The sequence below is a fragment of the Paenibacillus agilis genome, assembly GCF_007786455.1.
Classification (GTDB): domain Bacteria; phylum Bacillota; class Bacilli; order Paenibacillales; family Paenibacillaceae; genus Paenibacillus_B; species Paenibacillus_B agilis.
In genome coordinates this window covers 3,218,371-3,333,713 of the sequence record NZ_VNJK01000001.1, presented here as the reverse complement: position 1 = coordinate 3,333,713, position 115,343 = coordinate 3,218,371, and the positions used below count along the sequence as shown (strand labels likewise).

Annotated in this window: 111 protein-coding genes and 1 pseudogene (1 of these 112 running past the window's edge); 83 read left to right on the top strand and 29 right to left on the bottom strand. The window is 43.4% G+C overall.

What is annotated here, in order from left to right; translation table 11 throughout:
• Positions 1-48 precede the first annotated feature (48 nt).
• From aroA to ptsP, 4 genes are all read left to right on the top strand, one after another.
• Positions 49-1,347, top strand: a complete 1,299-nt coding sequence (gene aroA, locus FPZ44_RS14725) for a 3-phosphoshikimate 1-carboxyvinyltransferase (RefSeq protein ID WP_144991307.1) — start codon at positions 49-51, stop codon at positions 1,345-1,347.
• Between the two features lie 45 nt (positions 1,348-1,392).
• On the top strand, positions 1,393-1,833 hold the full coding sequence (locus FPZ44_RS14720) for a CoA-binding protein (protein WP_144991306.1): 441 nt from the start codon (positions 1,393-1,395) through the stop codon (positions 1,831-1,833).
• A gap of 248 nt (positions 1,834-2,081) precedes the next feature.
• The gene (locus tag FPZ44_RS14715) at positions 2,082-3,965 is read left to right on the top strand and encodes a glucose PTS transporter subunit IIA (protein ID WP_186786060.1); all 1,884 of its coding nucleotides are present in this window, start codon (positions 2,082-2,084) and stop codon (positions 3,963-3,965) included.
• A gap of 2 nt (positions 3,966-3,967) precedes the next feature.
• Positions 3,968-5,761 (top strand): phosphoenolpyruvate--protein phosphotransferase, encoded by a 1,794-nt coding sequence (ptsP, locus tag FPZ44_RS14710; RefSeq protein ID WP_144991304.1) that lies wholly within the window; start codon positions 3,968-3,970, stop codon positions 5,759-5,761.
• 120 nt (positions 5,762-5,881) lie between these two features.
• Here the strand turns inward: ptsP and FPZ44_RS14705 are convergent, their stop codons facing one another.
• Entirely contained in the window at positions 5,882-6,406 is a 525-nt protein-coding gene (locus FPZ44_RS14705) for a type 1 glutamine amidotransferase domain-containing protein (protein WP_186786059.1), read from the bottom strand.
• Between the two features lie 401 nt (positions 6,407-6,807).
• Here FPZ44_RS14705 and FPZ44_RS14700 point away from each other — a divergent pair, with 401 nt between their 5' ends.
• The 4 genes from FPZ44_RS14700 (at position 6,808) to FPZ44_RS14685 (ending at position 9,588) form a co-directional block, all read left to right on the top strand.
• Positions 6,808-7,245, top strand: coding sequence for a hypothetical protein (locus FPZ44_RS14700; RefSeq protein ID WP_144991302.1), 438 nt, complete (start codon positions 6,808-6,810; stop codon positions 7,243-7,245).
• An 88-nt stretch (positions 7,246-7,333) separates the two neighbouring features.
• A complete protein-coding gene (gene ytxJ, locus FPZ44_RS14695; protein ID WP_144991301.1) occupies positions 7,334-7,675 on the top strand; it encodes a bacillithiol system redox-active protein YtxJ in 342 nt (113 codons plus the stop codon).
• A gap of 118 nt (positions 7,676-7,793) precedes the next feature.
• On the top strand, positions 7,794-8,804 hold the full coding sequence (gene ccpA / locus FPZ44_RS14690) for a catabolite control protein A (protein WP_144991300.1): 1,011 nt from the start codon (positions 7,794-7,796) through the stop codon (positions 8,802-8,804).
• Positions 8,805-8,889: 85 nt separating this feature from the next.
• Positions 8,890-9,588 carry a 5'-methylthioadenosine/adenosylhomocysteine nucleosidase gene (locus FPZ44_RS14685; protein ID WP_144991299.1) on the top strand — a complete coding sequence of 233 codons (699 nt, stop codon included), beginning with the start codon at positions 8,890-8,892 and terminating at the stop codon, positions 9,586-9,588.
• Between the two features lie 38 nt (positions 9,589-9,626).
• Here FPZ44_RS14685 and FPZ44_RS14680 read toward each other — a convergent pair whose 3' ends face one another.
• Both FPZ44_RS14680 and FPZ44_RS14675 read right to left on the bottom strand, forming a co-directional pair.
• Positions 9,627-10,811, bottom strand: coding sequence for an acetoin utilization protein AcuC (locus tag FPZ44_RS14680; RefSeq protein WP_144991298.1), 1,185 nt, complete (start codon positions 10,809-10,811; stop codon positions 9,627-9,629).
• A 20-nt stretch (positions 10,812-10,831) separates the two neighbouring features.
• Positions 10,832-11,464 carry a GNAT family N-acetyltransferase gene (locus FPZ44_RS14675; protein ID WP_144991297.1) on the bottom strand — a complete coding sequence of 211 codons (633 nt, stop codon included), beginning with the start codon at positions 11,462-11,464 and terminating at the stop codon, positions 10,832-10,834.
• Positions 11,465-11,712: 248 nt separating this feature from the next.
• Here FPZ44_RS14675 and acsA point away from each other — a divergent pair, with 248 nt between their 5' ends.
• Entirely contained in the window at positions 11,713-13,437 is a 1,725-nt protein-coding gene (gene acsA, locus FPZ44_RS14670) for an acetate--CoA ligase (RefSeq protein ID WP_144991296.1), read from the top strand.
• An 84-nt stretch (positions 13,438-13,521) separates the two neighbouring features.
• Here the strand turns inward: acsA and FPZ44_RS14665 are convergent, their stop codons facing one another.
• Together FPZ44_RS14665 and rpsD are read right to left on the bottom strand one after the other, a co-directional pair.
• The gene (locus tag FPZ44_RS14665) at positions 13,522-16,680 is read right to left on the bottom strand and encodes a penicillin-binding protein 1A (RefSeq protein ID WP_144991295.1); all 3,159 of its coding nucleotides are present in this window, start codon (positions 16,678-16,680) and stop codon (positions 13,522-13,524) included.
• Positions 16,681-17,051: 371 nt separating this feature from the next.
• Positions 17,052-17,651, bottom strand: coding sequence for a 30S ribosomal protein S4 (gene rpsD, locus FPZ44_RS14660; protein ID WP_144991294.1), 600 nt, complete (start codon positions 17,649-17,651; stop codon positions 17,052-17,054).
• Positions 17,652-18,168: 517 nt separating this feature from the next.
• On the opposite strand from rpsD, the gene FPZ44_RS14655 reads away from it, so the two are divergent.
• The 6 genes from FPZ44_RS14655 (at position 18,169) to FPZ44_RS14630 (ending at position 23,619) form a co-directional block, all read left to right on the top strand.
• On the top strand, positions 18,169-20,139 hold the full coding sequence (locus tag FPZ44_RS14655) for a sensor domain-containing diguanylate cyclase (RefSeq protein WP_144991293.1): 1,971 nt from the start codon (positions 18,169-18,171) through the stop codon (positions 20,137-20,139).
• Between the two features lie 87 nt (positions 20,140-20,226).
• On the top strand, positions 20,227-21,024 hold the full coding sequence (locus tag FPZ44_RS14650) for a hypothetical protein (protein ID WP_144991292.1): 798 nt from the start codon (positions 20,227-20,229) through the stop codon (positions 21,022-21,024).
• A gap of 115 nt (positions 21,025-21,139) precedes the next feature.
• The gene (locus FPZ44_RS14645; protein WP_144991291.1) at positions 21,140-22,255 is read left to right on the top strand and encodes an aminopeptidase; all 1,116 of its coding nucleotides are present in this window, start codon (positions 21,140-21,142) and stop codon (positions 22,253-22,255) included.
• Between the two features lie 138 nt (positions 22,256-22,393).
• Positions 22,394-22,636 carry an HPr family phosphocarrier protein gene (locus FPZ44_RS14640; protein ID WP_144991290.1) on the top strand — a complete coding sequence of 81 codons (243 nt, stop codon included), beginning with the start codon at positions 22,394-22,396 and terminating at the stop codon, positions 22,634-22,636.
• Between the two features lie 145 nt (positions 22,637-22,781).
• Complete coding sequence (locus FPZ44_RS14635; protein WP_028595754.1) at positions 22,782-23,081, top strand: Fpa/YlaN family protein; 300 nt, start codon at positions 22,782-22,784, stop codon at positions 23,079-23,081.
• Positions 23,082-23,229: 148 nt separating this feature from the next.
• Positions 23,230-23,619, top strand: a complete 390-nt coding sequence (locus tag FPZ44_RS14630) for an Asp23/Gls24 family envelope stress response protein (protein ID WP_144991289.1) — start codon at positions 23,230-23,232, stop codon at positions 23,617-23,619.
• A 12-nt stretch (positions 23,620-23,631) separates the two neighbouring features.
• Here the strand turns inward: FPZ44_RS14630 and ftsW are convergent, their stop codons facing one another.
• Positions 23,632-24,810 carry a putative lipid II flippase FtsW gene (gene ftsW, locus FPZ44_RS14625; protein ID WP_144991861.1) on the bottom strand — a complete coding sequence of 393 codons (1,179 nt, stop codon included), beginning with the start codon at positions 24,808-24,810 and terminating at the stop codon, positions 23,632-23,634.
• A 109-nt stretch (positions 24,811-24,919) separates the two neighbouring features.
• Positions 24,920-25,267 (bottom strand): YugN family protein, encoded by a 348-nt coding sequence (locus tag FPZ44_RS14620; RefSeq protein ID WP_144991288.1) that lies wholly within the window; start codon positions 25,265-25,267, stop codon positions 24,920-24,922.
• Between the two features lie 306 nt (positions 25,268-25,573).
• Here FPZ44_RS14620 and FPZ44_RS14615 point away from each other — a divergent pair, with 306 nt between their 5' ends.
• The 9 genes from FPZ44_RS14615 (at position 25,574) to FPZ44_RS14575 (ending at position 34,789) form a co-directional block, all read left to right on the top strand.
• Entirely contained in the window at positions 25,574-26,782 is a 1,209-nt protein-coding gene (locus FPZ44_RS14615; RefSeq protein WP_144991287.1) for a M20 metallopeptidase family protein, read from the top strand.
• Between the two features lie 91 nt (positions 26,783-26,873).
• A complete protein-coding gene (locus FPZ44_RS14610) occupies positions 26,874-27,299 on the top strand; it encodes a CBS domain-containing protein (RefSeq protein ID WP_144991286.1) in 426 nt (141 codons plus the stop codon).
• Between the two features lie 125 nt (positions 27,300-27,424).
• Entirely contained in the window at positions 27,425-29,134 is a 1,710-nt protein-coding gene (locus FPZ44_RS14605) for a DNA repair helicase XPB (RefSeq protein WP_186786058.1), read from the top strand.
• Complete coding sequence (locus FPZ44_RS14600) at positions 29,103-31,139, top strand: helicase-associated domain-containing protein (protein ID WP_144991285.1); 2,037 nt, start codon at positions 29,103-29,105, stop codon at positions 31,137-31,139. The genes FPZ44_RS14605 and FPZ44_RS14600 overlap by 32 nt, the downstream gene beginning before the upstream one ends.
• Positions 31,140-31,183: 44 nt before the next feature.
• Entirely contained in the window at positions 31,184-31,660 is a 477-nt protein-coding gene (locus tag FPZ44_RS14595; protein ID WP_144991284.1) for a YlbF/YmcA family competence regulator, read from the top strand.
• A gap of 95 nt (positions 31,661-31,755) precedes the next feature.
• On the top strand, positions 31,756-32,019 hold the full coding sequence (locus FPZ44_RS14590) for a YlbG family protein (RefSeq protein ID WP_144991283.1): 264 nt from the start codon (positions 31,756-31,758) through the stop codon (positions 32,017-32,019).
• 261 nt (positions 32,020-32,280) lie between these two features.
• Positions 32,281-32,718, top strand: coding sequence for a hypothetical protein (locus FPZ44_RS14585; protein ID WP_144991282.1), 438 nt, complete (start codon positions 32,281-32,283; stop codon positions 32,716-32,718).
• Between the two features lie 216 nt (positions 32,719-32,934).
• The gene (locus FPZ44_RS14580; RefSeq protein ID WP_144991281.1) at positions 32,935-33,861 is read left to right on the top strand and encodes a LysR family transcriptional regulator; all 927 of its coding nucleotides are present in this window, start codon (positions 32,935-32,937) and stop codon (positions 33,859-33,861) included.
• Positions 33,862-33,889: 28 nt separating this feature from the next.
• The gene (locus FPZ44_RS14575) at positions 33,890-34,789 is read left to right on the top strand and encodes a PHP domain-containing protein (protein ID WP_261378332.1); all 900 of its coding nucleotides are present in this window, start codon (positions 33,890-33,892) and stop codon (positions 34,787-34,789) included.
• A gap of 280 nt (positions 34,790-35,069) precedes the next feature.
• Here FPZ44_RS14575 and FPZ44_RS14570 read toward each other — a convergent pair whose 3' ends face one another.
• On the bottom strand, positions 35,070-36,845 hold the full coding sequence (locus FPZ44_RS14570; RefSeq protein ID WP_144991279.1) for an Rqc2 family fibronectin-binding protein: 1,776 nt from the start codon (positions 36,843-36,845) through the stop codon (positions 35,070-35,072).
• Between the two features lie 191 nt (positions 36,846-37,036).
• On the opposite strand from FPZ44_RS14570, the gene FPZ44_RS14565 reads away from it, so the two are divergent.
• The 19 genes from FPZ44_RS14565 (at position 37,037) to spoVM (ending at position 58,847) form a co-directional block, all read left to right on the top strand.
• The gene (locus tag FPZ44_RS14565) at positions 37,037-39,835 is read left to right on the top strand and encodes a calcium-translocating P-type ATPase, SERCA-type (RefSeq protein WP_144991278.1); all 2,799 of its coding nucleotides are present in this window, start codon (positions 37,037-37,039) and stop codon (positions 39,833-39,835) included.
• An 88-nt stretch (positions 39,836-39,923) separates the two neighbouring features.
• Positions 39,924-40,760 (top strand): diaminopimelate epimerase, encoded by an 837-nt coding sequence (dapF, locus tag FPZ44_RS14560; protein WP_144991277.1) that lies wholly within the window; start codon positions 39,924-39,926, stop codon positions 40,758-40,760.
• Positions 40,761-41,015: 255 nt separating this feature from the next.
• Positions 41,016-42,920: a bifunctional homocysteine S-methyltransferase/methylenetetrahydrofolate reductase gene (locus FPZ44_RS14555; protein ID WP_144991276.1), complete on the top strand. Its 1,905-nt coding sequence runs from the start codon at positions 41,016-41,018 to the stop codon at positions 42,918-42,920.
• A 38-nt stretch (positions 42,921-42,958) separates the two neighbouring features.
• Positions 42,959-43,843, top strand: coding sequence for a YicC/YloC family endoribonuclease (locus FPZ44_RS14550; RefSeq protein ID WP_144991275.1), 885 nt, complete (start codon positions 42,959-42,961; stop codon positions 43,841-43,843).
• Between the two features lie 35 nt (positions 43,844-43,878).
• Positions 43,879-44,139 carry an extracellular matrix/biofilm regulator RemA gene (gene remA / locus FPZ44_RS14545; RefSeq protein WP_005548256.1) on the top strand — a complete coding sequence of 87 codons (261 nt, stop codon included), beginning with the start codon at positions 43,879-43,881 and terminating at the stop codon, positions 44,137-44,139.
• A gap of 15 nt (positions 44,140-44,154) precedes the next feature.
• Complete coding sequence (gene gmk, locus FPZ44_RS14540; RefSeq protein ID WP_144991274.1) at positions 44,155-44,727, top strand: guanylate kinase; 573 nt, start codon at positions 44,155-44,157, stop codon at positions 44,725-44,727.
• A 78-nt stretch (positions 44,728-44,805) separates the two neighbouring features.
• On the top strand, positions 44,806-45,015 hold the full coding sequence (gene rpoZ / locus FPZ44_RS14535; RefSeq protein ID WP_144991273.1) for a DNA-directed RNA polymerase subunit omega: 210 nt from the start codon (positions 44,806-44,808) through the stop codon (positions 45,013-45,015).
• Positions 45,016-45,221: 206 nt separating this feature from the next.
• A complete protein-coding gene (coaBC, locus tag FPZ44_RS14530; protein WP_144991859.1) occupies positions 45,222-46,511 on the top strand; it encodes a bifunctional phosphopantothenoylcysteine decarboxylase/phosphopantothenate--cysteine ligase CoaBC in 1,290 nt (429 codons plus the stop codon).
• Positions 46,504-49,158, top strand: coding sequence for a primosomal protein N' (gene priA, locus FPZ44_RS14525; RefSeq protein ID WP_186786057.1), 2,655 nt, complete (start codon positions 46,504-46,506; stop codon positions 49,156-49,158). Before coaBC ends, priA begins: the two co-directional genes overlap by 8 nt.
• 103 nt (positions 49,159-49,261) lie before the next feature.
• The gene (gene def / locus FPZ44_RS14520) at positions 49,262-49,738 is read left to right on the top strand and encodes a peptide deformylase (RefSeq protein WP_144991271.1); all 477 of its coding nucleotides are present in this window, start codon (positions 49,262-49,264) and stop codon (positions 49,736-49,738) included.
• 3 nt (positions 49,739-49,741) lie between these two features.
• The gene (gene fmt, locus FPZ44_RS14515; RefSeq protein ID WP_144991270.1) at positions 49,742-50,683 is read left to right on the top strand and encodes a methionyl-tRNA formyltransferase; all 942 of its coding nucleotides are present in this window, start codon (positions 49,742-49,744) and stop codon (positions 50,681-50,683) included.
• Between the two features lie 248 nt (positions 50,684-50,931).
• Entirely contained in the window at positions 50,932-52,257 is a 1,326-nt protein-coding gene (gene rsmB / locus FPZ44_RS14510) for a 16S rRNA (cytosine(967)-C(5))-methyltransferase RsmB (RefSeq protein WP_418789179.1), read from the top strand.
• A 378-nt stretch (positions 52,258-52,635) separates the two neighbouring features.
• On the top strand, positions 52,636-53,688 hold the full coding sequence (gene rlmN / locus FPZ44_RS14505) for a dual-specificity RNA methyltransferase RlmN (protein ID WP_144991268.1): 1,053 nt from the start codon (positions 52,636-52,638) through the stop codon (positions 53,686-53,688).
• A gap of 5 nt (positions 53,689-53,693) precedes the next feature.
• Positions 53,694-54,461: a Stp1/IreP family PP2C-type Ser/Thr phosphatase gene (locus FPZ44_RS14500; RefSeq protein ID WP_144991267.1), complete on the top strand. Its 768-nt coding sequence runs from the start codon at positions 53,694-53,696 to the stop codon at positions 54,459-54,461.
• The gene (pknB, locus tag FPZ44_RS14495; RefSeq protein ID WP_144991858.1) at positions 54,458-56,725 is read left to right on the top strand and encodes a Stk1 family PASTA domain-containing Ser/Thr kinase; all 2,268 of its coding nucleotides are present in this window, start codon (positions 54,458-54,460) and stop codon (positions 56,723-56,725) included. Before FPZ44_RS14500 ends, pknB begins: the two co-directional genes overlap by 4 nt.
• 3 nt (positions 56,726-56,728) lie before the next feature.
• Positions 56,729-57,649 (top strand): ribosome small subunit-dependent GTPase A, encoded by a 921-nt coding sequence (gene rsgA, locus FPZ44_RS14490; RefSeq protein WP_144991266.1) that lies wholly within the window; start codon positions 56,729-56,731, stop codon positions 57,647-57,649.
• A gap of 5 nt (positions 57,650-57,654) precedes the next feature.
• Positions 57,655-58,317 carry a ribulose-phosphate 3-epimerase gene (gene rpe / locus FPZ44_RS14485; protein WP_144991265.1) on the top strand — a complete coding sequence of 221 codons (663 nt, stop codon included), beginning with the start codon at positions 57,655-57,657 and terminating at the stop codon, positions 58,315-58,317.
• Positions 58,318-58,341: 24 nt separating this feature from the next.
• On the top strand, positions 58,342-58,602 hold the full coding sequence (locus FPZ44_RS14480; RefSeq protein ID WP_036605372.1) for a hypothetical protein: 261 nt from the start codon (positions 58,342-58,344) through the stop codon (positions 58,600-58,602).
• 164 nt (positions 58,603-58,766) lie between these two features.
• The gene (gene spoVM / locus FPZ44_RS14475; protein ID WP_018751565.1) at positions 58,767-58,847 is read left to right on the top strand and encodes a stage V sporulation protein SpoVM; all 81 of its coding nucleotides are present in this window, start codon (positions 58,767-58,769) and stop codon (positions 58,845-58,847) included.
• A 214-nt stretch (positions 58,848-59,061) separates the two neighbouring features.
• Here spoVM and rpmB read toward each other — a convergent pair whose 3' ends face one another.
• On the bottom strand, positions 59,062-59,250 hold the full coding sequence (gene rpmB, locus FPZ44_RS14470; RefSeq protein WP_028595726.1) for a 50S ribosomal protein L28: 189 nt from the start codon (positions 59,248-59,250) through the stop codon (positions 59,062-59,064).
• Positions 59,251-59,451: 201 nt separating this feature from the next.
• On the opposite strand from rpmB, the gene FPZ44_RS14465 reads away from it, so the two are divergent.
• From FPZ44_RS14465 to FPZ44_RS14440, 6 genes are all read left to right on the top strand, one after another.
• Complete coding sequence (locus FPZ44_RS14465) at positions 59,452-59,811, top strand: Asp23/Gls24 family envelope stress response protein (RefSeq protein WP_028595725.1); 360 nt, start codon at positions 59,452-59,454, stop codon at positions 59,809-59,811.
• A gap of 54 nt (positions 59,812-59,865) precedes the next feature.
• Complete coding sequence (locus FPZ44_RS14460; protein ID WP_144991856.1) at positions 59,866-61,587, top strand: DAK2 domain-containing protein; 1,722 nt, start codon at positions 59,866-59,868, stop codon at positions 61,585-61,587.
• Positions 61,588-61,621: 34 nt separating this feature from the next.
• Positions 61,622-62,506, top strand: a complete 885-nt coding sequence (locus tag FPZ44_RS14455) for a DegV family protein (protein WP_144991264.1) — start codon at positions 61,622-61,624, stop codon at positions 62,504-62,506.
• Complete coding sequence (gene recG / locus FPZ44_RS14450; protein WP_144991263.1) at positions 62,503-64,551, top strand: ATP-dependent DNA helicase RecG; 2,049 nt, start codon at positions 62,503-62,505, stop codon at positions 64,549-64,551. The genes FPZ44_RS14455 and recG overlap by 4 nt, the downstream gene beginning before the upstream one ends.
• Before the next feature lie 328 nt (positions 64,552-64,879).
• Positions 64,880-65,167 carry a stage VI sporulation protein F gene (locus FPZ44_RS14445; RefSeq protein ID WP_144991262.1) on the top strand — a complete coding sequence of 96 codons (288 nt, stop codon included), beginning with the start codon at positions 64,880-64,882 and terminating at the stop codon, positions 65,165-65,167.
• Positions 65,168-65,378: 211 nt separating this feature from the next.
• Positions 65,379-66,011, top strand: a complete 633-nt coding sequence (locus FPZ44_RS14440; protein WP_186786056.1) for a DUF1796 family putative cysteine peptidase — start codon at positions 65,379-65,381, stop codon at positions 66,009-66,011.
• On the opposite strand, the gene FPZ44_RS14435 is transcribed toward FPZ44_RS14440, so the two are convergent.
• Both FPZ44_RS14435 and FPZ44_RS14430 read right to left on the bottom strand, forming a co-directional pair.
• A complete protein-coding gene (locus tag FPZ44_RS14435) occupies positions 65,980-67,005 on the bottom strand; it encodes a serine hydrolase domain-containing protein (RefSeq protein WP_144991260.1) in 1,026 nt (341 codons plus the stop codon). The genes FPZ44_RS14440 and FPZ44_RS14435 overlap by 32 nt on opposite strands.
• Positions 67,006-67,251: 246 nt before the next feature.
• Positions 67,252-67,950: an SOS response-associated peptidase gene (locus FPZ44_RS14430; protein ID WP_144991259.1), complete on the bottom strand. Its 699-nt coding sequence runs from the start codon at positions 67,948-67,950 to the stop codon at positions 67,252-67,254.
• 341 nt (positions 67,951-68,291) lie between these two features.
• Here FPZ44_RS14430 and FPZ44_RS14425 point away from each other — a divergent pair, with 341 nt between their 5' ends.
• Both FPZ44_RS14425 and FPZ44_RS14420 read left to right on the top strand, forming a co-directional pair.
• Entirely contained in the window at positions 68,292-69,494 is a 1,203-nt protein-coding gene (locus FPZ44_RS14425; protein WP_144991258.1) for a serine hydrolase domain-containing protein, read from the top strand.
• Positions 69,495-69,767: 273 nt separating this feature from the next.
• Positions 69,768-70,982 (top strand): serine hydrolase domain-containing protein, encoded by a 1,215-nt coding sequence (locus tag FPZ44_RS14420; protein ID WP_144991257.1) that lies wholly within the window; start codon positions 69,768-69,770, stop codon positions 70,980-70,982.
• 192 nt (positions 70,983-71,174) lie between these two features.
• Here FPZ44_RS14420 and FPZ44_RS14415 read toward each other — a convergent pair whose 3' ends face one another.
• Entirely contained in the window at positions 71,175-72,683 is a 1,509-nt protein-coding gene (locus FPZ44_RS14415) for a hypothetical protein (protein ID WP_144991256.1), read from the bottom strand.
• A 223-nt stretch (positions 72,684-72,906) separates the two neighbouring features.
• Here FPZ44_RS14415 and FPZ44_RS14410 point away from each other — a divergent pair, with 223 nt between their 5' ends.
• The 4 genes from FPZ44_RS14410 (at position 72,907) to FPZ44_RS14395 (ending at position 76,079) form a co-directional block, all read left to right on the top strand.
• Positions 72,907-73,287, top strand: coding sequence for a YhjD family protein (locus FPZ44_RS14410; protein ID WP_144991255.1), 381 nt, complete (start codon positions 72,907-72,909; stop codon positions 73,285-73,287).
• Positions 73,284-74,558 (top strand): DNA polymerase IV, encoded by a 1,275-nt coding sequence (locus tag FPZ44_RS14405; RefSeq protein ID WP_144991254.1) that lies wholly within the window; start codon positions 73,284-73,286, stop codon positions 74,556-74,558. Before FPZ44_RS14410 ends, FPZ44_RS14405 begins: the two co-directional genes overlap by 4 nt.
• Positions 74,555-75,043: a YhjD family protein gene (locus FPZ44_RS14400; protein ID WP_144991253.1), complete on the top strand. Its 489-nt coding sequence runs from the start codon at positions 74,555-74,557 to the stop codon at positions 75,041-75,043. The genes FPZ44_RS14405 and FPZ44_RS14400 overlap by 4 nt, the downstream gene beginning before the upstream one ends.
• Before the next feature lie 568 nt (positions 75,044-75,611).
• A complete protein-coding gene (locus FPZ44_RS14395; RefSeq protein ID WP_144991252.1) occupies positions 75,612-76,079 on the top strand; it encodes a VanZ family protein in 468 nt (155 codons plus the stop codon).
• A gap of 158 nt (positions 76,080-76,237) precedes the next feature.
• Here the strand turns inward: FPZ44_RS14395 and FPZ44_RS26895 are convergent.
• Positions 76,238-76,627, bottom strand: a pseudogene (locus FPZ44_RS26895) (NAD(P)-binding domain-containing protein); the annotation flags it as partial.
• Positions 76,628-76,639: 12 nt separating this feature from the next.
• Complete coding sequence (locus tag FPZ44_RS14385) at positions 76,640-77,584, bottom strand: alpha/beta fold hydrolase (protein WP_144991251.1); 945 nt, start codon at positions 77,582-77,584, stop codon at positions 76,640-76,642.
• Positions 77,585-77,682: 98 nt separating this feature from the next.
• Here FPZ44_RS14385 and FPZ44_RS14380 point away from each other — a divergent pair, with 98 nt between their 5' ends.
• Entirely contained in the window at positions 77,683-78,594 is a 912-nt protein-coding gene (locus FPZ44_RS14380; protein ID WP_144991250.1) for a helix-turn-helix transcriptional regulator, read from the top strand.
• Between the two features lie 971 nt (positions 78,595-79,565).
• Positions 79,566-80,054: a YfbM family protein gene (locus tag FPZ44_RS14375; RefSeq protein ID WP_144991249.1), complete on the top strand. Its 489-nt coding sequence runs from the start codon at positions 79,566-79,568 to the stop codon at positions 80,052-80,054.
• A 213-nt stretch (positions 80,055-80,267) separates the two neighbouring features.
• On the opposite strand, the gene FPZ44_RS14370 is transcribed toward FPZ44_RS14375, so the two are convergent.
• Both FPZ44_RS14370 and FPZ44_RS14365 read right to left on the bottom strand, forming a co-directional pair.
• Positions 80,268-80,657 carry a VOC family protein gene (locus FPZ44_RS14370; protein ID WP_144991248.1) on the bottom strand — a complete coding sequence of 130 codons (390 nt, stop codon included), beginning with the start codon at positions 80,655-80,657 and terminating at the stop codon, positions 80,268-80,270.
• Between the two features lie 15 nt (positions 80,658-80,672).
• Positions 80,673-81,032, bottom strand: coding sequence for a winged helix-turn-helix transcriptional regulator (locus FPZ44_RS14365; RefSeq protein WP_144991247.1), 360 nt, complete (start codon positions 81,030-81,032; stop codon positions 80,673-80,675).
• A gap of 234 nt (positions 81,033-81,266) precedes the next feature.
• On the opposite strand from FPZ44_RS14365, the gene FPZ44_RS14360 reads away from it, so the two are divergent.
• From FPZ44_RS14360 to FPZ44_RS14310, 11 genes are all read left to right on the top strand, one after another.
• Positions 81,267-81,914 (top strand): nitroreductase family protein, encoded by a 648-nt coding sequence (locus FPZ44_RS14360; protein WP_144991246.1) that lies wholly within the window; start codon positions 81,267-81,269, stop codon positions 81,912-81,914.
• A gap of 218 nt (positions 81,915-82,132) precedes the next feature.
• Positions 82,133-83,125, top strand: coding sequence for an LLM class flavin-dependent oxidoreductase (locus FPZ44_RS14355; RefSeq protein ID WP_144991245.1), 993 nt, complete (start codon positions 82,133-82,135; stop codon positions 83,123-83,125).
• 58 nt (positions 83,126-83,183) lie between these two features.
• Positions 83,184-83,426, top strand: a complete 243-nt coding sequence (locus FPZ44_RS14350) for a DUF896 domain-containing protein (RefSeq protein WP_186786054.1) — start codon at positions 83,184-83,186, stop codon at positions 83,424-83,426.
• On the top strand, positions 83,423-83,902 hold the full coding sequence (locus FPZ44_RS14345) for an Rrf2 family transcriptional regulator (RefSeq protein WP_144991243.1): 480 nt from the start codon (positions 83,423-83,425) through the stop codon (positions 83,900-83,902). The genes FPZ44_RS14350 and FPZ44_RS14345 overlap by 4 nt, the downstream gene beginning before the upstream one ends.
• Before the next feature lie 24 nt (positions 83,903-83,926).
• Positions 83,927-84,208: a putative quinol monooxygenase gene (locus FPZ44_RS14340; protein ID WP_144991242.1), complete on the top strand. Its 282-nt coding sequence runs from the start codon at positions 83,927-83,929 to the stop codon at positions 84,206-84,208.
• Positions 84,209-84,947: 739 nt separating this feature from the next.
• Positions 84,948-86,045 carry a DUF6236 family protein gene (locus tag FPZ44_RS14335; RefSeq protein WP_144991241.1) on the top strand — a complete coding sequence of 366 codons (1,098 nt, stop codon included), beginning with the start codon at positions 84,948-84,950 and terminating at the stop codon, positions 86,043-86,045.
• A 140-nt stretch (positions 86,046-86,185) separates the two neighbouring features.
• Positions 86,186-86,725, top strand: a complete 540-nt coding sequence (locus tag FPZ44_RS14330) for a hypothetical protein (RefSeq protein ID WP_144991240.1) — start codon at positions 86,186-86,188, stop codon at positions 86,723-86,725.
• Positions 86,726-86,936: 211 nt separating this feature from the next.
• Positions 86,937-87,953 (top strand): site-specific integrase, encoded by a 1,017-nt coding sequence (locus FPZ44_RS14325; protein WP_144991239.1) that lies wholly within the window; start codon positions 86,937-86,939, stop codon positions 87,951-87,953.
• A 190-nt stretch (positions 87,954-88,143) separates the two neighbouring features.
• Positions 88,144-88,869 (top strand): hypothetical protein, encoded by a 726-nt coding sequence (locus FPZ44_RS14320; RefSeq protein WP_144991238.1) that lies wholly within the window; start codon positions 88,144-88,146, stop codon positions 88,867-88,869.
• A 241-nt stretch (positions 88,870-89,110) separates the two neighbouring features.
• A complete protein-coding gene (locus FPZ44_RS14315; protein ID WP_144991237.1) occupies positions 89,111-89,344 on the top strand; it encodes a hypothetical protein in 234 nt (77 codons plus the stop codon).
• Positions 89,345-89,823: 479 nt separating this feature from the next.
• Positions 89,824-90,378 (top strand): HNH endonuclease, encoded by a 555-nt coding sequence (locus FPZ44_RS14310; RefSeq protein WP_144991236.1) that lies wholly within the window; start codon positions 89,824-89,826, stop codon positions 90,376-90,378.
• 175 nt (positions 90,379-90,553) lie between these two features.
• Here the strand turns inward: FPZ44_RS14310 and FPZ44_RS14305 are convergent, their stop codons facing one another.
• From FPZ44_RS14305 to FPZ44_RS14285, 5 genes are all read right to left on the bottom strand, one after another.
• Positions 90,554-91,369 (bottom strand): copper amine oxidase N-terminal domain-containing protein, encoded by an 816-nt coding sequence (locus tag FPZ44_RS14305; RefSeq protein WP_144991235.1) that lies wholly within the window; start codon positions 91,367-91,369, stop codon positions 90,554-90,556.
• A 253-nt stretch (positions 91,370-91,622) separates the two neighbouring features.
• A complete protein-coding gene (locus FPZ44_RS14300) occupies positions 91,623-92,321 on the bottom strand; it encodes a hypothetical protein (protein ID WP_144991234.1) in 699 nt (232 codons plus the stop codon).
• Between the two features lie 21 nt (positions 92,322-92,342).
• Positions 92,343-92,972 (bottom strand): matrixin family metalloprotease, encoded by a 630-nt coding sequence (locus FPZ44_RS14295; RefSeq protein ID WP_261378331.1) that lies wholly within the window; start codon positions 92,970-92,972, stop codon positions 92,343-92,345.
• A 78-nt stretch (positions 92,973-93,050) separates the two neighbouring features.
• Positions 93,051-93,269 (bottom strand): aspartyl-phosphate phosphatase Spo0E family protein, encoded by a 219-nt coding sequence (locus FPZ44_RS27160; RefSeq protein ID WP_418789178.1) that lies wholly within the window; start codon positions 93,267-93,269, stop codon positions 93,051-93,053.
• Positions 93,270-93,547: 278 nt separating this feature from the next.
• A complete protein-coding gene (locus tag FPZ44_RS14285; protein WP_144991232.1) occupies positions 93,548-94,702 on the bottom strand; it encodes a helix-turn-helix domain-containing protein in 1,155 nt (384 codons plus the stop codon).
• A gap of 401 nt (positions 94,703-95,103) precedes the next feature.
• Here FPZ44_RS14285 and FPZ44_RS27155 point away from each other — a divergent pair, with 401 nt between their 5' ends.
• The 3 genes from FPZ44_RS27155 (at position 95,104) to FPZ44_RS14265 (ending at position 97,494) form a co-directional block, all read left to right on the top strand.
• Positions 95,104-95,301 carry an aspartyl-phosphate phosphatase Spo0E family protein gene (locus tag FPZ44_RS27155; protein WP_144991231.1) on the top strand — a complete coding sequence of 66 codons (198 nt, stop codon included), beginning with the start codon at positions 95,104-95,106 and terminating at the stop codon, positions 95,299-95,301.
• Between the two features lie 481 nt (positions 95,302-95,782).
• Positions 95,783-96,391: a hypothetical protein gene (locus tag FPZ44_RS14275; protein ID WP_144991230.1), complete on the top strand. Its 609-nt coding sequence runs from the start codon at positions 95,783-95,785 to the stop codon at positions 96,389-96,391.
• Positions 96,392-97,017: 626 nt separating this feature from the next.
• Complete coding sequence (locus FPZ44_RS14265) at positions 97,018-97,494, top strand: hypothetical protein (RefSeq protein WP_144991229.1); 477 nt, start codon at positions 97,018-97,020, stop codon at positions 97,492-97,494.
• Here the strand turns inward: FPZ44_RS14265 and FPZ44_RS27150 are convergent.
• Together FPZ44_RS27150 and FPZ44_RS14260 are read right to left on the bottom strand one after the other, a co-directional pair.
• A complete protein-coding gene (locus FPZ44_RS27150) occupies positions 97,481-97,651 on the bottom strand; it encodes a hypothetical protein (protein ID WP_418789153.1) in 171 nt (56 codons plus the stop codon). The genes FPZ44_RS14265 and FPZ44_RS27150 overlap by 14 nt on opposite strands.
• A complete protein-coding gene (locus tag FPZ44_RS14260; RefSeq protein ID WP_144991228.1) occupies positions 97,569-98,360 on the bottom strand; it encodes a phosphodiester glycosidase family protein in 792 nt (263 codons plus the stop codon). The genes FPZ44_RS27150 and FPZ44_RS14260 overlap by 83 nt, the downstream gene beginning before the upstream one ends.
• A 243-nt stretch (positions 98,361-98,603) precedes the next feature.
• On the opposite strand from FPZ44_RS14260, the gene FPZ44_RS14255 reads away from it, so the two are divergent.
• Entirely contained in the window at positions 98,604-99,704 is a 1,101-nt protein-coding gene (locus FPZ44_RS14255; RefSeq protein ID WP_144991227.1) for a DUF3626 domain-containing protein, read from the top strand.
• A gap of 237 nt (positions 99,705-99,941) precedes the next feature.
• Here FPZ44_RS14255 and FPZ44_RS14245 read toward each other — a convergent pair whose 3' ends face one another.
• A complete protein-coding gene (locus FPZ44_RS14245; protein WP_144991226.1) occupies positions 99,942-100,382 on the bottom strand; it encodes a hypothetical protein in 441 nt (146 codons plus the stop codon).
• A gap of 359 nt (positions 100,383-100,741) precedes the next feature.
• On the opposite strand from FPZ44_RS14245, the gene FPZ44_RS14240 reads away from it, so the two are divergent.
• Positions 100,742-102,199, top strand: a complete 1,458-nt coding sequence (locus FPZ44_RS14240; RefSeq protein WP_144991225.1) for an aldehyde dehydrogenase family protein — start codon at positions 100,742-100,744, stop codon at positions 102,197-102,199.
• Between the two features lie 232 nt (positions 102,200-102,431).
• The gene (locus FPZ44_RS14235; RefSeq protein WP_144991224.1) at positions 102,432-104,324 is read left to right on the top strand and encodes an acyltransferase family protein; all 1,893 of its coding nucleotides are present in this window, start codon (positions 102,432-102,434) and stop codon (positions 104,322-104,324) included.
• A gap of 252 nt (positions 104,325-104,576) precedes the next feature.
• Here FPZ44_RS14235 and FPZ44_RS14230 read toward each other — a convergent pair whose 3' ends face one another.
• On the bottom strand, positions 104,577-105,041 hold the full coding sequence (locus tag FPZ44_RS14230; protein ID WP_144991223.1) for a hypothetical protein: 465 nt from the start codon (positions 105,039-105,041) through the stop codon (positions 104,577-104,579).
• Between the two features lie 128 nt (positions 105,042-105,169).
• Between FPZ44_RS14230 and FPZ44_RS14225 the strand changes: the two genes are divergently transcribed.
• Positions 105,170-105,712 carry a putative immunity protein gene (locus FPZ44_RS14225; protein ID WP_144991222.1) on the top strand — a complete coding sequence of 181 codons (543 nt, stop codon included), beginning with the start codon at positions 105,170-105,172 and terminating at the stop codon, positions 105,710-105,712.
• Between the two features lie 183 nt (positions 105,713-105,895).
• Here the strand turns inward: FPZ44_RS14225 and FPZ44_RS14220 are convergent, their stop codons facing one another.
• Positions 105,896-106,351 (bottom strand): VOC family protein, encoded by a 456-nt coding sequence (locus tag FPZ44_RS14220; protein ID WP_144991221.1) that lies wholly within the window; start codon positions 106,349-106,351, stop codon positions 105,896-105,898.
• Between the two features lie 265 nt (positions 106,352-106,616).
• Between FPZ44_RS14220 and FPZ44_RS14215 the strand changes: the two genes are divergently transcribed.
• From FPZ44_RS14215 to FPZ44_RS14205, 3 genes are read left to right on the top strand one after another with little or no spacing between them, the layout of a single operon-like run.
• Complete coding sequence (locus FPZ44_RS14215) at positions 106,617-107,375, top strand: ABC transporter ATP-binding protein (RefSeq protein WP_144991220.1); 759 nt, start codon at positions 106,617-106,619, stop codon at positions 107,373-107,375.
• Between the two features lie 19 nt (positions 107,376-107,394).
• Positions 107,395-109,200 (top strand): FtsX-like permease family protein, encoded by a 1,806-nt coding sequence (locus tag FPZ44_RS14210; RefSeq protein ID WP_144991219.1) that lies wholly within the window; start codon positions 107,395-107,397, stop codon positions 109,198-109,200.
• A gap of 32 nt (positions 109,201-109,232) precedes the next feature.
• Positions 109,233-109,595 carry a YxeA family protein gene (locus tag FPZ44_RS14205; RefSeq protein ID WP_261378330.1) on the top strand — a complete coding sequence of 121 codons (363 nt, stop codon included), beginning with the start codon at positions 109,233-109,235 and terminating at the stop codon, positions 109,593-109,595.
• A gap of 93 nt (positions 109,596-109,688) precedes the next feature.
• Here the strand turns inward: FPZ44_RS14205 and FPZ44_RS14200 are convergent, their stop codons facing one another.
• Entirely contained in the window at positions 109,689-110,093 is a 405-nt protein-coding gene (locus FPZ44_RS14200) for a YhjD family protein (protein ID WP_261378329.1), read from the bottom strand.
• A gap of 217 nt (positions 110,094-110,310) precedes the next feature.
• On the opposite strand from FPZ44_RS14200, the gene FPZ44_RS14195 reads away from it, so the two are divergent.
• Positions 110,311-110,595, top strand: coding sequence for a hypothetical protein (locus FPZ44_RS14195; protein WP_144991218.1), 285 nt, complete (start codon positions 110,311-110,313; stop codon positions 110,593-110,595).
• A 52-nt stretch (positions 110,596-110,647) separates the two neighbouring features.
• Positions 110,648-111,157, top strand: a complete 510-nt coding sequence (locus FPZ44_RS14190) for a Crp/Fnr family transcriptional regulator (protein ID WP_144991217.1) — start codon at positions 110,648-110,650, stop codon at positions 111,155-111,157.
• A 14-nt stretch (positions 111,158-111,171) separates the two neighbouring features.
• Here the strand turns inward: FPZ44_RS14190 and FPZ44_RS14185 are convergent, their stop codons facing one another.
• Positions 111,172-112,374 carry an MFS transporter gene (locus FPZ44_RS14185; protein WP_144991216.1) on the bottom strand — a complete coding sequence of 401 codons (1,203 nt, stop codon included), beginning with the start codon at positions 112,372-112,374 and terminating at the stop codon, positions 111,172-111,174.
• A gap of 228 nt (positions 112,375-112,602) precedes the next feature.
• Between FPZ44_RS14185 and FPZ44_RS14180 the strand changes: the two genes are divergently transcribed.
• From FPZ44_RS14180 to FPZ44_RS14170, 3 genes are read left to right on the top strand one after another with little or no spacing between them, the layout of a single operon-like run.
• On the top strand, positions 112,603-113,181 hold the full coding sequence (locus FPZ44_RS14180) for a DeoR family transcriptional regulator (protein WP_144991215.1): 579 nt from the start codon (positions 112,603-112,605) through the stop codon (positions 113,179-113,181).
• A gap of 18 nt (positions 113,182-113,199) precedes the next feature.
• Positions 113,200-114,603, top strand: coding sequence for a PepSY-associated TM helix domain-containing protein (locus FPZ44_RS14175; protein WP_418789152.1), 1,404 nt, complete (start codon positions 113,200-113,202; stop codon positions 114,601-114,603).
• A gap of 11 nt (positions 114,604-114,614) precedes the next feature.
• Complete coding sequence (locus tag FPZ44_RS14170; protein WP_144991213.1) at positions 114,615-115,112, top strand: FixH family protein; 498 nt, start codon at positions 114,615-114,617, stop codon at positions 115,110-115,112.
• Between the two features lie 214 nt (positions 115,113-115,326).
• On the opposite strand, the gene FPZ44_RS14165 is transcribed toward FPZ44_RS14170, so the two are convergent.
• Positions 115,327-115,343, bottom strand: partial view of a GNAT family N-acetyltransferase gene (locus FPZ44_RS14165; RefSeq protein WP_144991212.1) — the final stretch only. 394 nt of this gene lie beyond the right edge of the window; 17 of the gene's 411 nt are visible here — the last part of the coding sequence; the start codon falls outside the window, past its right edge; it ends in the stop codon at positions 115,327-115,329.

Below are 115,343 nucleotides of genomic sequence, written 5' to 3'. Positions count from 1 at the left end.
GATCAGCCATTTTGGATGGGGGTCTAGGTACGAAGAGGAGTGTTTTCGATGGATATCATTGTTAATCCAATTTCGCGTTTGCAGGGCGATATTCAAGCCCTATCATCTAAAAACTATACGACAAGATATTTGCTTGTTGCTGCATTGGCAGAAGGTACTAGCACAATCTATTATCCTGCTCACAGTGAAGATAGTGATGCGATGCGTCGCTGCCTTCGTGACCTTGGTGCAACGCTTGATGAAGATGATACAAAGATTGTTATCAAGGGATTTGGAGCACAGCCTGTGCTTCAACCTGCTTCTAAGCAGTTAGATGTGGGCAACGCAGGCGCTGTACTTCGTTTCTTAATGGGTATCGCATCGTTGCTTCCAGAGGTACACTTTATTAATGCATATCCTGATTCTCTTGGTAAAAGACCGCACCATGATCTAATCGATGCTTTAGAACAGCTTGGTGCTGAAATACAGCATCAGGATGGAAAATTGCCAATCACGATTAAGGGCGGTAAGCTCAAAGGTGGGGCTATTCGGGTATCAGGTAATATAAGCTCACAATATTTGAGTGCATTGTTGTTCCTCACACCACTGCTTTCTGAAGATAGCACAATCGAAGTAACGGATGATCTGAAGTCTAAAGTTGTTGTAGGACAGACGCTGGAAGTTATTCGAGAAGCGGGCATCATAATCGAAGCAAGTGAAGATCTTATGTCATACCGCGTACCAGGTAATCAGCGCTATGCAGCGCGCACGTACCGTGTACAGGGCGATTACCCTGGTTCTGCTGCAGTATTGGCAGCGGCTGCTGTACTGCCTTCTGATGTCACGCTGCGTGGGCTAACAGAGGACAGCAAGCAAGGTGAACGCGCAATTGTAGATGTACTTCGCATGATGAACGTTCCTTTAACACATGAAGACAATGTAGTGCGTGTGCAGGGGACGGGTCAATTGAGTGCAGTTACGTTTGATGGAGATGCTGCTACGGATGCAGTATTGGCTATGGTAGCGGCTGCTGTATTCGCTGACGGTACTTCTCGCTTCTATAACGTAGAAAATCTTCGTTATAAAGAATGCGATCGAATTACAGACTACTTGAATGAGCTGCGCAAAGCAGGGGCTAATGTAGAAGAACGCCAAGCGGAAATTATCGTCCATGGACGCCCAGAAGGTGTAGAGGGTGGCGTGGAAATAAATGCGCACTATGATCACCGTGTCATTATGGCGTTATCCATTGTAGCGCTGCGAGCTAAACAGCCAATCCGAATTAAGGATGCACATCATGTTGCGAAGTCCTATCCACAATACTTTGATCACTTGACTGCACTAGGTGCTCAGGTAGAATGGATTTAATGGCTTACAGCATGGACAAGTCTTACTAAATAGAGGTGTATACAAATGACTACTCATCAAAATCCGAGTCAGCAAGAGATTAAACAATTACTTAACAACGCCAATACAGTCGCCGTTGTTGGTCTTTCTGAAGACGAAACACGTACGTCACATATGGTCGCTAAAGCGATGCAAGCAAAAGGTTACCGAATTATACCGGTTAATCCAAAGGCAGAAAGTATTTTGGGCGAGAAGTGCTATGCTTCTTTGCAAGACATTCCTGAAGCGATTGATATCGTCAACGTATTCCGTCGCAGCGAATACTGCTTAGATGTTGCAAAGGAAGCGGTATCTGTTCGTGCTGGAGCAATCTGGATGCAACAAGGCGTTATCAATGAAGAGGCTGCTAGCTACGCTAAAGAGCACGGTGTTACGGTTGTCATGGATCTTTGTATTAAAGTCCTGGATGCTATTTTGCTTCCCCATGGTAAAACTGCATCGGTATAAGGAGTTCTGACGGACTGAATGTCAAGACTGCATTCGCACAATCTCATACATCATCCTCAACGGATCATGCTATAATGGATGCATAGCTAAAATACGTTGAGCGCGTGGAATGCCGAAGTCGGCTGCTGCATTCAGGGCGGTCTAGCTTCGGCATTTTACTGTGCGCTCATGATTGCGAATAAAGAACATAGACAACGGTTATAGGGTCGACCGTCATAGGATGATGAAACTGTGAAGGAGAGATGCTCTTGAACCAATTAGGATCGTTACAGCAGCTTTCGCGTGCCATAATGCAGCCATTAATGATATTGCCAGCTATAGCAGTTGTATTATTTGTCGGATACGTACTCAACTGCTTTGGTTTCGTTGAAGCTTCAACGTGGATGCAATCTGCGGCCAAAGGGCTCTTAGATACGATGCCTTACTTATTTGCGGCTGGTGTAGCCCTGGGGATGTCGAACAACTCAGGAGTTGCCGCCATGTCAGGATTACTCGGCATTTTTATTTTTTATGAGCTTGTTAGTGAAGTGCTCCCAACTGACGTTGTAATAGAACCGACTATTTTAATTGGAATTGTGTTTGGTATGATGGCGGGGGCCATACATGAGAGATTTCATGCCATAAAGCTACCTGAATATATGCAAATATTTGGTGGTGCTAGGTTAGTTGTTCTCATTATGATTGTATTGTCTGTAGCATTATCATTCTTGTTTATACAGATTGTTCCTGGTTTGAACAATGTTATTCAAATTATAGGGCATGAAATTATGGCATTAGGCAGCTTTGGTGTGTTCTTATATGGTGTTGTTCATCGTGTGCTGATCGTATTCGGCCTGCATCATTTATTGAACAACTTAGTATGGTTTCATGTGGGAAGCTACACGGATGCAAGCGGTAGTGTATATACCGGCGATATGGTTCGCTTTTTCGCTGGAGATCCAACTGCTGGCGGCTTTATGGCGGGATTGTTTCCGATTACAATGTTCGCGCTGCCAGCTGTTGCGATGGCGATTATCCATGAATCAAGGGAAGATTTGAGACCGAAAGTAAAGAAAACGTATTTAACAGCAGCAGGTTCCTCATTTCTGACGGGAATAACGGAACCGATCGAATTTGCCTTTTTGTTCGCCGCTCCATACTTATTTATTGTTCATGCCTTGTTGACAGGGGTGGCGATGTGGATTACGTTCGAACTTGGCATTCTCCATGGATTTTCCTTCTCTGCCGGAGCCATTGATTATATCGTTAATTTACATTTGGCGAATAAAGGGTTGTTGTTAATACCTATTGGAATTGCTTTTGGCTTGTTGTATTACGGTATATTCCGGTTTGCTATACAGAAATATCAAATTCCTACTCCGGGCAGGGTAGAAGCAACACTGCTTGATGATATGGCAGGCGATTTACTGCATCGTGTACCTTTAATTATTCAAGCACTTGGAGGAAAGGACAATCTCGTAGATGTGCAAGCTTGTATTACAAGACTTCGCCTTCGAGTACGGCAAGAGAAGAAGATTGATCGACATGCACTGCGAATGCTTGGAGCTGCCGGGGTACTTCGCTTAGGTGGAGGCCATGTGCAGGTTGTTTTTGGGACTTACTCTGAATTTATTCGTGATGAAATGGTGAAGCGATTGCAGCGAGATAGCAAGCAAGTATCCTTTGTCGCTCCTTTGCAAGGACGAATGATCCCTATCGAAGATGTTCCAGACACCATATTTGCTAAAAAGCTTGTAGGGGATGGAGTGGCCTTTATTCCAGATAAAGGAGAGCTTGTCTCGCCTGTAGCGGGCCTTGTTCGCCATATTTATCCGACGATGCATGCGATTGGAATTGAAACAAAAGAAGGAGTTGAGGTTCTGCTTCACATCGGAATCGAAACTTCTGGCTTGAATGGTTCTGGCTTCCAGTCCATTGTAAAAGAGGGGGATGAAGTCAAGCCTGGGCAATTATTGATTAAATTCGATATGGCTTATATCAAGAAACGAGGCTGTTCTTTAGTAACGCCTATGGTTATTACAAATTCGAATCGTATAGCTTCTTGGAGTAAGGCTCCTTTTACAATCGTTAAGAAAGGACAGACGTCAGTGCTGTCAATTGTATTGCATGAAGACGGACATGGGGGTGAGTAGAGATGATACAAACAGCGCGTGGAATTGGTGCATCCAGTGGAATTGCGATTGGCAAGGCTTTTGTACTGCCATCGTGGGAGTGGGACGTTCCTGAGAAGAAGATGGACCCTTCTGATTTGGCGAAGGAGTTTGAGCGTCTGTACGAAGGTGTTCGCTCTTCTAAGGATGAAATTCAGTATATTAAAAACGAAATTAGCGAGATGGTCGGTAAGGAAGAATCAACGATATTCGATGCTCACTTGGCTATTTTGGAAGATCCCGTATTTATGAATGAAATTCAAGGGATTATCCAACGTCAATACAAAGCGGCAGAAGTGGCTGTCAAAGAAGCGATCGATCATTTCGTAACCATGTTCGATTTGTTGGATGACGACTATATGAAAGAGCGAGCATTAGATATTAAAGATGTTGGCAATCGTCTCTTGAAGCATCTATTGGGAGCACCCGAAATTACGCTTCCGACGGATGCCAATCCGTATATTTTAGTTGCAAAAGAGTTGTCGCCATCTCAGCTCGTTCATTTGAATCCTAAAAATGTGCTAGGCATTGTCATGTTGATGGGCGGGAAGACTTCACACTCTGCGATTATGGCTAGAGCGTTGGGAATCCCGCTTGTGCTCGGGCTGGAAGGCAAATTGAAGGAACCAATCCAAACTGGGGAAAAAGTCGTTGTGGACGGCGAGCAAGGGCATGTATTGGTTGAACCATCTGTAGAAGTATTGGCGTGGTATAAAGAACGTCAACGCGTATTCCATCATGAAATGGCGGAACTTTGTAAAATTAAGAGCTTGCCTGCTGTTACTACAGACGGACATTCCATCCATTTGGCGGCTAATATCTCTTCGACGAGAGAGCTTGATATTGCCGTTCAAAACGGGGCGGAGAGCGTAGGATTATTCCGTACGGAATTTATGTATATGGATCGTATCTACCCGCCTAATGAAATGGAGCAGTTTACGGTGTATCGTGAGCTTGCACAGACCTTTAGAGAGAAGACGGTCATCATTCGAACGTTGGATATCGGTGGAGATAAACCAATGGATTATTTGCAAATACCAGAGGAAGACAATCCATTCCTAGGGTATCGTGCCATTCGTATTTGCCTGGATCGGACTGATGTATTTAAGACACAGCTGCGAGCTATATTGCGAGCAAGCGCTTTTGGCCCGATAAAGGTCATGTTCCCGATGATAAGCTCAATGGAAGAAATCGTTGCCGCAAAACGTATTCTTGAAGAATCAAAACAAGAGCTTAGAGAAGAAGGACAGGCGTTTAACGATGACATACCAATCGGAATTATGATAGAAGTACCAGCAGCTGCTGCGATGGCGGATTTCTTGGCTGAGGAGGTAGATTTCTTCAGTATTGGAACGAACGATCTTGTTCAGTACACACTTGCAGTGGATCGGATGAATGAGCAAATCGCTCATATGTATGATCCATACCATCCTGCTGTCTTGCGTTTAATTCGTCAAACGGTTGAAGCTGCGAAACAGAAAGGCATTCATGTTGGGGTATGTGGAGAAATGGCTGGTGACCCGCGTGCAGTACCATTATGGGTTGCGCTTGGTATTGATGAGTTAAGCATGTCATCGCGTACCATTCCGCGTGTTAAAGCTGCGATACGCAGAACTTCATGCGCAGATTCCAAAAGCCTTGCTTCACAACTGTATCTTTGTCGAACCAAAGCAGAAATAGAAGGTGTATTAGGTTTCGACTCACCGCCACCTACTTCTTCATTTGAGCAAGCAGAGGCAGCAATGAAATATGTGAATTCAGAATCGATCGAGCAGTAAGGTGTTAAAGACGGTTAACAGTTATAAGCTTGTTTGGGGAATATAACAAAAAGCTCTCGGTCCGAGGATCGAGAGCTTTTTAACGTAATAAATATATTCTTTCGTATCTTTGTGTGGTACTTACGATTGAGCAAGTACATCACAAAATGCTTTTCCGTAAGCAGGCAAATCTGGCGGACGACGTGAAGATACTAAGTTGCCGTCAATCACGACATCCTCATCGATCCATGTAGCTCCTGCATTCTCCATATCATCACGAATACCAGGTGTGGAAGTAACTTGGCGCCCGTTTAAAATTTTTGCAGAGATAAGCACCCAGCCAGCATGACAAATTTGTCCGATAGGCTTGTTCGCCTCGTTCATTTCACGAGTGATGCGAAGCACATCTTCGTATCGGCGCAATTTATCTGGAGCCCAGCCTCCTGGAACGAGCAGACCGTCATAGTCAGCTGTATCAATATCTTTGAAAGCATAATTCGAAGTAGCGGGTACACCGTACTTTCCGATATAGGTCTTTCCAGTCTCCGCACCTACAAGATGAACTTCAGCACCTTCTTCACGAGCACGGTATACGGGATACCACAATTCCAAGTCTTCAAATTCTTCATCGACGAGTGCAATTACTTTCTTGCCTTCTAGTCTCACGATTATTTCCTCCTTTCAATCCAAACAAGATGGGCAATTAAATGGCATCTGCCTTTATGAGCTTACTTTTTATTACCCATAAACGTACTTAAATTAACATATATAGGCGAGATTCACAAGGATAAGAGAGAGAATTGTCATTGGAAAAAGGGATAGCAAGTCGAATTGTAAATAAATTCATGTTTGAAAGCAGGAGGATAACGGTTCAAGAAGTCGAAATAGTATTGATTATTGCTCGTGCTGTACTCGTGTATATATGAAATCAAAGTTAGTATTTAGCTGCACGTCACTATATCTTGGTCAATTTCAGGGATAGCTTATTTGTAATGATGAAAGTAAGTCAGCAATACAGATAGAGAAGTTAGGTGAGAGAAACTACATACCGGCTAGGGGGATTACGGATGAAGAAGAACTGCTCTTGTGGTCAAGGAATGGACGTTACAATGCGTACTATTGTTCATGCACGTAAAATACATATACATCATGTGCCCGTATACACCTGTGGAAGTTGTCAATATTCCGAGCTGCTGCCCGATGTAAAAGATGAAGTTGTGTTTATTATGCGCCGTCTCGTTCAAAAAGGGATGGTTGAAGAACAGAGTGTTGCGTTTGATCATATGCATGAAGTGGCCAGTGTAATCAAAGAGTGCTTAGAGTACAAGGAAGACAATTATCTTGCTTTATTCGAGAGGCTGAGCACTGAGCGTGTTAATCAGCTATTGGACCTGTATCTTGTTGCTAAAGCATGCAAAGATACAGATTGGATGAATGATATAGAGCGGAGATTAAATCAATTGACAGGTTTTAGTGTAGAGGAACATCAGGCTAAAATAAGTTAATGAACAGTAACCAATAATAGCATGGATAAGCGGAGTAGAAAGACAAACTAAATCTTGCGGCATATTGCTGCAAATGAGAGGTGTCGTTATGAAAACAATCTCCACTCAGGAAGAACTCGAACAGGGGATTAAGCGTTCGCATGAAGGTACTGTCGTTATTTTCAAGCATAGTACGCGCTGCCCGATTAGCAGCAGTGCTAATGAAGAGATGAAGCGTGTTGTTGACGTATTTGAACCTAAAGGTATTTCATTTGGGCTTATTTACGTCGTTGAGAATCGTGATATTTCGCTCGCTTTGGCAGATCAGCTTGGTATCAAACATGAATCGCCGCAGGTGTTGGTTCTAAAAGGCGGTCAAGTGGTATGGCATGAATCTCATTATGCAATTCGATACGATACACTAGAGCAAGTTTTGACGACCTCTCCTTAATATCCGACATTTTGTGACGAAAATTGATTGCTTCATTGCGATTTTTCAGAAAATAAAGTAATATGAAATGTAATATGTATGTACGTATTAAATAACTCGGTAATTGGAGAGAAGGATCGTGACGGTAACTATTTATGATGTAGCTAGAGAAGCTGGCGTGTCAATGGCGACAGTTTCTAGGGTTGTAAACAACAATCCGAACGTGAAGCCGCAGACGCGTAAGAAAGTATACGAAGCGATTGAACGTCTAGGTTATCGCCCAAATGCGGTTGCTCGTGGTCTGGCGAGTAAAAAGACGACGACCGTAGGTGTTGTTATACCTGATATTTCTAATTCGATCTTTGCTGAGATTTCGCGTGGTATTGAAGATATTGCTAATATGTATCATTACAATATCATTCTATGTAACGCGGATAAGAAGAAGGAAAAAGAAATTCGGGTTATTAACACGTTATTGGAGAAGCAAGTTGACGGCTTGTTATTCATGGGCGGTGTCATTACAGAAGATCATATTCAAGCTTTCCGCACAGCGTCTGTTCCAATTGTTTTATGTGCGACGAGAGATGAGAACGGTACCATGCCGTCTGTAGATATTGATCATGAGGCAGCTGCATTTGATGCCGTAAATACACTAATTCGTCATGGGCATCGTGAGATTGCAATGATCAGCGGAACTTTGCAGGATCCTGCTAATGGATATGCACGATTCCAAGGCTACAAGCGTGCTCTTGAGCGTGCTGGTATTGAATACAAGGAAGATATGGTTCGCATCGGAAACTACCGTTATGAGTCCGGTGTAGAAGCAATGCAATACTTCTTGGGCTTGAAGAAGCGACCAACTGCTATTTTCTCTGCAACGGATGAAATGGCGATTGGAGCGATTCACTCCATACAAGACGGGGGACTTAAAGTTCCCGATGATTTCTCTATCATTAGTGTAGACAACATCCGTATGGCATCTATGGTTCGACCGCAGTTAACTACGGTTGCGCAGCCTATGTATGATATTGGTGCTGTAGCAATGCGTTTACTTACGAAATTGATGAAGAAAGAAAATGTGGAGCAATCCCAAGTCATTCTACAACATGAGATCATTCATCGTCTGTCCATTAGCCATGTGAATGAATAGTCTGCTTGGACAGCGGTACGAAGCCCCGTATCTCGGGGCTTTTTTTTGACCATATAACGGAATAAAGTAGCGGGGGGTTATTCAGATGACAATTGGTATTATCGGCGCAATGGACGAAGAGATTGCCTTGTTACTGCAAGCAATGGGCCAAGTTGAGGAGCATGAGCAGGCAGGTAATCGTTACTACCGTGGAACTTTGCATCATCATTCTGTTGTTGTATGCAAATCCGGTGTAGGGAAAGTCAATGCAGCGATTACGACGCAAGTACTTATCGATCGTTTCAGTGTTGAACGTATTCTCTTTACAGGTGTTGCAGGTGCGGTTAACCCGATGCTGAACATCGGAGATATTGTCATTTCTTCTGCTTGTATTCAACATGATATGGATGTAACGGCACTAGGTTTCAAACTAGGTGAGATTCCGTACCAATCCAACTCTATCTTCCGTGCAGATCAGCAGCTGATTGATTTAGCGAAACGCGTCTGTGAAGAAATGGTACCACAGCGTCATATGGTAGGTATCGTACTTTCAGGCGATCAATTTATCGCTAGCCGCGAAAAGGTGAAAGCGCTGTATGAGACTTTCAATGGTGCTTGTACCGAGATGGAAGGATCAGCTGTAGCTCAAGCCTGCGTCTTAAACAATGTCCCATTCGTTATTATTCGCTCCATGTCGGACAAGGCAGATGGCTCTGCACATGTGAACTTTGCAGAGTTCACAGTGGAAGCATCGGAACGCTCTTATCAAATGATTAATCATATGTTGCAGCAACTGTCTGCTTAAACGGTAAGCCGCTCTTTATAAAGAGCGGCTTTTATTATTTATCTAATATACTCTTGTGCTAAGGTTACGATGTGGGAGTTCTGTTTCTCAATAAGTTCACGCCTTGGCATTGGCGTCCAATCGCTCGTATCATCGAGCCACGTAGCAGGCAGTGGTGTGGGAGACTTGTGCTGCCATTTGTGCAGCCAAGCAGCGGGTAGTGGCATCAGTGGATCGTCTCTCAATTGAGCCACTAGAGGATGCTCAATCATTTCGAGCCATAAAAGGCTCCATGCACGCGGTACGACACGCCAAATATCATATCCTCCGCCTCCTAGTGCGACCCATTTGCCATTACAGTGGGTGTGAGCAAGTTGATGAATGATGGCAGGCATCTCTTGGTAGATTCGCATACTGCAATGCATATGGGAGAGCGGATCCAAGGCGTGCGCATCGCAGCCATGCTGGCTTACGATAATATCTGGCTTGAAGATGGCAGCAGCTTGTCCAATCGTGTCTCGAAAGCTGGATAACCACGAATCATCTTCCGTGTAAGGCTCTAACGGCACGTTGACACTTGTACCGAATCCTTCGCCTTCCCCTCGTTCCTGCACGAATCCTGTACCTGGGAATAAGTATTTACCTGTTTCATGAATCGAATAGGTCATTACTTCAGGGTCTGTGTAAAACGACCACTGCACACCATCACCATGGTGCACGTCCGTATCGATATAAAGCACACGTGCACCGTACTTTTTGCGTATAGATGCTATTGCAATGGAAGCGTCGTTATAGACACAGAAGCCTGCTGCTTTTCCAGGGAAGGCATGATGCAATCCGCCTGCTATATGAAGAGCATGGAGCGTATTTCCTTCCATCACAGCTTCACATGCAGCAATAGATCCGCCAACGATAGTACTGGCAGCTTCATGCATGCCCTCGAAGTAAGGCGTGTCTTCGTGATCTAGGCCATATTGAGCAGTACGAACAAGATAATCTGGGTCTGGGATAGTTTGGCTAAGTTCTTTGACGGCTTCGATATAATCTTCGCGGTGATTCAATTGAAGTGCCTCTAGTGAAGCGCAGGCTGCTTGAACCTGTTCAGTTGGATGAAGGGCACCAATTTGAAACAAGAGATCCTGAGTCATCTCAATTCTTCTCTGATCGAAAGGATGATCTGCATAGAAGTGGTACCGCAGTGCGTCTTCGTGCAGAATAAATATGGGCTTATGCGAATCTGTCATCGCGCTTTCCTCCTGGCGATCTAATACATGAACCGCTGCTTGAAGCGAACGCGGTCGAATTGTTCTTTGGATGACAAAGGAACATCCTTACCAATACGAACCATTAAGCAATTTGCAGGGTGAGAGCAGATTTCAGGATCATCTGTAGCGTACCAGATCATATCTACCGATTCCATGAGTTTCTCCATCATTTTGCGATAATCCCATACGCTTAATTTTGATCCTTCAAGGTCCCAATGCCAATAGTATTCGGTCGTAAATACGATGTAGTTCTCCATTTGTTCATCCTCGAACGCAGTTTGAATCATTTTTTTTCCTAATCCGAAAGAACGATATTCTCTCGCTACTTCTACGGCTCCCAGCTCAACGAGATCCTCCATCTGTCCCTCTGACCAACGCTCTAGCTCGTCAGGGTAATGGAAGGTAACATAGCCGACAATGGTCTGTCCATCTCGTGCAACGATGATGCGTCCTTCGGGCAAAGCTGCTATCTCAACTAAGGCTTCGTGCTGTTCGCGCGGGCGTCGGAAGGCGTTAAGTCCAATGTGCATGTCCATCGTTTGGAGCACTTCTGGCTTTACGGGACCTTCGATAACGATAACGACATCATCGCGTGTAACGACGTGCGCATGATAACATTTTCGATGTTCCATAGTCGACCACTCCTTATTCTCTTCACATAGGTTATAACAAAAAAAGGAACAGTTGAAAAGGAAAAGAATAGGCGAATTACAATTGGTGTGCTATAATAATGCTGTTATTACTATGTTCATAGAATTTCCTCTTGACAACATGTACAGTCAACATCGTCCTTATACTTACAACTTCGTGAAAGCGGTTAACTATCGGTATCACATGGGGAAGTCCTAAAGAAGTGAATGAAACAGGAGGATGAAAGACAATGGGTAATGTGCAAGGAGAAATCATCGAAGCATCGGCGTTAAGCCCGAACCTGAGCAACTATGAAACAGCAGCAGAGTCTTTTAATTGGGAAGAAGTAGAGAAGCACTTTACATGGCATGCGACTGGTAAGGTGAATATGGCACATGAGGCCATTGACCGTCATCTAGCAGAGGGGCGTGGTGATAAGGTTGCACTTTATTACAGTGATGCTGTGAGAGATGAAAGTTATACGTATGCAGAGCTCAGCCGCAAGTCAAATCAATTTGCGAATGTGCTGCGTAAGCAAGGAATTACAAAGGGTGAGCGTGTATTCGTATTTATGCCACGTACCCCGGAGCTATACTTTAGTTTGTTCGGTATTTTAAAAATAGGCGCGGTAGTAGGACCACTATTTGAAGCGTTTATGGAGACAGCCGTTAAGGATCGTTTGGAAGATAGCGGAGCAAGTGCGATTGTTACTACTCCTGAACTGCTTCATCGTATTCCGCGTGAGCATCTGCCTGAATTGAAACATATCGTGCTAGTTGGTGAGAACATTCAAGCAGATGAAGGCATTGTTGATTACTACGCAGAGATGGCTGTTGCATCGGAAGAAGCGGAAATCGAATGGCTCGATCGTGAAGATGGTCTCATTATTCACTATACTTCCGGCTCAACGGGCAAGCCAAAAGGCGTATATCATGTGCAAAATGCTATGATCCAGCATTATTTCACGGGTAAGATGGTACTGGATTTGAAGGATGACGATATTTACTGGTGTACAGGCGATCCGGGTTGGGTCACAGGTACATCGTACGGTATATTTGCACCTTGGCTAAATGGTGCTACCAACGTAGTACGTGGTGGTCGTTTTAGTCCACAGAACTGGTACTCAACGATCGAGCGCTATAAGGTAACGATATGGTATAGCGCGCCTACAGCCTTCCGTATGTTCATGGGTGCTGGCGACGAAATTATAAAAGAATTTGACTTGTCTAGCTTGCGTCATGTGCTCTCCGTAGGTGAGCCTCTCAACCCAGAGGTTGTACGGTGGGGAATGAAAGTATACGGACAACGGATTCACGATACGTGGTGGATGACTGAGACTGGCGGTCATATGATCTGCAACTATCCGAGCATGACGATTAAGCCTGGTTCGATGGGACGCCCAATTCCGGGTGTGCAGGCATCGATCATTGATGATCAAGGCAACGAGCTGCCTCCATATCGCATGGGCAACTTGGCAATTCGTACACCATGGCCATCTATGATGCGTAAAATTTGGAATAATCCAGGTAAATACGAAGAGTATTTCCGCCTCAAAGGTTGGTATGTGTCTGGTGACTCCGCGTATAAAGATGAGGATGGATACTTCTGGTTCCAAGGACGTGTCGATGATGTCATTAACACTTCCGGCGAACGTGTAGGTCCATTCGATGTTGAAAGTAAGCTGGTAGAGCATCCAGCAGTAGCTGAAGCAGGTGTAATTGGTAAGCCTGATCCGCTGCGTGGAGAAATTATTAAAGCGTTCATCTCGCTAAGAGATGGCTACACACCGTCGGAGGAATTGAAGGCAGACATTGCGAAATTCGTCAAAGAGGGATTGTCAGCTCATTCTGCTCCGCGAGAAATTGAATTCAAAGACAAGCTTCCTAAGACGCGTTCAGGTAAAATTATGCGTCGCGTGTTGAAGGCTTGGGAGTTGAACTTGCCGACTGGGGACTTATCAACAATCGAGGATTAAGCTTAGCAAAATAAAGAGGGATATAAGCTGTTATCGGCTTATATCCCTCTTTTGCGTATGTTGGCTATGAAGTACGCTTTGTCTTTATTCTATCGTCACGGATGATGAGGCGGAGGATTCTCCTACTCGATTTTCAGCCGTTACATGATAGGAGCCTTGCGGAGCGTCACTCGTATAGGTGAATGACGTGCTGTTGGTGTTGCCTATCCGTTTATAGGAACCACCTTGGCTGCTTTTGTAATATACATAATATTTAACAGCGGTAGCAGAGGAGTTCCATGATAGGGACACTCCTCCAGCTGTTTTGCTTGCGCTCAATCCTGATGGCGCTTCAGGAGCTGCGACTTGTGTTGATCCGTTGTTAGTAGATCCCGTTTCAGACGATCCATTTCCATTGGTTGTCTGCCCATTAGATCCAGTTGTTTCAGTCGTTGTGGAACCAGACGAATTATCTGGATTCGTACCTGGCTCTGTTGACGGATTGGTAGGGTTACCACTGTTCGGATCTACTGGTGGTGTTCCACCGTTTAAGGATGCCGGAGCAGATGCTGCAGATTCCTTGCCAACGACATCAACTGCTGTGACATAGTAGTTATAGCTGTGAGCATTAGAAACAGCATTGCCGAATGTATAACTGTCACCAGTTAGGACAACCTGTCCGGTTTGCTGATAAGGCTTGCCATCAATAGAGCGGTACAGTCGATAGCCCACAACATCGTTCGAGCCGCTAGGATTGAAGCTTATCGTTGCCTTGCCGTTGTTCGATGTAACGCTAACAGAGCTTGGAGAAGTCGGCGCTTTACCATCATCTTTACGCGGGTCTTTCTTGGTTGGCGCATCTGTTGATGCGTCTAGCGGTAAGTACCACTCCAAAGATCGTCGACTACTGCCGGAAGACAAGTTGCCAAGCGCTCTTCTCAGCTCATCCATTAAGGTCTGGATCGGCTTTTCACGTTTTACTACAACTTTTTGTTGTGTCATATCATCTGGTGTAGCCGGGTTGGCTATATAATTGACACCGTTGTACGTAATATATGTCATGCTGACAAGGACATCTTCGACTTTAGTCGGTACGTATTTGCGGTTAAACAAATCTGTATTGAATTTGTCCGTATTCTTGCTAGGCAGTTTGCCGCTATAACCGGATACGGTCCTTCTAACGATGTCGTCTGGACGTTTGAACGTTTTGTTTTTAAACATTTGTGGCTTCAGCTCAATCGCTTCGTTCATAATTTTTGCCCATACTTGCATCGAGTGCTTTACTTCGTTTCGACTCAATGTATGCTTTGGTTCTTTGAAGCCAACCCATACACCGAGCGTTACATCAGGACTATAACCAATGAACCAAGAATCGGCATCATTTTGTGTTGTTCCTGTCTTACCAACAATCGTATAGTCGTCTTGATGGAATTTGCGATTTACCTCGCCGCCTGTACCGTTCGTTACAGCTGTACGCAGCATATCTGTCATCAAGTAAGCGGTTTGTGGCGATACAACCTGTGTTGGCTTGACTTGATGCTTGTAAACTTCTTTTCCATTGGAATCTACGATTTTATTAATTAAGAATGCATCGTTGAGCTTGCCGTTATTTGCGATTGCCGCATAGGCATTCGTGAATTCCTCTACGGTAACCCCGTTCGTTAGACCACCGATAACGCCGGTCTGTGCTTGATAATCTCGTTCATGCAAAGTAGTAATACCAAGTTTCTCAACGAAATCCCATGCATTTTTGACCTTGAGGTCTTCGTTGAACAGCTTTATCGCAGGTGCATTCAAAGATTGATTAAATGCATGTCGTGCTGTTACGAGACCTTGGAATTTACGACCCGCATTGATAGGGATATGGTAAGTTCCATCACCGTTCTTCAAGATAACAGGAGCATCGTCAATAATGGAAGCTGGCTGTATAATTCCTTTTTCTAATGCTGGCAAGAAGGCAGCGAGTGTCTTCATCGTCGATCCCGGTTGACGAAGCATCTGAGTGGCGTGATTCATTTGCTCTTTATAGAAATCACGACCTTCAATCATGCCTAAAATAGCGCCTGTACGGTGATCGATCATCATGGCTGCTACTTGTTCCGTACCTTTGACTGGATGATCCTTTGAGAAGTTTTTAGGATCTTCCGCGATATTTCGCATCATCTTGTAGATTTTTTTATCAATTGTAGTGGTAATATGATAACCACCACGCAAGACTTCTGCTTTTGTATCTTCTACAAGCTGTTGATGTTCCTCTTTGCGCAGATCAGCCTTCGTCATCTCAGGATTTCGGCTAAGAATAAGAGTTTCAACGGCTGCGCGTTCTATATCCAACATTAAATATGGATATGTAGAATATGCCTTCTGCCTCGGCTGCGCTAGTGATTTGCGAATATCGAATTTTAGTGCTTCTTCATATTGCTGCTGCGTAATTTTGTTCTCTTCTAACATCCGCTTTAACACAAGCTTCTGTCTTTTGATTGCACGATTGATGCCTTTTTCGTTATAGGCGCCTTTACCAGTAAAGGCGGTATAAGCAGAAGGCAACTGCGGAAGTCCTGCTAAATAGGCTGATTGCGCAATATTCAGCTTATCCAAATCATGAATATTGAATATGCCTTTTGCAGCTGATTTGATTCCAAATACTTGATAGCCGTTCGAGCCATTTCCAAAAGGTACTTTGTTCAAATAAGCTTCTAGAATCTGTTCCTTCGTTAATATTCGTTCAATTCGTAATGATAGGAAAATTTCCTTTGCTTTACGTGTATTTGTACGTTCAGCATTTAGAAACACACTTCGAGCAAGCTGTTGCGTTAATGTACTTCCCCCTGTCTGAACAGGTTTGTCTAGTACTTGTTGCAACACCGCTCTTGATGTACCTCTTATGTCTATTCCGTTGTGCTCAAAGAAACGGTTGTCTTCCGTCGCGATGAGTGCGTCTATTACGACTTTAGGGATTTGATCGTACTTAATAGGGATACGATCTTCTTCTGTGCGAAGCTGCCCGATAGGAGTGCCATCATTAAAATAAGCAAACCCGGTTATGGCATTCTCATCAACCTTCTGCACGATATGTTCTTTGGAGCGTATCGGGTCGTCTTTGACGAGAGAGGTAATATATCCGACCGCAATGCCGCCTGCTAAGAAGCAGCAGAGAACGCCAAATAGCGTGAACCATTTGAACGTATTCCAAATGATACGTCCTACGGAACGCTTTGGACGAGTCGGGTCTCCCTTTGACTTCGTCAATGTCTCCTCAACCATACTTTCTTCCTCCTTAATGATTGCAGCGCTTCCCATTATAACACAAAAAAACACAAGATAAGTGTCTGTATATTCATGTAAAATACTTTTTTGTTTGACGAATCATATCGAAAATGCTAATGATTGCGCTCGTATATTGAAGGATTTGGTGGAATAGTAGAGTTAGCGTGTAATTGTAATAGAGGCCTACTTTCCTCCTTTGAGGTTATGTTCTGGATCGGTGTTTGATGTCGTGTTGACTCAAGCTTGAGTTTTTAGCGGGAGAGGGGATTAGTTTCTTTGTTATTAGCAGGGGTTGTAAAAATAAGCATAAAAAAAGAGGATATCCTCCAAGTTGTAAAACTTGAAAGATAACCTCTTCTTGACATAAATTAACGGCTGTAGAACTCGACGATTTGCTTCTCATCGATTTCTTGGGACAACTCAGCGCGCTCTGGAAGGCGAACATACTTACCTTCAACAGCTGCATCGTTGAACTCCAAGTAGCCTGGCACATGGTGACGGCCTTCGATAGCTTCTTTAACAACTTTCAAGCTGCGGCTCTTTTCACGCAAGCCGATAACGTCGCCGATGCTTACAGAGTAAGAAGCGATGTCAACTTTTTTACCGTTTACAGTCACGTGACCGTGGGATACCAACTGACGAGCTCCTGCACGGGAGTTGGAGAAACCAAGACGGTAAACAAGGTTGTCAAGACGGCTCTCAAGCAAGAACATGAAGTTCTCACCAGCGATACCTTGCAATTTCGCAGCGCGGTCGAACAAGTTGCGGAATTGCTTCTCAGTCATACCGTAAGTGTGACGAAGTTTTTGTTTTTCTTGAAGCTGGATACCGTATCCGCTCATTTTCTTACGTTGTCCTGGACCATGTTGTCCTGGAGGGTAAGCACGCTTCAATTCTTTACCAGTACCGCTCAAGGAAATTCCAAGACGACGGCTTAGTTTAAACTTAGGACCTGTGTAACGAGACATAATATATTGACTCCTTTTTCATTCAAGTATAGGTTAGAATGTGGGTCATTTGCGTCGAATTCATAATTATGCAGATACAATCGTTTTATCTCGATTGAGTTTGCTCAGGCACAGATGTTCAGCCGCAGCTATGCCTGCTATGAGATTCATGAGGGTGACACAGATTCGCCCATATACATCAAGTAATTCTATAAGATGAGACCGAGATATGTCAAGTTCCAGATTGTGAAACTAAACATACAATAAGTTGAAAAATTATCTTGAAATCATGACATATTTATGATTAGTTTTAATGTAGGATAATTTTTCAAGCGAAAGTATATCATTACTAATTTACATATCGAACAGCATTAGGTTTAGGATTTCCAATTCATAGATGAAGTATACGGATTTCTACATCTCGAATATAGTTCTTATGACCTAAAAAGTTTTGTGCGCATGATGGGATGTAGTACCTTTTCACGGTAATCTATTGTATGATTAATGAAAGAGACTATAGCGTTTGAAGGAGAAGGAAATGACGAAACGTCGACTCCATCCTCAGAGCAATGCTGGCTTGATAGCCAACTATCAACAGAATCGGAAGCGTAGTTCTGGATCTGATCGAAGCCCAGAACATTGGTTGCTGCAACGTGATGTCACGCTGCATGATTTGCCGTACACGCATTCTCTTATACAAACCGCATATATCCAATGGCTGCTAGAAATCCCGCCATCAATACGCAAGCATCTGAATTGTGTGTTGCTGTATGACTATAAAGGTGAATGTTTGGAAGGTTCCGACAAGCTGAATGAGCTAGAAGCAAGTAAGTCATTGCAGGAGCTTGTACAGCGTGTACAATCCAACCGCAAACCAGCCTGGGACGAACAGACGGAGTATGCGGAGAAGGCAGCTGCGTTTCCTATCCTTTCCCGATATACAAAAGAATTGATTGGTATCGTTCTATTTGTATGCGATAAGTCGGATATGCTGCATTCATTTGCTTTAGAAGGTTGGGTGTATGCACTAAGAACCCATTTTTATCGCGAGTTCGAGCATTTGTTTGTAGAAGAGATGTATCATACACACCGCATGTCAGAACGAGAAGCAGAGCGGCGAGAAGTGCTGTATTATGTGATGCGCCATATTCATGATCGGATAGATGTTGATTCTGTTCTATCACAGATTATAGAGGGTATTCAACGACTAGTGCCAGATACGGTTGTAGAGGTATATTTGTCCCAAGATCACCGCAGTGAGAATCCTAATGTCAAAGCGTTAGTGTTCAAGTCCTGGGGCGATCCAATCGTAATGGAGGCCTTTATGAAAGGGGAAACATGCACCGCCAACTCTGATTCCGGATTTGAGGTTGCTTTTGCCCTTAATGGGAAACAAGGATCTTATGGTGTATTGAAGCTAATTTTCGCACAAGAGCAGCCCGAAACTTCTGATCTCCAAGTTATCGAGCTTATTATCGAAACAGCTGGTACGGCATTCGAGAATGCGCGTCTGCATGAACATGCCAACAATGTTATTCAAGAGCTTCGTCTTATTAATGAACTAACGAAGCGCATTAATCAGAGTCTGCGTTTGCGTGATGTTTTTGACGATGCAATGCATGAATTGCTGCGAGTATTTCATGCTGATTTCTGCATGCTGCTGCAGCTTAATGAGGACAAGTCCTTATTTGAAGTTGTTTCTTCTAATATGGCTGAATATGTGGGGACGTCGTACTCTACTCAAAAAGGATTGTTTGGGTACGTACTTAACTTGCGTGAACCAGTCATTATTTCAGACAGTGAAGATCATCATATTGAACGCATTCAAATGATTGAGGATTTAGGATTGCGCTCCATTATTGCCGCACCGCTGTTTAGTGGCGGCGAATTAGTTGGGATTGTGGCGGTTGCCGATAAACGTCCTCATTTCTTTACGTACGATAATTTCAAATTGTTGCAAATGCTAAGCGCACATCTAGGTCTTGCGATAGCCAATGCGACTCTGCATGATCGTGTTAAGCATCTAGCGAATAAAGATCAACTGACAGGCTTGTATGCAAGGCATTATTTGGACAAGCAAGTGAATCGACAGCAGCAAAAGGATTTTTGTGGCTCGTTAATCGTTGTTGATATTGATTACTTTAAGCAGGTTAATGATACGTTTGGTCACCAGATTGGTGATAAAATACTCGTTCAAGTCAGTGATATTATTCGCTCTTCCATAAGAGAAACCGATATTGCTTCACGTTGGGGGGGCGAGGAAATTGCGGTTTACTTGCCTCAGCTTAATACGACTCAAACGAAGAAAGTTGCTGAACGCATACGCAATCGTGTAGAGCAGGAGACGGATCCGAAGGTAACGGTTTCTTGCGGAGTTGCAGAGTGGAGCTGGCAGGATGAAAAGGTAAGTGTCGAAACGTTATTTTATCGAGCAGATATGGCATTATACGAAGCGAAGAAAAAAGGGCGCAATGTGATTCAAATTGCGTCTGGCGAAGAACATGTATAATTGCCCTTCATATGAGTGAGTCTAAGCGGGATGAGTCTATGTGCTCATCCCGTTATTTGTCTTCGTTCAGGAATGGAGGGGTCCCCTATGTTGAGGATCAGGGGCTGCACAGTTTGGAAGCGGATAATAAACGTAGGAATTGCCCTGCTGCTGATGGCTGGGCTGGTAGGGTGCAAGGCGCCGTTCTCTCAACCGCCTGAGGAGGTTCTAACTCGTGCTATCAGTGGGATGGCAGGCAAAGATCAGTTCTTTTTCGAGGGTATAGGCGAGCTAAAAGTTGGAGAGCGTCAATTGAAGACGAAGACGATTCGGTTCCAAGGAGAGGTTCATAATCATAGGAGCACCCATATGAAAATGACTCGACAGGAGTATGCGGAGACGACTCCGAAGCGCTGGAATCCAATTCGACTGCTAACGGATATTCGTACGTCTCATAAAAAAGTAAGCTATGTGGATTCAACTATGGCTGCTGCGGTTGGGAATGATGCTGAAAGCTCTTCATCAGAAGCTGAGCGCCCGGAAATACTTGTACGTGTTGATCTAGAGCCTGATGAGGCTAAGCGTGTGTTTAACGAGCGAATGTTGGAAGAGTTCGAAACAGCAGTTGTACCAAGTCGAATATGGTCGCAAGGCAAAGAAAATCGTTCAGAGGCAGAACAGCAAGCGCTGCAAGCTCTCCTTTATAACCAAGTTGAGAGCTATCGAAATACTTTTATCCAGATGCTCCAAGAGTCGAAAGTGCAGGCAAGTTACTATGTATGGATAGACCGAAAATCTCAGCTCCCACATCGAATCGAAGGTCAGATGGATGTTGTGTATAGACAGCAAGGAATTCCTTATAAAGAAGCGATTCGAACAACGGCGAAGTTTACGCAATTCCGCTGACTTCTGGCTCCTTACATGGTACAATATCGTCATTGCGGCAAAGTTAACCAACAGTTAATAAGATTGTATAAGCGCAATTTTAACAGCAAAGGCGAACTAGAGGAGGAGCATGTGTATGAAAGATCCGAGAATACAGAAATTAGCAGAAAATTTAGTGCAATACTCCGTTGATGTCCAACCCGGTGAGCATATTTTAGTTGAAATGATTGGTTCCGAGCGAGAGCTCGTTGAATGTTTAGTTCATGAAATTGCGAAGCGCGGCGGACACCCTCATGTTGAGCTTACGGACCGCAAAGTTCAGCGGGCATTGCTGATGAATGCAACGAAGGAGCAAATGGAAACATGGAAAGAATACGATTTGCTTCGTATGCAGCGTATGGACGGTTATATTGGCATTCGTGCTGGAGAGAACGTGAATGAGATGTCTGATGTTCCTGCAGACAAAATGAAGCTGTATGAGTCTTTCTATTCACATCCAGTACATATGGAAGAGCGCGTTAAGCGTACGAAATGGGTCGTATTGCGCTATCCTAACGCGTCGATGGCACAACTGTCGAATACATCGACAGAAGCGTTCGAGAACTTCTATTTTGACGTATGTACATTAGACTACACGAAAATGGATCGGGCCATGGATAGCTTGAAAGAACTAATGGAGCGAACGGATCGTGTGCGTTTAGTAGGTAAGGGAACGGATTTGACATTCTCGATCAAAGGAATTCCAGCCGTGAAGTGCGCAGGCAAGCTTAACATTCCAGATGGAGAAATTTACACTTCACCAGTAAGAGATTCTGTAAATGGCACGATCACATACAATGCCCCAACATTATATAGCGGCACAACGTTTGAAAATGTATCTTTCCGTTTTGAGAACGGCAAGATCGTGGAGGCAACAAGCAACAATACGACACGTCTGAACGAAATTCTAGATTCTGATGAAGGTGCTCGCTACATTGGAGAGTTCGCAATTGGTGTGAATCCATACATCCTTCATCCGATGAAAGACATTTTATTTGATGAGAAAATTACGGGCAGTATTCACTTTACACCAGGACAAGCTTATGAGCAGGCAGATAACGGAAATCGTTCGTCTATTCATTGGGATCTCGTTATGATACAGCGCCCAGAGTATGGCGGCGGGGAAATATATTTTGATGATGTATTAGTACGTAAAGACGGCTTGTTCGTTCTTCCTGAACTAGACGTTCTCAATCCAGATAATTTGAAATAAGCAAGCAAATAAGGTTTAAATTTCTATCTGTAAAATGGCCAATTACTGCGCTTCTCCCTTGCATCTGGAGATAAATTCAAGGTATGATGGAATTAGCAAACACTCATGTGCACAGAGTTTGATATTGGAGGGATTACAATGGCAGACAACAATGCTGCAGTCGTGGAAATTTCACAAAAGGCGAGCTCTTTCCGTTCTTCCATCGTGCTTCAAGCAGAAAATAAGTATATCGATGTTAAGAGTATCCTAGGCTTGTTCACAACGTTGGTGAACAGCCACGCTTATGAACTGCATGTTCATGGCCCGGATGCTGAAGAAGCGAAGAAGACAATGGTAGAAGTGTTCCAAAAGCACGGCCTTAACATTAACATTGTGGAATAGTTATTCTATATAACAAAGTACACAAAAGCCGAGTAACGTAATTCGTTCTCGGCTTTTTCCATTCCTACATCTTGTGTTCAATGTCATGATCGTCTAATATGATAATAGAACAATCGTGACCTCAGGTCATAGGGGGGAATTAGATATGACATCGTCGAATGTGCTGCAACAGTTGAACGATCGAGCGCTCGCCCTGTTGGAAGATGAGGCGCATCAAATAGAGAAGCTGATTCAAGTTCAGATGGAGAACTTGGCTACACGCTACTGTCCTCTCTATGAGGAAGTGTTGGACACGCAGATGTACGGGTTCTCTCGCCAGGTCGACTTCGCTGTAAAAGCGGGTCTATTGCAAGAGCAGACAGGCAAGCAGCTTGTCAGCAAGTTGGAACGGAATTTGGCAACACTATACGAAGCATTGGAAAACCGTTCGGTATCTTCTTCGTAACGAAGCTTGGGTGGCTATAGTCGCCCAAGCTTTTTTGAATGATGCAGTATTGATAAGGTTCCTCTTCTTGAATCTTGCAGGTTCAACATTTGATTTCGGCGTTCAGTATCGTTACAATATTATCAAATGGAAAAGGAGGAGGATGACGATGACGGAAGAGCAGTTGATGAATCAAGAGGGGAATATTCGGATATCAGATGATGTCGTCTCCACCATTGCAGGACTTGCTGCCCTTGAAACTCCAGGTATTGCTGCGATGTCAGGAGGCCTGTCAGAAGGATGGGCTAAGCGTCTTTCAGGTAAGAATGTACAAAGAGGGGTTTCAGTCGAAGTAGGTCAATTAGAGACAGCGATCGATTTGCGTATTGTTGTACTGTATGGTATGCCAATTCATGAAGTATGTCGCCAGCTTCAACTAACTGTTCGAGAAGCTGTGCAGAACATGACAGGGTTAACTGTTGTGGAAGTGAACATCAAGGTTGAGGGCGTTGCCTTCAAAGATGAAGAATTAGATGAAATTCAGCGCGTTGTACGCTAAAGAAAAAAAAGACTACAGAGGTCTGATAGACCTGTAGTCTTTTTTTTGTGTACGGGATTGGGACGATCTTCGCTCAGATGCTTGCTCTACGCGACTCTGCTCACGGGAAATACTAAGTAGTATACCGATGCTTGTCATCGTGATAAGTAGAGATGAACCACCGTAACTGATAAATGGCAAAGTAACACCTGTAATCGGTATCGTTCGAGTTACACCGCCGATATTTATGAATGCCTGGATGGCGATACAGCCCATAATACCAACCCCCACTAGTGTGCCGAAAATATCAGGACAGCGTAGAGCGATTAATAGACCGCGCCAAATAAAGTAGGCGTAAACAAGCAAAAAGATGGATGTAAAAATAAAGCCAAGTTCTTCTGCGATAACAGCAAAAATAAAATCATTATAAGGATAAGGCAAATAGAACAGCTTCTGTATACTTTGCCCGAATCCGGTGCCGAACCAACCGCCATGAGCGATAGCCTTCAACGAGTGTAGAAGATTGTAGCTGGCGTGCTGAGGATCATAGAATGGATCCAGCCAGGATTTGATCCGGTCCATCTGATACCCTGATGAAAATGGGCTTCCGCCTGAGATCAAGGCATTAACGCCTAATACAATTAATATCCCTAGCACACCGACAATAAAGCAATTGAATATATGCTTCAAATTGGCGCCCCCTGCGATAACGATGACACCTGCTGTCAATGTCAGAATAACAGCAGAGCCAAAGTCAGGCTGGAGCATAATTAAGCCGACAACAACGCCGACGATAATCATGACGGGGAACAGGCCTGTCTTAAAATTACGGAAGCCCTCGCCTTTCTTGGCGATTAGAGCAGACAAATATAACACAAGTGTTATTTTTGCTACCTCAGTAGGCTGTATTCCTAAGCCCCCGATCCCAAACCAACTGCGCGCTCCATTACGCTCTTCTCCAACGTATGGAACAAGAAGAAGCATAAGAAGGGTGATTAGGAAAAATGGCATAAACCATCTTTTGAAAAACATGTACGGTATGTTCATCGTTATAAGCAACGCAATGGTACCAAGTACAGCCCACATCATTTGCTTCTTTACAAAGTAAAGGGCATCGAAGTTCATCGATTTAGAAACAGCTGCGACGTTAGAGCTTGCGCTAAATATCATAACGATTCCGAAACCGACAAGTAGTAATGTGAGTGCAAGCATCGTGAAATCCGGCGTGCCACGGTTAAGCTGCAGTTTCTGAGGTGACTGACGTTTAGTTGGCTTAGCTGGTTTGATGGATTTGTAAGTCGTCCGATTCAAAATAGTCCTCTTATGCGCTCAGAGCTTGCTTTAGTGCAGACAGCTTGTCTGTAGCCGCATTGACAATCGGTTGAGGGATTGGTGTTTCATAATCCAAGCCGTGTGGGAAAGTAGCTCTCCCCATATACACGTGCTCGATTTCGAGCAAAGCGTCAGGCTTTTCCAGCTTGCCTTCTTTAACTCTTGTGTTAATGCGCAAATAGTAATCTTCGCCGCTCTTTTTGTCTTCGATCTTGAAATCATATGTAGCGCGGTAATATTCCCATTGCCAGCGAACGAAACCAAGTGATTCACTTACTTCGTCAATGTGTGCTAAGTCCGATACAAGCCCATTAAGGCCGGAGTTGTCAATAATCATGTGCCGATTCCTCCCTTATTCTACTAACGTCTAGTTCAACCTCCATTCCATGATAGTATGTTTCTACATCAACCGCAAGATATCCCAGTAGGGAAGGGGCGAAGATAGAGATTTTTAACAAAAAAGAATGCGTTTCATTTTGATAATATAGTCCGTTAAAAGAAAAAGATTATGTTACAATAATAGGCAATCTATATATCATAATCTACATTTATAGGCGAATGCGTAAGGTAAGAAGTCGTGTTTGCACAATAAACAGTCACATACATAAACAAAACTTGTACCAGCAGAAAGGTGGAAGTAAGGATGAGTTATAATTGGTTCAATCAACAATTGCTAGAACTGAATGATCAGCTGATAGCGTGGCGTCGATATTTGCATCAGCATCCTGAACGTTCTTATCATGAGGAGCAAACAGCTCACTTCATTGCGCAGCAGCTAGAGGCTATGGGTATTGCCTATCGTAGTGGAGTTGGTGGTCACGGTATAGTCGCTGATATTTTGGCAGATGAACATGAAGGTGCTCCTATTGTAGCCTTGCGTGCTGATATGGATGCGCTGGAAATACAAGATGAAAAGCAATGTGAGTATGTATCGACCGTCCCTGGGACGATGCATGCATGCGGTCATGATGGGCATATGGCCACATTGTTGGCTATAGCGAATGTACTGCAGCGGAATAGAGACAAATGGCGCGGACAGGTGCGTCTGTTGTTTCAACCGGCTGAAGAGGTTAGTCCTGGTGGAGCCCAGCAGATGATTAAAGATGGCGCAATAGATGGCGTTTCTTCCATTTATGGGGTCCATCTTTGGACACCGATCCCGTATGGAAAGCTAGCCATTTGTGAGGGTCCAATGATGGCTGCAGTAGATGACTTTTTCTTAACGATAAATGGCAAGGGTGGACATGGCGGAATGCCACATACTTGCATTGATGCAGTAGTCGTTGGTGCTGCCCTCGTGCAGCAATTGCAAACGATTGTTAGCCGTCATCTCTCTCCGCTAGAGCCCGCTGTTGTCTCTGTTGGGACGTTGCAAGCAGGGCAAACCCAAAATATTATTGCAGATCGAGCTATTATGAATGGTACGCTTCGTTCGTTCAGTCCAGTTGTTAGGGAGCAGATAATCGAACGAGTGGAACATATTACACGGCATGTTTGCGAGATGTATGGTGCTTCTTATGACCTGCATATTCGACGTGGATATCCTGCATTGAATAATGACTTGAATGAGACGGAGCGTATGCGTGCAGTGGCTATAGAACAGTTTGGTGAAGCATCATTGGAAGTAGCTGAGAAAATGATGCCTGCGGAAGACTTCGCATACTATGGTCAGCATATACCTGCCTCATTCATGCTAGTAGGCGCTGGAAATGAGCAAGAAGCGAAATATCCTCATCATCATCCAATGTTTGATTTCGATGAGAGAGCTATGATTCTAGCAGCAGAGTTGCTTGGCGTGACAGCGTTGAAGGCATTAGAACAGAAATACTGTGAAGTCCGTGTGAATGTATAAGGGTGGATTAGAAGTCATTGGTGAATGATGGCATAGCTTTGAGGGGATGATAACCATTGTTAGCAGAGTGTATCATCAGGAGGAATAGGCTATGACTATCGTTCGTGAAGTAATGACTACGTCTTGTTCTACGCTCACGCTGCTGGATAATGTGTATGAAGCAGCTGTTATGATGAAGGAGAATAATATCGGCTTTGTCCCTGTCGTTGATCAAGGGCTTGTTGTCGGCGTTGTAACGGATAGAGATATTGTCGTTCGCGGTGTAGCAGAAAAAAGACCTAATTCAGCTCGGATCCGAGATGTGATGACAGAAGAAATTATAGCTGTAGCACCAGATGCATCTATCGAGACGGCTGCTGCGTTGATGTCAGATAAACAAATACGCCGCTTGCTCGTTACTGATAACGGCAGATTAGAAGGGATTGTCGCATTAGGCGATTTAGCTGTTCGAACGCCGCTTGTTAATGAGGCGGGACATGCATTAAGTGAAATTTCGGAGTCGTCGTATACGCATTAATGATTAGGAATTCGGTTAACACGATCATCTTTCTCCTGAGTGTATGCGTTTCTTCTGGTGAGCTAGCTGCCTGAAGTGCTGCGTAGGGTGAGGGTGATTTTTTTATATGTATTAGGAGGAACGGCATGAGCAAGAGTGCGTTTGAATTGGCTGTTCAGCCAGATATGAATATTTTAGTCCATGATGGGAGCAAGCGCTATGATGAGATACGAGAAGAGCTGCAGCGTTTTTCATCTTTAGTTAAGCATCCGCAAGGCATACATACATTCAAGATGACACCACTGACGTTGTGGAATGCTGCTGCTTCAGGACGAAGTATAGTAGATGTGATTCAAGTGCTGGATAAGTATGCGACTTGGGCAGTGCCTATGAAGGTGAAACAAGAAATTGCGATGTGGATGGATCGATACGGCTTGTTCGTTTTAGAGGGGGATGATGAAGGGGATGTGCTCATACTTAAGTGTGCAGAAGAAGCACGTCTTCTATCCTTCATGAATGACCCAGAGATCGGTACGATGTTCATTGGCAGGCCAGTAGCTGGTAGTGTTCAAATTGCAGCGAGGCATCGAGGTAGAGTGAAGCGTGAGCTTGCCCGTGTTGGGTATCCGGTTATAGATCGTGTAGGCTATAACGATGGAGAGCCGCTGCAGGTGGAGCTGGTAGGAAAGCTAGGTGAATATCCATTCTCTCTCCGCCCTTATCAGAATTCAGCTGTAGAGGCTTATATCGGTACCACGACACAAATAGCCGGTGATGGGATTATCGTATTGCCATGCGGAGCAGGGAAAACGGTCGTTGGCATTGGTGCGATAGCTGAATTAGGGAGCGAGACTTTAATTGTAACGTCGAATGCAACATCTGTGAAGCAATGGAAACAAGAGATACTAAGCAAAACGACGCTTTCGTCGGAACAAATAGGTGAATATACATCCCAGCATAAGCAAGTGCGGCCGATTACAATTACGACCTATCAAATGATGACGTATCGCCGAGATGAAGCTGAAGAATGGGTTCATATGGGATTATTCCATCAGCGCAACTGGGGCTTAATTATTTATGATGAAGTGCACCTGCTTCCTGCCCCCGTATTTCGAACAACTGCAGATTTGCAGGCGACTCGTCGCCTTGGCCTTACAGCTACCTTGATTCGTGAGGATGGCTGTGAGCGTGATGTATTTTCACTGATCGGTCCCAAACGGTTTGAACTGCCTTGGAAAGAGCTGGAGCGTCAGGGATGGATCGCCTCGGTCGCTTGTCATGAGATCAGGGTGCCTATGGATGAAGCCTCTTGGGATAAATATCGTTTAGCCGCTTCACGGGAGAAGGCCCGAATAGCAGCTGAGAGCCCGGAGAAAATGACGGTCGTTGAACGTATCGTGGAGCAGCATGCTGAAGCACCTACACTTATAATTGGTCAATATTTGGACCAATTGCATCAACTTGCACAGCAACTAGGGGCTCCTCTTTTAACGGGAGCAACGAAGCAAGAAGAAAGAGAGCGTCTCTATAAGGCGTTTCGCAAAGGTGAAGCGCGTGTGCTAGTGGTTTCGAAGGTAGCTAATTTTGCAGTTGATTTACCGGACGCTACGGTTGCGATTCAAGTATCAGGGACATACGGCTCCCGGCAAGAAGAGGCGCAGCGCTTAGGGAGATTGCTTCGTCCTAAAGAGGATGGAAGAGCTGCCTATTTCTATACCGTTGTATCATCAGGGACAAGAGAAGTAGAGGATGCGATGAAGCGTCAGCTATTTCTTGTTGAACAGGGTTATCAATATGCCGTAAGTGAAGAAGGAGGCAAAAGTAGTGCACACATCGGAGTTAGCGGCGCGAGCTGAATCACAAGCTGCTCAAATCGTAGACATAGCAAAAGCGGGAACAACAGGGCAGAGCGATACACTTCATGGAGGATTTGCTCCTTATATAAACTGGCAGAAATTCTCCGCTGCACCTGAATTGGTACTGCAAACGATTCAACAGTTGCCGCCTTCTTTACAGCAGCTCTATGTGCATCTGTTAAAGCATGCAGGGCCGCTTCCATTCCATGAGGAAATGATAGAGTCATGGCAGCATGCGGATGCCGCGGCAGCTGAAATTATGGCAGCACTTCCTATATGGTATGAGGCAGGATTGTTAGCCGTATTCCGTAAAGCTTGGGGAGAACGTTTATATGTAGTACCTGTTGACGTTTATGTAAAGGTTCTTCAATATGTCTTGGACTCGGCTGCCACAGAATCTGCTGAAGAGCTGCATATAGATTTTTTTGCCGACTCAGAACCAGGGCTGGGTGTCATTAACGATTTATTCCGTTTGCTCGTATTTACGGCTAACGAAGGATTGCCAGTAACGGCAAAGGGCACGCTTCATAAACGAACGGTACAGAGGCTGGAGTCTCAACTTCAAATGACTAATGAATCGCTGGGGGTTTGCAGGATTAGCTACGCATTTGCCGAAGCTGTATCGCCTAAGCTAGCCATCAGTATAGATTTAGCGATGCGTTTAGGGTTGATCCGCAAAGACACCCAGTCCTTCTCTATCCAGAGGGATGAATTATATGCTTGGCTTCAGCAGCCAATTCAAAAATGGAACGAAGCGGTATGGTTGCTTGTTGGTCAGCACTACACAGTAGCAAATGCCGAGACGAAGCATCTATTCTATGCTTTAAGGGCTGCCGGTCGACAAGGGCAGTGGGTTCGATCAGAGTCCGTTGTGCAGCAGTTGCAAGAAAGCGGTTGGCTTGATGAGGAACAGTCACAGCTTGAAACAATGAAGGCTTGGTTACATGCTCTTCACAGTTTTGGCTGGTGTGAGCTCCGTACCGCGTCAGACAGTTCAATTTGGTATAAATGGCTAATAAGCAGTGAGGATGATGTGGACGAGCAGACGGAAGACGGCCGTGGATTTTTCGTGCAGCCTGATTTTGAAATTATAGCTCCTCCAGATTGTCCTTTGTTTATTCGTTGGCAGTTGGAGCAAATCGCAGAGCACACGTCTTCTAGTGGGATGCATATGTATAGATTGACAAAAGACTCCTTTCAAGCAGCGATTGATGCTGGACGTACTCGTAAACAACAGCAGGATTTCTTAGAGCAGTATGCGCTGGCCGGCATTCCGGAAAATATTATCGATGCATGGGAACGATGGAATGAGCAATATGGTCGAGCGTGGTTTAGTGAAGTGGTGCTGCTTCGCTGTGAAGATGAAGCGGCAGCGCTTCTTATCCAGCAAGAGTGTGAACAGGGAAGACTCAAAGGAAAGGTTAGTAAGATTGGCTCTACTGCATTTGTTGTTGATCGTGCTCAAGTAGAACAGATAAGAGCGGTCATGGAGCAAATTGGTTTGCCGCTGCTCAAAAACTGGAGAAATGATGATGATGTTGAATGTGGATCTGCAGATAGTAATGGGGCGGATGATGAGTCGCTTGAGACTGGTGCAACAGCAAGTGATAGATCTGCGAAGAACTTCCAGAATATATCGACAATGAATGGAATAGTTTACAGTCCCAGTTCATTGCAGTATTATGAAATGGATATGGCTTATCGTAGAGATGAGTCATGGCTGTCGTCTTACATTGGGCTGCCTCTCATGTGGACGAAAGAAGTACGCACTTACCATGCCTCGACAATGAAGGAAATTGTGGAGACAGCGATTCAGTTGAAGCTAGCCTTGCAAATTAAAGAGAATGGCAAACTCCTTCGAGTCGTCCCGATCCGGTTGTATGGACAGGTTGATATGGATTACGCTCTTGAAGCGCATATCAATGAAGATTCCAGATTAGTACGCAAGTCGCTGATGCCGAGTCAATGGGAAGGTGTTCGTCTCCTCGTACCAGAGTGGTTGTAAGGAAGACACAGCATCAAGTATAACAAGAATTGAGCGTGATAGTCATGCCACATATACATGTGTCACAATCGGAGTATCCCGAGCAGAGCGGTCAAGCAGATACGACTGTTTTGTTAACGGAAGCTTATGAGCTGGGGGATATGATTAAGCATTCTGCTGAATTAACGAGTTATTTAACTTGGAAACAGCGGATGGAGCAGCATGAAGAGGTTAAGCAGTTAAAACGTGAATTTCTTCGGAAGAAAGATTTATTCGAGGAAACAGAGCGTTTCGGTCATTTTCACCCTGATTATCATACTGCAAGAGATGCGGTATTTGCCATTGAGCAGAAGCTTGACGAGATAGAAGAAGTTCAACAGTTCAAACGTGCGGAAGAGCAGCTTGATGAGATGTTATATGAACTTTCTAAAGTCATTGCTCACTCTGTATCTGAATCGATCAAGGTACCAAGCAACGCACTGCAGCCAACTGGCGGTTGTTCTAGTGGAGGATGCAGTGGCGGTTGCTCAAGCTGCGGCTAGATATATAACAGTAGGTTGGTATTGCCTTAAGATATTGGAAACAGCGATGCCTAGTAAGGAAACAGCTGAAGTTACGATGGAAAGCGGGGGAAAATATGTTTCCACAACGTACAGGCTATATTATATGGGTGAGCGATGTAAAAGCAGCTCGCAATCTGGAGAAATACGGTTCTCTTCACTATATTTCGCGTAAAATGCACTATGCAGTACTGTATGTTAATGCAGATCGTGCGGAAGATACGGTTAAAAATTTGAAGCGCTTGAACTATGTGAAAAAGATTGAGCGTTCTTATCGCAATGAGATTAAGACAGAGTACAGCAATGAGTTCGAAGAAAAAACTCGTTTTTACGGCATGTAAGTAAAATAAGAGTAACCACCACAATTCAACTAAGATTACATTGTTTTCTAGATCTAACGTTAATTTAATGGAAATCGTTTTCGCTAGGTGCGAAAGCGGTTTCCATTTTTATATGTGTCTTAATTTGATCATTTAAGTTAAAGATTTTCTAAAAACACCCATAAATGATTGTTTTGAACTTGTGATCGACCTATACTTCCTGTAATATAACGGGTAAATATACATAGACATAAAGACCTATGTGGTGGAGAGTGGTATCCGGTGAAAGACAAAGTAATGGAACGCTGGAGTACGTATGAACCGTTCTATGTCTTGCTCGGCGATAAGAAGATTTCAGACATCATAATAACGAATCACGCACGTAGTCGATGGAATGACCGTATTGCGTCGGAGACGCAGGATATGGAAGCTATTGCTTCGTTTATGTGGGACTGTTTGAAGACGAACCGGATTACCTCATATTACCGCCAAGAAGAGGATGTTTACCTGATCGATGATGATATCGTGATGGTTGCGGAACTAGTTGAGTCTGAGCGAGATCTGGATTTGTCAGGAACGCCAATGACGAAGATGGTAGTTGTAACCTATCTTGGACGCATGTCACAAACTATTGAACTCCGTGATTTGAAGTCATATTACTCTTGGTTACGTCATTCAAGGCGTATGACATTAGTGAAGAACAGTCGCAAGCATCGATGAGAAGAACTGAAAGTTACGCACTTTAGTTTCTCTTGAGGAAGCTCTACGATTGTATAATTATGTTCTACCTGTTTGCATCTCTTATCGGTGCAGCAACGACTCTCATGATTGTTGAAGTCGCATTCTTTGGAATGCGGCTTTTTGGTATGGGTCGACTGTTTTGATAGTACAGTGTGATATAATGGAAAGCAATGTGATTAGAAGGTGGCGGATTCGATGGCAGTTAGTTTCCATCAGTTACATATTTTTTACACAGTAGCTGCGAAGAGCAGTTTCTCGGCAGCTGCTCAAGCACTTCATATGACTCAGCCCGCCGTAACGATGCAAATTCAAAGTTTAGAGGACTATTTTGGAACGAAGCTGTTTCATCGTTCTACTAAGAAGCTGCAGCTTTCTGACGCTGGAAGAACGCTGATCCCATATGCGAAACAGGCTATTGATCTCGTACAAGCAACAGAGGAAGCAATGTCGCTCTTTACGAAGCAGCTTCATGGCAAATTGCAGCTAGGGGCGAGCTTGACGATAGGAGAGTACGTCATCCCTCCATTGCTTGGGACCTTTATAACTTCTCATCCTGAGATGACCATCAGTATGGGGGTAATGAATACGACACAAATTGTTGAAGGTATTCGACAGCATCAGCTCCATCTTGGTTTAGTGGAAGCGCCGGTAAATGACCCTGATATGATAACAGAAGAGGTTATGGAGGATGAGCTGTTTCTTGTCGTACCAAAGGGTCATCCTTTTATTGGACGAGATTCAGTTGCTTTAGAAGAAGCATTGACTTGTGCTTTTATATTGAGAGAGCAAGGTTCGGGTACGAGACAAGTGATGGAAAATGCGCTTCAAGGCAATGGTCATGGCTTCTCATCGCTGCGGATCGTAATGGAGTTGGGCAGTACAGGTGCTGTTAAATCAGCGGTAGAAAGCGGGCTCGGTGTCACGATTATGTCCAAATCTGCTGTGCGGCATGAGTGTTCCTTAGGCTTAGTAGCGGCAATCCCTGTCGATGGCATATCTTTTAAACGCAAGTTCTATGCCGTTCAACTGAAGGATAGTATGCTAGCTTGGCCAGCAATGGCTTTCCTAACGTATTTGCGTCAACAGAGCATTGTTCCGGAAATACTGGCGCCAACCGATTGACGAATAAGAATGGATGGAAGTGATCGAAATGGTTGAACTTGAACAACAGTTTGAACGAATTGGTGTTCCACAGCGCAACGGTGGGGCTGATCTGCATACGCATACAACTGCTTCCGACGGTGTATGTATCCCATTAGAAAATATAAGACTAGCAAAGGAAGCGGGACTAGACGCGATTGCGATTACCGATCATGATACGACGGCTGGTCTTGCGGAGGCATCCTTAGAGGCGAAACGAATTGGCATTCACCTGATTCCAGGTGTTGAAATAAGTACAGTGGAGCAAGGCATAGATATTCATGTCCTAGGCTATTATGTGAATCCAGAAGATAAGTCCTTTGTCGACCATTTGCTCGAATTACGTAAAACACGCGATGTGCGCAATGAAATGATGGTTGCTCGGTTAACCGAACTTGGTATTCCGTTGACGATGGAAGAGGTAATAGCTGAGCTGCCGAATCCACTGCAAGAAGGGGAGACGGTTGGTCGTCCACATATGGCTGATGCCCTAGTGCGTCGTGGTGTAGTAGCGAATATGAAAGAGGCCTTTGACCGATATTTGGGCAAAGAAGGTTTGGCCTACGTCAATCCTCCGCGTATAACTCCGCTTACGGCAGCGAATTGGATACGTGAAGCAGGGGGAGCGGTCGTGTTGGCACACCCTGGCTTATATGGTGATGATGTGCTGGTTGAGCGTATCGTGCGAGAGATTCAACCAGATGGAATTGAAGTATGGCATTCGGACCATACAGATGCAGATGTAAACCGCTATATCGAAATGGCCGATGCATATGGTTTGTTGAAAACAGCAGGGTCCGATTTCCACGGTGCTCGACAAGGGAAAGTGTTCCATGGAGCGCTAGGCAGCCGCCGAATAGGTATGGGGATTGTGGAGTCATTGCGAGTAATTGCTGATAGTCGTAAGTAAGCTCATGAGCACGTTGGTACATGCGATAACTGCATAATTGGGAGTAATCTAGACAACCTAGACAATCTAAACAATCTACATAAATTTCGTTTTCAAATTTAGTACACGTCAGATAGAGTGCGTATCTGCGGGAAAGCGATAAAGTAAACGAAAATATAAATAAAAAGGTGCCCAAGCAAGAGTTTCACTTGCAGGGCACCTTTTTATTGTTAAGCAGCTTTTGCAGCTTTTCAGCATATATCGACTGAATGGAACGCTTCCGTGCGTTACTATTCTCGTGCTAACTGCTGCTTTGTTTCACGTGCAGCGGAAGCTTCGCAATTCGATCTGCATCAGGCGTGATGAACAGCGTCTTCTGCCGTTCATAAATGACGAAGCCTGGCTTGGAGCCGTTCGGCTTACGAACATGACGTATCAGCGTATAGTCTACTGGGACAAGACTAGAATGCTTCGCTTGGCTGAAATAAGCAGCTAATTGGGCAGCCTCTTCTAGCGTAACATCGCTAAATTGCTCGCTGCGAATGACGACATGAGATCCTGGAATGTCTTTCGTATGCAGCCATGTATCATTTGGATTTCCCAAACGATTAGTGACATATTCATTTTGGATATTATTTTTGCCCACATGAATTGCAATGCCTTCGGAAGACGTATACGTATACACGGTTGGGCGATTGTCTTTGCGCTTACGCTTCGTACGCTTGGAACGATCGCGCAGCAAGCCTTGCTCTACAAGTTCTTCGCGAATTTCTTGCGCATCTTGAATATTTGCATCCTGCAATTGTTGCAAGAGATTATCATAGTAACGAATCTCTTCTCCTGCCTCATGTATTTGCTCTTCTACGACTAGAATACTGTTCTTCATCTTGTTATAGCGTTTGAAGTAACGCTGTGCATTGTCTGAAGGAGACAGCAGTGGATCTAGCGGGATGTTTATCATCGCACCATTTTCATCATAGAAATTCATTAATTCAATCTCGTTATCACCGCGCTTCAACTGATGCAGGGAGGCGAATAGCAGCTCACCCATAATACGATAGCGATCAGCATCGTTCGCGTCTTCTAGTGTTTCTTGAAGCTTTGCTATTTTCTTCTCGTTTTTATTTCGTTCTTGTTGTAAGAAGCGTGCTAGGTCACCTACACGCTGTTTGACCATATCGCGTACAGCCTTGTCACCATAGAATGCTTCCATACATGTGCTCATCTCTTCGTACTGCTTAACCTCGCCATCCAAATGTGTAAGAGGAAGCGCCGAGAAGAATGTGCGCCCGCTTTCAGCTTCGATGATTTGCGGCTTATATTGATGGTCTCGCAGCTGTTGGACGATGCTCTCAAATGCTGTCCAAGCCTGCTCGCTATCACTATCCTCCGTCACCGTGGTCAAGTTGGAGCGGTATGCCCATTCCTCAGCAATACGTGGGCTAATGCCAGACATATGTTGTACGAGCCAAGCGGAAGCTTTCGCAGGTTCTTGCTCGTCCGTAATCGGCGCTACTGTTTGCTGCCACAAAGCGTTAAATTCCGACTTATCTATTTTTAATGGATTGTGCTTATGCTGCTCTGGTGGAGCCGTGTACTGGAAGCCGGGCATAACGATCCGATAGCTGTTGATGGCAGGGGTAAGATGATGAATACCATCAATGATCTGGTTAGATGCAGGATCGATCAAAATAATATTGCTATGCCGTCCCATTAACTCAATAATGATGACCTTTACTGATTCATCTCCAAGTTCATCTCGTTGTCGAACGACGATCCGAACGACCCGTTCCATTTCTACCTGCTCAACCCGTTCAATAAACCCGCCTTCACAATGTTTGCGCATGAGCATGCAGAACATCGGTGGTTCTGCTGGATTACTGTGTGTCTGCTCCGTATAGTGAATGCGCGGATAAGTCGGATTTGCAGATAAGAGCAGTTTTTTGTTCTGACCTTTTACACGAAGGTGAAAAATGATTTCGTGTTCAGTCGGTTGATGTATTTTATTGATTCGAGCGCTTGTTGCTTGTGTTAGTTCATGGACAAGTGCGCGTGTTACGATTCCGTCTAATGCCATAATTGGTTCTCCTATCTCGTTACATGCTTCCTCTATGATGCCATATTTTCCGCCAAAACTTAAGAGGCATTTCAGTGGGTGGGATATTTTAGGGTTGTACCGAATACATTGGTGTCATGATGACTCGCTCGTCCGATCACAGATGTTGAGTCGGGGAAGCGACAGCCTAACGGGTGAAAGGAGATCAGGGCATGGATCATAATAAGTGGCACCAGATGTCGGTCAATGAGCTGCTAGCTGAGCTGGACGTCCACGCTGAGAGCGGATTACAGGAAGAGGAAGTTACCTTACGACGAGAGCAAGCAGGCCACAATGAATTATCAGAGGGCAAGACCGTGTCGCCTATTGCTTTGTTTTTGAATCAATTCAAAGATTTCATGGTACTTGTACTTGCTGGCGCTACATTAGTTTCGGGCTTGCTCGGAGAATATTTAGATGCGGTCACGATTATCGCCATTATTTTAATTAACGGAATTTTGGGCTTTGTACAGGAGTTCCGTGCAGAGCGTTCGTTGCGAGTGCTTAAGCAATTGTCTGCCCCGTCTGCCAAGGTCATTCGGAACGGTAAGTTTGAGCAAATTTCTGCCAAAGAACTTGTTCCAGGAGATATTGTTCTGCTTGAAAGCGGTGACCGGATCCCCGCAGACGTTCGTTGGCTGGAGACGAACAGCTGTTACACGGAAGAGTCTGCGCTAACAGGGGAGTCTGTACCTGTGAACAAGCATTGCGGGGCGATTGCTGGAGATGATTTGCCGCTTGGTGATCGTCGCAATATTGGGTTTATGGGAACGATGGTGACGCGAGGTACGGGGAAAGCCTTAGTTACTCGGACTGGTATGAATACGGAAATGGGCAAGATCGCTCATTTGATCCAAAGTACCGAGGAGATGGAAACACCACTGCAGCATCGTTTGGAACAGCTCGGAAAAATACTGATCGGCGTAGCTCTTGCATTGACGGTTATGGTAGTCGTTGCGGGTATTTTGCATGGACAGCCTGCGCTTGGCATGTTTTTGGCTGGTGTCAGCCTAGCGGTTGCTGCTATACCAGAAGGGCTCCCTGCTATTGTGACTATAGCACTTGCTCTTGGTGTACAGCGCATGATTAAGCGCAAGGCGATCGTACGGAAGCTTCCATCCGTGGAGACGCTTGGCTGTGCATCGGTCATTTGCTCCGATAAGACAGGTACATTGACGCAGAACAAAATGACCGTGACGAAACTATGGATCGGCGGCTCGCACATGGATGTAAGTGGTGAAGGCTATGAGCCGGTTGGGCATGTAACAGCTGCCGGTAGACCTGTTGAGTTGAAACAGGAGCAGGGGCTGCGCCGCTTTGTGCAGATAAGCGCACTGTGCAACAATGCGATTCTGGAGGAGCAGCAAGATACTCCCTCTGCAAAAGGCATGAGGGGAGCGAAGAGAAGCATTGTTGCAGATCCTTCAAGCACATGGGCGGTTAAAGGAGATCCTACTGAAGGTGCTCTGCTCGTCCTTGCTGCTAAATTAGGAATGACATCATCGAACTTAAAAGGGATATACAATCGAACACAAGAAATTCCGTTTGATTCTGATCGTAAGCGGATGTCTGTCATTGTGGATCATCAAGGCGGCAGGCTTCTCTACACAAAAGGGGCGCCAGATGTACTGATGGAGCGCTGTTCTTATGTGTTATGGGAAGGGAAAGTTGTGCCATTTACGCATACGCTGAAGCAGCGAGCGATTGCAGCAAATGCAGAGATGGCTAAGCAAGCACTCCGTGTATTGGGAGTCGCTTATCGTGAGCTGAAGCCAAATGAGGATCTACAAGATGAACAAATTGAGAATCAGCTTATATTTGTTGGATTGGGCGGTCTCATTGATCCTCCTCGTAAAGAAGTTCGCGAAGCCATTCACAAATGTCGACGTGCCGGCATTAAGACGGTCATGATTACAGGTGACCATCAGCTTACTGCAGAAGCGATTGCGGGTCAGCTTGGCATTGTACCGCGCGGTGGGATGTCTGTCAGTGGTGTGCAGCTGTCGCAATGGACGGATGAAGAACTGGATAAGGTAGTGGATCAAATCTACGTATACGCGCGTGTATCGCCTGAACATAAATTGCGCATCGTCAAAGCCCTTCAGCGTAAAGGCCATGTCGTTGCGATGACAGGTGATGGGGTGAATGATGCTCCAGCGATCAAGGCAGCAGATATCGGCATTGCGATGGGGATTACGGGTACCGATGTTTCCAAGGAAGCGTCGTCACTTATTTTGAGCGATGATAACTTTGCTACTATTGTGGCAGCGATAGAAGAAGGTCGAGGCATCTATGAAAATATCCGTAAATTCATACGCTATTTGCTCGCTTCCAATGTGGGTGAGATTCTCGTGATGTTCTTCGCGATGATGGCAGGTCTTCCGCTGCCGCTCATTCCCATACAGATTCTATGGGTTAACTTAGTGACAGACGGCCTTCCTGCTATGGCTCTGGGTGTCGATCAAGCGGAGAAAGATCTCATGGAGCAGCGTCCGCGTGCTGCGAAGGAAAATATATTTGGCAGAAGGCTAGGTTGGAAAATTATAAGCCGCGGCTTCCTCATTGGGATATGCACGTTGGCTGCATTCTGGCTAACGCTGAAGGCTGATAATAGCAGCCAGCAGTTAGTACATGCCCAATCTGTTGCTTTTGCAACGCTAGTCATGGCACAGCTTATTCATGTATTTGACTGCCGCAGCTCGCGTTCTATTTTTCACCGCAATCTATTGCAAAATAAATATCTTGTGCTAGCTGTTCTTTCTTCCGTCGTATTGCTGCTTGCTGTACTGTACGTTGAGGCACTGCAGCCTATTTTCAAAACCGTGCCGTTGTCGCTGCGTGACTGGGCTATTACCTTGATAATGGCAGGAATTCCAACGTTTTTACTTGGTTTTGGGTCGATTATTTCAGGGAGAAAGTCTTCTTTCAAGCGGAATCGGGCGCAACAACGGTCTATAAGAAAGGTAGTATAGTGCAAACATTTTTTCAGTTGGTGAATATACTTTCCCCTCCTTTTGCGTTATTCTAGTAGCAAGTTTTGATTTAGAGGAGTGGAAGTAGATGCAATTTACGAAAATGAACGGACTAGGCAATGACTTTGTTATCGTATTTGGTGAACAACAATTGCCAGCCAATGCAGCTGAACTAGCTATTGCAACGTGTAATCGTTATTTTGGGATTGGTGCAGATGGCTTAGTATATATTTTACCGTCCACACAGGCGGACTTTATGATGCGTATTATAAACTCAGATGGCTCTGAGGCAGAGCAATGCGGTAATGCAATTCGTTGTGTTGCGAAATATGTATCAGACCGCGGCTATGTTTCAGGTGATGAGCTAACGATCGAAACGCTGGGAGCAGGTGTGCAACGCGTACAGTTGAATAAAGTGGACGGAGTTGTGACAACGGTCCGCGTTGATATGGGCAAGCCCATTCTTCAAGGGCTGCAAGTACCTACGACGATCGATCAAGAGACAGTAGTCAATCATCCAATCGAAGTAGAAGGTGTGACATTCCATTTCACAGCGGTATCTATGGGCAACCCGCACTGCGTCATTTATGTTGATGATGCAACGGCATTTGATTTCAACACTTGGGGACCGAAGTTGGAAGTTCATCCTTTATTCCCGCGCAAGACTAACGTTGAATTCGTATCGATCCGTTCTCGTGACTATACGGATATGCGTGTTTGGGAACGTGGTGCAGGACCGACACTTGCTTGTGGTACAGGTGCTTGTGCAACGCTTGTTGCAAGTGTGCTTAATGGGAAAACAGACCGTGCGGCAACGGTTTCACTCGCAGGTGGAGAATTATTTATCGAGTGGAATGAAGAAGATGGACATGTATACATGACAGGACCATCCGAAATGGTATATGATGGTACTTGGTTGAAATAATTAACCATCTCTATTAACGACGCGTTGACGTGTAAATAGAAGCAAACGATAGAGAAGATTCCTCGTTCGGGATCTTCTCACTCTTATGATCACAGAACAGTATCTAGGTAGGTCACTTGTAGTTCATGGCGCTCCAGCGGAGCGTCTTTTGTTCATCTGGCAGGCTTTAGGCTGTTACCTTACTTCGTGTGCATAGATAGTTGGGATATATACGAAAAAGAACAGCCGCATCATGGGAGATTGGGGTGTAGAGGAATGAATACTAGTCAGTATGAGAAGTTCAGACAGGCCATTCAGAACCAATTGATAGTCGGAGACGGAGCAATGGGTACGTATCTGTACCAGTTGGGTTATCCAGTAGGTAAGTCATATGAAGCAATGAACATTAGTGACCCAGATATTATCCTGGGCATTCACCGTGAATATGTAGAGGCTGGAGCTACTTTGCTTGAGACAAATACGTTTACAGCGAATCGTGAGAAGCTTGCTAAACATGGCATGGAGCATCTCGTGAAGGATATTAACCGCGCAGGTGTGCGCTTGGCTCGTGAAGCTGCACAAGGCAAAGCTTTCGTAGCAGGGGCATTAGGCTCTATTCGTGCTGGTAAGCGTGAAAATATTTCTACGGAGCAAGTAGTCCGGGATTTTGAAGAACAATTGTCTGCGCTTATTGAGGCAGGCGTTGACGCGATTATGTTCGAGACGTTCTATGATCTGGAGGAAATGCGTCTTGCTTTCAAGATTGCCCGTCAAATTGATAATAATGTGCCGATTATTTGTCAGTTCGCAGTAGAGGATTCGGAGCGTACGAAAGATGGCTTTACCTTGCCTGAAGCGTTTCGTATTTTGCGAGAAGATGGGGCAGATGTAGTAGGATTCAACTGTCGTATGGGCCCTAACGGCTTGCTTCGAGCGATCGAGTCTGTAGAAAGCATGGTCGGATTGCCTTTGTCTGCGTTCCCGAATGCAGGTTTGCCTGATTATGTGGACGGCCGTTATAACTTTGTTGCTACAGCAGAGTACATGGCGCAAAGCGCAGTAGAGTTTGCTAATAAAGGTGCACGTCTTGTCGGAGGATGCTGTGGTACGACACCAGAGCATATTCGTGCTATCGTAAGCGCACTTGAAACCGTTAAGGAACTCCCATCATTGGCTATTAAGAACAATAGGGCTAAGTTGGATATTTCGGTTGGAACAGAATTGCCTGTTGGTGCTTCTTCGTCTTCCAATAAGGATTGGAACAAGCAGCCTACAATTGTTGATCTTGCAAAAGAAAGGCATACGGTTATCGTTGAACTCGATCCGCCGCGTGACTTGGACATTGCTAAATTCATGCGAGGTGCAGCGGAGTTAAAACGAGCGGGAGCTGATGCCGTGACGTTGGCCGATAATTCGCTGGCGGTTACTCGGATGAGCAATATGGCTCTTGGTTATTTAATTAAAGAAGAAGTAGGTGTGCGACCACTTGTTCATATTGCATGCCGTGACCGGAACTTAATTGGAACGCAATCTCACATGATGGGATTGGATGCATTAGAGATGGACCATGTGTTAGCTGTAACTGGTGATCCTGCTCGTTTCGGAGATTTACCGGATTCCAGCTCCGTCTATGACTTAACTTCCTTCGAAATTATTCGTATGATTAAACAGTTGAATGATGGTGTTGCTTTTTCAGGGCGTCCACTGAAGCAAAAAGCGAATTTTGTTGTGGGCGCAGCTTTTAATCCGAATGTGAAGCATTTGGAAAAGGCGGTAGAGCGATTGTATCGCAAAGTTGAAGCGGGTGCAGATTATATAATGACGCAGCCTATTTATGATCCGGTGTTAATAGAACGAATGGCCGAGTTAACGAAGTCGATTTCGATTCCTATTTTCGTGGGCATCATGCCGTTGGCAAGCGGACGCAACGCTGAATATTTGCATAATGAGGTGCCGGGCATATTATTGTCTGATGAGGTTCGTTCCCGTATGGCGGGTCTGGAAGGTGAAGTTGGGCGAACGGTAGGTGTCGATATTGCGCGAGATTTGCTTGATGTAGCAATGAAGCATTTCAATGGTATTTATTTGATTACTCCATTCATGTTCTATGAGATGACAGCAGAGCTTACATCTTACGTATGGGAAAAAGCGGAACGCCCTGCTAACCTCTTGTCTCGTTAGACGTAATCAATTACAATAGGATAATGGATGTGGTTCCCATGGTTTATAGTATGACGGGCTATGGTCAGGCCGCCAGAGAATTAGGCGGCTATAAGATCAATATTGAGATGAAATCCGTCAATCACCGATATAGCGATATCGTGCTTCGTATGCCTCGCGAATGGGCGGGGATCGAAGATCATTTGCGACGTCTTGTTGCACAACACGTCAATCGCGGTCGCGTTGACGTATATGTGAATAAGGAACGTACGAGCGAATCTGCCTATGAAGCGGAATGCAATATGGGGGTTGTTGAAGCCTATGTGCAAGCCGGTGAGCAACTGAAACAGCGCTATGGGCTGGAAGGATCGCTGCTTGTAAACGATTTGCTTCGTCTTCCTGATGTTATGAATGTTCGTGAGAAGGCGACATGGTCTGATGAACAATTGATTGCTGTTCTGGAAGACGGCTTCACAGAAGCGCTAAGCGGCTTATGCCGAATGCGCGGAATTGAAGGCCGTCATCTTGCTGATGATACATTGGAAAGGTTGTCCCGACTTGAAAGTTTACATACGGAGATGATCCAATGGGCGCCAAGCGTTGTAGAGGAGTATCGTAGCAAGCTTAAGCAACGGCTTGAGCAATTGCTCGACAAGTCTGCTGCGTTTGACGAATCCAGATTCGGTATGGAAGTGGCTATGTTTGCAGAGCGCTCCAACATCGATGAAGAACTGACACGCTTGAAGAGTCATTTCACTCAATTCCGACAGCTATTGTCCAGTGGAGAGCCAATTGGCCGTAAGTTAGACTTTCTTGTACAGGAAATGAATCGCGAAACGAATACAATCGGTTCGAAGGCTAATCATCTTGAATTGGTCAATCGAGTTGTCGATATGAAAGCCGAATTAGAGAAAATTCGAGAGCAAGCAGCGAATATCGAATAGAGTATGTAGCGTTCGTATATGAGGGAGGACCTATCATGGCAATTAAACTGATTAATATCGGTTTCGGGAATATCGTATCCGCGAATCGCATCATTTCAATCGTGAGTCCCGAATCGGCTCCGATCAAGCGTATTATTCAAGAAGCACGAGACAGACATATGCTAATTGATGCAACATATGGCCGCCGTACTCGAGCGGTTATTATTACAGATAGTGATCACGTTATTTTGTCCGCGGTTCAACCGGAAACGGTTGCCCATCGTTTATCAACGAAGGATGACGACAACGACGAATAAAAGATGGAGACGATTATGAAAAAGGGTTTACTAATTGTACTGTCTGGTCCCTCAGGCGTAGGCAAAGGCACCGTATGCAAAGCACTAATGAAAAAAGTGCAAAATGTAACATACTCAGTATCTGCTACAACACGTCAACCACGTCTTGGAGAAGTGGATGGCGTTAATTATTTTTTCAAAACTCATGAAGAGTTCCGCAGTATGATGGAGAACGATCAGTTGCTTGAACATGCTGAATATGTAGGCAACTACTATGGAACACCACGCGCTTTCGTGGAAGAAACGCTAGCGGCTGGCAAGGACATCATCTTGGAGATTGAAGTTCAAGGTGCATTGAAAGTAAAAGAGAAATTCCCAGAGGGTATTTTTATTTTCTTGCTTCCTCCTTCTTTGGAAGAACTCAAAGATCGCATTCGCGGGCGCGGCACGGAGAACGAGGTCGTTATCGACCATCGTATGAACGTTGCTGTTGAGGAGATCGCATTAATGGAGCATTATGATTATGCAGTCGTTAATGATGAAATCGACTTGGCTTGCAAGCGAATAGAAAGCGTCATTATTGCCGAACACTGTAAGATTGAGAAATAAGGGATACAACGATTGTGTAAGGTGCACTGTTTCAGTGCACCTTGTCATATGTTTATTACGATAAGAGGGGTGCAAAGCATGCTTTATCCATCTATTGATGAACTAGTAAGAAAAGCTGATAGCAAATATTCACTCGTGGTGGCAGCGTCGAGACGTGCTCGTCAATTGCGCGAGGGCAGCCGTACAGAATTGACTCAACCAAAATCCCACAAATACGTTGGGGTTGCGCTTGAAGAGATTTATGGTGAACAGATCCACATCGAACAAGAACGTCAAAATCAATTCTAAATAAACAAGAGCATCGTATGCTGAATCTTAATGGTTCAAAGTCGATGCTCTCGTGTTGTATATAAGCAAGATGATTGTCTGAGCAAGTGAGTTGCATCAGGCGGTTACTTATCCAAGAACAACCCGTTGGTGAATGACGTCTATTGGCGTTTGAACCGAAGGTTGTTATTTTTTTCATCAGCATGCTAGGGAAAGGCGGGGACATGATGCTACATGGAAAAACGATTGTGCTCGGTATAACAGGTGGAATTGCTGCCTATAAAGCGGCAACGCTATGCAGTAAGCTTACTCAGGCTGGGGCAAGCGTGCATGTCATAATGACAGACAGTGCGACGAAGTTCATTCCCGAGTTGACTTTGCAGACCTTGTCTCGCAATCCAGTCTATACGGATACGTTTGATGAACGTGACCCAGCTGTAGTGTCCCATATCAATTTGGCGGATCGTGCGGACTTGTTCTTGATCGCCCCTGCAACGGCTAACATACTAGCAAAGATGGCGTATGGTTTAGCGGATGATATGTTATCTACAACATTGCTAGCTACTACCGCGCCTGTAATGGTGGCCCCTGCTATGAACGTCCACATGTATGCGCATCCTGCCGTCCAGCACAATATGGAGCTGCTGCGTCAACGTGGCGTCCATTTCATTGAACCGGCTGAAGGGCCGCTTGCATGTGGCTATACGGGAAAAGGGCGTCTTGAGGAGCCAGAATTGATCATAGAGCATGTGAGGCAGTTCTTTGAAGGTGCTACTATACCATCTTCGTTGCCTCCTATAGGTAGTACTGGCCTCAATGAGGCAGTTATTACGAACAACAGCAATTCAGGCCTATTAGCAGGACGTCGAGTAATGGTGACAGCTGGTGGAACATTGGAACGCATTGATCCAGTTCGATACTTAACAAATGATGCTTCTGGCAAAATGGGGATTGCGATAGCCCAGGCTGCACGCGACATGGGGGCTGATGTAACGCTTGTCGCTGGACAAGTTCAGACGATGATCCCTGATGGAGTTAACGTCATTCGAGTAGAATCTGCTCTCGATATGTTAAAAGCTGTACAAGCCCATTATGAGAAGACAGACATCGTGGTTAAGGCGGCTGCAGTTGCGGATTATCGTCCAAAGTTCCGTGCCGAGCAAAAAATTAAAAAGACAGCTGATTCGCTTGTGCTTGAGCTAGAGCGAAATCCTGATATTTTAGCATGGCTTGGTGAGCATAAGCAGCATCAAGTGCTCGTTGGTTTTGCGGCAGAAACGCATAATGTAGCTGAATTTGCTCAAGGGAAGCTAAAGCGGAAAAATTGCGATTTGATTGTTGCCAACGATGTGTCTCGTTCTGATATCGGCTTCGGTTCGGATAATAACGAGGTGCTTATTTTTGATGGACAAGGGCTTGTTGAATCCGTATCGGTACGTGCGAAGCAGGATGTGGCAAAACGGATACTAGAGCAGGCGGCTAAGCTACTTCCTGAAGAGGTGCTTGTCATTGACTAATCCGTCCGATTCGGTCCACATCGCCCGAGTTATTGTAGATGTGCCGAGCAAACAGACTGATCGACCGTTCGATTATGCGATTCCACGCGAGATGGAGCCCTGGATCGAAATCGGCAGTCGAGTAGGCGTGCCATTTGGACCGCGCACGATTCAAGGGATCGTCATTGATCGAGTAAATGGAACGAACATTCCAAGCAAAAAGTTAAAGCCTATTCAGCAATTATTAGATCTTGTTCCACCGCTCCCTCCTGACTTGGTTAGGTTGGCGGAATGGATGAGCCATCAATATGTGTGTACGTTTACAGCTGCTCTGCAAGTGATGATTCCTTCTGCGTTGAAAGGCAGAACGGAAAAGGCGCTTCGACTTGGCACGGAGGCACTGCGTCTGTTAGATACTCAGCCTGTCGTAGACGACTGGGATGAAAATGGAGTAGGTGCGGACGATAGCTTCTGGCAGCAAAGCGATGAAGAACTTGAGCTGGGCAAATGGAGTGGTGAGCAGACGTTGATCGGTTGGTTAAACCGTGAACTGCTGCATCAGCCTATGTATCGGCGCTTGCTTGCTTATGTACAGCAGCATGAGCCTATAACAGCAGAGAAATTGCTGCAAACATTCCCTTATGCAGCAAAGGCGATCCGCGCTTCTCTGTATGCAGGATGGCTTGTAGAGATCGAGCGCATTAAAGATAGAATTGGTGTAAAGAAGCTGAAGTGTGTCTGTTTAACGATGTCTGAAGAAGAGGCACTAGCATTTAGTGCTGGACTCAAAGCCAAGCGTCAGCAAGAAACGATGGAGCACTTACTTGCTATGAACGGTGAAGCGCCATTGAAGGATTTGAATGCTTCCGCGGTTAAGGCATTAGCAGACAAAGGGGTAGTTCAGATTGAGGATCGAGAGGTGCTTCGTGATCCTTATAAGGAACGGCACTTTAAGCCAACTCAACCTTTGCCGCTGACAGATGAACAGGCTACAGTGTATAGCCAATTGCAAGAAGCGCTGGATCGGGAAAAGGCAAAGACATTTTTGCTTCACGGGGTGACGGGCAGCGGTAAAACGGAAGTATATCTTCAATCGATAGAACGCTGTCTTGCTTCGGAACGGGAAGCGATTGTACTTGTGCCTGAGATTTCGCTTACTCCGCAAATGGTGGAACGTTTTAAAGGTCGCTTCGGTGCAAAAGTAGCTGTATTGCACAGTCGATTATCGCAAGGTGAACGCTATGATGAATGGCGCAAAATTCGTGAAGGCAGCGTATCGGTAGCTATCGGGGCGCGTTCAGCCATATTTGCACCATTTCGCCGGATTGGTCTTATTATTATTGATGAAGAACATGAAACTTCATACAAGCAAGAAGAGACGCCAAAGTATCATGCGCGTGATGTTGCGATTGAACGAGCTGTACAGCATGGAGCGGTAGTTGTGCTTGGATCAGCTACGCCGTCTATGGAAACGTACTACGCTGCTAAGATGCATGGCTATGACGCTCAAGCGCGAGGATTGGAGCGTCCGATCTGGGATGTTGAATTGTTGGAAATGCCAACACGGGTGGCTGGCCGCCCATTACCTCCGGTGACGGTTGTAGATATGAGAGAGCAGCTGAAGATTGGCAACCGCTCGATGTTCAGTGCTCCATTGGAGGAAGCGTTGGAAGATCGATTGGCTAAAGGGGAGCAGGTGGTGCTTCTCTTGAATCGAAGAGGTTATTCCACCTTTATCATGTGTCGTACGTGCGGCTATGTGGCTCAATGTCCTGAATGTGATATTTCATTGACGTATCATATGAAAACAGAACATCTTCGCTGTCATTATTGCGGATATACGGAGCGGTCGCCGCAAACGTGTCCGGACTGTGAGAGTGAGCATATTCGATTTTTCGGGACGGGTACGCAGCGTGTTGAGGAGCAGTTGGCTCGACGTTTCCCAGGTATTCGGGTCATTCGGATGGATGTGGATACGACGACAGAGAAAGGCTCACATGAGAAAATGCTGCAGCAATTTCGTGAGCGACGTGCGGATGTCTTGCTTGGCACACAGATGGTAGCAAAAGGACTAGATTTCCCTTATGTTACGCTTGTTGGTGTTATTGCTGCTGATTCTGCCTTGCACATGCCTGATTTCAGGGCAGCTGAAAAGACGTTCCAGCTGCTTACTCAAGTGGCTGGTCGAGCGGGAAGACATCATTTGCCTGGTGAAGTTGTCGTGCAAACCTACGCGCCAGAACATTATTCGATTGTACATGCGTCTGGTCATGATTATAAGGCATTCTCATCTGAGGAGCTGCGGATGCGCAGGGCGCGTCTGGTGCCGCCGTTTTGCCGGTTGGCATTGCTTACGATGACGCACGAAGAATTGCCGTTGTTAGTCCGTGCTGCGGAGAATGCAGTGCTGCGCATTAAGGAGATTGCAGAGGAATGGGGCTTGCTTAAGCCTCTTCATGGTGCGGTGCAGGCGGTAGACGTATTTGGACCTGTAGCATCGCCGATTCCTCGGATCAAAAATAAATACCGTTTCCAATGTACGATTAAATGCCGTGGAGAGGTGGATTTGCCTTCGCTTGTATCAGCTGCGCTGAAGACGCTGGAGCCGATGACTCGCGAGCAAGGTGTATTGTTCCACGTGGACGTTGATCCGCAAATGATGATGTAAATCCATATTTGCACTACTTTTTCGTATGATATTTTGGAATAAGGATATATATTGATTTTATACATGATTTTTATAAAGCAAATGATTAAGGATGGTGTCTTAAATGGCAATTCGCATTATTGTACACGAACCAGATCCGGTTCTTCATGAAGTAGCAAAAGAAGTAACGAAGTTCAACGCTAACTTGCACAAGTTGCTCGATGATATGGCTGATACGATGTATCATGCAGAAGGTGTAGGCCTTGCTGCACCGCAGATCGGTATTTTGAAGCGTGTTATCGTTGTTGATGTTGGCGATGAGAACGGCCTGATCGAAATGGTCAACCCAGAAATGGTAGAAAAAGAAGGCGAACAGCTTGGGCCTGAAGGCTGCCTCAGTATCCCTGGATTGAATGGTGATGTGCGCCGCTACAAAAAGATTCATGTTAAAGGCTTCGATCGTCACGGCAAGCCGGTTAAGGTGACAGCTACGGACTTTTTGGCACGTGCGTTCCAGCATGAGATTGACCATTTGAATGGTGTACTGTTTACATCCATCGCTGAAAGTGTGTATGAAATTCCGCGTCAAGAGAAGGAGTAAGGGATGACAAAAATCGTATTTATGGGGACGCCGCAGTTCGCGGTGACATCCCTGCAAATGCTGCTGGATGAAGGTTATGATGTGGCGGCAGTCGTTACCCAACCTGACCGCCCAGTAGGACGTAAACGCGTGTTGACGCCAACTCCGGTAAAGCAGCTGGCGATGGAGCACGGCATTCAAGTATGGCAGCCTGAGAAGCTGCGTACATCTGAAACGGTAGAGGACATTCGCAAGTTGGCGCCTGATCTCATCGTGACAGCGGCTTATGGACAAATTTTGCCGAAAGCGGTACTCGATGTTCCGCGTTATGGCTGTATTAATGTACACGGCTCTTTGCTGCCTTACTATCGCGGCGGTGCGCCAATTCAACGCTCGATTATAAACGGTGAAGCCAAAACTGGCGTAACGATTATGTATATGGCGGAAGGTATGGATACGGGAGACATGCTTACGCGTGTAGAAGTACCGATTACTGATGAAGACAATGCTGGCACGATGTTTGAGAAATTGAGCGTAGAGGGAGCAGATCTTCTTCGCCGCACACTGCCTGACTTGCTAGCGGGCAAGTTGACAGCAGAAGTGCAAAATCATGATCTGGCAACCTATGCACCGAACCTTAAGCGTGAAGATGAGCTGATCGATTGGTCCAACTCTTCACGTGCATTATTCAATCAGGTTCGCGGACTCGTTCCTTATTCGGGTGCATTTACAACATGGAACGGTGAAGTATTCAAAGTGTGGAAATGCGCTTTGAAAGAGCAAGGACAAGCTTCGTCCTCTGCTGTGCCTGGAACGGTGCTCACGGCATCAGAAGAGGGTATCGAAGTAAAGACTGGTGACGGCTCGATTTGGCTGACAGAAGTACAGCCAGCGGGTAAAAAGGCGATGGCAGTGCGTGACTTTGTCCGTGGCGGCAAGCTTGAGATAGGGACGGTGCTTGGGTGAAGAAGGGCAATTCTAGCAGTTCCAGTCAACAGCAGTCTCCACGATCACAGTCTACTCGTGATCACCAAGGAGCACAGCGTCAACGTACTAATTCAACACCTGCAACTCAGTCCAAGCGTCAAGGCTCGGATCAAGCATCTTCTTCAACGAAGAAGGGAGCGGGAGCTGCTCCTCAAAAGCAAGTTGGCAATCATGCACCTCGTCCTCGACGGAAGACAGCGCGCGAAGTAGCACTGGATGTCCTCGTAATGGTGGATAAGCATCGCTCCTACAGCAATTTGCAGCTGAATGCAGCATTGCAGGAGGCGGAATTGGAACGCGTGGATGCGGGCTTAGCGACAGAGCTTGTGTACGGAACGATTCAACGACTGAATACCATTGACGGTGTCCTGCAATTGAAAATTGCGAAGGGAATCGACAAGCTGAAGCCTTGGATGCGCAATCTACTGCGAATGAGCTTATATCAGCTGCATTATTTAGACCGAGTGCCTTCGCATGCCGCTGTTAATGAAGCGGTCGCGATTGCTAAGCGTCGCGGGCAGCAAGCAATGGGAGGGTTCGTCAACGGTGTATTGCGTGCCGTGATGCGTGAGCCTGAATTGTGGAATGCTCCTCAGTCAGATGATGCTGTGAAGCGCATCGCTTGGACGCATTCACATCCGGAGTGGCTCGTCTCCCGCTGGATTGAAGCTTATGGACAAGACGCGGTCCGCAGTATGTGTGAAGCGAACAATACAGCTCCACATGCAAGTGGACGAGTGAATCGTATTCGCACGACGCGCGATGATCTATTGGAAGAGCTGCGTGCAAACGGGATCGATGCAGAACCATCCATGCTTAGCCAAGATGGTATCGTTGCTCATCAGGCAGGCAACTTTGCTTTTACATCTGCGTATCGTGAAGGCAAGCTGTCTGTACAGGATGAAAGCTCGATGCTAGTCGTCGAAGCGATTCGTCCGCAGCCAGGCATGCGCATCGTGGATTGCTGTGCTGCTCCTGGGGGCAAGTCGATGCATATTGCAGAACGGATGAACAATGTCGGAGAGCTTATTTCCAATGACGTTCATGCTCACAAAGTGAAGCTGATAGAAGAACAGGCAATGCGTTTAGGATTATCTTGCATTCAAACGATTAATGTAGATGCGGCTGAGCTCAGCAAGCAATTGCCAGAGCAGTCCTTTGATGTTGTTCTTTTAGATGCGCCATGCACGGGGTTTGGTGTTATTCGACGCAAACCTGACTTAAAATGGACGAAGACTGCCTCTGATGTAGCGGCGATAGCAGCACTGCAATCGCGACTTATCCGAGAAGCGGCTAAACTTGTTAAGCCAGGCGGAAGATTGGTTTATTCCACTTGTACGATTGAACATGAGGAAAATGAGGACGTCGTACAGGCGTTTATGGAAGAGGCAAGTCATGATAAAGAATGGTCCTTGGATGATTCGTGGAAGTCAGCGCTAGATTCTTCGAAGCTTGGCGCCGCGCTTGCACGCAGTTCGTCAGGCATGCTGCAAGTGCTGCCGCACGATGCAGATTCGGACGGATTTTTCATTGCCTGCTTGCAGAAGCAGTAGGATGAGATCCGCCAAGCAGAACCTATTTCATCTTCCTATTTAGCTGCATATGCCACGGTACATGAAGCACATGCCCCCGCTATTGGCTGCCTCGGTTTAATCCAGCTGCTGAGCGGGGCTTTTTTTGAGAAAATATGCATTTGGAGCAGGCGACAGCTTTTTGAAAACAAGCCAATTGTGGTACAATAAATTATTACGATGCTGTGTTCATTGAAAAAGGGATGTAATATTGATTCCTATAATGGATGAATGAGCCGTTTGACGGAAAAAGGTGCATAGTATAATCTACAAGCGGGTGGAGTTATCCGCCTAGTGAGATGATGGAAACAGGCACAATCCGATTACATGACATACAGAAAGCGCAGGGATAGATACCGAATGAAACCTTTTATATACGACTTAACGTTTGATCAATTGCAAGAATGGCTGAAGGAAAATGGGGAGCCGGCATTTCGTGCTGGCCAAATTTTCGATTGGATTTATGTAAAGCGCGTAATGAGCTTTGAGGAAATGTCCAACTTATCTAAAGGTTTGCGTGAAAAGTTGATGGATAACTTCCAGTTCGTTACGTTGAAAGAAATTACACATATGAAATCGTCTGACGGAACAATTAAGTTCTTGTTCGGCTTGCATGATGACAATGCGATTGAAACAGTTGTTATGAAACACAATTATGGAAACAGCGTTTGTGTAACGACACAAGTTGGCTGCCGTGTTGGTTGTACGTTCTGTGCATCGACGCTCGGCGGTTTGAAGCGTGACTTGACGGCAGGAGAGATCGTTGCTCAAGTTGTAGCAGCTCAGAAAATATTAGATAAGACAGATGAGCGTGTCAGCAGTATCGTTATTATGGGCATTGGAGAACCATTTGAAAATTATGATGCAACGATGGCCTTCTTGCGTAATATGATTCATGAAAAGGGTCTGAATATCGGTCAGCGCCATATTACCGTTTCTACGAGTGGTATTGTACCGAGTATCTATAAATTTGCAGAAGAGAATACGCAGATTAACCTTGCGATTTCCATCCATGCACCGAATGATAAGCTGCGTTCGAAGCTAATGCCTGTTAACCGTCGTTTCCCATTTGACGATGTGATGACTTCACTCAAATTTTATCAAGAAAAGACAGGTCGTCGCATAACATTCGAATATGCACTAATTGGTGGCGTAAACGACCAGGTTGAGCATGCAGAAGAGCTTGCAGATGTACTTCAACGAATGGACATGCTAGCACACGTCAATCTAATCCCAGTTAACTATGTTCCAGAACGCAACTATGTTCGTACACCTCGTAATGACATCTTTAAGTTCCATCGTGCGTTGGTGGATAAAGGAATTAACGCGACGATTCGTCGTGAGCAAGGTCATGATATTGCCGCAGCATGCGGTCAATTGCGTTCGAAGCATATGGAATCCAATGCGAGGTGAATGAAATGAAGGCTGTGCACCGTTCTGATATCGGCAAAGTACGCGCAGTAAATGAAGATCGTGCTTATGCAGCGACGTTGCCTAACGGCTATACGCTCGTTATTGTCGCTGACGGCATGGGGGGACATCAAGCCGGTGATATTGCAAGCCGCTTGGCTGTCGAAACCGTTGTAAATGAGCTGAGGCAGCTACCTTCTGAGCTAGATGAGAAGGATAGAGAAGATGCTTTGAAAAGTGCTATTTTTCGAGCGAATGATACGATTTATCATATTGCGTCGCAAGATGAGAAGTACAACAACATGGGAACGACGATTGTCGCTGCGCTGCTTCAACAGGATGAAGGAACGGTTGCTCATATTGGGGACAGCCGTGCTTATATCATCAGCCCGCAACATATTCGGCAGCTCACCGACGATCATACGCTCGTCAATGAATTACTGAAGTCAGGGCAAATTACGCAGGACGAAGCGAGCCATCATCCGCGCCGTAATGTGCTTACTCGTGCGCTAGGTACGGATGCCCGTGTTCGCGTGGATGTAGCACCGCTTCGTGTGGAACAGGATGAGACACTTCTTCTATGCAGCGATGGCTTAACGAACATGATTAGTACGAAAGAAATATGGTCTACAATTGTTGATCCGTCTTTACCGCTGGAAGTGATTGCTGATCGCTTGATTGAACAGGCGGTAGAAGCTGGCGGAGATGATAACGTTACGGTGATTCTTGCCCAAGCTCAAGCAAGTGTAGCGGAGAAAGTGGGGTGGAACTCGTGATAGGAACTACATTGGCAGGTCGATACGAAATTATTGCTCGCGTTGGTGAGGGTGGCATGGCGCTCGTGTACAAAGCGCTGGATGTGTTGCTGAATCGTTATGTAGCCGTGAAGGTGCTGCGTCAGCAATTCGTGCATGACGAGGAATTCGTTCGCCGCTTCCGACGCGAAGCACAGTCGGCCGCATCGTTGTCCCATCCCAATGTCGTAAGTATTTATGATGTAGGACAAGAGGATGAAGTGCATTACATCGTCATGGAATGCATAGATGGCCAGAATTTAAATGAGATTATTAAAGAACGGGCTCCACTTCAGCCAGAAGAAGCGATTCGCATTGCGACTCAAATTTGCGATGCGCTTGATCATGCCCATCATAATCATATTATTCATCGTGATATCAAACCGCATAACATTTTAATTGGTCAAAATGGTCGTGTGAAAGTGACGGACTTCGGTATTGCTAGAGCGGTAACGTCTTCGACGATTACACAAACGGGTTCGGTTGTAGGGTCTGTTCATTATTTTTCACCTGAGCATGCGAAAGGCATCTCAACAGGAGAGAAATCTGATCTCTATTCATTAGGTATTGTTCTGTATCAAATGCTTACAGGACAGCTTCCTTTTTTAGGAGAGAGTCCTATAAGTGTTGCACTTAAGCATTTGCAGGAACCGTTTGAGGAGCCTCGTGAATTGAATCCGAGCATTCCTCAAAGTGTAGAGAACGTTATATTGAAATCGATGCGCAAAAACCCTGATGAACGTTATCAATCTGCAGTAGAAATGATGCGGGATTTAGAGACAGTGCTTAGGCCTGAACGTTTGCGTGAATCCAAAGTAAGATTTGTGTCTCCCAGCTATCATTACGAGGATCATGAGGAGACGCGCGTTATGCCGGCTATTCGTGAACAGGATTTGAATCCAATAGATACGAATCCAGGCATGGGAGCAGGAAGATACGTAGAGGCTAAGAGCATGGATTATCCGTCCGATTCATCGCTAGGCGGTGCATCATCGGCTGCCCATTCTCGCCATTCTCTGGCTCCTAGAGGGAGTGTGCAGGAGGGAACGGCTGCGGTACAAAACGTACAATCAGCTTCAACTGCACCAGCACAGAAAAAATGGGTTAAACCAGCATTATGGATTACATTAACGTTGGTGTTCCTCGCTATTATGATAGGTGTTGTATTTTATGTAAAAAGCTTGCTGGCGGTTGAGGAGATTGCAGTCCCTGAATTGGTTAACTTGACGGAGTCGGAGGCAAAGGCAGAGCTGGAGAAATTCAAGCTCGTGTTGGAAGATCCAATTATTCGCAAGCCGCAAGCAGGTGTGCCAAAAGGGATTGTATTTGAACAGAGCAAAGCGCCTGGAACTAAGGTAAAAGAAGGCGCCTCGATTAAAATATCTGTTAGTGAAGGCGAGCCTGCCAAGCCACTGCCTTCTGTGGTAGGCATCCCTTATGACGACGCTGTTAAGATGCTGCTAGAAATGGGCTTTGACAGCAAGCGTATCCAGCGCAATCCTGTCTTTAGCGATGATGTTCCTGAAGATTCAGTTGTGTCTATGACACCTGGGGTTGGCGAAAATGTCGATCCGCTTAAAGATACGGTAAAGCTGGACGTGAGCAAAGGCAAGGAAACGTTCAAGATGCCGAACTTAGTGGGCTCTACGAAGGAAGAAGCGATGGCGAAAATAGAATCGCTTGGCTTGAAGTTGAAGCAGCCTGACGGCATTATTGATGAGAAGAGCTATCTGCCAGAAGGTCAAGTCATTAAGCAGATGCCTTATTATCCGAATGAGCTTGTTTCAAAAGGAATGGAAGTAAGCATATACGTAAGTGCTGGATATCCTCCAGAAGCAGTTGAATACAGCCTCCAAATTCCTGTGCCTCCTAAGGAAGAAGGTAAACTGAGCACGATTGAAATTAAGTATATCGACGCACGTGGAGAGAACAGGAAATTGGAAAAAAGAAAGATTAGTACGACACAAGTATTTAGCGTTGATCTCGTCGTTGACCCAAATAAGGACGGGGTTGTATCCGTCGAACGAGATGGTGAATATTTAGGTGATTATCGAGTAACTTATGTGGATGTAAAGCAAGGTACAGTGCCTATTCCTCAGATTCAGCCTTCAGCGCCAACTGAGCCTACTGGAGGCACCGAGAGCCCTCCTTCTGGTAACGAAGGTGAAAGTGGAGGCGAGGGCGAGTCAACTGAGTCAGACAATGAAAATGCCCAGGATGGCGAACATGCGGGGCATGGAGGTTAAGTGATGCCAAAAGGTTTGATCGTGAAAGCGCTGAGCGGATTTTACTATGTGCGCCCAGACGGTGAGTCGATGGATGCAGTCGTTCAATGCCGAGCGAGAGGAGTATTCAAGAAGAAGGGCATATCCCCCCTTGTGGGGGATCGCGTTAATTTCTCAATGACTGATAATGGGGAAGGTACGGTAGAAGGTATCGATGAGCGCCATAGTGAGCTTATACGTCCACCAATAGCCAATGTTAGTCTTGCAATATTAGCTTTTTCTGTATTAGAACCCGATTTGAATACGCAGCTGTTGGACAAGTTCCTTGTACATATCGAACACGCAGGCTTGGATGCTGTTATCGTACTAACGAAATGGGATCTAATCGCGGATTTGCCAGATGCTGAATTTAGCAAGCAGGAAGCTAAGCTGAGGGATATTGTCGCGTTGTATCGTTCGATTGGCTACGATGTAGTTGAAACGAGTTCAAAGACGGGCTGGGGCTATGATAAGCTGTCAGAGCTGCTGTCTGATGATATTAGCGTGTTTGCAGGCCAGTCTGGGGTGGGTAAATCATCCTTGCTTAATGCGATGTTCCCAGGGCTTTCTCTAGAGACGAACGCAATCAGTCATCGACTTGGACGCGGTAAGCACACGACTCGTCATGTGGAACTCATTCCTTTAGCAACAGGGGAAGGATACATTGCGGATACACCAGGATTCAGCCAATTGGACTTCTTGGAACTTGGTGTAGAAGAGCTGTCTAACTGCTTCCGCGAGTTTCGTACCCATGCTGAGTCATGCAAGTTCCGTGGATGTACGCATACGCATGAACCAGGCTGTCGTGTGAAGGAAGTGTTGGAGGAAGGCAATATTTCTGCATCTCGATACGAGCATTATCAGCTCTTTATGGAAGAAATGAAAGACAAAAAGCGGAGGTACTAACTAAGATGATACGTATTGCACCCTCTATTTTATCAGCAGATTTTGCACGTCTAGGGGAAGATGTGCTTGATGTCGAGCGCGGTGGCGCGGACTGGATTCATATCGATGCGATGGATGGCCGTTTTGTGCCTAATCTAACATTTGGTCCAATTGCCGTTCAAGCGATTCGACCGCTGACGAAATTGACATTGGACGTCCATTTGATGATCGTAGAGCCTGAGAAATATGTGGCTGACTTCGCGAAGGCAGGGGCAGATATCATTACTGTACATGCAGAAGCATGTTCGCATTTACACCGTGTCATTTATCAAATTAAAGAGTCTGGTGCTAAGGCTGGAGTGGCGATTAACCCGCACACTTCTCTTGCAGCTATCGAAGAAGTGATTCCAGATCTTGATTTGGCACTTGTTATGACCGTAAATCCAGGTTTTGGCGGGCAGAAGTTTATTACGAATACATTAGATAAAATCCGTCGTCTGCGCAATCTAGCAGATGCTAAGGGCAATCATGCTATGCACATCCAAGTGGATGGAGGCGTTAGCACAGAGACGGCTAGAGCGGTAGCAGAGGCAGGAGCAGACGTGCTCGTAGCAGGAAGCGCTGTATATGGTCAAACGGACCGCGGAGCTGCGATTGCAGCAATCCGTCGTGCAGCTGAAGGCAAATAATGACCAATTAAAGGGGGAGAGGGCTTGAACTGGCGGCAAGCTTTAACACTGGGAGCAACGAGCTTTCTTTGTGGGTCATTAATTGGATGGTATGCGTTTATTCCATTCCCGTATAATTTAATCGCTTCGCTAGGTGCTTTTTTCGTAGGCGTGTGGTTCTTCCGCAAGTTTGAAACGAGAGGCATGCGCATTACATTCGTGGTGCTGTCTATCTTTTATTTATTCGCATTTCTCGTCTTGATGGCCATGGTAGAATACACGAAAAAGCTGCCTATTAATGCTTAATTTGATGGTTATGATTTATTTGAAAGGGTAGACAAGCATACGAGGGAAACCGACAGCATATTATGGTTACATGAGGAATGGTCTCATGTAACCTTTTTTTGTGGACTGCGACAGTGAGGCTCACTTTTAGGGATAACTGAGAACGGCGAGGAGGGTGGAAATAGATGAAGTTTTATACATTTAAGCTGCCGAAGTTTTTGGGGGGATTCGTCAAAGCCATTTTAAACACGTTTCATAAAAATTGATGCTCCAGGCGGCCATATGGCGAACTCCGTTGTCATTCCATCCAACTTGATTTTAATCTAGTTCGTACGGGGCGGAAACGTGTTGTTTGTTGTTTAGTGAAAATGGCAGCTTATATGGCGGGCTTCGCTCTAGCTGCAGCAGGGGAAAAGAGGGTAAGTGAATAGAGAAAAAGCACCTGGAAGACCAGGTGCTTTTTGTATATGGTGCATGGTATTAGACGCGAGTCAATTTACCTGCTTTCAAAGCACGTGTACTCACGTAAACACGTTTAGGTTTACCATCAACCAAAATGCGAACCTTCTGCACGTTTACTCCCCAAGAGCGGCGAGTTTTGTTGTTCGCGTGTGAACGATTGTTACCGGAGCCTGCTTTCTTCCCCGTAATAAAACATTTGCGAGCCATGCTTAACACCTCCTTTATCCCCAAAAAGCAACAATGCATACGTTCATTTGCTCAATTCAAATACTCCAATATCATACCATAGGCGGATTTGGCTCGTCAACTGAAACGAAAACTTTATGCATTTCGGTTGTTTATTTCTTTTTTCTATTATAGTACAATGATGATTAGTCCATAATACTCAAAAAAAGGAGTGAACCAACCATGGCCATAGAACTCGGATTGGAACTAGGGAAAGTAAACATCTCCGAAGAAGTCGTCGCGGTTATTGCAGGTTCGGCGGCGATGGAGGTCTACGGTCTCGTGGGCATGGCTTCACGCAAGCAACTGAAGGACGGCATTGCGGAACTGCTAGGACGTGAAAATTTGTCACGCGGTGTCGAAGTTCGCCGCGAACACAATCATGTGCATATAGATTTGTACATTGTCGTAAGTTACGGTACGAAGATTTCCGAAGTAGCGCACAACATTCAACTTAAAGTAAAGTATGTGTTGAACGAGGTAGTCGGGCTTCAGGTTGATCAAGTGAACATCTTTGTGCAGGACGTGCGTGTACTAAGCTAGGAAGGGGAATATTCGTTGAACATTCGTTCATTAAATGGAACACATTTTTCCAATATGGTGCTAAGCGGAGCTGAGTCATTGAACCGCCATGCCGAGTACGTTAACGCGCTTAACGTATTTCCGGTCCCGGACGGTGATACAGGTACGAACATGAATTTGACAATGACTGCTGGAGTTACGGAGATGAAAGGCAAGTTGTCCCCATCTATCTCTAAGACTGCAGAAGTATTGTCCAAAGGCCTATTAATGGGTGCACGAGGCAACTCAGGCGTAATTCTTTCTCAACTATTCCGTGGATTCAGCCGTGGAGTAGCAGGTCTGGATGAAGTAAACGCTGTTCAGTTTGCACACGCGCTCCAAGCGGGCGTTGATACAGCTTATAAAGCTGTTGTGAAGCCTGTTGAAGGTACGATTCTTACCGTTGCCAAAGAGGCAGCAAAACATGCGGTACATATTGCGCGCCGCACACCAGACGTTGCAGACCTAATGCGTGAAGTATTAGCAAAGGCGAATGAAGCTCTTGCTAAGACACCTGATCTTCTTCCTGTCCTTAAACAGGTTGGAGTTGTAGACTCAGGCGGACAAGGTCTTGTTTATATTTATGAAGGATTTATGCGTGCTATCGAGGAGTTCACAGGCTCCGAAGTTGCTACTGTAACTTCTGCTGTTGCGACACCGGAAGCACCGGATCTATCTGTACTTGAGAAGCTTAAGGCAGCGGACAAGCACACTTCTGCGCAAGCGAAGCTGGATACAGAAGATATTGAATTCTTGTATGATATGGAGTTCTTTATTGATCTTTCTCGTGGTACGGGACGTCCGTTCCAAGAAGATGTGTATGAGCAAGCGCTAGCGAAGAATGGTGACTCGATTATCATTATCCAAGATGATGAGATCGTCAAAGTCCATGTTCATTCTCGCACACCAGGTGAAGTACTTGACCTTTCTATGAAGTACGGAGAATTGATCCGCATTCATATTTTGAACATGCGTGAGCAGCACCGTGAATTGCTTGAACATGAGGGCGAATTGTCTGCAATGCCAGATGTATTCGCAGATATGCCTGTTCATGAAAGTGCATCTGATGTTGTTATGGCTGAACCGCCAGCAGATGAGATTGCCGCATACGGATTTATCTCTGTAGCGATGGGGCAAGGTGTTATGGATATCTTTAATAGTCTGGGTGTGGACATTGTTTTGTCCGGTGGACAGACGATGAATCCGAGCACGCAAGATTTCGTGGAAGCGATCAATAGCATTTCTGCTCAGCATATCTTCATTTTACCAAACAACTCGAACATCGTTATGGCAGCGAAGCAAGCTGCTGAGATCGTAGAGCGAGAAGTAACGGTATTGGAGACGAAGACGATTCCGCAAGGAATTTCGGCTGCATTTGCTTTCCAAGAGGAAGAAAGTGTAGAAACCAACATCGAAGTAATGAAGGATGCAATTGCACATGTGAAATCCGGTCAATTGACATACGCAGTACGTGATACGACATTCGATGATTTGGAGATTAAAGCTGGTAACTTCATCGGTATTTCCGGCGGTAAGATTGTAGCTACGACAGAGGACCTCACAGAAACTTGTCAACAGCTGCTTCTGAAGATGATGGAAGACGGTGGCGAGATTATTACATTGCTTACTGGTGAAGATGCTAAGGAAGAAGATACAGCGAAGCTGGTGGAATGGCTTGAAGAGCATTATCCAGATGCTGAGGTGGAAGTTCACGAAGGTGGACAGCCGATCTACTCCTATTTAGTCTCGATCGAATAGAATCTGGTTATAAGTATCGGAAGGGAGTTATAACATGGCCAACGTACGTATAGTTACGGACAGTACAGCGGACATTCCCCAGGAATTAAGGGAGCGTTACAACATTGAGATGGTTCCGCTGAAAGTACATTTCGGCAATGAAATGTATCAAGATGCAGTAACGATCAGCCCGGACCAATTCTATGAAAAATTAGCTCAGGCTTCGAAGTTGCCGACGACGTCGCAACCTTCTCCGGTTGAGTTTTTGGAAGTCTATAAGCGTCTTCACGCACAGTCACCAGATTGTGCGATCATTTCGATTCATCTCTCCGCAGCGATGAGTGGAACGTACCAGTCAGCACTGCTTGCGAGCAGTATGCTGGAAGAAGAGGAAGTGGATGTAACGGTCATTGACTCGAAGTCTGCTTCGTTTGGCATTGGGGTCTATGTCTTAGAAGCTGCTAAGCTAGCTCAAGCCGGGTACGATAAAGATGCTATTCTAGCTCGCATTGCTCAGCTGCAGCAGGAGCAGAAGTTATACTTCCTTGTAGATACATTAGAGTACTTACAAAAGGGCGGTCGCATAGCGAAGGCTTCTGCTATGCTTGGAACTCTGCTTAATATTAAGCCAATCTTGTCTATCGACAAGGATGGCGAGGTTTATGCAGTGGAGAAGGTACGTGGACAGAAGCGATTGCTTCAGCGCGTGTTGGAAATGTACAAAGAGCATTTTGGTAATCAGCCTGTAGATGTTGGGGTCGGCTACTCCACAGAGAAATCTACAGCGGATACGGTTGTCGCCGAATTGAAGTCTCAATTCGACGTTCGATCTATTCAATATACACGTATTGGTGCCGTTATTGGCACACATGTTGGACATGGAACCGTTGCGGTGTTTGTTCGCCCAGCTGCTCCTGATCCAGAGCCATTGAATTCATGATTGATTATACCGTTATTCCGGTAACACAGATTAAAGGCGTGAGCGCTTTGAAACAACAAGAGCTTCACGCCTTTGGCATTTCTACCGTTGCTGATTTGCTCTTGTACTTTCCATATCGTTATGATGATTTTCGGGTACGCCAGCTTAGTGAAGTGAAAGATGGCGATAAGATTACAGTTGAAGGTCGTATTGTTAGTGAGCCTGTCATGCAGCGTTTTGGCAAGAAATCACGCTTGTCCTGCCGCGTCATGATCGAAAGCTGGCTCGTAACAGCGACTTGGTTTAATCGTCCATATTTGCGTGAGCAGCTCACACAAGGACGAGATATTGTGTTGACGGGGAAATGGGATCAGCGCCGATTGCAATTAACGGTTGCCACTTCCGAGTTCCCAGGACAAGGAACACAGCGTAGAGATACGTTCCAGCCGGTGTATTCGGTTGGAGGGAAGATTACACAGACGTGGATGCGCAAGACGATGGCGCAGGCATTCGTACAGTTTGGTGAGACAATCCCAGAGATTATGCCTGCTTCGTTTATGCAGCGCTACAAATTGATGCCGCGCAAGCAAGCGATTCAAGCGATGCATCAGCCTGATAATGTGGAGGTTGGTAAGCAGGCTCGACGACGGATGGTTTATGAGGAGCTGCTCTTGTTCCAGCTTAAGTTGCATATGTTCCGTGCGATAACACGTGAGCGAGCAGATGGGGTGGTGCATAACGCTTCTAATGCTACCGTTCGTGAATTTGTCCGCAGCCTCCCATTTGAATTGACGGAAGCGCAGAAGAAGGCTGTGACGGATATCCTGAGTGATATGCGATCACCGCTGTGTATGAATCGATTGCTGCAAGGAGACGTTGGTTCTGGTAAGACGGTCGTGGCTGCCGTTTCTTTGTATGCTGCTGTTCGCAGTGGCTATCAAGGCGCACTCATGGTGCCGACTGAGATATTAGCAGAGCAGCATATGCGCTCCTTGACGAAGCTATTCGAGCCACATGGTATTGTAGTGGGCCTCTTAACAGGAAGCTTGACGGCACGTAAGCGCCGTGATGTGCTGAGTGGCCTGCAGATGGGCATGGTTCATATTGTTGTTGGTACGCATGCACTTATCCAAGATGATGTCCATTTCCGTAACCTGGGCTTGGTCGTCACGGATGAGCAGCATCGTTTCGGTGTCAATCAGCGCAGCGTCCTGCGCCATAAAGGTTATAATCCTGATGTGCTGCTGATGACGGCAACGCCGATTCCTCGCACACTTGCGATTACGGCATTTGGCGATATGGATGTTTCTTCGATTAAGGAGCGTCCGGCTGGACGCAAGCCGATTAAAACGTATTGGGTTAAGCATGAAATGCTGGACCGCGTGCTGGGCTTCATTCGACGTGAAGTTACTGCTGGGCGACAAGCGTATATCATTACGCCTTTGATCGAGGAATCGGACAAGCTTGATGTACAAAATGCCATCGATGTGCATGTCCAGATGCAGCAGGCATTCCCTGATCTTAAGGTAGGACTGCTGCACGGCCGTATGAACGCAGCAGAAAAGGACGAAGCGATGAAGCTGTTCAGTGCGAACGAGACACATGTTCTCGTCTCGACGACGGTTATCGAGGTTGGTGTCGATGTACCGAATTCGACCTTGATGATCGTGATGGATTCTGAACGTTTCGGCTTGTCCCAGCTGCACCAGCTGCGTGGTCGGGTAGGTCGTGGCGCGCATCAATCGTATTGTGTGCTCATTGCCGATCCGAAGTCCGAGGTTGGACAAGAACGGATGCGCATTATGACGGAGACAGAAGACGGATTCGAGCTGTCTGAGCGGGATTTGGAGCTTCGAGGACCAGGTGACTTCTTCGGGACGAAGCAAAGCGGGATGCCGGATTTCAAGCTTGCAGACATGGCAAGTGATTTTGCTGTACTCGAGCAGGCGCGTGATGATGCGGCGGAGCTTATTCGTTCAGAGGATTTCTGGACTTCTCAGGACTATCAGCTGCTGCGTGATGCTGTACAGCAGGAGCAGCTGTTCCAAGGAGAACAATTGGACTAATTGATCTGTATATTTGCATATAGAAATGCAGTGAAATGTGTTCGTAATAACAAGTGTTAGTAACAGCAAAAGCCTTGCTTCTTTCATGCTTGCATGAGAGGGCATGGCTTTTTGTTATGCCATCATGGATAGGGCTTGTATCTATTAACCTGTACGAGTAGGAGAGGATTACATGTCATTGATTCGTGACGCAGAATCCATATGCAATACTGGGCACAGTAGACAAGCCTGTTTGCATACAATGTAACAATGGTTATTGCTTCTATGCCATGCGCCTGTAGACTTCGTATACAAGCGGACAATACTATGCCGGAGGTGTAGCGGTCACGTGAGTTATCAAAAGTACGGCATTAGCCCTCAACTCGTTCAGCGAGTAAAGGACAAGACGCGTAATCCTGCTGTAAAAGAACGTCTAAAGCAATTGTTTCAAGGTGTGACAAAAGCGGATTTGCAAAATACAGCTACGGTTCGGAAGCTGCTGCGTCAAGGTGCAAAAATTGTGAATGAGCCTCTATCCGCGACACAGGAAGAACAGTTTATCCAATTTATTATTGCGCAAAAAATTGATCCGAATAATACGCTTCATTTACTCAAATTGTGGTCCATGTTCCGTTAATCGTGTGTAACGTTAGTGACAAGAATACTATAGTCACAAAGCATGCTGAAGAGCCAAGAGATGTATCTTGGTTCTTTTTGTGTTCTATGTTTTGTTTCTTTTCGTTTCTCGCATACGAACTCCATGACCGAAAGAGCACATTTATTAACGACGTCGACACAATCGGATTCCAGCTTGCACGCATATATTGAAGGGAAAGGAGGGACAACTTGTGAAATTAGAACAAATTCGAGGCGTGTATGATGGTGCATTCAGCTTAGGAAGCAAGTGTTTGGCTGCTATTCAGTTGAGAGAGTACGGCTTGCGCCCTTGCAGTGGTGTATTAGATTGGATGCTGTCACCTTCATTGCCGCATGTATGTCTATTACATGAGTTGAGATTTCAAAATTTTATGTCGCCATCTAATTTGACTTTTATCGAGCGTGAGGGAGGTGAGCAACTGCTGTATGATCTGAACTACGAAATCACGTTAGTGCATGATTTAGCTTTAAATTTAAATAGCATGAAGCATGATCTCAATGCTTATCCTTTTTTCCATCAAAAGCTTATTCGGAGAATTACTCGTTTTCTTCAAATTTGCAACTCGGGATATCGTTTATTGTTTGTTCGTTTACACGGTTCAATGGATGAAGCTTATCGGCTGCAATCAGCCTTGTCTAATCTCGTTCGTGGTAGCTTTCATATTTTGCTTATTAATGATGGAGTAAACTTTGAAATCGTTGAAGAGCCATGCCCATCTGAGCACATATGTGCGATCCGCATGCCTTTGGAAGTTGAGGTAAAGCCATTATGGGATGAAGTGCTGCGGGGCATTACTCTTTCCAATGCAATAAAATTTCATTGAGGCCAGCATATACAGCTGCATCATTAAGGGGAGGCATATTGCTAAGTATGGTGCCCGCCATTTCCTGCTCAGGATCAATCCAGAACATGCATCCTGTAAATCCGAGATGTCCTACGGCTGAAGAGGAATGGCTTGGTGAGAAGAAGGAAAGCAGCTCACCATCTCCTTTTTGAAAAAATACAGAGGTGTGAGGAGATTGTATATGCTGTTCATAGCCTAGTGCTTGCTTGATAAGTGATGTGGATAGAGGGGACTTTCCAGATGGATTCAATAAAGCTTGGGCAAGCTTAAGTAAATCATGAGAAGTCGAGTATAGGTTGCTGTCCCCTGTTATTTGAAGACGAGCATAGCGCAAATCTCCTTCTTCTAGGTACGGCGTACATGGGAGTAAATAGTTTTTAGGTTTGAGTTTCCTCATATCATAAGTAGTATGTTTCATATTTAGCGGTTGAAATAATTCACGATGAGCAATGCGTTCAAGCCTTTGTCCGCTTACTTTTTCAATAATTTGCATCAGAAAAAAATGGCTGTGCGGAAAATAGCTAGTTTTCGTACCAGGCTCGTATTTTCGTTCTAGCAGCGGCACTAATTGAGCTGCAAACTCCTCCATCCTTTCGTGCCATTTGGGCCATAGGACAATTTGTATCGTTTCATAACCTGCCGAATGAGTCATCAGCTGCTCAATGGTGACATCATCGTGGGGGAATGATGGCAAGTAGTCGATAATCTTGTCCTGCAAAGATAGTAGCTGGCGCTCCTGCATGCGCAGCATGACTAGGGAAGTGATGACTTTTGTAATGGAACCAATATTGAAAGGTGTGTTAGGTGTAATATCGCGCCAAGAACGTACGGATGCGTAGGTTCCTTTTATATATTGATAGACCATGCGATTATGTTTCCATAACGCAACAGACAAACAGGCAGGGCTGTCTTCTGGGACAAGCTGTGCTAAAAACTCATCGATGTCCTTGGTTGTATAGCCGTTATGCTTCATTTTTCTTTCCTCCTTGTGAACAGGCAGGGATATTCTGCGAACTCACTACTAGCAATGTATGCTTGTCAGTATTGTTGGATAACGGCTTGATGACTGGTGAAGGGTACAATTTGTAAGGTTGGGGCTTGATGACTGGAGGAGGGAGATTTACAAGTGGGCAGCTTGTATGGTGATGAAGTGAATAGGCTGGAAAAGGACTCATATGCCTACTTGGATCAGTGTTCATATGGGTCCTCACTTACAGCGTTAAAACAAAATCGGTGGCATTTCAACTGGATCGATGCATGCTGGTGAATCATTGCTTACATTCCCGACTAAGGAGGCGACAGGGTACATGGTCAGCCATTCATTTGGACAAGGGGCTAGCAGTGATTGAAGCTGTTGAACATCTGTTTCTTTTCGTTCGAGCCATAGCGGCAGTTGTTGCTCGCTTAAAATGACAGGCATGCGATCATGGACCTCTTCCATCACTCGATTCGGTGTCGTTGTAACAATGGTGCAGGTGCTAATACGCTTGCCTTGCTCGTCCTGCCACGTATCGTATAAACCAGCTAAATGCAGCAGCCCTCCATCGCGGTGTATGATGCGCATTGGCTGCTTATCGTTGTTGGCGATTCGTTTCCACTCGTAGAAGCCGTCAGCAGGGATGATACAGCGTTTACGTTGAAAGGGAAGGCGGAAGGCAGGCTTGTCTGTAAGCGTCTCAGCACGAGCATTAATCGTGCGCCAGCTCATCTTGTCGTCTTTGGCCCACGAAGGGACGAGTCCCCACCGCAAAGGGCCGAGACGCAGCTTGCTTCCGTCGTGAATGATGGCGGGTACCATTTGCCCAGGTGCAATATTGTAGCGCGGCTCATGGAAGGGAGCTGCTGCGAGATCTCGCTCAAGCTTATAGTAGGCCAGTAGTTCCTCCCACGTCACGGTTAATGTATAACGTCCGCACATGATGCAGCCCTCCTTGTGAGTAGTATAGATTTTTGCAGTACTCGTGTTATTTTCTAAGTACAAGTTGAAAAAAGCTACCAACCCGGTAAAATGTTTGTACCTCTACAAACTAACCGAAAGGTGGCGACTCTATAAAAAAGTCTACCACTATCCCCATTCATCCTACAATCTATTATGACAGTTGAAGAAGTTAAATGTGTTGTGAGCGGGCAGCTTTTTGTGCTGCTTATTTGTTATATGACGATTCGTCACTATGAAAAATGACAGATGATAGCTTACTCTGAGCGATGTTAAGGCAGCGAAGAAAAGACAGCAAACTTAACTATCGAGGAGTTGTTTAGATGATGAATGTGAAGAAAACGATTCTAATGAGTTTGGCCGTTATGATGGCTGGGAACATCATGTTGATCACGGGAGATGGATCTTCTACTGCTAGCGCTCAGGCGAGTAAGGCTCCACTGGTAGCCTCCGTGACTATGCCGGATGCCTCGCAGCAACAACAAAGGATTCAACAAGCATTGGATCAGTTTGTTGCTAAAGGAATCCCAGGTGTGATCTTGCAGACGGTGAAAGACGGAGTGAAGCAAGATTATGTAGCAGGTAAGGCTAGTATTTATGCGGAACGCAAGATGCAGCCCGATTTTCATTTTCGAATCGGCAGTATTACCAAGACGTTTACAGCAACGGTGATCCTGCAATTAGTAGGCGAAGGAAAGCTAAGCTTAGACGATTCTGTGGAAAAATGGCTTCCGGGTGTTGTGCAGGGTAAAGGCTATGATAGCAGCAAGATTACGATTCGGATGCTATTGAATATGAGAAGCGGTATTCCTGATTTTGCAAGTGGGAAATTAAGCAGTCAAATATTTGAGAATCGATTCAAAAACTATACAGCAGAAGAGCTTGTGAAAGTCGGTGTGGAAGGCGGGCCGTTATTTGCACCGGGCTCTAAGTTTGATTACTCAAGTACAAATACGGTTCTTGCAGGACTAATTATTCAAAAAGTGACAGGTCAAACGTACGCGGAGCAAATTAAGAAGCGCATTATAGAACCGTTGAAACTAAACAACACATCTGTTGCGGGATCGATTACGAAGCTGCCAGAGCCACATGCAAGAGGGTATGTGATTAAAACCATCGGAGGGCCTTTAGAAGACTTCACCGAAATAAATATATCCTGGGGCCATGCCGCAGGTGATATGATATCGACGACTGCTGACATCAATCGCTTCTTCTCTGAGCTGCTCGCTGGAAACTTGCTCAAGCCAGAACAAATGAAAGAAATGTTTACTGCTGAACTTGTTGATGGAGAAGTTGGATATGGTCTTGGCATCTCTGAAAGAAAGACGGCGAATGGGGTATCGATTTGGGGGCATACCGGAGGCACGCCGGGATACATCTCCTTTGCTGGTGGAACAGTTGGTGGCAAGCACGTCATAACTTACAACTACACCCTGCATCCTGGCCCTGATCTCGATAAAACGAAAGCGGCTGCTGAAATGCAAAAAACAGTGCTGGAAGCGGAGTTCGGACAATCGGCTCAGTGAGTGGAGTTAACGATGATGGTAATGGTGTAGCATAAGATAGAAGTATTTCTCTCTATCCCAACATCATGATGATTTATGAAGAGAGACGGCCCTCGACATCCATTTGGATGCGGGGGCCGTTATTCGTCGTTGAACACTTATTTCTAATGTCATATGACATAGTGTCATTCCTAAGTGATGACAATTCGTCGCTATGAAGTATGACACATTCAAGCTTAATCTAAGGGTGTGCTGAGGCACAAATATAATCTTAGCGACTGAGGAGAAATGACCATGAACGCGAAAAAAATAATGATGCTTAGTTTGGCAGTTATGATGACAGGGACAACGCTTTTGTATGCAAATGGAGGTGCTTCCGCAGCCTTTGCTGACCAGTCCAATCGTACACTGGTTGCGAAAAAGCATACCACTGAGGTATCTGCGACATCCAAGCAAACTCAAGCTGCAATCAAGAAGCTAATGGATGGTGCAATTAAGCAAGGCGTACCAGGTATGATTATCCAAACGCAGCATAATGGAGCGAAGTGGGAATATGCAACGGGGAAGAGCAACATCGTTGCTAACCACAAGATGCAGCCCAACTTTCATTTTCGAATTGGGAGTATAACGAAGACGTTCACCGCTACAGTTGTACTCCAATTAGTAGGGGAAGGCAAATTGAGCTTGGATGACTCGGTTGAAAAATGGCTCCCAGGTGTTGTACAAGGTAATGGCTATGACGGCAACAAGATTACCGTTCGCCAATTGCTTAATCATACGAGTGGCATTGCCAACTATTCGGATGCTGAGCACTTTATGAAGAGAAGCTTTGAACAACCTTTGAAGAGCTATTCAGCACGTGGGCATGTAAAATCCGGTTTGAAGGAGAAGCCTTTATTTGAACCGGGGACGAAATTCAGCTATTCCAACACCAACTACGTGTTAGCGGGTTTAATTATTGAAAAAGTAACAGGCGATACATACGCGGGGCAAATTACAGAACGATTGATTAAACCGCTCGGTTTGAAGAACACGTTGGTTCCAGGTACTTCATCTAAGCTGCCAGAACCTCATGCTAGAAATTACTATAGTGCGAAAGATAAATCACTCCGAGACATCACGGAATTAAATCCAACCGTGGCTGGTGCATCAGGTGAAATGGTATCGACAGCCGATGATTTAAACCGGTTCTTCACCAAGCTGCTAGCTGGCCATTTGCTGAAGCCTGAACAGATGAAGGAAATGCTAGACACTGTGGAAGTAGCACCGGGCTTGCGCTATGGTCTGGGTATTAAGGAGATAAAGTTATCAAATGGAGTCAAGGTGTGGGGACATAGTGGAGGGATTCATGGTGCATTATCCCATACGGTAGGTACCTTAGGTGGGAAAAAGATGCTAACCATTAGCAATAATTATTTTACAGCTGGACAATTGACACATAGATCAGAGGTGATTTCAAAATTACATGCTCAAATACCTTCGTTAGTATTTGATTCATCTAAAAAATAGGAAAGAAATAAGAGACTGCCCTACCGTCTAAAGAGACTGTCGAGCGGTCTCTTGTTGTGATTGAAAGTCATTTATGCACATGCAAAACAGAGAGTCGAAAAGATTCGGCTCTCTGTCCTGTAGAATTGGAGTAAGTGGAGTAGGATCGTAAAATTGCAAGTGGAGCTGGGATTTCTTTAGTCCAAGTATGGATCACGGCAGTACGATAAAGGCTTCACGCCCATCATATTTAACTGCTTTCACTTTAACTGTACCTTTCAAGCCGTTCTGTTTGAACGTAAGCGTGTCGCCTGCTCGGACATATTCACCTTCTGGGAGCGGGGTAATTAAATAGTCTCCTTCTTGAGTCTCTACGGTAGTATATTTTCTCAGCATGGATCGTTCTGTTAGCTCCAAATCTCCTGTATTTGTTGTAAATTTGGTAGTCATATTCATAATGACACTGCCCTGCTCGTAGCCTTTTAATGTAATAAATCCTCTTGTACTAAATACACCACGCTTTATTTCTCGTGGAATTAATAACAGTGGTATTTGCTTGTCGTCCAGTCCTTTTTTGAGCGGTTCCAGCGAAATAGCGCGTTCTGCATTTAATTTCCCAATCGTCGCCTCAATATCCGATTTGATTTGTTCGTCCACTGGTTGAGGTAGTGGTGTAATACCATTCAGCAGCAGTTCAATAGGGTTGTGCCCCTTAGTAGCTGAATGCTTCCAGTCTTTATGCATAGCATCTAATAACAACGCTGACAAACTTCCGAGTATGTAAGATTCTGAATCGAAGGTAACAAACTCCGTTTTTATGACATCTGCATATTGTTTGGATAAATAAGTGCGTATTTGCTCCGTCGTAGCACTTCTTTTAAAGGCTCCATACACGTCTGCCATTTTCTCAACGTAGGTTGCTGTACCTTCTATAATATCAAAATAGATACTGCTCTTGTATTCGGTGGCATTGTCCTGTTTATACTGCTCATGCCAATAAGCAGCATGTCCAAGGTATTTGTCGGACGCTTGAGGTTCGGAATAGGCTTTGTATAAAGATTGGAACAGCATGGCTCGTTGGATTCTAGGCTTAGATTCAGCTGGATAAATGGAAGACCGGGAGCCGTATTGAGTTCCATCTTCTAGGGGCCAGGATGGTTGGTCGTAAAAATGAAACATTTCATGTGTCGTTGTCATAAAGCTTGATGGTGTACTTGTATGAGGTTCAAATCGCTCTTGTAGTGGTTTATCCTTATCGACAAAAATGGCGGAGGCTTGCTTGCCGTTCCACTCTAACTTTTCATACTGGTGGTCAAAATACAGGTCAAGTGGCAAGCCGGGATGGGATGGATCGACTAACTTATAGCCTTCCGTCGTAATTTCATATGTTTGCTCACCATTGGTGAGAAGCATAATACGAGATTGAAATTGAAGGCCGGGCCACAGCTTATCCAAAGCTGGCCAAGCGCAGCGTGCTGCTTGATGCGCCTGTTGTGCTTCATATTTAAGCAATTCAGCTGCTGTCGTTGGCTGTTTAGCAGTTGGCTTGTTCAGGGTCGAAGAGATGACAGCAGAGATGCCTGTAGGAAAAGTTGCAAGCGACTCTGCATGGGCCGCCGTATACGCCGAACCGATTGATATCGGCAGCATGGAAAATAATAAGCAAGCCGTTGTTAAGCCGCAAACAAAGCGTTTGTAAGGAGCTAGTGTGTTCATCTGCATGAAATTACCTCCCAATATTTTACTGTAAACTCCTTTAGTATACTACAAGATAAAAGTGTTGTGTCGTGTATCTTCCTTTACAAGAAAAATTTTACTGGTTTTCTTTTATTCATATGCCATGGTTAGTCAAATAAGGCATTACCAGAAATTCACTAGCATAAAGAACACACGTTCGGTGTATAATGCGAATATATAGAATATACGTTCGCATGTTGGAGATGAGATGATGAGTGCTGCTACGAATCCAATGATTGAAACCGAAGAGGATATTCAAATGATTAAGGAGTATACCTTGTTTCCCATTTTACTGGATATGCTGGCAAGAGATATGGAAGGACTGATGATGTACAAAAACAAAATCGTGTACCATCACGTTCTTGGTTACCTCAAAGAAGTTGAACATTCGATTTATCCTGAGCTGCGCAAGCTTAAGGCAAAGATGAGAGCGCGAAATATTAAAATTTTGAATACGGAAATGAATGCATTAGGCATCGATATTGAATACAAAGTGCGTGGTTATATCCATCGCTTCACAATGCTGCGCGGCTTAGTCAAAGCAGAGTTAATGACCATGCTGATGAATGTACAGGGGCGGGTAAGATGAGCAAAGATGGCGGACGTGAAAAGGTTATTTTTCTAGCGGACTGTCAAAGCTTCTATGCCAGCGTAGAAAAGGCGGAGCATCCCGGATACGAAAATAAGCCTGTTGCTGTAGCGGGATCGGTGGAACGTCGCTCGGGTATTATTTTAGCGGCATGTCCGATTGCGAAAAGCTTTGGCATTGGTACAGCCGATCGCCTTGGAGAAGCGCTGAACAAGTGTCCTGAGCTCGTCGTGATGCGTCCTCGCATGCAGCATTATATTGATGTTTCCTTAATGATTACGAAAATTTATGAGGAGTTTACTGATCTTGTTGAGGTATTTAGTATCGATGAGCAGTTTCTAGATGTTTCGGCGAGTCTGCATTTGTTTGGTGACCCGATCACGATTGCGAAACAGATTCAGCAAAAGGTGCTGAGCCAAACTGGCGTCAGAGTTAGAGTCGGGATCAGCTCGAATAAAATATTAGCTAAAATAGCAACAGATATATGGGCGAAAAAAAATAAAGAGGGCATTTTCACGCTGCCACCAACCGAAGTCGAGACGCTACTGTGGCCCCAGCCTGTAAATAAGATGTTTGGTGTCGGCTCACGCATGACGGCTCATTTTACTCTTCTTGGTATGCACACGATTGGAGATATTGCGAGAACACCGCTGCCGCGCTTGAAAGAGAAATTTCGTGCCCGCTTCGGCAAGCAGTCCGACATCCAGGCAGAGGTCATGTGGCGAACGGCCAACGGTATCGATGATAGCCCGGTTACACCGAGAACTTTCGATACGCCGCCCAAGTCAGTCGGCCATATGATGACTTTGCCCAGAGACTATATCGAGCCATGGGAAGTGGAAACGATTTTGCTGGAGCTTACCGAAGAAGTGTGCCGAGACTGCCGTCGCAAAGGGTATATGGGCGCGGTCGTTTCAGTGAGCTGCATGTGCAGTCCATATGAAGCACCGACGGGATTTTCACGGCAGATGAAAATGCCAGACCCTACGAATCATACGAATACGGTATTTGAAGCGGTGAAGACGCTCTTTTATAAATTTTGGAACCGTCTGCCTGTACGCCGTATCGGGATAACGCTGAGCCAGTTAAAGGACGATCAAGAATATCAGCTGACCTTGTTTGAGGATCAAGTAAAGGCGAGGGCGCTGGATAAGGTGACGGATCATATTAAAAATCGCTATGGAAGTGCAGCAATTGTAAGGGCTTCCTCGCTGACGACCGCGGGGCAAGCAGGGGAGCGAGCGTTGAAGATTGGAGGACATTATAAATGAGTAAAAAGCTTGAAAAGAACGGGCTGTGGGAGTCCAGTAGAATGATGCTGCCGCAGCATAAGGAGTCCGTCCAACATAGGCTCGGTCAAAAAGCTGCCACACAACCGAGTCAGCCAACGACTGAAGAACTGAATATGATGAAGGATTTTGTGCTGCTGCCTATTATGCACTCGATTATTATGAGAAGAGCGCTTGAAATGGAGCGATCTTCGGAGACGCTAAGAGCACTTTACACAAAGGTAGCGAAGCTCTTGGCTAGAAATATGTATGAGGATTTGCGTAAAGTGAAGCGGTCCTTGATGGAAAGAGATATTCGTGTGGTGGAAGAGGAGAAAGACGAGCAGATGGTGCGCTATCGTTATGTTTGTCGTCAGTATGAGGATAGTTTTGTGATTACGAGGGACTATATGCGTGCTGAAGCCAGCAAAAGGATCGGGCGCTATGCGGAGGCGCTTGTGAGTAGCTTATACCATGCCAAAAGATAATTTTCGTACTTACTTCAACTAGCGGCGTTTATTGCAGACAATGATTCAACGTTATACCATCGGCTAGATACCCTTTTTGCTGGAGCAGGTCTATGTGTAAAGAAGGTGCTGTAGACGTACTGATGCACAAGAGGTGTGAAGGAGCTTATAAAAATGGGTACGACATTCGACTTGAAAATGTTTTTTTTCATGTATACAACACCTCCAGATTCGATGAGTATTTAAAATGGGACGGATCCCTCGTTTGTGAGACAGGGATCAGTCCCGTCCCCTTAAACTGAGCGGGGCTTTTTATTTAGCTAATAGTCCCATTGAATGAAAACTTATTTTGATTAGTAGGAACCTGGAACATAATATAATATTCTTTTGAGCTATCTAGATTATTAAAAGTAACGGAACTTACATAACGAGCATCTTCAAATGTTTTAGTCTCTACGTGATTACTACCCCATAACACACCTTTGGAATATATACTAACAGAAAGTTTGTTAGAGGTAGATCCGCTATCATATCTATCAATCAAATACAATTTATTACAAAAAAAGTAGAGTATGAGGAGGTTTCGAACTTGATAAGATACATAAATATTAAGAACATTTTTATCATCTATCTTGTTGCTTTAATTATTATGGTAGTCCTTAAAGGTGATCTTAGTGATGTACTAGCGAGAATGGAAAGTATAATAGAGCAGCGAAATGAGGGGAACTGGAATATAAGTTTGAAACCATTCGAATCAATATCATCGGTTCTCGACTCTTACAATCGCTTTGGTGTCAATATAGTGACCGTTAAAGTAGCTATTCTTAACATTATTGGATTTCTTCCTATGGGTTTTTTATTGCCTTTGCTCAAAAAAAATAACACGTCATTTATAAAAACAATGTTAAAGTGCTTGGTGTTTATACTAATTATCGAAATCATTCAATTCATAGCTTGTATTGGTGTAGCAGACGTAGATGATGTAATTTTAAATTTATCAGGCTGTATAATAGGGTACATTTTTTATTTAATAGTAAGACCAGTCATTAAATCGTGACCTAAATATTATATTGAAAATTATCAAGACCTAAACTTAAGGAAATCAAATAAAATAAAGGGTTCTACATATTATGCATAACTAATATGTGGAACCCTTTATTTTTAACTGTCGTTCCTCGTTAGTTCAACGTCAATTACCTTGATTAGGTTTCTAACTTATGAATCGAATACTTCCCTATTTGCTTAACAACATTTTGAATGGAAAATCACCATCTGAAGCTACCAGCTTTTCCATCACCTTGTCACGTAGAAATGGTGCTTTTTCTTTATTCGCTTTAGTTAAGGCTATTTCTAGTTCCTCTTTTGTAAGTTCGGTGCAGTACGCCGGAGTTCCTGGTTGTTGTCTCTACGAATCGCTTAAAGAACCGCTATCTACGGCATCGAAGCCTAGTTCGTTTGCTACACCCATGATGATTTTTTATGGGATAGGTCATTGCCAGCGACCGCTATAACAATGCGTCCATCCGTCCCTTCAGGAGTCCCATGATGCTCTAGCGTATAGGCTAAGAAATTGTTGAATGCTTTAATGATTGGTCTTCCTAAATGACGCTCTTGGGACTAGATGGAATTCTGCTGTTCCAGCCATCTCAAAATCGCTTTATTTGATTCCTCCGGCTTTTCTTCCTGGATCCAATGACCGCAATCCAGATTGACCACTTCCACATTGGGCACGAACTTTGTCAGGTTTTCAGACTTCGCAACCATATCCCGATCGCCGTAGATCATGAGGGTCGGCTGCTGGATGATTGGGTTCACCTCCGCCAATAAGTGCCAGTTGCGGTCAAGGTTCCTGTACCAATTTATGCTGCCTGAGAACCCTGATGTTTCAAAAGCGGAGACGTAAACGGCCAGCTCGCTTTCGCTCATTACGGGCTCACCGAGCGGTGTTTCCGCGTTGGCGAGATTGATCAACGCCATACCTGGCTCAGGTGCTCTGAGAGGCTCGTTCTTCCGGTACAGGTTACGAAGGAACCTGTACGTATTGTCTTCGAATACGGCGTCCGCGACGCCTGGCTGTCGATTGAAGTGGACGAAATAGAAATTGCCGCCAAGTATTTCTTCCATGAACTCGATCCAGGGTTTTTCTCCGCGCTCTTGGTAAGGCAAGCTCAGATTTATCACTTTATTGACGCGGTTTGGATGCAACAAGGTCAGTCCCCAAACGACGAATGCACCCCAGTCATGACCGACAAAGGTAGCGTCTTCGTATCCGTAGTGATCGAGAAGGGCGACGAGATCACCCGACAAGTGTTCAATGTCATAGTCTGTTACTTCGGTCGGACGGGATGAGTTGCCGTAACCCCGCTGGTTGGGGACGATGACATGGTAGCCCGCTGCAGCAAGTGCGTCCATCTGATGGCGCCAAGAAAAGGCATGCTCTGGCCAGCCGTGGCAGAGTACAATAGGTTTTCCTGCGTTTTCTCGGCCTGCTTCAAACACTTCAAGTTCCACACCGTTGACTGAAATAAGGGTGGGTTTAGGAAAATTGGTTGAATTAAACATTGAATTAATACCTCCTTCTTGTGATACATGTAGTATAATCGATAAACGGTGACATCTTATTGTCACCGTTCTGAAATCATGTAAAAAAGAGGGCAATTATGGACAAAGTGGAGAGACTCATTTCAATTATCATGATATTGCTGAAAAAAGAGGTTGTTGCGGCAACGGAATTCTCACAACTATTCAATGTCTCCAAAAGAACGATCCTTCGCGATATGGAAACATTGGGCTTATGTAACATCCCCATCTACTCTGTCATTGGGGTCAAAGGCGGCTTCGGCATAATGGATGAATACAAGGTGGATAAACGCTTATTAAGCAGCTCCGATTTACAGAATATATTAACTGCGCTGGGTGGATTGGAACAAATTCTCCTTACCGAAGAAGTTGAAAGAACGATAAAAAAAATAGAGGCAATGGTTAGTCCATTGTCTCTGAATCGTACCATTCAACTGTCGTTTTATAATTGGGAAGGTCGGTCCGAGATTCTTGAAACCTTAAAGACATGTCAAGAATCCATTTTAAAGAAAAGGCTAGTTTCATTTGATTATACAGATAAAGATGGGGCTGTAACGAACAGAATGGTCGAGCCCTATGAGCTGCATTTTAGCGAATCGAGTTGGTACTTGAACGGATTCTGTTTACATCGACAGGGATATCGAACATTCAAGTTATCTCGGATCGATCCTATTACTATGGATGAACGCGCGTTTCATCCTAGAGACGATTGGTCCGAGCAAAGACACGAAGCAAGTTATGTACCGCAATTCGTCACGATTAAGGCACGGATATCGCCCAGCATAAAAGATCAAATCATCGAAAGGTATGGTCGAAAAAGTATTGAAGACCATGGTCCTGGACTTTTATTAGCAACCATATATGTCCCTCAAAATTATATGGGATTTCAACTTTTAGCAAGCTTCGGCACTCATCTAAAAATTGTAGAGCCCAAAACCTACGTTGATGACTTTCGAAATTATTTATCTCAAATGATGGAGAACTATTCCTGACCAAGGTCTCGTCTCGGCCTATATGACCTATTTCACATGAGTTGGGGCTTTACGCGCTTCTTCATAGATTTAGCATCGAAGCTTCAACCTTCAACTCAACTTTTCGCCGCTAGTTATAGTAAGGTTCAGCGCGAATAATCTTCAACTATCCTGCCAGTTAGCTCAATGAAGTGCAACTAAAATTTTTCGTAAATCTGAGCATAAATTAATTGATTACGCTCTGTTTTTAACCTCTCTAAGCCTCCCGCTATGGGCTACGCCCTCCACAAGTAGAATCATATTTGTATTTAATCTTTACATTAAATACATTGTAAACAGTAACATCGATATCTAAATAATGAATCTATCATATATAAATATAGTGGATATATGCTCATAAATTGAACATAGTATCCACTATTTATAATAGTCTAATTAAGAGGAAATAAAGTATTAGACTGCAAGAGTCGATCATCGTTACCGATACGCCTCCCGCAAAGCGGGGTTTCATCCGGATGCACTAGGAGTGCAACTGCCAGTGCTGGCACCGTTGTTCCAGTCTACAACTAATCTAATGCTTTATTTCTTTCACCAAATGCTGCTATTCACTTTGCAGCTAATATCAGGAATAATGGTAACGATATTCCTATCCAATATCGCTTTCGAATACAAATTGCGAGATCGAAATTTCACCCAAAGGGTTTGAGCTATCAAACAGTATTACATACGAGTTCATCACGCTCTTTAAAACCCCATCTGCATCTTACTCAGATGCTCTTCGAGTAGGTATGCTCACCGATTTGCAGTCTCAGATCGTTAAGTTTAACGATGAAAATGGAGAGTTTGATCCATTGGTTAGCGTGATTTGGCACCATCCAATGAGATTTTGAAGGCAGCATGGGCACAATGTTCCTTGAAACACACAATTCCTAAATGTTACATTTTGATAGGGCAGTATAGTCACTATTAAAAATGGAGAGAAGGCTGATAACATGGGGATGCGTGGATACTACTTTACTATGGATGACAACCTGGTGCAGCAAGTCGCAGCAGGCGACCTTGCATTGAAGAGTTTGAAAATAGACGATTATCCCGGACTGGGCATTGATAGATCCTGGGAGGCGATTCACTACTTGCTGTGTGGAGATATTTCCGATGGAAAGCCACCTCTTGGTTATGTTGTTCCGCTGACGTCAGACAAAGGCATTGATTTTGGCTCATTCGGGGCGTTTTCCTTACGCGCTGAGCAAGTTGCAGAAGCGGTTCGAGCTATGTCTGAGCTGGGTGAAGCGCAGCTTCGCTTGCGGTATGATTTTCCGACCATGCTTAAGGAGGAGGTATATCCTCTTGAGCCCGGCTTTGTTTCAGACGAGGATGAGGACGAGTTCTTTGCCTACATCCTTCAGCATTTTAACGAAATCCAGCGTTTTTACAGCCAAGCTGCAGCCGAGGGCAAAGGTCTCATCTTTTATATTTACTGATAGGTGCTTGTATCAAGTCTATATCAGACTGCTAAGGAAGCGAGTTAACAAAATATGTGGTGAAAAGGGGTATCTTCAAAGTCGTGGAAAGTGACTTTTGAGATACCCCTATCGTATGTAAGAGAGCTGTTCACTTTCGTTTATAAAATGAAGCCTGTTTTCGTGAAAATGTCGCTATTAAATAGATGTGAAGTACGTTAGTGTAGAGAGACTTTAAGGCGCTACTAACTCGACCTTTATTCGGTCGGGGTCTTCGAAAAACAGAGCATAATAATGTTCTCCGCCCGCGAAAGGATGCTTATCTTTGTAAAGTACGTCCATTCCCTTGGAACGAACTTTTACGGTCAACTCATCCACTTGTTCTCGCGAATTCGCATGGAATGCCAAATGGTTCAGTCCTACCCGGCAACGATTGTATGGCACGTCCAAATGTTTTTCTTTTGCTTGAACAAACACAAGGTAAGTGTCTCCTAATTTCCAACTACGACCTTCTTCCCATTGCTGATAGGGCGTATAACCAAGCTCTGACAGAAACCAGCCCCAGAACTCAGCCGAACGTTTAAGGTCTGATACATAAATCTCGATATGATGTAGTAATCCCACACTAACTCCCCCAAATTAAAGCTCTTCATTACCATTTCTTACGGTAACTTCACCGTTTGGATACCTGAACTTGATATAATCTCCGCCCCAATCACACAGCACCTTCAATACCTCTTTCAATGACTCCCCATATTCAGTAAGCGTGTATTCCACTTTTGGAGGCACTTGATTATATACTTTTCGCACGATCAGACCGTCTTGTTCAAGCTCTTTTAATTGTTCGGTCAGCATTTTTTGAGTAATGCCTGTTACCAAGCGTTTTAATTCCCCAGTCCGTATAGGGCCCCTCGTTAAATGATACAAAATATGAGCTTTCCACTTTCCCCCGATAACTTCTAGAACCACTTCGATTCTATTGTTGTATTGCTTCTGCATACGTAACTCCTTTCGTTTTTCTATAGGTACTTTTTCGTGCCTATGTTACGAAGTCGTGTCTATATCACGAAAAAGTGCGTACTTTTCAATCGTTTCGCTATGTATCATAATAGGTTTTGTTAGCAGCTGATGTTAAGTAAGTAGTAAATAAAAAATCACCTTATACCGTCGTTAACATCGCGCTCATAACTCATTTTATTATTATACAAAAAATATTTTGGAGGTTGTACAAATATGAATACAGCTAACCGCAATGCAAACTTTTATGATGTGATTCGCGACCGTCGTTCGGTTCGTGTCTACGACCCTTCTTATAAAATTTCTGACGAAGAAATTAAAGAACTTCTTGGCGAAGCAATGCTTGCTCCGAGCGGCACGAACCTAAATCCTTGGCGCTTTATGGTCTTCACAGACCCTGAATTGAAACAAAAGCTGCTTCCAATGGCATTGGGGCAAAAGCAAGTAGCAGATGCATCCGCAGTTATTCTCGTATTGGGCGATATGGACGCTTATACCGTTGAGAACGCAGATAAAATCAACCAAAGAGCGGTAGACGCTGGCTACATGACCGAACAAATTAAAGAAACGATTAACAACAGTGTGCAAGGCTACTACGGTTCCGTAAGTGAACAAACGAAAAAAGAATGGCAAATGCTTGACGGTGGTCTTCTCGCGATGCAATTGATGCTGGCAGCAAAAGCAAGAGGCTATGACACCGTGCCAATGCTTGGCTACAACACAGAAGAATTCCGCAAAGAATTCAACGTTCCAGACAACTTGGTCAACGTTCTTATGATTACGCTTGGTAAAGCAGCACAACCAGGCTTCCCAACCGTACGATTGGGTGTGGATGAAGTAACAACTTGGAACGGAAACATCTAATCTTCATTTTATTATAAAGCATTCTTCTTAGATGGGAACCGCCCAATCATCTGGGCTTACGAAATGGTTTAGAGGTAGGGGGTTCCCCTAGAGGATGTTGGAGTCATAGGTGCACTACCATCATCTCATTATGATTGGCAGCACATTAGGTACGCATTTTTATTTCATCTAATTACGGATATTATGTATCCACATTAACAACGAAAGAAGGTCATATTGTGAAACTAAGTGTGTTGGATCAAACACCAACTTCAAACGGACAAACGTCTCAACAAACGCTGCAAAACTCGGTTGAGCTAGCTCAGCTTGTAGATAAATTAGGCTATAACCGAATCTGGTATTCGGAGCACCATGGTTCTGAAAATTTAGCTAGCGCATCACCGGAAATATTGATTGCTCATATTGCGTCCGTCACCAAACAAATTCGGGTTGGCTCGGGTGGAATTATGCTGATGCATTACTCTCCGCTGAAGATGGCTGAACTATTTAAAACATTGTCGACTTTGTATCCGAACCGAATTGACTTTGGTGTAGGCCGTGCGCCAGGTGGTGATTGGCATAGTACGCTTGCGCTGCATGAAGGCAAGAAACCAAGAATGGATAATCAGTATGAAAAGTTGAAAGAAACGATCATGTTCATTACCGAAACGATGCCTGAGGATCATCCTTATCACAACACGTTGGCTGCTCCATTTGGTGGAACCTTGCCTGAAGTATGGCTGCTGGGCTCTAGCGGCAGCAGTGCGGCACAAGCTGGGCAGTTCGGTATCGGATATTCATTTGCACAATTTATTAGCGGCCAATTATCTGCTCCGATGCTGGATGCATATCGTTCCAACTTCGTTCCTTCGGAAATCATGCCTAACCCTCAAGTCAATGTTGGTTACTTTGTCATGGCAGCTGAAACAACCGAAGAAGCCGAATATCATGCAGCAAGCCTTGATTTGAACTTGTTGTTTATGGAAAAAGGAATGCCGTTTAAAGTATTGTCCCCAGAAGAAGCACTCAATTATTCTTACACGGAAATGGACAAAATGCGCATCCAGCATAACCGCAGTCGCTTCCTAGTAGGAAGTGCGAAAGAAGTTGCGAATACGCTGCGCCACCATGATGAGCAATTCGGTATTAACGAAGCTGTGCTTGGTACGATCAGCCATAGTCATGAAGCAAGACTAAAGTCGTATGAATTGCTTGCTAAGGAACTTTTATAAACGACTTCTATAAAGATTTATATAAATAACTCTATATAAGGAAAGGAAGAGGATGAACATGATTAAAATATTAGATCGGATCAACGTATTAGCTCGAAAAAACAAAGCAGGTGGTTTGACTCCAGCAGAGCTAGAAGAACGGCAGCTATTGCGGCAGCAGTACTTGGGCATTATTCGAGGTCATGTAGATAAGTCTTTCCATGCTATCACATTTCTAGATGCTCAAGGAAATGATGTTACCCCTAAAAAGCTGACACAAGAACATGAGAGGCCATCCATACAAATGAATGATGCCGTATGAAAATGACGACTGGCGTGGAACAAGCCGTATATGCTTTGCTGCTGCTTAATCGTTTGCCTAAGAACGCTGTGTTGTCAGGTGAATCATTAAGTCAGCAGCTGCAAGTTTCTCCAACTTATTTGCAAAAGTTAATGAGAAAGCTTGTCCAAGCAGGGCTTGTTTCCTCCGTGCCAGGTGTAAAAGGCGGATTTCGATTAATCGCAGATCCCGCGAACATTCACATCTACGATGTATTTGTCGCTGTAGAGGGCGTAGAAGCTCTGTATCGTTCCAATGGAGTCTTTCAAGCGGTGTTTCAGTTGAAGGAAAACAGAACTTGTTTATTATCTGATGTGATGAATGAGGCGGAACATGCTTGGCGGACGATCTTGCAGCGTACTACAATCGCTTCTTTGCATGAAGCTGTGCAAGACACGGCATCGTATGATTCCATTAGCAAGGTGGATGCTTGGTTAAAGGAAAAGATGGTTCGATAATTTATATATGAGGAGGAGAAACAGATGTTTGTTAGAGTGGTTACTTTTAAAAGTAAAGAAGGAAAAGAGGAGCGGGTACGGAAGTTAGGGCGGGAAACGTTGGTGCCTATTAATAAAGAGGCGGGTTCGGTGCAAGTCTATTTCTTGGAGCCTCATGCAGACAACGATTCGTTTGGTGTAGTCAGTGTATGGAAGGAACATGAAACATTGGAGACGATGAAAAATAGTGAACGATATCGTGCATTGATTCAGGGGCTGGCTCCTTTGGTTGGATCGTTGACAGATACGGTTTATGTGTCGGAATAGATCAAGTGGTTGCCGTGTGTGGGAAAATGCATAGCTATAAGGATAATGAAGCCTAATTTCTTAGTAAGTACGGAACGTACTGAGAGATTAGGTTTTATTGTTATGGGGACTAAATGCGATATGAAGAAAGCTAATGGAGGGGAGGTACTATAAGCAGTATCATCAAAATTCTGAAATATTCTTTATCTTTCGGGTTTTTGACTTTGTATAGAACTTTCTTTATCCATTAAATATCGCTTATTAGAAAGAAAGTCGTATACAGAATGTTCTATTCTTCATACAAAAAAATAGAAAACTTAACATATTTTAATGATCTTCTATTGATGTTTTGGCTAAAACTCCAATATTGATTGGGAAATCAGAATTAAATAAAACGTAATTAAATTAATTAATTTCATGTTGAGTTTGAAGTATATCGCATTAATCACCTTCCTTAATGTGGTAGTATTGAGAGTGTGCGATCGTACAGTAAGGGGGAAAAACGGAGCATGTGAAGAACACTTTAAAACGAAGGAGTGTTTATTATTTTTTAGAGCAAAACAGAGGAGTAATATGCTTAATCTTTTGAAGGAGCTATCCAAAATAACAGGATCTTGAAAGCGAAGTAAGGGAGAATCTCTCTTTATATTAATTTGCTCAATGACTCAATAATTTCGTAAATACTCAACATACGAGATCATTTGTGAAATTCACGAATAAAAAGTTAGATGAAATCATTAACAAAGGAGTGCAATAAAGAATGAGAAGAACAATAATGTATTACCCAAATATCGAAATTCCTGATGGATATTGGTTAAAAAAAGCTTTACTTTATTGGGACGAGGTAAGCTCAATCGTCCCGAGAGAGGTAGAGAATGAACTGTATTCCAATAGTACTGCAATCAATTACTTGAAGCACGAAGGTGAGTTTCGCCCCATTTATCCTGACCACATGTTGAATAGCATGTATTTTGAGGAATTTGAAAAAGAATGCCTAAGAAAAGTAAAAGTTTATCTAAAAGGTTCGGGTACCAATCAACAACGTAACAATAGAATTTTTGAAAATCGAATTCATAACGAAAAGATATTTAATAGTTATGGTGTTCACAGAGGGAAGCTAAGTAGCAGGATTATGGAATTTCTTGATAGTAATGGGCTAGTAACTAGGAGTGGGGATAATTGGGTTAACTTTGACAACATATTGGCAACTATCTATATGGCTAACCTTGCAAAATATACAGCTTTAAGTGACGTAAACCATACTGTAATCGGTACTGATCAGATAAGTGAAATAAACAGAATATACCCAATTAAGTATGCAACAAAACAACCAGTAGTAAATAAAGTACCTGTTGTAAATCTTTCTTTAAATATATTGCCTACCCCAAATACTGATGTACCGTATAAAAAAATTGTGAGTTTTAAAAGAAAGTACAGAGATGAATTGCTAGCTTTTCGCAATGTAATAAATGAATTTGAAAAACAAATAAGTAATGCGGAAACGGAATATGACATGAAAGAGCAAATAATAACATTTAAAGAATCAGTTGAACGAGGATGTAGAGAGACAACGAAGATGTTAAAGGGAGCAGGTATAAACACTTTTCTAACATCATTAAGATCTGTTATTAATTTAAAGTCACCTACCATGGTTACTACTTATGCTGGAATTGTTGGCCAGAAGCTTACAGATTTGCACCCTGCAATAACATTATCCGGAATAGCAGTTACGGGAATAGTAGATCTTAGTGTTAATTACATAGCTTTGAGTAAAAGTACTCAAGAAAAATTATCAGACAAAGGATTTTTATACCTCCACCATGCAAAACGTAGAGGTATTGTTAATGACTTCATCTAACGCCGCTTTCACGCATCGGGCTGACAGAAGAATTTGACAGGGAGGAGTTGGCAGCCGGACACACTCGACTTCGCCGAGTGTCGTGAATACACAAACGTTATGTGAAGTATTCTTAATGAATATGAGAAAGGAGAAAATTTATGATTTCATATCTAATGAATCTTACTGCGGAACAAAAATTTGATTTGATAAAAACATTAATTCCAAGTTTAATGACGGGTTTGTCAGTCATTATTGGTGCTTTTGTTACTGTCTATCAGATAAATAAAAACAAGAAAAAAGAAATTGACTTTAAAATTCATGAACAAAGAAAAGAAAAATATGAAGAATTAATTAGAATTTTCAGAGATATTTTCGTAGGTGCTCAAAGTATTCTGGAAGGGGAAATACCTATTGATAAGACCCATTGGTTAAATTCGCAACTTGGTATGACACTATATGGTTCAGCTGAAGTAATTAAGAAGATTAATAAGCTAAATGAAGTGGCACGAGCCCAGAAATCTGCAACCGAAATCCTCGTTAGTTTTGGTGAACTTATATTAGAAATGAGAAAGGAAGTTGGATTCAATGATGAGAATCTCTCAGTAAGAGAATGCCTTAGTTTATATATAACAGACATTAAAGAAAGTAAGTATGATCAAGCATTTCAAGAATATGAAAAACGGAAAAAAAGTAGATAAATACTTTGTAAGTATATCGAAAGAGGTGGATATTCACATAACAATGTATTCACGTATCAGGCATTCGCCCTCGGTCCTAGAATTGGATTCGAAGGAGTAGTTGCTGTGGACACATCCGACATGCTTCGGACGTCATGAATACAAGAACGTTATAAGAAATGGAGAAGGTAAGGAAATATTAATAAAATAAAAAAATCAGAAGGAGAAAAATATGAAAGAAAAACTTTTGCAATTACTTAGTGTTTTTGGTAGTGGACTTACCCCCTTCGAGAGTAACCAATATACACCTAAAATTAGAGATTATTTCTTTAGGTACATTCTTGCAATGAAGCCTGACTCAAGCATCGAAAACTTATTTAAATATGAACTTACAAGAAATGATTTAATAAATTCAACTATTTATTACATTATGGTGAATGATCACGTTAGAAGTAAGTCTGCTATTGATGATTATTTAATAGCTGTAAATAGGTTTTTTGATGAAACGTTATTTAATTTGTATCCTAATCAGAATTTAGTCTCAATAAGGCCATTTACTAGTCTAAGTAAGGAAATTGAGAAGATTTTAATTGAGAGGAAGGTTGAACTTGAAGAAAGGCAAACATTCCCTTCGATTAATGATGAACAATATAGGTTTATTTTAAGCTTTATTAATAATGATCTAGAAGGATCTTTTAAAACAAAGCAGGTTCAAATTATTATTAAGCTTATTTTATTATATGGGTTAAGCCCTGAGCGGATCATCAAATTAAAGAAGGGGAGCTACTTAATGGATGAACGCCAATTGGAAGTGATTTATTCAGAAAATCCAAGAAGAAGCTTGGTACTAGAAATTCCGTTTAAATTGCACAAAGAAATAGAGGCTTATCTTGATGAGCTTTCAACGAAGAAATTATCTTGTGATAACTTTTTTGTAAATAGAGAAGATAAATCAATAAAACATAATTACCCTAATAGTTATCTAAAAGAAATAAAAAAAGAATACTTTGCTAAACATCCTATAGAGGAAGGAAATAAAAATTCTTTTACTCCAACAGGCCTTGCTAAATTTGCGATTATTCGAATGATATTAAATGGGGTTAATCCATCTGTGATATCTGATCTGACTGGATACATGTCTGATGTACTTACAGATTGTCAAAATAAAGTAAATGAGATGAAGGGATTGAATAGAAATAGATATATAAACCATATGATTAGAGGCATTCAAACCTATGAGGAGATTTAAATATTGATTGTATTTCAATGGAGTCCCCCACTTCTTATAACACAGCATTCGCGCATAGGGCACTCGCCCTAAGACTCAGAGAAGTGGATTCGGAGAGCTAGTTGTTGTGGACACATTCAACTGTGTCGGACGTCGTGAATACAAGAACATTAAGTGAAATTAATGTAAAAAATAAAGTGAGGCGATACCAGTGAGTAAATCGTATACAACCGGTTTAATTGCATTTTTAGATATTTTAGGATTCAGTAACTATATAGAGAAAACAAAAAGTGCTAGCGAAGTTGAAGAAGTGTTCGAGTTTGTTGAAAAGATATGTTATTTATACAACTCCTCTGAAATTAACGGCATAAAAATTGCTTTCTTTTCAGATAGTTTTATACTGACAACAGAAGAAATTACCAGTAGTTCGATAACATCATTAGTCACGGCGTGTCATTTAATAAATATTAGTCTATTTAAAGCAACGCAACTTTTTACTCGAGGAGCAATGTGCGTTGGAGAATTTTATCATAAAGATAACATAGCTTTTGGTCCTGGTATTATTGAAGCATATAGAGAACAAGAAAATAACGCCAAGTATATTCGATTAATCCTAGGCAATTCATTAATAGAAGTACTCAATGACAAAAAAATTTATAACCCTTTTATAGATAAAGATATTAATGGAACTTATTATTGTAACTATTATCTGCTTGATATAACAGATGCTTATAGAACAGAAACATTTAATTTTGAAGAGGCTGTACAAATTATGGAGAAAAATAGAAACATTATAATTGAAAATCTAGAAAAATATCAAAACACAAAAGTATACGAAAAATATGAATGGCTTATTTATCCGTTCAATAAATGTTGCGAAGTACTATCTCATGACCCTAATATTTCAATGAACTTCATGAATTTTCAAATAAAATAAAAGTATATGTTGTTCAAGGGAGACATTAAAATCACCTAACACCGTATCTTCGTTACAGGTTGCGTACTGGGTTTGCAAGATGGGACTGGCAGTGAAGGATATTCAGCTCACAACCCTGCGAGGCTAAGTCAGCCAGACTCAGTCGCTAAGCTTCTTTAAGCCTTTCCGGTTCGTGAATACATAAACGATATAGAAAATCAGTGTGAAAATTAACAAATCTAAGTCAATGAGGAGGGTTTAAATGAGTGGAACAAAATGGTTGTACATAAATAATAAATTTAAAGTTTATAAAGTGCCAAATCCTATAAATCATAAATACAAGCCTATTAAAGAATTAGCTGAACAAGAAGTTCTCCAGCTTCTACTATATTATGAGACATATGAAAGAAAGCCATCGAAATTGATTTTGATGGAATTTGATAGAATAACTTTAGACTCAGAAGGTGGCTATCAACTAACAGAAGAGGAAGGATAAGGCATTCTATAATTTCTTTGAATTTGGGTGTGCCACTCCAGAAGATATTGCGCAGCGAGATACTCCACTCGCGTTGCCAATAGCTCCTGTGATACCTATAGAACAAGAAAAACAGGCATTGTACAATTACTTAAAGGACAAATTTGAGGTATTGTCAGTGGATGCATCTTACATTATGGAGATGAGAATAAATTCTTTAAAACAAGTGCATATGAAGCACGTTGAACTACTAAAACAAGCGGCAAAATTCAAATAAATATTTTTTTGATTTACTCAAAAATAAGACACTGACTTCCAATAACACTGTGTCTACGCTACGGGTTACGTCTCTAGATTTTATGAAAATATTGCCAATGAATCAGGATCTGCGCATAACTTTGTGAGGTCTAAGCCTATTGTCCCCAGTCGCTGAATTCAGTTTCGTAGATATAAGAGCGTTAAGCAAAACTACTGTGTATCATGAAAGAGAGGTAATCTAAATGACACTACCTTCAAAATCAAAAATATTTGAATACTGGATAGATTGGTATAGAAGGAAGGGTAATGATTCGGGAGAGCCGTGTTGTTGGGCTTGCGGAAAGTATTGGGAGGATAAGTATGATATCAAAAAGCCTGGTGCAACTAGAGAAGAAATAATTAAGAATTGGAACAGAGTTCCCCTGCAAAGGTGCCATATTATTGCTAAACAATTTGGAGGTAGCGATGAACCTTCTAATTTGTTTTTGATGTGTAGTGATTGTCATGATAAAGCACCTAATACTAAATCTGTTGAAGCATTTTTAATTTGGACAGATAAGCAAAATTGGTTTATAAACTTCCAAGAAGAGGTAATGAAAGAAATAAACACTTATGAACTTCAAGATAGAATCACTGAAATTAATGAATTAATGTCGAATAAAAAAATTAAACAAGAGATTTTTGAAAATATAGGAATTCATATGAATCAACGAGGAAAAGGTGCTCAAATTACTATTTCCACATTTATTGCAGCTATCTTTGATTATCTAAGAAAACAAGATGAAAAGCTGATCTGAAAGAAACTCGAGAAGGCAGTAACTTCGCTAACAGATAGACATAGGAAAAGACAAGAATCGATGACTTTGAACTCATACAAGTCTATCAATTCTTGTCTTTTTTGTTCAATACTATCTTGATTTCTAATTCAACTTTAATAAATGCACAATAAAATTATTTTCAATTCTTTATTACTTATGGGATTTGTCTCCCAACAGAAATGATATACTCAGCACGCTTGATGTCACCGATATTGCGTGTGATTTCAATTACAGCATCCTTATCTAAAGCAGGTGGTTTCGGATAGCTAGGACGGCTATAGGCATCGGAAGAAAAACCACCAGGAGGAACATAGGAAACGAGCGGATGAATGTCTGCTTTACCAGCGGGTATCTTCTGCCCAGTAATGTTTTTTGCCTTAATAGAGATTGCCCAGCCTGATTTTCTTGGAATAAGCTTATACGAGAGCAAATCAAATGCATCTTTGCCTAGCTCAGCCCAAGGGTCAAATCCAGCAAAGTATTCAAAGGGTAAGCCTTTTTCAGCTCGTTCATCAGTAATATGCAGCAACTGCTTTTTCTGATCCCATTTATAACTAACGTCCGTATGTTCTAAAAATAGACGCATAGGCAAAAACATCGCACCATCCTTCAAAATAGGAACCGTGTCCATCTGTATAGGCACGCCGTTAACTTTTGCTTGTGTGGAACCAATAACTAACTCAAATTCACGATCTAACCACTTGACCACAGCCTTTTTTGTAGTCTCGTCGTATGTGACAGTTCCACCCATCAAGCCTTGAATAGAGCGTAAAGGAATTAATAACCTATATTTGTTATCGATGAAGGGAGGGTATGGTTGCGAATACAAGATGAAATACTTATTGATTTTCAAATGAATGGATTGTGTCTTTGGATGTTGAGCGGCGTTTACTGAAGTTGTACCAATGTTGGAATAGAAAATCGTGCAAAGGAGACTTAAACATATGAGAAACTTAAATTGCCTTCTCATTCAGAATCACCTCATTTCTTATTAGATTTAAGGCTTATAAATTGAGGTAAATTCATTTGGGTTATGGACATAATTGAAAGTGGAGTCAAATAAACTGCTCTATTTTCTTGAATAAATAGTTGTTCAGGAGAAAGTGAAAAATATGGAATGAGTCAAGACAGGGATGGATGATTTTGAGCAGTTGCCCATCCATTCCTGTCTTTTTACGTTTCTGCTTATCCTTTTCGCTGTTTACTAAAGCATCTTCATTTGCCTATTTATTAGAATTTTCTTTCTGTTTTTCCTCTTCTTCAATTCGTTTTCTATCTTCTAAATATATTTTATGGCTTTCTTCTTCCGCTAATTTCTGTTCTGCCTCACTTAATTGCGGTAGATTCGGCTTAGGTGGTCTAGCGTTCTTTATGGCTTCTTGAATTTGTTGTTCAAATGTTCTTGTATCTAGACCCTCGACAGAGGCTTGAAAATGCTTAACTCCATTATTTTTATCAGCGTCATAGACAACTAGGTTATCGTCGTTGATTTTAAATCTCCCTTGATAAAGTCCTACAACAACGTAAGCGTCATTTGCTACAGGACCTTCGTATTTATCTAAAAATAATATATTGTTCTTGTGTGGATCCATGCTAAGGGAAGCAATTTCAAGAAGTTGAATCACATTAGATTTTAGCTCTATATTGCCTTTCATCACTTTATTCACATTAACTTCAGTCAGTTTATACCTAGTGCTTCTAAACGGAATTTCCTTTGATTTTCCAGTCAATTCCGCTTCGATGATTAACTCAGCATCATAAGCTAGTTCTTCAAGTGCATTGTAATGAGTGGCTAATAATGCGTTGTCGTAATTCGCGCTATGTCCTTCTTTGTAATTTGCCGTATGTTCTTCTTTCCCACAGGCAGTCATTGATATAGAGACCATAGCAATCAATACAAGAATTATTACTATTTTTTTCATCTATATGTTCCTCCCCAATGCTTAATAGAGATTATTGACCCCGTTAATGTCGTCCTGTTGTGGTACCAAATACGTATTAGGTATATTTAACAGGTCATTCATAATTGAAGGTGTTCCGTCTTGTTCATGTGCTAAGCCAAGCGCGTGACCTATTTCGTGTATGGCCACCCCTCTATATTGTGCATAGGTGTGGTTTGTCAGATAATAAGCGTTTATATTAGCGACTACATAATCCCAACTTTCAGTTGGCGCCTGTTGCCGATGTCCTACTAATTTTGGACCGCTATACATGTCTACCCAACCATGTACGCCGTTCATCCCATGATTATACCCATCCATTCTTATTCTTTCCACGCCGCCAACATCACCGTGATAGGGAATTGCCGCCTCAGTTTTATCATTCCATTCCCCCATTGCCGACTTCCAAGCGGTTGCAAACATAAAGGTTTTCCCTCCGTATTGCAAGCCATCTGTTGCAAATATTGTATAAGAACCTGATGTTATTCCCGTTTTCAGTTTTAATGGGTCATTCCACCATCCATAATACTCATATGCTGCCAACTTAAATGGAGAAATCGCAGTTGCAACAAAAATTCCTACTATAGCTGCAAATAATTTTATGCGTGTCTTTGTTTTACCAGTTTTCTTCATCGGATCATTACCTCCCATGATCTATTTCACAGTCCCTATGGTATGTAATTGCTGTAATTGATGTAGGATGTACTATTTTCACTTTTGAGATTTTTCACCTCCTAGCGTAATAACGTTTCTGCTAGTAAATGAATTAAAGTTCAATGAATTACTTTTACAACTTTGATGGATGTAGTACTCTGTTAGTAGTCTATCGAGATTTTGGCTAATACGGATCATTCGAACATAGGCCAGTGGTAAGCCTGCTTCAAAAGTTTTGTGCAATTGCATTCTTAAATATTCAATTTTATTAAGCATAAAATCAATCGTTCTAGGTGAGCGAACCCTCTCAATCACCCACCTATTAAATCAGATTATCTCCCTGTTGCTATCATATATTGGGTTGCCTGTGATTATGTGGATTTATTTCAAGGCAACAAAAAACAGACGCTGATCAGCGCCTGTTTACGTTTAAATGAGTTATTTAAATTGGATTGTCTCTCTGTTAATAACCTTACTTGGATTGATGAGAATAAGCCCAACTAAAACAGCCCAGCTGAAAAACCAATTGCAAGCAACTCCGGTTGCTATCCTTGTTATTTATACGCATAGGCATATGCTCCTTTGATATAGTTCCGTATCGCTTGGATAATATCATTCACTTCGGTATAATAATCTCCCTTGAGTTTATAAAATCTTGCTACTTCATTCTTTTCCATAGGAGTTGTATAGGGTTGCTCTAAGATCTTACTCTCGTAGGTTAAGAGAAGATTAGGTATTTTATTCATCTGATCATGAGCGAGACATAATGATATATATTCAGTTACGATATGCACAGTAAATCCATCATTACAAAGTTGAAGACACTTCTCGAATTGTTCAACAGCAAGCTCAACCTTGCCCCGTTTTGCGTTTATCATCGCTGTAATTAATCTGTCATTTGTACTCCCTATAGACGGGACATACTTGCGGTACTCTTCCGCATATTTCTCAGCTAATTCATAATTACCTAAATGATAGTGAGAACCACGCAAGTAATCTATTGCATACGTTCTAACCTTGACTGCTTCTTCCTCTTTATTCACTAGAAGCGCCTGACAATAGCTCACACAGTCTTCATGCTCACGTATAACGTAGGAATGGACCATAAGACAATAGAGAAGCGTTACATATTCTCCGGGAGGTAGTAGGTCCTTATATTTGAGTATATATTTCCCAGAAGGGTACGTATCTTTTAACTTACTAAAATTGTTTCTCTCAATAAGGTATTCTTGAAACAAGGAGCGAGCCAAATAGGGCATTACTCCATGACCTCGGGAGTAATTAATGATCGTTTTATATAGGGCGAGCTGTAATTCGGAATTCACTTGGGACTGGGTGGAATTGAATAATTGAGTAGTGGCGTCATAGCTGTCTAGGCGCTCAGTTTCGAGGAACTTACTAGCGATCTGAGTAATGATATGAATAGATCGCTTTTCTTTGATAGCATCATTAAGGATATTGCTTATAACATCGGGACTTTTTTCTGCTTCTATGTAAAGAATTAAGTATGTTTCATAGGGTATTTGTAGGGCTTCAGCAATTATTTTTAATGTCCGAAATTCAGGTTTTTTAACTTCACCATTTTCAATTTTTGATATTGTTCCTTTGTTTATTCCGGTCAAATCGGACAATTTATTCAGAGTTAACTCTTTAGTAGTTCTATGTTGTCGAATGAGATCCCCAAATGTAGGTGTCGTAATTACAGGCATCTTACATTCACGTCCTTTTTCGATTAGAAATATGGAAAGTTCATCATGAAGAAATTATGAGGTGATCAAAAAGTTGATATATGGTTTGTTGACTACAGTAGAATATAACAGTCTAAAATGTGTTGTCAATTAAATATGGAACTAGTTTTAGAAGGCAACGTAAGGTAATAAAAATCCGAATGATTTCAATCAAGCAAAGGCATTTTGATATTAAAACCTCATCTAAACTAAACGTAAACAGATGCCAATCAGTGGCTGTTTTTTGTTGCCTTGGAGAAAAAGCATATACTCAGAGGCAACCCAATATATGATGTCATTGGGGAGCAAACCTGATTTGATAGGTGGGTGATTGAGGGGAATCGCTCACCTCTCCTACGTTCCAATACGAAGGATTGATTTCTATGCTTAGTGAAATTGAGTGTTTAAGAATACAAATGCACAAAGCATATGAAGAAGGAGCAACATTGCTCGATGTCCAAATGATCAATATGAGCCAAAGCCTAGATAAATTATTAACAGAATATCAACTTGCACGAAAGTATGAAAGCAATTCATTACATAAATGGCCAATGAACAGAAATAATGATTGTCAGAGATGAATGAAAATGGAAAGGAGATTTCTATGTATATATTGAATTTGGCAATTTTACTACTGATGCTAACTTCCATAGTCATTATATGCATACTTATATATAACATATTGAAAAAAAGATGGATACGTGCTAGTAAGTATTTAGCTTTGATAAAAAGAAAGAAATAGAGAGGCTGCTGCAAGATGCGAAGCTTACTCGAACGGTAAGGACAACGGTTTTTCGTGCTTCTCCAGTACCTGCTAAGGATACAGTAGAAATTTTTATTGTTCCGTCTCCGGTCGTGTTAATCATTCGCCTAGATCGTCCTGAATCATCATTGGTTAGGATTAAAGGTCAATATTTCACTATTAATGGTGTGAGTGAATTTGTGAGAGAGCTAAAAAAACTACTTTAACCTTTGCTGGATGTTCATAATCATCATAGTAAATGAGGCTAAAGGTAGCTAAAAATAAGAGGAGGCAATAATGATAAAAAAGGTTGTTGGGCTATGACACTTTCCCGTAATCATAAACAGTTGCGTATAAGTAACCTCTGTCCTATGGATTTGAATTTTCTTTTATTTATCGAAAATATTTATGAGTGCTATCATGGAGGAAAAGAGGTCTTTCCAGGTAGATACTTAATCTCAAATGACCAAGAATTATTGGACGCTGAGAGCTTTAATGAGATTTTCCATACATGTTGGTATGAAATTGTAAAAGAATTTGAACAGCAGCATTACATGGATAACCCTTTTAAAACGCTTCATTTTAGAGATTGTTATAAAAGTTTGTTTAGAAGGGATTCAGAATTCCATACAGCTGAAAGAGTATGGAACTCTTTTTCCTTGTGGTGGTGGTCTGATTACGGCATTAAAGCCTACATGGAGAGATATACCGATCTATTTATGCCAGAACTTGCTGAGCAGATATGGAAAGGACTTTACGAAAAGAATATTGAAATGGATGACGGTAGTTCTCTTTATGTCATGCTCCTGTTCAAACAGCCTGCTATGTTAGCCCCAATGAGTTCAAAAAAGCTATTTTACTCAACTATCAATAACTTTGTATATAAGAAAGATGAGGTCGTCAGCGAGATTGTTGATTTGTTTGTTTAAGTTATCACTCGGCAAAAGTCCTTTTAACCTTAATTGGTCAAGATCCCATTTAGTGGACATTGAAAAAACACCTAGGCTATAGGAGTGATGATTTATGAATATACTTGCATTTATTGTTTTTCTCGTCGTGCCTATATGTTCATTTTTGGCAGTGTATCAAACATTAAAGATGATAAGTAAAGATTGCAAAAGAGATAAGGTTGGCCTAGTTAGCCTGGGTTACACGGTTATAATCTATACAATTTGTATTTTGTTACTTATGAATATTGGGTAAGAAAGAAGAGGTTCTCTAGACTGGTACCCATACGCTGGACACTTAGAAAAAAGCGTTTAGCGTACGGTACCAGTTTACATAGTGATTCTTTTTTGTTTTTGGAGGCGTGGTAGGGCATAGATTTTAGTTCATTCGTGGCATTTTCCTTACGCGCCAAGCACGTTGCAGAAGCGCTTCAGGCTATGTCTGAGCTGGGTGGAGCGCAGCTCCGCTTGCGGTATAATTTCCTAGTCATGGTCAAGGACGAGGCACATTATTATGTTGCAGGGTAAAAGAATGTAAATGATGATCGAAACATTCTTACTTATGGTACCGTCTCTATAGTTAGAAAAGATGAGAAGGAGGTAATTGGATGGCAAGGATATTTGTCTTTCTAATGTGCTTGATCATTGTAACCGGCTGCACAGAAAATAAGGACAAACAAAATACAGAGCAGACTGTGTATAAATACCAATACATTCTCGATAAAGCAGCTACTAGCCCTCGGTTTCTAGATACTTCAAACTATACGGGAAATGACTTGGATGTTGTAAAAACTTTAAATATGCTAATGCAATACTCACTACAAAATGACCTCAAAGGTGTTTTAAGTCTTTATGCAAAAGAATCTGCTGCTAAAGACGACGAAACCAACAAGGATGTCTTGAGCGTAATTGTATCCCTTGATAAACCTCATTTTAATTATTTATCCGATACGGAACTCGAAGTTAATGTTGATCAATCTCAGATCACTGTAGATGATCCTGAAGCGAGTGTTTACGCGGAAAATAAAAGATATTACATGGTGAAAGAAAATAGTGAGTGGAAGATTAAATCTATTCAAAATTAGCTAAAGTGATGAAATGAAATAAGGCAGAGAGGGGATTCCCCGCTGCCTTATTTTTAACTGAACATATATGTGATCTAAACCCATTTCGTTGGATTAACTGTGACCATACTATGGACAACCCGCATAGTTGGATCTGGTTTAGGACACCAGAATCCATCTTTTCCACCAGATTTATAACGAATTTGAGAAGAGCCTCCACCGTCCAGCATAACTGCACTAGTACAGCCTAACCCAGCCATAAACTCGTGTACACCATATGCTGATTCACTAGAGAACACCGCAAGAATAATCTTTTTACCGTCTTGATGAGAAAACTTATAACCTATAGCAGTTCTAGCATTATTACTTTTAGGGCCAAAACGGTATGCATTTTCGGTATTTTCGGTTGGTAATTTTGTACTGTCTCCATGTCCATTAATAGCATCATAATATTCGGTCTCCGATTTGTATTTCTTCCATGGATACAAACTATATCCACCAATAGCCCATACAACGTTACTTGTAGATGATTCAGGATAATCAAGGTAATTCACCACTGGTTTATCGTCAAAGATGATACGACCCGCAGGTGGATTAAAGCAGTACATAGTTCCACGCTTTGTAACGTAGCTTTTCTTATTAACTATAATTGCAGATGTCTTATCGCCACCAGTCATAACTGGAGCACTTCGGCCGTTTGACGTTCGATTAACAGCAACACCTAATAAACTACTGCCCCAGAAGAAAGTACCGTTGACCCCATACTTCCCTGATTTTTCGACGCTTTTCCCTTCGATCGATTCAACTTTAATAGCATCCAAATCAGCTTCGATGTATCGAACAGACTTATTATTATGAGTTGTAGAGACAAATTTCGCTTGTGTCATATACAGCACCTCGTCAATAGTAGTTTAGACACTAGTGAAAGGAAAGAGAGAAATTATAGCAAGCCTCTTCCAAGCCAACTTTATTTCTCTATCACTAGCGTCTTAGTATATAAAGTGAATAATGTCTCTCACTACACAACCCAATTCTCTACCTAAATTTTCTTTTTTTATTTACTGTTAGCTATCGCGCTTCATATTACAATTAGAATAATCAAATACACCCTTCACAGGTAGATGATTCTTATGCTAAGTAAGTTATCACGTTCACAGCGCCAAGCTATCAAGTATGTTACCCAGTATGCCAGAACAAGAAAAAGCGCTGCTCGAAAATCACTCATGGAAGTTCTCCAGCTGTCCAATATCTCTTGGAGCACTTTTGAAAATGCTTGTACAAAGATCTTTTCAAACGCTAGGGTCGCACTGCATTTTCATCCTGACCGACTAACAGCAGATATGAAAACGGTAGCTCAGTCATTGCTTGAACAGGGAATCTACAAGAGTCAGTTTGAAACTCATATTTCGAATGGCAGCGTATCCGCTTACTCGGGTGGTGCACGAGATCTATGGGAGAAAACACTGTTTGGCGGCGCTTATCAGTTAGATGGTGTGACAGATGCTCAGCGTCCGAAGTACGGGGCTTTGGATGTAATGCTGAGCCCAGATGGGCCGGCTCCTCGGTTCGGCTCGTGTTACTTTCTCCTTTCACCAAATGTCTCCACGCGCTGTACGTATACGTATTTGGATTCACATCAAGACCCCGTAGAAAAAGGCACCTATGAAGAGTTTGAAGATATATTGGCAGCGATTTTTAAAGATACATTTTTTCGAAATGAGGCTATCGGTGAGAAGGATCTGACACCTCAGAAATTAATCGATCATTTATTAATGAATCTAGAACAGCCATTAAAAGACCCTTCTAATCGTAAGCCTAGTCGAAACCTCAACGACTATATTGAGTCTCAGGTTCACGGTGATATTACACTGAAGGAAGACGTAGATATTCTTGTGGCAGATCCTTCGTTCAAAGGTTCTTTCACGGGAGAAATATTGGAACAAATGTGTATGAAGTATTCTATTAAACTATATTGGCATATGGGATTCGTTATGAAAGTAGATGAAATCCCTTCTGATTTCAGGGGACCAACGATGCCTTTTTTAGCGAAACGGATCGCACAACATGGTTATGTTGATGCTAATGTAATCGGGGCTGCCGCTGTAGATTTGAAACGTAACCCGGAATTATGGAAGGATAGAGGAAGCTATGAGGAAGTTCTTCAAGAGTTAAAATATATGTGGCATATACTCGTTCGATACGGAAACCGACAAGCGAATAAACCAATATAATGACAAGCAACTGATGAAGGGGTTTCCGCTTGTTGCCCATATACAGATATCGGCAGCATGATCGTTTTATCGTTTGGATTTCCAACTAGGCCAGTCTTTATGTTGGTTCCATCCAGAAGAGTTATCAATTTTTCCATCTTCTTGTCATAAGAACAGCCCCGAGGATCTACATCCATCGGGGCTGTTTTTGCTTCATTTATATGGTGAGGATATGTTGTTTTCGAAGGGGATATTAAATTACATAATAACCCAACCGCCGTTCTTTGCTTTTACACGAGTTACAACACCTTTACCAGTGACGAAACGAATACCCTGACGCTCATACTCGATAAATGGAAGATTAACTTCGACATGGCTGTACTTTGTGTTCGTTTCCAAAAAGGTTTCGATTTTGTCTAATTCTTTGTAACCTGTGTTAATCATGGATTCAAGTGCTGCTTTTTCGTTAGGCGCAAGAAGAGCAAGAATACCTGCTATTCCAGCTGCAACACCAACTGAGGTGCTTGCGATAAATACGAGCCCGAGAATGGTAGCTGAGGCACCCACGATCTGAGCCAATTTATCACCGTTTGGTTTTTTAAAACCATGTTCATACATTGCGGTTTGCGCTTGTTTTGCTTTCCGAACCTCATCCAAAGATAAAATTACTTTCCTTGCATACTCTTTTGTAAATGCCATAATTATTAGCCCCTTTATCGTTTTTTTTGAAACAGTTGCTGTGCATGTAACTGCTTCACATATATATAAGTGAGTTAAAATGGCATTTTAACAACCACATAAATGAAAAACTTGAATAAGACTGTGTTTATATTCCGAAAATATTCCTGAGTCCTAGTAAGAGAACCTTCTTTTCGTAGTCGTTTTTTTTGTGTTTATGATGTTATAAAAATCATATTCTTTTCTTAAAATATGTTATTTTTAATAAGAATTATCTACAAATATGTGAACTTGCACAAAAATTAATTGAAATATACTTTTTAATTTTAAGGATTCGTGCATAATATAAGTGTCTGCCAATAAAAAGGGGGAGTTAGCAAATGACTGCATACAATAAGTTGAATCTACAATACATTTCTGGTGAATGGCGTGAAGGAAATAGCGTTACCACTTATGATAATAAAAATCCTTATAACGATGAAATCGTTGCCCAAATAAAGCTTGCAAGCAAGGAAGATATTGATGAAGCATACGTTTCAGCAGAAAAGGCACAGCTTGCGTGGGAAAAAGTAAGCGCTTTCGAGAAGGCTGATATTATGGAGAACGCAGTCTCCATTATGAAAGCTCGTCGAGAGGAAATCTGCGAGATCATTATTAAGGAGACTGGTTCTACTTATGCAAAAGCGAATGTTGAATTGGACTTTTGTATTGCGATTACAAGAGAAGCCGCAAGCTTCCCAATGAGAATGGGTGCAGAGATGGTACCATCCCTTGTTCCAGGAAAAGAAAATCGGGTATATCGCCGTCCTGTTGGTGTTGTTGGTGTCATAAGCCCCTTTAACTTCCCGATGTATTTGTCGATACGCTCGGTAGCGCCAGCGTTGGCGACGGGGAATGGAGTTGTCTTGAAGCCGGATGAGCAAACGGCCATTAGCGGTGGCTTAATGGTAGCGAAAATTTTCGAAGAAGCGGGTGTTCCGAAAGGCCTATTAAATGTAGTAGTAGCTTCGATAAGTGAAATTGGAGATAGCATAACAGAGAACCCAATTCCACGAGTTATCTCGTTTACTGGATCTACTCCAGCAGGGCTTCATATTGCTCAAATTTGCAGTAGAACGATGAAAAAGGCTGCGCTGGAATTAGGCGGCAATAACCCGCTGCTTGTACTGGAAGATGCTGATGTGGATAGAGCGGTAAAATCGGCAGTGTACGGGAAGTTTTTCCACAGTGGTCAAATTTGTATGGCTATCAATCGAATCATCGTCCATGAAAGTATTTATGAAACATTCCTGGATAAGTTCGTTGAGGCAGCGAAAAAGCTTAAAGTCGGCGATCCAAGCGATCACGAGAATGTAATAGGTCCAGTCATTAACCGTAGAGCAGTGGAAAGAATTACGGCGACGATTGAAGAGGCGAAAAAGGAAGGCGCAACCGTTGTGCTGGAAGGGAAAGTAGAAGGGAACACGATTTCTCCTTATATTTTAACATCCGTAACGAATGATGTTGCAACTGCACGAAGTGAAATGTTTGGTCCCGTTGCGACAGTTATTCCTTTTAAAACGGAACAAGAGGGCATTGATATTGCGAACGACACTCCATATGGATTAAGCGCTGCTGTTTATGCAGGCTCTATCGAAAAAGGTGTTGAGGTCGCGAAGCAAATTGTATCTGGAATGGTCCATGTCAATGATCAAAGTGTTCATGATGAACCGTTAATTGCTTTTGGCGGCGAGAAAAAGTCAGGATTGGGTCGCTTTGGGGGCAAATGGTCACTGGAGGAGTTCACAACCATGCAGTGGATATCTACCCAGAACACAACACGTGAATATCCATTTTAAATATGTGAATTGATTTGACTTTTATTAAAGGCGGCTCATCCTGAGTCGTCTTTTTTGCTTGCTATAACGAAGATGACAATGCCGTCATTAACCTTAATTAATTGATTCTGAACTGTAATAGATTCGTAACGAACCTCCCATACACGATGCCTATAATAGAGTTTATCGGTATCCCCTATTATTAGGAATTCCACCATTCTATTACTTCTTAAGGGAGACAGCATGAGCAATTATGAAATGGTTACATAATAATTCAGCAAAAAACAATCTCTATTTGCCTGGACTTGACGGTCTTCGCGCATTAGCCGTGCTTGCCGTTATTGCTTATCATATGAACTTCGATTGGGCCAACGGAGGCTTTTTGGGTGTCGGCATCTTTTTCACATTGTCGGGGTATCTCATTATCGATTTGCTTCTGGAAGAAAAACAACGGAACGATAAGATCGACTTGAAGACTTTTTATATACGTAGGTCTCGAAGATTGCTGCCAGCACTCTTGTCCGTACTCGTCGTCACAGTTGCTTGGCTGACGGTAACGGATCCTTCACGGTTAGTTTCCTTACATAAAGAAATTTGGTCAACTTTTTTGTATGCGAACAATTGGGTTCTCATCTTAAGCGAAGTATCGTATTTTGATAGTTTTGGGCCACCATCGCCGTTTACTCATTTATGGTCATTGGCTGTGGAAGGGCAATTCTATCTCATTTGGCCGCTCTTACTTATCATCGCACTACGATATCATCTCACACGGGGCTGGCTGCTCACTTGGACATTGGTTGCCGCAGCTGTATCAGCTATCGCAATGGCTATTATTTATGAACCGGGCACAGATCCAAGCCGTGTCTACTATGGTACAGACACACGGGTGTTCGCCTTACTTATCGGTTCTGCACTCGCTATCATCTGTCCTCGTCGAAAGCTTTCAGGGCAAGTTGGACCCAAGACGAAGCAGAGAATCGATATGGTCGGCATGATTGGATTTATTATCATTGTCTATATGTTGTTCCGTATAAGTGAGTATGATGATTTCGTGTACCGTGGGGGGCTTGTACTGTTAGCGGTGGCAACAGCCATGCTTATGGCTGCGCTTGCTCATCCTGCCAGTCGCTTGAGCAAAATGTTCAGTTGGAAGCCGCTGCAATGGATTGGAGTGCGCTCGTACTCCCTTTATCTTTGGCATTATCCGGTTATTATGCTGACAAATCCCACTGTGGATACGGATGGATTGAATGTTGTCCGTTCTATTGCTCAGATTATCGTGAGTCTCGTGCTTGCCGACCTATCCTGGCGTTATATCGAAGAACCGATTCGCAAAGGCGCGGTAGGAATATGGTGGGCGAGATTAAGAGCTAAGGAATGGACATGGCACACGATTACTTGGCGGCAAAGGACGGTATCGGCTTGTATAGCTGTTCTGCTCATCCTTTTTGGCTGCGGAATGGGCTACGATGGTAAGGCAAGGTCCGTCCAGTCAGCTCCGCTGGAACCGGATTCCGTATCTTCAGAGACATCGGCGGATAACTCCGTTCCAGCGCAGAAGCAGAATGTTGAAGGGGCGCAGTCTAAGCCTATATCACCGAAGAAGTTGCAACCTACAACAAAACCTACAAATCAGGCTAATGCTAGCAGTGGTAAAACGGAGAACAAGTGGTCGGTAACTGCGATTGGCGATTCTGTTATGATTGGCGCAGTATCTTATTTACAGCAGCAGCTCCCCGGTGCGTATGTTGATGCGAAGATCGGACGCCAAATGCGGGCATTGCCTGATACGCTTACTATGCTGCAAAGGAACGGTAAGCTGGGAGATTACCTTATTATCGCACTTGGAACCAACGGTGTATTTAATCAGAAGCAGCTCGAAGCGCAAATTCATTCCTTACAGGATGTGAAACATATTATTCTGGTGAATACTCGGATGCCAGAACGCTGGGAACGTGCAGTAAATAAGAAGCTGGCGGAAGTCGCGCAGGCGTATCCGAACGTTACGTTGGTCGATTGGTACGCTGCCAGCCACAACCAGGACGGTTACTTTGAACCCGATGGAACTCATCTACGCCCGAAAGGTGCCCAAGCTTACGCGGCAATACTGGCGGAGGCGGTGAAGTCATTAGCAAAGGCCGGTTAGGACGGCAACGATTAAAGATTCTCTTCATTAAGAAAGGATAGGCAGTCAGAGGTTATCTGACAACCTATCCTTTTTCGTTATTAGCAGAGAGGGAAACAAGCTTTTGGAGCTGCTTAATTCCCTTGGCTATATCTTCTCCGCAATCTATATAAAGACTATAGACTGAGATTACGGTGGCAGTAACGCCGCTAGTTACGAGGGTATTTATGTATGTTACCATAGGCCGTGATTTTCCATTTTCCGCTTCAAAAATCAACTTTTAATAGCTATGCACCAACTCTCATTCAGAGGGGCTTCAAAATCTGAGAGAACAAGAGCGGAGCGTGACAAATGTTTTCTACTAATGATTTCATCTTCATAATCATAGCCGTTCCAGAGATGCCAGATTTCCAAGTTTATTTCTTCATCAAGAGTCATAACATAATTATATAAATAATTTGCTCGATTCATATCAGAAACACTGACTGTATACATATGATTGAGATCAGTATAATCGCTCATGATTTCTAATGCATATGAAGCATCTTCTATTAGAAAAGGATTAGAGACTGCTGGATCAAAACAAAGAACTTTTGAATTTTCATCCATTTCTTTCCAAGGAACTGGGCCGTCCGGAACATTCATACGAATCATATCACCTACAGTTAAAATCTCTTGTCCTCTAGGTTTAATCTCAGGAATCGGACGATCTGCTGCTATATAGAAATCGAAACTCATCTTAAACTTCACCCTACCTTCATAAGTTCTATTATCATATTATTACAATTAAAGAGAAAAAACTCATTATGAAACCATGTTGAAGAAGTAAATACGTTGATTACAAATGGAAGGAAGGAGCAAATAAAATGAATATAGATGAATATGCATGGAATAAACATGAGCAGAAAATAAAAGAACAGACAGAATTTACTTACAGCAAACCAAAAATAAAGATATATGATAATAATGAATTAAGAAATAAAATCGAAGAAGAACTTGAAAGACTGCCACAGAAATTGCTTTCTCAATGGGCTTTAAAAGTAGCAACTCCATACTTAGATTATCTTGATAACCATTTAAAAGATGACCCACGCGTAAATTTAGGAATAGAAACTTTAGAAAAACGAATAGAGGGAAGCATAAGAGCTTATGATTTACGAAAAGTTGGATTTACTGTGAATGAATTAGCTAAAGAGTCTGAATCTGACGTTAGTAAGTATTCTGCACGTTCATTTGCTCAAGCAATTGCAACTGGACATATGAGAGGACATGCTATCGTTAGTAGTGATTATGCAATAAAAGTAGTAAATACTTTAACTAATGAATCCTTAGATGCTTCAACAGATGAAAGGAAAAGGCAACTGAAGATAATAGAAGATTTGCTGAGTGATCGGTACTCACAAGAATAATGAATAATCTAAATGAGCCCATAACACTGAATTAGAAGCTTCAATACTTCCGATTTACAGGGTAATGGGCGATTTATGTTCTATTTAAGGCAGTGCAAGATACTGTTGTTTATCAGACTTCATCGTCAGCTAACTTAACTGTCTTGCGTTCATAATCTTTTAAGTTAGCTGGGAAAACGGTTTTCACTTATTTTTATCGAGTTGTTCCGCTAAACCGATTAGAATTCCTTCATGTCCACGAATGTAGCAGAGCCGATAGGAATCCCTGTACTGAACCACTTCGCCAACGACCTGAGCACCAAACTTAGTGAGTCTTGATACCATGTCGTCAATGTCTTCAACGGCGAACATAACGCGTAGATAACCGAGGGCATTTACAGGAGCAGTTCGGTGATCTGATATAGTAGGTGGGGTGAGAAATCGCGAAAGTTCTATTCGGCTGTGGCCATCTGGGGTAACCATCATCGCAATCTCTACAGACTGTGTACCCAGACCGGTTACGCGACCAGCCCATTCTCCTTCGACAGTAGCTCGTCCTTCGAGCTTCAAGCCAATCTCCTCAAAGAAAGAGATTGCGTTATCAAGGGATTCTACAACGATGCCCACATTGTCCATTCTTAGTAATTTGTTATTTGCCATAGTTTCATCTCCTTATATGTACAAATGTATTACCTGATCATCTTCCTATTTATTCTATCAATAATTACTAATTCCATCCAAACGATTAACGTAGACGATGTCTCAATGAATTAGGAGTAGACGACTTATTCCGAGTCGTCTTTTTTGCTTTCTATAACGAAGGTGACAAAATGGTAAGGTAACCGTCACGCTATTCTATGGTTGCTCACCGTGAATTCCTGCACAATAGAGACAACAGCAAAACAAAGTGTAGGGGGATTTACAAATGCAAGCACCTGTCGTTAACATTCAAGACGTTAAAAAAGTGTATGGAAAATCAGGAGCGAATCAATCGTATGCATTGAAGGGCGTATCATTCTCAATTCAACAAGGCGAATTCGTCGGTATTATGGGACCATCGGGTTCTGGTAAGACAACGTTATTGAACGTCATTTCTACGCTAGATAAAGCGTCGGACGGCGTTATCAAGATTGCAGGCGTCGATATTAGCAAAATGAAATCAGGACAGCTAGCTGACTTCCGTTCGCAGAAACTGGGCTTTATTTTTCAAGATTTCAACCTTATTGAAAATTTAACGGTATATGAAAATATTGCACTGCCGTTGTCCTTGCAAGGTGTCCCTTCTCGCAAGATTGGACCTAGCGTGCAAAAGGTAGCGGCAACATTAGGGATTGCTGAACTATTGCAAAAATATCCTGCGGAGTTGTCAGGCGGTCAGAAGCAGCGTACAGCAGCAGCGCGTGCACTCGTTCATGAGCCAGCTATCATCTTAGGCGATGAGCCAACAGGGGCGCTCGATTCCAAAAATGCGACAAGCTTGCTCGAAGCGATGACGAATCTCAATGAGCAGCACGGCGTGTCCATTATGATGGTAACGCATGATGCATTCAGCGCGAGCTACTGTCAGCGTATTTTGTTCATCCAAGACGGAGAGCTATACAAAGAAATTCGTCGCACCTCAACACGAGAGGTATTTTACCGCGAAATTCTAGATGTACTTGCCGACTTGGGCACGCAAAAATGACAACAAAGGATGGTTACACATGTTAGTTAAACTTTCGATGTCAGGTCTGAAAAGTAAGCTCAAAGATTATTTGGTGCTGCTTGTCGGTCTTGTCATATCGGTTTCGATCTTCTATATGTTCCAGACGCTGGCGTTAAATAAAGCGTTTATTGAATCTAACTCAGTCATTAGCAGCATTCAATTTGTGTTCCATGCAGGTTCTGTGCTGTTGGCGATTATTACGTTTTTCTATATATTGTACGCGAACTCGTTCTTGATGACCTTACGGCAGAAAGAATTCGGCATGTACATGATGCTAGGGGCCAAGAAGCATAAAATTATGATGCTTATGTTCCTAGAAACGATGATTCTCGGTATTGTATCTTTAGTTATCGGTAATGCAATCGGGATTGGCTTGGCACAAGGTGTCGGTCAATTGCTGATGAAGCAGCTGGAGTTTACAGCTGGCGGCTATAAGGCGTTCTATATGCCATCGCTGCAAATTACGTGTCTATTCTTCTTGGTGTTGTTTATTATATCTGCAATCATGAATACATTGAAATTGTCACGTATATCTGTGTTGCAGCTCGTTCATGCGGAGTCGCATACAGATCGCCCTGCTGTAAAAGGGATAATGACAGTAGTGACGGCTGTGCTGTCCATTATATTGCTGGCTATAGGGTATTGGGCAATGTTCAACATGGAAACGTTAATGCAAGCAGGCATTATTATTGCGTTAATTACGACGACATCAGGGACGTATTTGTTGTTTATGACGTTCCTGCCGCTTATGATAGGTAGATTGAAAAAGAATAAGAAAAGAAATGAAAAAGGTCTTAATTCATTTACGTATGCGCAGCTCAGCTTCCGTGTAAACAGCCTAACAAAAGTGCTTGCTACCGTAGCGATGCTGATTGCACTAGGTGCAGGTGCGATAACGGCGGGAATGGGATTCCAAAACAATGTAATGGTGACGGTAAATGGTTTTACACCTTATGACATGGTGATTCATCAGCCGACTGAGCAGGAGCAGGCAGTCATTGATACGATTACATTTATAAGCAAGCAGCAGTACCGCTATAAAGTAGATAAGAAATACGTATATTATGTAAAAACAGACTTGGAGCAGCATCCTCCATTCGCTCCATATGGAGTAGGAAGAGACAGCTTTGGTCAGTACAAGCCTATAACGGAAGCAATCTCAACAGGCGTTGTGGAAAGCGACAATTGGAATGACGCACTTCGATTGATTCAACCCCATTATTTGTATCGAGAGCAACAGGTACAAATTGTGGATGAACAGAAGTACAATCAGCTTCAAGCGGAGGAAAGCAGTGTAATTGTAGGTGTATCTGATGATTTCCTTGCCCACAAAGAGAAGTGGGCACAGCTGGATAAGATGCAGGCAGCTAAATACAATCTTTCGGAGATGGTATTGAATAGTAAATATGCATCCTACCATATGATGCACGGCTTCTCCAGCGGAACCGTATTTATGGGCTTCTTCTTAGGAATTGCGTTCTTAGCGATGATGGCGAGCAGCCTGATGTTCAAAATATTGTCTGGTGCAACGAAAGATATTAGTCGCTATCAAATGCTGCACAAAATTGGTGTGCGCCGCGAACGACTGGTACGTTCGATTTATAAAGAACAGTTTCTCGTATTTTTGTTCCCAGCGATTATTGGAGTTGCCCATGTTGTTCTCGGCATGAAGATGTTCTCATTCATATTGCGTAATCCATACGATCGCATTTGGGTGCCACTGACAATATTTGCGGTTATATACGCAGCTTATTATTTCATCACGGTTCAAATGTACAAGCGGATTGTTCTTCCGTCTAAATAAGACTTTAACAACGAGATGAGGCAGAGAAAAGTATGAAGAAAAAAAGTATCACGATTATGATGCTAGTCGTTCTTGTATCAATCTTGATGGCTGGTTGCAATATGCAAAGATTAGGTGCAGATGAGTATTACGTAAAAATTAAAGGCGAAGGCAAGTTGGAAGAAGGATTCCGTTATTATACGCTGAAGGGCTATACATCGGATGGAGAAGATAAGGAAATTACCTTTATGAGCCTTAAAGATAATGCAGGCAAGCTCAGAGAGGATGCGTATCTTCGTATCTATGCCAAGCCAAAGGATAAAAAAGCAAAGCAAATCAACGAAGTTACATCGTATGAAGAGGTTAAAGCGGAAGATGTTCCTTCCAAAGCGAAAGAAAAGCTGGATGCACAGTAATCGAATCAATTGTGAATGGGGCAGGCCGAAATGGTCTGCCTTTCGCTGTATGCTGTACTCTTTTTCTTACGCTGCTCTAGTGCTCTTGAGAGGTTAGTGTCCTGTTTCTATAGGAGCGGGCAAATGTAAATAACGCTTCAATAACAGAGTCACTTCGGTGCGGAGCAGTCCACGCAGTAGGTAGAAGGAGTGCTCATAGCCTTGCACTACATATTGCACGCGCACGCCGTGAGGTTGGCGCTCTTGATCCAGAACTTTAATGCCAGTGCGGCGAAATTGGGCACGGATTCGGGTTAAATCTGCATTAGCTTCATCCTGAGCACGACGCAATGATTCTACATAGACATGCGCCATCTTCAGGGTGGAGCTTCCGAGGTGAGCAATGTCGCGTTCCAACACATCCAAGACAAGAGCGGAAATAATATACTGCTTTACCGCTATCTTATGTTCAGTGCGATGTGGAGCAGTCGTTTGAGGCTGGGTAGCTCGATCGGCCAATTTATTTCTTCCCCTCTATTTTGGAATAGTAAACTAATGCGAACTAACGTTCTTATTTATATCCAATATATCGAACAAATATTCGTTTAGCAATAAGAAATTAATATGGGTATAATTGGATTGACGCAAATGAATTCGGATGCGTTATCGTTATAGAAGGGAAAATGAGCATTTTAACAGATAATCAACAGATACAGAGACAAAGGATGAGAAAGAAATGAACAACGTACAATTCCAATTACAATCGCAAGAAGGGGACACGGCTGTTTATCTATTTCAGACGATGAATCATGAGAATAAGCAAGTAGAAGGAATGTTTGAAGTCAATCTTCCCGCTTACTGCAAGCTAAGTGAAGAGGGAGCAGAAGATGCGGAGCAGCAGGCTCTTTATTGGTTGACGCCGATCCAGTCGGATGAGCAGTATTGGAGCGGGATGAAAGTCTTTTTCCGCGTGTATAAGCATTACTTAGAGCATGGTGCATACATAGGCAGCAGCGAGTAAGTGGCAATTATATATGACGTATGGAATCTGTAAAAGGGAAAGGAGGGGGCGCATGCGTTTAACGTTGCATCGAGGAGAAGTATTATTTCGGCAAGGAGATCCAGGAACGTATTTATATCGAATTGTTAGCGGCGTGTTCAAAGTAACTCGTTTGCATGAGAACGGGAATATTTTATTGTTCAATTTATTATTTCCTGGCGAAATCGTGCCCCATCATTCCTTGCTATCGGCGAAAGATTGTCATGGTACGGCTACGGCCCTCACGACAAGTGAGGTGGAGCGCATACCAGCCGACGACTGGTATGCAGAGCTTGCTATGCAGCCTGAGAAGGCAATTGAAGTAGGCAGAGTGTTGCAGGATAAGCTGCGCTTTATGCAGCAGCGCATCGACCATTTGACGATCGGTTCGCCAGCCGAGAGGCTGAAGCTGTTAAAGGAGTCGTTAAGCAGCTATACCGAACAGCGACCGCTCACAGATATTTTGACACAAGAAGAAATTGGGCAGTTTATCGGTGTTCGTCGGGAAACGATTAATCGCTTGTTACGAAGTGATTTGGAATAACATAATCGCGTAGCCTAGCGTAAGGGTGAATGTGTATGACGGGCATGTGATGATTTGTTGGTTACAATCACATAAATCATGATGATCATGGATAACGTAATCAAACCAGCAGGAATCCAGAAGATGTTCGGTGTAACGCCTTCAATAAACAGAGGCAAGTGGTAGCCAATAAGGGTAGCCGTTTGTGATATGAAAATGTACAGGCTGGCACCGAACCCTGCCCGATGCAGAAACATGCGCTGCACATAGCCCATGCCAACCCCATATAGAACCGATACAAAGACAGAGTATATCGGCTGCACAACAAAGAACAGAGTCAAAGACGTACTCCAGCTATACACGATATACGTACCAAGTGCGAAAATACTTCCGAGTAAAATGATGGGCTTATATCCGTACTTTGCAGCCCAGTAGCCGGCAGCTGTCATAAACAGCAGTTCAAACACCGCTTGAATACTCCACAAATACGACATCAGCCGCGGATCGCCAAATAATTCATTTACAACAAGCGGCAAATACAAACCTCGAATGGCATCCGAGCAGCTTAACAGTAAAATAGCGAGCAGCATGAGCAGAGAAAATGGTTCATTCACATTTGAGCGAGTTTGCTGAGCGGAGCTGTCAATTGTAACTTCTTTATATAAAATCAGCAGCAAGCAGAGTGCACCGTATCCGGCAAGATTTCCCCACAGCACACCTTGGAATGTGGCAAGTAAATATAGATTGGCGCCCAGCAGCAGGCCGCTGAAGAAACCGATGCTATACGTTGCCCGCAGCCATATTTGTGCGATTTCTACGATAGCTGGTGCTTTATTCGTAAAGTGGTTGCGTGCCATGGCAAATAATTGCCCGAAAATTAAGCCAGACGGAGATACCGCCAAAATCATTCCAACGAGTGCGGAGGAGTAGCTATCGGCTCTCATATATAGGAAGAGTCCTATAATACAGAGCAGCGAGGCTATAATCGGCAGTTGTTTCTTCCGCTTCATCTTGTCACTAATTAATCCAACGGAGATCGTCGTTATCATATTTAGAAATAGAGAAATCGCAAAGATAGAAGTAATCTCCTCCTTGCCAAGCCCAACCGAATCTTGCAGGTAAATCGCGTTCATCGGCGCTAAAATACCTGTTCCGATCCCATATATAAAGAGCGTTAGCAGTAACGTTCTTGCCCCTTGAATATGTACAAATGATTTCAAATCCCGCCATACGCGCATAGCTGCTCCACCTTTCGCATTTTCCGTATCCGTATTTTATGGAGTCCAACGTGTTCTATGATGTTTTTAACATTTCTCAACAAAAAACCACATTTAGTTCTTGCCTTTATCCTATTTATGCCATAATCTTATTTCAAGCCAATAAGTGGAATTGGCTAAGTGACATCATGCTATTTAATTAGGTATGATTCTCTCATTTATTGAGGATTGGAGGTGAAATAGTCAACGATGCTGCCAATTGAAAGAAGACAACAAATTTTAACATGGGTCGAACAAGAAGGTAGCTTGCGTGTGTCTGACATTAGCAGTCGGTTGCATGTATCGGAAATGACGGTGTATCGCGATATTAAGCCCTTAATTGATGAACAGAAGGTCATTAAGACATCGAATGGAATTGCTGCGCTGCCTCATCGTCAAGCTGTGAGTGCGGTTCCTACTTGTACGTATTGCTATAAGACCGCAAACACGAGGTACTCCGTTAAGCTTATCACGAAGAGCCAACAGATTGAACATACTTGCTGTGCACATTGTGCGCTGCTTCGTTATGAGGATGTCGAATGTGATGTGATTCTTTGTCATGACTTTTTGACGGACACAACGATTAGTGCCAAGATGGCTACTTTTTTGTTCCATGCGGATGTAAACATCAATTGCTGCCAACCTACGATACTTACTTTTGATTCCTACCAACAAGCTATGAAGTTTCAAACAGGCTTCGGTGGGGAAATTTATCGCTTTGAGGAGGCTGTCCAAACACTAAAACAACAAATGAACGCACAATCGTGTGCGAATCGAAACCATTTATAAAAGGGGGTAAATCATATCGTGGAAGCGAACCAAGCGGTTCAGACGAATGCTGTGTCCGTGAAGACGAAGAGCAAGGCGTCTTTTTATCAAATTGTGTGGAGATGGCATTTTTACGCAGGATTGTTCGCTGCACCATTTCTCATCGTGCTTGCCATTAGTGGAGGCGTTTACTTATTTAAGCCTCAAATAGAATCGATGCTGTATCAAAACATGTATTATGTGGAGCAGCCAACAGATGGTTCAACCGCACTTGCTCCATCAGCACTCATCCACTTTGTGCAGCAAATGCATCCAAATGGGCAAATCAATTCGATTATGTTTTATGATGACACAACGAGAACCGTAGAAATTGGCATGGTCGATAATGACATCGCATCTTCTGTGTTTGTAAATCCGTACAGCGGTGAGGTTATGGGCTCACTCATTAGCGGAGAAAGATTCACGGATTTTTTCGTGAAAATGCATAGCGAGCTGATAATTGGCGGAACCGTTGCCAATTATCTTGTGGAGTTAGCCGCATGCTGGACGGTTATATTGCTGCTGACCGGCTTGTATATGTGGTGGCCAAGAAATAGAGCCTCCATTTGGGGGACGGTGCTGCCAAGATTGGGCCAGAAGGGGAAAGTGTTTTGGCGTGATATGCACGCGGTACCTGCCTTTTGGCTGTCGCTGTTTATTCTTATTTTAGTACTGACAGGTCTTCCATGGTCTGCGGTAACAGGCAAGCAAATTAGCAGCCTCGCTACGTCTACCAATACAGGATACCCGCCTTATGCATTGGGTTCTGGTGCAAAGCCTGAATCGACCTTAAAGACGAAGGACGTTGCCAAGGGCGGTCCATGGGCAACAGAGAATTTACCTGTTCCCGTTTCTACGGCGAGCAGTTATGTGCCGCTGACGATTAATGAGGCGGTGATTATTGCAGAAGGAGCGAAGGTAGAGAAGCCATATCGAGTTATCATGCCGAAAAATGAAAAAGGCGTGTATACGGTTACGACTTCGCATACGGTTCCTGGTGGAGAAGCGACTTTGCACTTGGATCAATATTCGGGAGCCATATTGAGCGATGTACGCTATGCAGACTACGGCATTATGGGCAAGGCGATTACGGTGGGCATTGCGCTGCATGAAGGACGTTTATTCGGTCTTGCTAATCAGCTGCTCGGTCTCATCACTTGCTTAGGCGTGATCGGTATTGTCGTCAGCTCCTTTGTGATGTGGCGCAAGCGTAAGCCTCAAACGAAGCTGGGTTCACCGACGCCGAGCAAAGATAAAAATCGGACAAGAGTCGTATTTTTCCTTATGCTCGTCATGGGCATTTTAATGCCTTTAGTAGGCATTTCAATCATCGTCGTCTTTGTGCTGGATCGATTCGTGTTGTCACGTATCAAACCAGTAAAAGAGTGGCTGCATGGAGCTTAGGAGGCATCATCATGATGAAAAAAATAGCAGTTGGCATTATGCTTGCGCTCGTTCTCGTTAGTTCGGCAGCGTGTACAGCGAGTACAGATACGCAAAAGAAGCAGCATGTGTCCAGTCAGCTGAATGCGGAGATTATTACACCTGAATCAATCGCTTTGAAGCAGGAGACAGTGCTTCAAGTAAGCCTTACCGATCATAACGAACCTGTAACAAAGGCAGATCTCGTGCATTTTGAAATCTGGGACGCGAAGAAAGGGCAGGGCAAAGAAGGCAGTCAAATGATCTCGGCTCAGCATGAAAAGGATGGGCTCTATACAGTGTCAGCAACGTTCGAGCAGAATGGAGTCTATTTTGTTCAAACCCATATTTCAGTAGGCGAACAGCATGTGATGCCGAAAAAGCAGTTGATCGTAGGCGAAGTATCTGCGGAAGAGTTGAAAGCCGTACAAGAGGAAATGCTCAAGCATGAAATGGGCGGTTCAGAAGGGCACGGCGGTCACCATCATTAATGAGAGTGGACGTAGGTTACAGTTTGGAAGGTGAATCAGCTATTTTGTACAACAAATTAGTACTGTAATCTTCCCAGCAATAGCGCAATAACAAAGGAAGAAGGCATGTCCTTCTTCCTTTTTGTCGTAGATACGGCTGAGTTAGTGTAGGTAGGATACTTCGTTTATGTTACGTTTACGAGAGTAAATCTTAAACAGCGTGTTAGCCGGCGGTCTACAGTTTTTTTGTGA

What these genes read in the sequence shown, in the direction of transcription:
- aroA (WP_144991307.1), top strand. Translation starts at nt 49, where the DNA reads ATGGATATCATTGTTAATCCAATTTCGCGTTTGCAGGGCGATATTCAA.
- FPZ44_RS14720 (WP_144991306.1), top strand. Translation starts at nt 1,393, where the DNA reads ATGACTACTCATCAAAATCCGAGTCAGCAAGAGATTAAACAATTACTT.
- ptsP (WP_144991304.1), top strand. Translation starts at nt 3,968, where the DNA reads ATGATACAAACAGCGCGTGGAATTGGTGCATCCAGTGGAATTGCGATT.
- FPZ44_RS14700 (WP_144991302.1), top strand. Translation starts at nt 6,808, where the DNA reads ATGAAGAAGAACTGCTCTTGTGGTCAAGGAATGGACGTTACAATGCGT.
- ytxJ (WP_144991301.1), top strand. Translation starts at nt 7,334, where the DNA reads ATGAAAACAATCTCCACTCAGGAAGAACTCGAACAGGGGATTAAGCGT.
- FPZ44_RS14685 (WP_144991299.1), top strand. Translation starts at nt 8,890, where the DNA reads ATGACAATTGGTATTATCGGCGCAATGGACGAAGAGATTGCCTTGTTA.
- FPZ44_RS14680 (WP_144991298.1), bottom strand. Translation starts at nt 10,811, where the DNA reads ATGACAGATTCGCATAAGCCCATATTTATTCTGCACGAAGACGCACTG.
- FPZ44_RS14675 (WP_144991297.1), bottom strand. Translation starts at nt 11,464, where the DNA reads ATGGAACATCGAAAATGTTATCATGCGCACGTCGTTACACGCGATGAT.
- acsA (WP_144991296.1), top strand. Translation starts at nt 11,713, where the DNA reads ATGGGTAATGTGCAAGGAGAAATCATCGAAGCATCGGCGTTAAGCCCG.
- FPZ44_RS14665 (WP_144991295.1), bottom strand. Translation starts at nt 16,680, where the DNA reads ATGGTTGAGGAGACATTGACGAAGTCAAAGGGAGACCCGACTCGTCCA.
- rpsD (WP_144991294.1), bottom strand. Translation starts at nt 17,651, where the DNA reads ATGTCTCGTTACACAGGTCCTAAGTTTAAACTAAGCCGTCGTCTTGGA.
- FPZ44_RS14655 (WP_144991293.1), top strand. Translation starts at nt 18,169, where the DNA reads ATGACGAAACGTCGACTCCATCCTCAGAGCAATGCTGGCTTGATAGCC.
- FPZ44_RS14650 (WP_144991292.1), top strand. Translation starts at nt 20,227, where the DNA reads ATGTTGAGGATCAGGGGCTGCACAGTTTGGAAGCGGATAATAAACGTA.
- FPZ44_RS14645 (WP_144991291.1), top strand. Translation starts at nt 21,140, where the DNA reads ATGAAAGATCCGAGAATACAGAAATTAGCAGAAAATTTAGTGCAATAC.
- FPZ44_RS14640 (WP_144991290.1), top strand. Translation starts at nt 22,394, where the DNA reads ATGGCAGACAACAATGCTGCAGTCGTGGAAATTTCACAAAAGGCGAGC.
- FPZ44_RS14635 (WP_028595754.1), top strand. Translation starts at nt 22,782, where the DNA reads ATGACATCGTCGAATGTGCTGCAACAGTTGAACGATCGAGCGCTCGCC.
- FPZ44_RS14630 (WP_144991289.1), top strand. Translation starts at nt 23,230, where the DNA reads ATGACGGAAGAGCAGTTGATGAATCAAGAGGGGAATATTCGGATATCA.
- ftsW (WP_144991861.1), bottom strand. Translation starts at nt 24,810, where the DNA reads ATGCTTGCACTCACATTACTACTTGTCGGTTTCGGAATCGTTATGATA.
- FPZ44_RS14620 (WP_144991288.1), bottom strand. Translation starts at nt 25,267, where the DNA reads ATGATTATTGACAACTCCGGCCTTAATGGGCTTGTATCGGACTTAGCA.
- FPZ44_RS14615 (WP_144991287.1), top strand. Translation starts at nt 25,574, where the DNA reads ATGAGTTATAATTGGTTCAATCAACAATTGCTAGAACTGAATGATCAG.
- FPZ44_RS14610 (WP_144991286.1), top strand. Translation starts at nt 26,874, where the DNA reads ATGACTATCGTTCGTGAAGTAATGACTACGTCTTGTTCTACGCTCACG.
- FPZ44_RS14605 (WP_186786058.1), top strand. Translation starts at nt 27,425, where the DNA reads ATGAGCAAGAGTGCGTTTGAATTGGCTGTTCAGCCAGATATGAATATT.
- FPZ44_RS14595 (WP_144991284.1), top strand. Translation starts at nt 31,184, where the DNA reads ATGCCACATATACATGTGTCACAATCGGAGTATCCCGAGCAGAGCGGT.
- FPZ44_RS14590 (WP_144991283.1), top strand. Translation starts at nt 31,756, where the DNA reads ATGTTTCCACAACGTACAGGCTATATTATATGGGTGAGCGATGTAAAA.
- FPZ44_RS14580 (WP_144991281.1), top strand. Translation starts at nt 32,935, where the DNA reads ATGGCAGTTAGTTTCCATCAGTTACATATTTTTTACACAGTAGCTGCG.
- FPZ44_RS14575 (WP_261378332.1), top strand. Translation starts at nt 33,890, where the DNA reads ATGGTTGAACTTGAACAACAGTTTGAACGAATTGGTGTTCCACAGCGC.
- FPZ44_RS14570 (WP_144991279.1), bottom strand. Translation starts at nt 36,845, where the DNA reads ATGGCATTAGACGGAATCGTAACACGCGCACTTGTCCATGAACTAACA.
- FPZ44_RS14565 (WP_144991278.1), top strand. Translation starts at nt 37,037, where the DNA reads ATGGATCATAATAAGTGGCACCAGATGTCGGTCAATGAGCTGCTAGCT.
- dapF (WP_144991277.1), top strand. Translation starts at nt 39,924, where the DNA reads ATGCAATTTACGAAAATGAACGGACTAGGCAATGACTTTGTTATCGTA.
- FPZ44_RS14555 (WP_144991276.1), top strand. Translation starts at nt 41,016, where the DNA reads ATGAATACTAGTCAGTATGAGAAGTTCAGACAGGCCATTCAGAACCAA.
- FPZ44_RS14550 (WP_144991275.1), top strand. Translation starts at nt 42,959, where the DNA reads ATGGTTTATAGTATGACGGGCTATGGTCAGGCCGCCAGAGAATTAGGC.
- remA (WP_005548256.1), top strand. Translation starts at nt 43,879, where the DNA reads ATGGCAATTAAACTGATTAATATCGGTTTCGGGAATATCGTATCCGCG.
- gmk (WP_144991274.1), top strand. Translation starts at nt 44,155, where the DNA reads ATGAAAAAGGGTTTACTAATTGTACTGTCTGGTCCCTCAGGCGTAGGC.
- rpoZ (WP_144991273.1), top strand. Translation starts at nt 44,806, where the DNA reads ATGCTTTATCCATCTATTGATGAACTAGTAAGAAAAGCTGATAGCAAA.
- coaBC (WP_144991859.1), top strand. Translation starts at nt 45,222, where the DNA reads ATGCTACATGGAAAAACGATTGTGCTCGGTATAACAGGTGGAATTGCT.
- def (WP_144991271.1), top strand. Translation starts at nt 49,262, where the DNA reads ATGGCAATTCGCATTATTGTACACGAACCAGATCCGGTTCTTCATGAA.
- fmt (WP_144991270.1), top strand. Translation starts at nt 49,742, where the DNA reads ATGACAAAAATCGTATTTATGGGGACGCCGCAGTTCGCGGTGACATCC.
- rsmB (WP_418789179.1), top strand. Translation starts at nt 50,932, where the DNA reads ATGGTGGATAAGCATCGCTCCTACAGCAATTTGCAGCTGAATGCAGCA.
- rlmN (WP_144991268.1), top strand. Translation starts at nt 52,636, where the DNA reads ATGAAACCTTTTATATACGACTTAACGTTTGATCAATTGCAAGAATGG.
- FPZ44_RS14500 (WP_144991267.1), top strand. Translation starts at nt 53,694, where the DNA reads ATGAAGGCTGTGCACCGTTCTGATATCGGCAAAGTACGCGCAGTAAAT.
- rsgA (WP_144991266.1), top strand. Translation starts at nt 56,729, where the DNA reads ATGCCAAAAGGTTTGATCGTGAAAGCGCTGAGCGGATTTTACTATGTG.
- rpe (WP_144991265.1), top strand. Translation starts at nt 57,655, where the DNA reads ATGATACGTATTGCACCCTCTATTTTATCAGCAGATTTTGCACGTCTA.
- spoVM (WP_018751565.1), top strand. Translation starts at nt 58,767, where the DNA reads ATGAAGTTTTATACATTTAAGCTGCCGAAGTTTTTGGGGGGATTCGTC.
- rpmB (WP_028595726.1), bottom strand. Translation starts at nt 59,250, where the DNA reads ATGGCTCGCAAATGTTTTATTACGGGGAAGAAAGCAGGCTCCGGTAAC.
- FPZ44_RS14465 (WP_028595725.1), top strand. Translation starts at nt 59,452, where the DNA reads ATGGCCATAGAACTCGGATTGGAACTAGGGAAAGTAAACATCTCCGAA.
- FPZ44_RS14460 (WP_144991856.1), top strand. Translation starts at nt 59,866, where the DNA reads ATGGTGCTAAGCGGAGCTGAGTCATTGAACCGCCATGCCGAGTACGTT.
- FPZ44_RS14455 (WP_144991264.1), top strand. Translation starts at nt 61,622, where the DNA reads ATGGCCAACGTACGTATAGTTACGGACAGTACAGCGGACATTCCCCAG.
- recG (WP_144991263.1), top strand. Translation starts at nt 62,503, where the DNA reads ATGATTGATTATACCGTTATTCCGGTAACACAGATTAAAGGCGTGAGC.
- FPZ44_RS14435 (WP_144991260.1), bottom strand. Translation starts at nt 67,005, where the DNA reads ATGAAGCATAACGGCTATACAACCAAGGACATCGATGAGTTTTTAGCA.
- FPZ44_RS14430 (WP_144991259.1), bottom strand. Translation starts at nt 67,950, where the DNA reads ATGTGCGGACGTTATACATTAACCGTGACGTGGGAGGAACTACTGGCC.
- FPZ44_RS14425 (WP_144991258.1), top strand. Translation starts at nt 68,292, where the DNA reads ATGATGAATGTGAAGAAAACGATTCTAATGAGTTTGGCCGTTATGATG.
- FPZ44_RS14420 (WP_144991257.1), top strand. Translation starts at nt 69,768, where the DNA reads ATGAACGCGAAAAAAATAATGATGCTTAGTTTGGCAGTTATGATGACA.
- FPZ44_RS14415 (WP_144991256.1), bottom strand. Translation starts at nt 72,683, where the DNA reads ATGCAGATGAACACACTAGCTCCTTACAAACGCTTTGTTTGCGGCTTA.
- FPZ44_RS14410 (WP_144991255.1), top strand. Translation starts at nt 72,907, where the DNA reads ATGATGAGTGCTGCTACGAATCCAATGATTGAAACCGAAGAGGATATT.
- FPZ44_RS14405 (WP_144991254.1), top strand. Translation starts at nt 73,284, where the DNA reads ATGAGCAAAGATGGCGGACGTGAAAAGGTTATTTTTCTAGCGGACTGT.
- FPZ44_RS14400 (WP_144991253.1), top strand. Translation starts at nt 74,555, where the DNA reads ATGAGTAAAAAGCTTGAAAAGAACGGGCTGTGGGAGTCCAGTAGAATG.
- FPZ44_RS14385 (WP_144991251.1), bottom strand. Translation starts at nt 77,584, where the DNA reads ATGTTTAATTCAACCAATTTTCCTAAACCCACCCTTATTTCAGTCAAC.
- FPZ44_RS14380 (WP_144991250.1), top strand. Translation starts at nt 77,683, where the DNA reads ATGGACAAAGTGGAGAGACTCATTTCAATTATCATGATATTGCTGAAA.
- FPZ44_RS14375 (WP_144991249.1), top strand. Translation starts at nt 79,566, where the DNA reads ATGGGGATGCGTGGATACTACTTTACTATGGATGACAACCTGGTGCAG.
- FPZ44_RS14365 (WP_144991247.1), bottom strand. Translation starts at nt 81,032, where the DNA reads ATGCAGAAGCAATACAACAATAGAATCGAAGTGGTTCTAGAAGTTATC.
- FPZ44_RS14360 (WP_144991246.1), top strand. Translation starts at nt 81,267, where the DNA reads ATGAATACAGCTAACCGCAATGCAAACTTTTATGATGTGATTCGCGAC.
- FPZ44_RS14350 (WP_186786054.1), top strand. Translation starts at nt 83,184, where the DNA reads ATGATTAAAATATTAGATCGGATCAACGTATTAGCTCGAAAAAACAAA.
- FPZ44_RS14345 (WP_144991243.1), top strand. Translation starts at nt 83,423, where the DNA reads ATGAAAATGACGACTGGCGTGGAACAAGCCGTATATGCTTTGCTGCTG.
- FPZ44_RS14340 (WP_144991242.1), top strand. Translation starts at nt 83,927, where the DNA reads ATGTTTGTTAGAGTGGTTACTTTTAAAAGTAAAGAAGGAAAAGAGGAG.
- FPZ44_RS14335 (WP_144991241.1), top strand. Translation starts at nt 84,948, where the DNA reads ATGAGAAGAACAATAATGTATTACCCAAATATCGAAATTCCTGATGGA.
- FPZ44_RS14330 (WP_144991240.1), top strand. Translation starts at nt 86,186, where the DNA reads ATGATTTCATATCTAATGAATCTTACTGCGGAACAAAAATTTGATTTG.
- FPZ44_RS14325 (WP_144991239.1), top strand. Translation starts at nt 86,937, where the DNA reads ATGAAAGAAAAACTTTTGCAATTACTTAGTGTTTTTGGTAGTGGACTT.
- FPZ44_RS14315 (WP_144991237.1), top strand. Translation starts at nt 89,111, where the DNA reads ATGAGTGGAACAAAATGGTTGTACATAAATAATAAATTTAAAGTTTAT.
- FPZ44_RS14310 (WP_144991236.1), top strand. Translation starts at nt 89,824, where the DNA reads ATGACACTACCTTCAAAATCAAAAATATTTGAATACTGGATAGATTGG.
- FPZ44_RS14305 (WP_144991235.1), bottom strand. Translation starts at nt 91,369, where the DNA reads ATGAGAAGGCAATTTAAGTTTCTCATATGTTTAAGTCTCCTTTGCACG.
- FPZ44_RS14300 (WP_144991234.1), bottom strand. Translation starts at nt 92,321, where the DNA reads ATGAAAAAAATAGTAATAATTCTTGTATTGATTGCTATGGTCTCTATA.
- FPZ44_RS14295 (WP_261378331.1), bottom strand. Translation starts at nt 92,972, where the DNA reads ATGAAGAAAACTGGTAAAACAAAGACACGCATAAAATTATTTGCAGCT.
- FPZ44_RS27160 (WP_418789178.1), bottom strand. Translation starts at nt 93,269, where the DNA reads ATGCTTAATAAAATTGAATATTTAAGAATGCAATTGCACAAAACTTTT.
- FPZ44_RS14285 (WP_144991232.1), bottom strand. Translation starts at nt 94,702, where the DNA reads ATGCCTGTAATTACGACACCTACATTTGGGGATCTCATTCGACAACAT.
- FPZ44_RS27155 (WP_144991231.1), top strand. Translation starts at nt 95,104, where the DNA reads ATGCTTAGTGAAATTGAGTGTTTAAGAATACAAATGCACAAAGCATAT.
- FPZ44_RS14275 (WP_144991230.1), top strand. Translation starts at nt 95,783, where the DNA reads ATGACACTTTCCCGTAATCATAAACAGTTGCGTATAAGTAACCTCTGT.
- FPZ44_RS14265 (WP_144991229.1), top strand. Translation starts at nt 97,018, where the DNA reads ATGGCAAGGATATTTGTCTTTCTAATGTGCTTGATCATTGTAACCGGC.
- FPZ44_RS27150 (WP_418789153.1), bottom strand. Translation starts at nt 97,651, where the DNA reads ATGGATTCTGGTGTCCTAAACCAGATCCAACTATGCGGGTTGTCCATA.
- FPZ44_RS14260 (WP_144991228.1), bottom strand. Translation starts at nt 98,360, where the DNA reads ATGACACAAGCGAAATTTGTCTCTACAACTCATAATAATAAGTCTGTT.
- FPZ44_RS14255 (WP_144991227.1), top strand. Translation starts at nt 98,604, where the DNA reads ATGCTAAGTAAGTTATCACGTTCACAGCGCCAAGCTATCAAGTATGTT.
- FPZ44_RS14245 (WP_144991226.1), bottom strand. Translation starts at nt 100,382, where the DNA reads ATGGCATTTACAAAAGAGTATGCAAGGAAAGTAATTTTATCTTTGGAT.
- FPZ44_RS14240 (WP_144991225.1), top strand. Translation starts at nt 100,742, where the DNA reads ATGACTGCATACAATAAGTTGAATCTACAATACATTTCTGGTGAATGG.
- FPZ44_RS14235 (WP_144991224.1), top strand. Translation starts at nt 102,432, where the DNA reads ATGAAATGGTTACATAATAATTCAGCAAAAAACAATCTCTATTTGCCT.
- FPZ44_RS14230 (WP_144991223.1), bottom strand. Translation starts at nt 105,041, where the DNA reads ATGAGTTTCGATTTCTATATAGCAGCAGATCGTCCGATTCCTGAGATT.
- FPZ44_RS14225 (WP_144991222.1), top strand. Translation starts at nt 105,170, where the DNA reads ATGAATATAGATGAATATGCATGGAATAAACATGAGCAGAAAATAAAA.
- FPZ44_RS14220 (WP_144991221.1), bottom strand. Translation starts at nt 106,351, where the DNA reads ATGGCAAATAACAAATTACTAAGAATGGACAATGTGGGCATCGTTGTA.
- FPZ44_RS14215 (WP_144991220.1), top strand. Translation starts at nt 106,617, where the DNA reads ATGCAAGCACCTGTCGTTAACATTCAAGACGTTAAAAAAGTGTATGGA.
- FPZ44_RS14210 (WP_144991219.1), top strand. Translation starts at nt 107,395, where the DNA reads ATGTTAGTTAAACTTTCGATGTCAGGTCTGAAAAGTAAGCTCAAAGAT.
- FPZ44_RS14205 (WP_261378330.1), top strand. Translation starts at nt 109,233, where the DNA reads ATGAAGAAAAAAAGTATCACGATTATGATGCTAGTCGTTCTTGTATCA.
- FPZ44_RS14195 (WP_144991218.1), top strand. Translation starts at nt 110,311, where the DNA reads ATGAACAACGTACAATTCCAATTACAATCGCAAGAAGGGGACACGGCT.
- FPZ44_RS14190 (WP_144991217.1), top strand. Translation starts at nt 110,648, where the DNA reads ATGCGTTTAACGTTGCATCGAGGAGAAGTATTATTTCGGCAAGGAGAT.
- FPZ44_RS14185 (WP_144991216.1), bottom strand. Translation starts at nt 112,374, where the DNA reads ATGCGCGTATGGCGGGATTTGAAATCATTTGTACATATTCAAGGGGCA.
- FPZ44_RS14180 (WP_144991215.1), top strand. Translation starts at nt 112,603, where the DNA reads ATGCTGCCAATTGAAAGAAGACAACAAATTTTAACATGGGTCGAACAA.
- FPZ44_RS14170 (WP_144991213.1), top strand. Translation starts at nt 114,615, where the DNA reads ATGATGAAAAAAATAGCAGTTGGCATTATGCTTGCGCTCGTTCTCGTT.